The sequence below is a fragment of the Plantibacter auratus genome, assembly GCF_050587365.1.
Taxonomy (GTDB): Bacteria; Actinomycetota; Actinomycetes; order Actinomycetales; family Microbacteriaceae; genus Plantibacter; species Plantibacter auratus.
This window is the reverse complement of sequence record NZ_JBOBFV010000002.1, coordinates 1,117,296-1,215,552: the sequence shown is the minus strand read 5'-3', so window position 1 is coordinate 1,215,552 and position 98,257 is coordinate 1,117,296. Positions and strand designations below refer to the sequence as shown.

103 protein-coding genes, 1 rRNA gene and 1 pseudogene are annotated in these 98,257 nt (G+C 69.2%); 45 read left to right on the top strand and 60 right to left on the bottom strand.

The genetic code is table 11. The features are described 5' to 3' along the window. The 12 genes from ACQ3HE_RS12960 to ACQ3HE_RS12905 form a co-directional block, all read right to left on the bottom strand. Window positions 1-87: ribosomal RNA gene (locus ACQ3HE_RS12960) — 16S ribosomal RNA — on the bottom strand; the annotation flags it as partial. A 602-nt stretch (window positions 88-689) separates the two neighbouring features. Next, the gene (locus ACQ3HE_RS12955) at window positions 690-2,156 is read right to left on the bottom strand and encodes a hypothetical protein (RefSeq protein ID WP_430893074.1); all 1,467 of its coding nucleotides are present in this window, start codon (window positions 2,154-2,156) and stop codon (window positions 690-692) included. Then, the gene (locus ACQ3HE_RS12950) at window positions 2,146-2,958 is read right to left on the bottom strand and encodes a TIGR03943 family putative permease subunit (RefSeq protein ID WP_241160967.1); all 813 of its coding nucleotides are present in this window, start codon (window positions 2,956-2,958) and stop codon (window positions 2,146-2,148) included. The genes ACQ3HE_RS12955 and ACQ3HE_RS12950 overlap by 11 nt, the downstream gene beginning before the upstream one ends. Beyond that, window positions 2,951-4,039 (bottom strand): permease, encoded by a 1,089-nt coding sequence (locus ACQ3HE_RS12945; protein WP_369821859.1) that lies wholly within the window; start codon window positions 4,037-4,039, stop codon window positions 2,951-2,953. Before ACQ3HE_RS12945 ends, ACQ3HE_RS12950 begins: the two co-directional genes overlap by 8 nt. A gap of 7 nt (window positions 4,040-4,046) precedes the next feature. Next, entirely contained in the window at window positions 4,047-4,448 is a 402-nt protein-coding gene (locus ACQ3HE_RS12940; RefSeq protein WP_079704165.1) for a Fur family transcriptional regulator, read from the bottom strand. A 95-nt stretch (window positions 4,449-4,543) separates the two neighbouring features. Continuing rightward, window positions 4,544-5,440 carry a metal ABC transporter permease gene (locus tag ACQ3HE_RS12935; protein ID WP_159876301.1) on the bottom strand — a complete coding sequence of 299 codons (897 nt, stop codon included), beginning with the start codon at window positions 5,438-5,440 and terminating at the stop codon, window positions 4,544-4,546. Beyond that, window positions 5,437-6,291, bottom strand: a complete 855-nt coding sequence (locus ACQ3HE_RS12930; RefSeq protein ID WP_064296038.1) for a metal ABC transporter ATP-binding protein — start codon at window positions 6,289-6,291, stop codon at window positions 5,437-5,439. Before ACQ3HE_RS12930 ends, ACQ3HE_RS12935 begins: the two co-directional genes overlap by 4 nt. Further along, the gene (locus ACQ3HE_RS12925) at window positions 6,288-7,262 is read right to left on the bottom strand and encodes a metal ABC transporter solute-binding protein, Zn/Mn family (protein WP_079704168.1); all 975 of its coding nucleotides are present in this window, start codon (window positions 7,260-7,262) and stop codon (window positions 6,288-6,290) included. Before ACQ3HE_RS12925 ends, ACQ3HE_RS12930 begins: the two co-directional genes overlap by 4 nt. Window positions 7,263-7,359: 97 nt before the next feature. Then, complete coding sequence (locus ACQ3HE_RS12920) at window positions 7,360-8,733, bottom strand: dihydrolipoamide acetyltransferase family protein (protein WP_430893073.1); 1,374 nt, start codon at window positions 8,731-8,733, stop codon at window positions 7,360-7,362. 26 nt (window positions 8,734-8,759) lie between these two features. Further along, window positions 8,760-9,740, bottom strand: a complete 981-nt coding sequence (locus tag ACQ3HE_RS12915; protein ID WP_079704170.1) for an alpha-ketoacid dehydrogenase subunit beta — start codon at window positions 9,738-9,740, stop codon at window positions 8,760-8,762. Next, window positions 9,737-10,876, bottom strand: coding sequence for a thiamine pyrophosphate-dependent enzyme (locus ACQ3HE_RS12910; RefSeq protein ID WP_079704171.1), 1,140 nt, complete (start codon window positions 10,874-10,876; stop codon window positions 9,737-9,739). The genes ACQ3HE_RS12915 and ACQ3HE_RS12910 overlap by 4 nt, the downstream gene beginning before the upstream one ends. Next, entirely contained in the window at window positions 10,873-12,024 is a 1,152-nt protein-coding gene (locus ACQ3HE_RS12905) for a histidinol-phosphate transaminase (protein ID WP_430893072.1), read from the bottom strand. The genes ACQ3HE_RS12910 and ACQ3HE_RS12905 overlap by 4 nt, the downstream gene beginning before the upstream one ends. A 100-nt stretch (window positions 12,025-12,124) precedes the next feature. On the opposite strand from ACQ3HE_RS12905, the gene ACQ3HE_RS12900 reads away from it, so the two are divergent. Then, window positions 12,125-12,517, top strand: coding sequence for a phage holin family protein (locus ACQ3HE_RS12900; RefSeq protein WP_191939856.1), 393 nt, complete (start codon window positions 12,125-12,127; stop codon window positions 12,515-12,517). A gap of 20 nt (window positions 12,518-12,537) precedes the next feature. Here ACQ3HE_RS12900 and ACQ3HE_RS12895 read toward each other — a convergent pair whose 3' ends face one another. Next, window positions 12,538-13,980: an alpha/beta hydrolase family protein gene (locus tag ACQ3HE_RS12895; RefSeq protein ID WP_430893071.1), complete on the bottom strand. Its 1,443-nt coding sequence runs from the start codon at window positions 13,978-13,980 to the stop codon at window positions 12,538-12,540. Window positions 13,981-14,458: 478 nt separating this feature from the next. Between ACQ3HE_RS12895 and ACQ3HE_RS12890 the strand changes: the two genes are divergently transcribed. Both ACQ3HE_RS12890 and purB read left to right on the top strand, forming a co-directional pair. Further along, window positions 14,459-14,986 (top strand): low molecular weight protein-tyrosine-phosphatase, encoded by a 528-nt coding sequence (locus ACQ3HE_RS12890; RefSeq protein ID WP_079704175.1) that lies wholly within the window; start codon window positions 14,459-14,461, stop codon window positions 14,984-14,986. Next, window positions 14,983-16,365: an adenylosuccinate lyase gene (purB, locus tag ACQ3HE_RS12885; protein WP_430893070.1), complete on the top strand. Its 1,383-nt coding sequence runs from the start codon at window positions 14,983-14,985 to the stop codon at window positions 16,363-16,365. The genes ACQ3HE_RS12890 and purB overlap by 4 nt, the downstream gene beginning before the upstream one ends. 173 nt (window positions 16,366-16,538) lie before the next feature. Here purB and ACQ3HE_RS12880 read toward each other — a convergent pair whose 3' ends face one another. From ACQ3HE_RS12880 to ACQ3HE_RS12870, 3 genes are all read right to left on the bottom strand, one after another. After that, complete coding sequence (locus ACQ3HE_RS12880) at window positions 16,539-16,805, bottom strand: hypothetical protein (protein ID WP_056010480.1); 267 nt, start codon at window positions 16,803-16,805, stop codon at window positions 16,539-16,541. Further along, the gene (locus ACQ3HE_RS12875) at window positions 16,802-17,461 is read right to left on the bottom strand and encodes a hypothetical protein (protein ID WP_192003894.1); all 660 of its coding nucleotides are present in this window, start codon (window positions 17,459-17,461) and stop codon (window positions 16,802-16,804) included. The genes ACQ3HE_RS12880 and ACQ3HE_RS12875 overlap by 4 nt, the downstream gene beginning before the upstream one ends. Window positions 17,462-17,531: 70 nt before the next feature. Then, a complete protein-coding gene (locus ACQ3HE_RS12870; RefSeq protein WP_430893069.1) occupies window positions 17,532-18,587 on the bottom strand; it encodes an NAD(P)H-dependent flavin oxidoreductase in 1,056 nt (351 codons plus the stop codon). A 124-nt stretch (window positions 18,588-18,711) separates the two neighbouring features. Between ACQ3HE_RS12870 and ACQ3HE_RS12865 the strand changes: the two genes are divergently transcribed. The 7 genes from ACQ3HE_RS12865 to ACQ3HE_RS12835 all read left to right on the top strand — a co-directional run bounded on the left by ACQ3HE_RS12865 (window position 18,712) and on the right by ACQ3HE_RS12835 (window position 26,130). Beyond that, the gene (locus ACQ3HE_RS12865; RefSeq protein ID WP_430893068.1) at window positions 18,712-19,491 is read left to right on the top strand and encodes a carbon-nitrogen hydrolase family protein; all 780 of its coding nucleotides are present in this window, start codon (window positions 18,712-18,714) and stop codon (window positions 19,489-19,491) included. A gap of 61 nt (window positions 19,492-19,552) precedes the next feature. After that, window positions 19,553-21,019, top strand: coding sequence for an APC family permease (locus ACQ3HE_RS12860; protein ID WP_430893067.1), 1,467 nt, complete (start codon window positions 19,553-19,555; stop codon window positions 21,017-21,019). Between the two features lie 41 nt (window positions 21,020-21,060). After that, complete coding sequence (locus ACQ3HE_RS12855; RefSeq protein ID WP_430893066.1) at window positions 21,061-21,801, top strand: FadR/GntR family transcriptional regulator; 741 nt, start codon at window positions 21,061-21,063, stop codon at window positions 21,799-21,801. 90 nt (window positions 21,802-21,891) lie between these two features. After that, on the top strand, window positions 21,892-22,836 hold the full coding sequence (locus tag ACQ3HE_RS12850) for a hypothetical protein (protein WP_430893065.1): 945 nt from the start codon (window positions 21,892-21,894) through the stop codon (window positions 22,834-22,836). Between the two features lie 124 nt (window positions 22,837-22,960). Continuing rightward, a complete protein-coding gene (locus ACQ3HE_RS12845) occupies window positions 22,961-24,595 on the top strand; it encodes a MinD/ParA family ATP-binding protein (protein ID WP_430893064.1) in 1,635 nt (544 codons plus the stop codon). Window positions 24,596-24,602: 7 nt separating this feature from the next. Next, a complete protein-coding gene (locus ACQ3HE_RS12840) occupies window positions 24,603-25,463 on the top strand; it encodes a helix-turn-helix transcriptional regulator (RefSeq protein WP_159876321.1) in 861 nt (286 codons plus the stop codon). A gap of 97 nt (window positions 25,464-25,560) precedes the next feature. Continuing rightward, window positions 25,561-26,130: an MmyB family transcriptional regulator gene (locus ACQ3HE_RS12835; protein ID WP_159876324.1), complete on the top strand. Its 570-nt coding sequence runs from the start codon at window positions 25,561-25,563 to the stop codon at window positions 26,128-26,130. Window positions 26,131-26,168: 38 nt separating this feature from the next. Here ACQ3HE_RS12835 and ACQ3HE_RS12830 read toward each other — a convergent pair. Continuing rightward, a pseudogene (locus ACQ3HE_RS12830) lies at window positions 26,169-26,990 on the bottom strand (helix-turn-helix transcriptional regulator); the annotation flags it as partial. A gap of 184 nt (window positions 26,991-27,174) precedes the next feature. Between ACQ3HE_RS12830 and ACQ3HE_RS12825 the strand changes: the two are divergent. The 5 genes from ACQ3HE_RS12825 (at window position 27,175) to ACQ3HE_RS12805 (ending at window position 31,942) form a co-directional block, all read left to right on the top strand. Beyond that, a complete protein-coding gene (locus tag ACQ3HE_RS12825) occupies window positions 27,175-27,720 on the top strand; it encodes an MmyB family transcriptional regulator (RefSeq protein WP_430893063.1) in 546 nt (181 codons plus the stop codon). A gap of 126 nt (window positions 27,721-27,846) precedes the next feature. Then, complete coding sequence (locus ACQ3HE_RS12820; protein ID WP_192003903.1) at window positions 27,847-29,064, top strand: cupin domain-containing protein; 1,218 nt, start codon at window positions 27,847-27,849, stop codon at window positions 29,062-29,064. Window positions 29,065-29,159: 95 nt separating this feature from the next. Further along, the gene (locus ACQ3HE_RS12815; protein WP_430893062.1) at window positions 29,160-30,059 is read left to right on the top strand and encodes a helix-turn-helix domain-containing protein; all 900 of its coding nucleotides are present in this window, start codon (window positions 29,160-29,162) and stop codon (window positions 30,057-30,059) included. Window positions 30,060-30,068: 9 nt separating this feature from the next. Beyond that, window positions 30,069-31,136 (top strand): Dyp-type peroxidase, encoded by a 1,068-nt coding sequence (locus tag ACQ3HE_RS12810; RefSeq protein WP_430893061.1) that lies wholly within the window; start codon window positions 30,069-30,071, stop codon window positions 31,134-31,136. A gap of 2 nt (window positions 31,137-31,138) precedes the next feature. Next, window positions 31,139-31,942, top strand: a complete 804-nt coding sequence (locus tag ACQ3HE_RS12805; protein WP_430893060.1) for a family 1 encapsulin nanocompartment shell protein — start codon at window positions 31,139-31,141, stop codon at window positions 31,940-31,942. On the opposite strand, the gene ACQ3HE_RS12800 is transcribed toward ACQ3HE_RS12805, so the two are convergent. Then, window positions 31,939-33,018 carry a GlxA family transcriptional regulator gene (locus ACQ3HE_RS12800; RefSeq protein WP_430893059.1) on the bottom strand — a complete coding sequence of 360 codons (1,080 nt, stop codon included), beginning with the start codon at window positions 33,016-33,018 and terminating at the stop codon, window positions 31,939-31,941. The two genes, ACQ3HE_RS12805 and ACQ3HE_RS12800, sit on opposite strands and share 4 nt — an antisense overlap. A gap of 174 nt (window positions 33,019-33,192) precedes the next feature. Between ACQ3HE_RS12800 and ACQ3HE_RS12795 the strand changes: the two genes are divergently transcribed. Both ACQ3HE_RS12795 and ACQ3HE_RS12790 read left to right on the top strand, forming a co-directional pair. Beyond that, window positions 33,193-34,008, top strand: coding sequence for an SDR family NAD(P)-dependent oxidoreductase (locus tag ACQ3HE_RS12795; protein ID WP_197977342.1), 816 nt, complete (start codon window positions 33,193-33,195; stop codon window positions 34,006-34,008). 31 nt (window positions 34,009-34,039) lie between these two features. Further along, window positions 34,040-35,260: an MFS transporter gene (locus tag ACQ3HE_RS12790; RefSeq protein ID WP_430893058.1), complete on the top strand. Its 1,221-nt coding sequence runs from the start codon at window positions 34,040-34,042 to the stop codon at window positions 35,258-35,260. Window positions 35,261-35,300: 40 nt separating this feature from the next. Here the strand turns inward: ACQ3HE_RS12790 and ACQ3HE_RS12785 are convergent, their stop codons facing one another. The 9 genes from ACQ3HE_RS12785 to ACQ3HE_RS12745 form a co-directional block, all read right to left on the bottom strand. Then, window positions 35,301-36,560 carry an FAD-dependent oxidoreductase gene (locus ACQ3HE_RS12785; protein WP_430893057.1) on the bottom strand — a complete coding sequence of 420 codons (1,260 nt, stop codon included), beginning with the start codon at window positions 36,558-36,560 and terminating at the stop codon, window positions 35,301-35,303. Then, complete coding sequence (locus ACQ3HE_RS12780; protein WP_430893056.1) at window positions 36,557-36,910, bottom strand: UBP-type zinc finger domain-containing protein; 354 nt, start codon at window positions 36,908-36,910, stop codon at window positions 36,557-36,559. Before ACQ3HE_RS12780 ends, ACQ3HE_RS12785 begins: the two co-directional genes overlap by 4 nt. A 27-nt stretch (window positions 36,911-36,937) precedes the next feature. Then, the gene (locus tag ACQ3HE_RS12775) at window positions 36,938-38,074 is read right to left on the bottom strand and encodes an FAD binding domain-containing protein (protein WP_430893055.1); all 1,137 of its coding nucleotides are present in this window, start codon (window positions 38,072-38,074) and stop codon (window positions 36,938-36,940) included. Window positions 38,075-38,193: 119 nt separating this feature from the next. After that, window positions 38,194-38,520, bottom strand: coding sequence for a transcriptional regulator (locus ACQ3HE_RS12770; RefSeq protein WP_430893054.1), 327 nt, complete (start codon window positions 38,518-38,520; stop codon window positions 38,194-38,196). Continuing rightward, on the bottom strand, window positions 38,513-38,956 hold the full coding sequence (locus ACQ3HE_RS12765) for a hypothetical protein (protein WP_430893053.1): 444 nt from the start codon (window positions 38,954-38,956) through the stop codon (window positions 38,513-38,515). Before ACQ3HE_RS12765 ends, ACQ3HE_RS12770 begins: the two co-directional genes overlap by 8 nt. A 134-nt stretch (window positions 38,957-39,090) precedes the next feature. Then, window positions 39,091-39,507, bottom strand: a complete 417-nt coding sequence (locus ACQ3HE_RS12760) for a MerR family transcriptional regulator (RefSeq protein WP_430893052.1) — start codon at window positions 39,505-39,507, stop codon at window positions 39,091-39,093. Window positions 39,508-39,516: 9 nt separating this feature from the next. Then, the gene (locus tag ACQ3HE_RS12755) at window positions 39,517-39,933 is read right to left on the bottom strand and encodes a hypothetical protein (protein ID WP_430893051.1); all 417 of its coding nucleotides are present in this window, start codon (window positions 39,931-39,933) and stop codon (window positions 39,517-39,519) included. Between the two features lie 41 nt (window positions 39,934-39,974). After that, entirely contained in the window at window positions 39,975-40,499 is a 525-nt protein-coding gene (locus tag ACQ3HE_RS12750) for a hypothetical protein (protein ID WP_430893050.1), read from the bottom strand. Window positions 40,500-40,575: 76 nt separating this feature from the next. Then, window positions 40,576-40,890 carry an ArsR/SmtB family transcription factor gene (locus ACQ3HE_RS12745; protein WP_430893049.1) on the bottom strand — a complete coding sequence of 105 codons (315 nt, stop codon included), beginning with the start codon at window positions 40,888-40,890 and terminating at the stop codon, window positions 40,576-40,578. A gap of 85 nt (window positions 40,891-40,975) precedes the next feature. On the opposite strand from ACQ3HE_RS12745, the gene ACQ3HE_RS12740 reads away from it, so the two are divergent. Beyond that, complete coding sequence (locus ACQ3HE_RS12740; RefSeq protein WP_430893048.1) at window positions 40,976-42,025, top strand: SDR family oxidoreductase; 1,050 nt, start codon at window positions 40,976-40,978, stop codon at window positions 42,023-42,025. A gap of 88 nt (window positions 42,026-42,113) precedes the next feature. After that, complete coding sequence (locus tag ACQ3HE_RS12735; RefSeq protein WP_430893047.1) at window positions 42,114-42,608, top strand: hypothetical protein; 495 nt, start codon at window positions 42,114-42,116, stop codon at window positions 42,606-42,608. Between the two features lie 209 nt (window positions 42,609-42,817). On the opposite strand, the gene bla is transcribed toward ACQ3HE_RS12735, so the two are convergent. From bla to ACQ3HE_RS12720, 3 genes are all read right to left on the bottom strand, one after another. Then, window positions 42,818-43,609: a class A beta-lactamase gene (gene bla / locus ACQ3HE_RS12730; protein ID WP_430893046.1), complete on the bottom strand. Its 792-nt coding sequence runs from the start codon at window positions 43,607-43,609 to the stop codon at window positions 42,818-42,820. Window positions 43,610-43,740: 131 nt separating this feature from the next. After that, window positions 43,741-43,992: a hypothetical protein gene (locus ACQ3HE_RS12725; RefSeq protein ID WP_430893045.1), complete on the bottom strand. Its 252-nt coding sequence runs from the start codon at window positions 43,990-43,992 to the stop codon at window positions 43,741-43,743. Window positions 43,993-44,068: 76 nt separating this feature from the next. After that, a complete protein-coding gene (locus ACQ3HE_RS12720; protein ID WP_430893044.1) occupies window positions 44,069-44,449 on the bottom strand; it encodes an SRPBCC family protein in 381 nt (126 codons plus the stop codon). 174 nt (window positions 44,450-44,623) lie between these two features. Here ACQ3HE_RS12720 and ACQ3HE_RS12715 point away from each other — a divergent pair, with 174 nt between their 5' ends. Then, window positions 44,624-45,232 (top strand): hypothetical protein, encoded by a 609-nt coding sequence (locus ACQ3HE_RS12715; protein ID WP_430893043.1) that lies wholly within the window; start codon window positions 44,624-44,626, stop codon window positions 45,230-45,232. Between the two features lie 91 nt (window positions 45,233-45,323). Here the strand turns inward: ACQ3HE_RS12715 and yidC are convergent, their stop codons facing one another. Then, entirely contained in the window at window positions 45,324-46,094 is a 771-nt protein-coding gene (yidC, locus tag ACQ3HE_RS12710; RefSeq protein ID WP_430893042.1) for a membrane protein insertase YidC, read from the bottom strand. 62 nt (window positions 46,095-46,156) lie between these two features. After that, on the bottom strand, window positions 46,157-46,474 hold the full coding sequence (locus tag ACQ3HE_RS12705; RefSeq protein WP_430893041.1) for a DUF6412 domain-containing protein: 318 nt from the start codon (window positions 46,472-46,474) through the stop codon (window positions 46,157-46,159). A gap of 239 nt (window positions 46,475-46,713) precedes the next feature. Here ACQ3HE_RS12705 and ACQ3HE_RS12700 point away from each other — a divergent pair, with 239 nt between their 5' ends. After that, window positions 46,714-47,550 carry an alpha/beta fold hydrolase gene (locus ACQ3HE_RS12700; protein ID WP_430893040.1) on the top strand — a complete coding sequence of 279 codons (837 nt, stop codon included), beginning with the start codon at window positions 46,714-46,716 and terminating at the stop codon, window positions 47,548-47,550. Window positions 47,551-47,663: 113 nt separating this feature from the next. Here the strand turns inward: ACQ3HE_RS12700 and ACQ3HE_RS12695 are convergent, their stop codons facing one another. After that, window positions 47,664-48,131, bottom strand: a complete 468-nt coding sequence (locus tag ACQ3HE_RS12695) for an LptM family lipoprotein (protein WP_430893039.1) — start codon at window positions 48,129-48,131, stop codon at window positions 47,664-47,666. 41 nt (window positions 48,132-48,172) lie between these two features. On the opposite strand from ACQ3HE_RS12695, the gene ACQ3HE_RS12690 reads away from it, so the two are divergent. Then, on the top strand, window positions 48,173-48,616 hold the full coding sequence (locus ACQ3HE_RS12690) for a GyrI-like domain-containing protein (RefSeq protein WP_430893038.1): 444 nt from the start codon (window positions 48,173-48,175) through the stop codon (window positions 48,614-48,616). A gap of 9 nt (window positions 48,617-48,625) precedes the next feature. Here the strand turns inward: ACQ3HE_RS12690 and ACQ3HE_RS12685 are convergent, their stop codons facing one another. From ACQ3HE_RS12685 to ACQ3HE_RS12675, 3 genes are all read right to left on the bottom strand, one after another. Continuing rightward, window positions 48,626-49,084, bottom strand: a complete 459-nt coding sequence (locus ACQ3HE_RS12685; protein WP_430893037.1) for an NUDIX hydrolase — start codon at window positions 49,082-49,084, stop codon at window positions 48,626-48,628. Between the two features lie 80 nt (window positions 49,085-49,164). Next, window positions 49,165-49,740 carry an NUDIX hydrolase gene (locus tag ACQ3HE_RS12680; RefSeq protein WP_430893036.1) on the bottom strand — a complete coding sequence of 192 codons (576 nt, stop codon included), beginning with the start codon at window positions 49,738-49,740 and terminating at the stop codon, window positions 49,165-49,167. 41 nt (window positions 49,741-49,781) lie between these two features. Then, window positions 49,782-50,165: a cupin domain-containing protein gene (locus ACQ3HE_RS12675; protein WP_079704208.1), complete on the bottom strand. Its 384-nt coding sequence runs from the start codon at window positions 50,163-50,165 to the stop codon at window positions 49,782-49,784. 250 nt (window positions 50,166-50,415) lie between these two features. Here ACQ3HE_RS12675 and ACQ3HE_RS12670 point away from each other — a divergent pair, with 250 nt between their 5' ends. The 4 genes from ACQ3HE_RS12670 to ACQ3HE_RS12655 all read left to right on the top strand — a co-directional run bounded on the left by ACQ3HE_RS12670 (window position 50,416) and on the right by ACQ3HE_RS12655 (window position 53,061). After that, window positions 50,416-51,009, top strand: a complete 594-nt coding sequence (locus ACQ3HE_RS12670; protein ID WP_159876366.1) for a phosphatase PAP2 family protein — start codon at window positions 50,416-50,418, stop codon at window positions 51,007-51,009. A 43-nt stretch (window positions 51,010-51,052) separates the two neighbouring features. Further along, the gene (locus ACQ3HE_RS12665) at window positions 51,053-51,835 is read left to right on the top strand and encodes a phosphotransferase (protein ID WP_430893035.1); all 783 of its coding nucleotides are present in this window, start codon (window positions 51,053-51,055) and stop codon (window positions 51,833-51,835) included. Window positions 51,836-51,936: 101 nt separating this feature from the next. Then, window positions 51,937-52,410 carry a GNAT family N-acetyltransferase gene (locus ACQ3HE_RS12660; RefSeq protein ID WP_430893034.1) on the top strand — a complete coding sequence of 158 codons (474 nt, stop codon included), beginning with the start codon at window positions 51,937-51,939 and terminating at the stop codon, window positions 52,408-52,410. 141 nt (window positions 52,411-52,551) lie between these two features. Further along, on the top strand, window positions 52,552-53,061 hold the full coding sequence (locus ACQ3HE_RS12655) for a hypothetical protein (protein WP_430893033.1): 510 nt from the start codon (window positions 52,552-52,554) through the stop codon (window positions 53,059-53,061). On the opposite strand, the gene ACQ3HE_RS12650 is transcribed toward ACQ3HE_RS12655, so the two are convergent. Together ACQ3HE_RS12650 and ACQ3HE_RS12645 are read right to left on the bottom strand one after the other, a co-directional pair. Further along, the gene (locus ACQ3HE_RS12650; protein WP_430893032.1) at window positions 53,016-53,420 is read right to left on the bottom strand and encodes a VOC family protein; all 405 of its coding nucleotides are present in this window, start codon (window positions 53,418-53,420) and stop codon (window positions 53,016-53,018) included. The two genes, ACQ3HE_RS12655 and ACQ3HE_RS12650, sit on opposite strands and share 46 nt — an antisense overlap. Window positions 53,421-53,473: 53 nt before the next feature. Next, complete coding sequence (locus ACQ3HE_RS12645; RefSeq protein ID WP_430893031.1) at window positions 53,474-53,962, bottom strand: MarR family winged helix-turn-helix transcriptional regulator; 489 nt, start codon at window positions 53,960-53,962, stop codon at window positions 53,474-53,476. A gap of 96 nt (window positions 53,963-54,058) precedes the next feature. Here ACQ3HE_RS12645 and ACQ3HE_RS12640 point away from each other — a divergent pair, with 96 nt between their 5' ends. Then, the gene (locus ACQ3HE_RS12640) at window positions 54,059-54,850 is read left to right on the top strand and encodes an SDR family NAD(P)-dependent oxidoreductase (protein WP_430893030.1); all 792 of its coding nucleotides are present in this window, start codon (window positions 54,059-54,061) and stop codon (window positions 54,848-54,850) included. 66 nt (window positions 54,851-54,916) lie between these two features. Here ACQ3HE_RS12640 and ACQ3HE_RS12635 read toward each other — a convergent pair whose 3' ends face one another. Beyond that, window positions 54,917-55,807 carry a MurR/RpiR family transcriptional regulator gene (locus ACQ3HE_RS12635; protein WP_079704219.1) on the bottom strand — a complete coding sequence of 297 codons (891 nt, stop codon included), beginning with the start codon at window positions 55,805-55,807 and terminating at the stop codon, window positions 54,917-54,919. A gap of 202 nt (window positions 55,808-56,009) precedes the next feature. Between ACQ3HE_RS12635 and ACQ3HE_RS12630 the strand changes: the two genes are divergently transcribed. From ACQ3HE_RS12630 to ACQ3HE_RS12610, 5 genes are all read left to right on the top strand, one after another. Further along, the gene (locus ACQ3HE_RS12630) at window positions 56,010-57,335 is read left to right on the top strand and encodes an MFS transporter (protein ID WP_430893029.1); all 1,326 of its coding nucleotides are present in this window, start codon (window positions 56,010-56,012) and stop codon (window positions 57,333-57,335) included. Then, the gene (locus tag ACQ3HE_RS12625) at window positions 57,332-58,495 is read left to right on the top strand and encodes an anhydro-N-acetylmuramic acid kinase (RefSeq protein WP_430893028.1); all 1,164 of its coding nucleotides are present in this window, start codon (window positions 57,332-57,334) and stop codon (window positions 58,493-58,495) included. The genes ACQ3HE_RS12630 and ACQ3HE_RS12625 overlap by 4 nt, the downstream gene beginning before the upstream one ends. A gap of 87 nt (window positions 58,496-58,582) precedes the next feature. After that, window positions 58,583-59,479: an N-acetylmuramic acid 6-phosphate etherase gene (murQ, locus tag ACQ3HE_RS12620; protein WP_430893026.1), complete on the top strand. Its 897-nt coding sequence runs from the start codon at window positions 58,583-58,585 to the stop codon at window positions 59,477-59,479. A 19-nt stretch (window positions 59,480-59,498) separates the two neighbouring features. Then, window positions 59,499-60,284, top strand: coding sequence for a glucosamine-6-phosphate deaminase (gene nagB, locus ACQ3HE_RS12615; RefSeq protein ID WP_430893024.1), 786 nt, complete (start codon window positions 59,499-59,501; stop codon window positions 60,282-60,284). A gap of 118 nt (window positions 60,285-60,402) precedes the next feature. Next, window positions 60,403-63,231: an FAD-binding and (Fe-S)-binding domain-containing protein gene (locus tag ACQ3HE_RS12610; protein ID WP_430893022.1), complete on the top strand. Its 2,829-nt coding sequence runs from the start codon at window positions 60,403-60,405 to the stop codon at window positions 63,229-63,231. A gap of 105 nt (window positions 63,232-63,336) precedes the next feature. Here the strand turns inward: ACQ3HE_RS12610 and ACQ3HE_RS12605 are convergent, their stop codons facing one another. The 4 genes from ACQ3HE_RS12605 to ACQ3HE_RS12590 form a co-directional block, all read right to left on the bottom strand. Further along, the gene (locus ACQ3HE_RS12605; protein WP_411557214.1) at window positions 63,337-63,888 is read right to left on the bottom strand and encodes a TetR/AcrR family transcriptional regulator; all 552 of its coding nucleotides are present in this window, start codon (window positions 63,886-63,888) and stop codon (window positions 63,337-63,339) included. Between the two features lie 87 nt (window positions 63,889-63,975). Continuing rightward, window positions 63,976-64,404 carry a hypothetical protein gene (locus tag ACQ3HE_RS12600; protein WP_192003930.1) on the bottom strand — a complete coding sequence of 143 codons (429 nt, stop codon included), beginning with the start codon at window positions 64,402-64,404 and terminating at the stop codon, window positions 63,976-63,978. A gap of 106 nt (window positions 64,405-64,510) precedes the next feature. Then, window positions 64,511-67,621, bottom strand: a complete 3,111-nt coding sequence (locus ACQ3HE_RS12595) for a DUF7507 domain-containing protein (RefSeq protein WP_430893020.1) — start codon at window positions 67,619-67,621, stop codon at window positions 64,511-64,513. A gap of 190 nt (window positions 67,622-67,811) precedes the next feature. Next, window positions 67,812-69,344 (bottom strand): LuxR C-terminal-related transcriptional regulator, encoded by a 1,533-nt coding sequence (locus ACQ3HE_RS12590; protein WP_192003932.1) that lies wholly within the window; start codon window positions 69,342-69,344, stop codon window positions 67,812-67,814. A gap of 161 nt (window positions 69,345-69,505) precedes the next feature. Here ACQ3HE_RS12590 and ACQ3HE_RS12585 point away from each other — a divergent pair, with 161 nt between their 5' ends. Continuing rightward, window positions 69,506-70,360, top strand: coding sequence for a helix-turn-helix domain-containing protein (locus ACQ3HE_RS12585; protein WP_192003933.1), 855 nt, complete (start codon window positions 69,506-69,508; stop codon window positions 70,358-70,360). A 502-nt stretch (window positions 70,361-70,862) separates the two neighbouring features. Here ACQ3HE_RS12585 and ACQ3HE_RS12580 read toward each other — a convergent pair. Both ACQ3HE_RS12580 and ACQ3HE_RS12575 read right to left on the bottom strand, forming a co-directional pair. Beyond that, complete coding sequence (locus ACQ3HE_RS12580; RefSeq protein WP_430893018.1) at window positions 70,863-71,414, bottom strand: hypothetical protein; 552 nt, start codon at window positions 71,412-71,414, stop codon at window positions 70,863-70,865. Window positions 71,415-71,464: 50 nt separating this feature from the next. Continuing rightward, entirely contained in the window at window positions 71,465-72,205 is a 741-nt protein-coding gene (locus ACQ3HE_RS12575) for a hypothetical protein (protein WP_124767743.1), read from the bottom strand. Between the two features lie 122 nt (window positions 72,206-72,327). Here ACQ3HE_RS12575 and ACQ3HE_RS12570 point away from each other — a divergent pair, with 122 nt between their 5' ends. From ACQ3HE_RS12570 to ACQ3HE_RS12560, 3 genes are all read left to right on the top strand, one after another. Further along, window positions 72,328-72,687 carry a PadR family transcriptional regulator gene (locus ACQ3HE_RS12570; protein ID WP_124767744.1) on the top strand — a complete coding sequence of 120 codons (360 nt, stop codon included), beginning with the start codon at window positions 72,328-72,330 and terminating at the stop codon, window positions 72,685-72,687. Further along, window positions 72,684-73,430, top strand: a complete 747-nt coding sequence (locus ACQ3HE_RS12565) for a hypothetical protein (RefSeq protein WP_430893016.1) — start codon at window positions 72,684-72,686, stop codon at window positions 73,428-73,430. Before ACQ3HE_RS12570 ends, ACQ3HE_RS12565 begins: the two co-directional genes overlap by 4 nt. Window positions 73,431-73,671: 241 nt before the next feature. Continuing rightward, window positions 73,672-74,064 (top strand): hypothetical protein, encoded by a 393-nt coding sequence (locus ACQ3HE_RS12560; RefSeq protein WP_430893014.1) that lies wholly within the window; start codon window positions 73,672-73,674, stop codon window positions 74,062-74,064. A 56-nt stretch (window positions 74,065-74,120) separates the two neighbouring features. Here ACQ3HE_RS12560 and ACQ3HE_RS12555 read toward each other — a convergent pair whose 3' ends face one another. After that, window positions 74,121-74,852: a hypothetical protein gene (locus ACQ3HE_RS12555; RefSeq protein ID WP_430893012.1), complete on the bottom strand. Its 732-nt coding sequence runs from the start codon at window positions 74,850-74,852 to the stop codon at window positions 74,121-74,123. A 132-nt stretch (window positions 74,853-74,984) separates the two neighbouring features. Here ACQ3HE_RS12555 and ACQ3HE_RS12550 point away from each other — a divergent pair, with 132 nt between their 5' ends. Together ACQ3HE_RS12550 and ACQ3HE_RS12545 are read left to right on the top strand one after the other, a co-directional pair. Continuing rightward, the gene (locus ACQ3HE_RS12550) at window positions 74,985-75,821 is read left to right on the top strand and encodes a hypothetical protein (RefSeq protein WP_430893010.1); all 837 of its coding nucleotides are present in this window, start codon (window positions 74,985-74,987) and stop codon (window positions 75,819-75,821) included. A gap of 51 nt (window positions 75,822-75,872) precedes the next feature. Further along, window positions 75,873-76,217, top strand: coding sequence for a cupin domain-containing protein (locus ACQ3HE_RS12545; protein WP_430893008.1), 345 nt, complete (start codon window positions 75,873-75,875; stop codon window positions 76,215-76,217). Between the two features lie 42 nt (window positions 76,218-76,259). Here the strand turns inward: ACQ3HE_RS12545 and ACQ3HE_RS12540 are convergent, their stop codons facing one another. From ACQ3HE_RS12540 to ACQ3HE_RS12520, 5 genes are all read right to left on the bottom strand, one after another. Next, window positions 76,260-78,053, bottom strand: a complete 1,794-nt coding sequence (locus tag ACQ3HE_RS12540; RefSeq protein ID WP_430893006.1) for a sensor histidine kinase — start codon at window positions 78,051-78,053, stop codon at window positions 76,260-76,262. Between the two features lie 70 nt (window positions 78,054-78,123). Next, complete coding sequence (locus ACQ3HE_RS12535; RefSeq protein ID WP_430893004.1) at window positions 78,124-79,311, bottom strand: ABC transporter permease; 1,188 nt, start codon at window positions 79,309-79,311, stop codon at window positions 78,124-78,126. Next, window positions 79,304-80,005, bottom strand: a complete 702-nt coding sequence (locus ACQ3HE_RS12530; RefSeq protein ID WP_430893002.1) for an ABC transporter ATP-binding protein — start codon at window positions 80,003-80,005, stop codon at window positions 79,304-79,306. The genes ACQ3HE_RS12535 and ACQ3HE_RS12530 overlap by 8 nt, the downstream gene beginning before the upstream one ends. Beyond that, a complete protein-coding gene (locus ACQ3HE_RS12525) occupies window positions 80,002-81,045 on the bottom strand; it encodes an efflux RND transporter periplasmic adaptor subunit (protein ID WP_430893000.1) in 1,044 nt (347 codons plus the stop codon). Before ACQ3HE_RS12525 ends, ACQ3HE_RS12530 begins: the two co-directional genes overlap by 4 nt. Beyond that, window positions 81,042-81,656 carry a hypothetical protein gene (locus ACQ3HE_RS12520; protein WP_430892998.1) on the bottom strand — a complete coding sequence of 205 codons (615 nt, stop codon included), beginning with the start codon at window positions 81,654-81,656 and terminating at the stop codon, window positions 81,042-81,044. The genes ACQ3HE_RS12525 and ACQ3HE_RS12520 overlap by 4 nt, the downstream gene beginning before the upstream one ends. A 116-nt stretch (window positions 81,657-81,772) precedes the next feature. Here ACQ3HE_RS12520 and ACQ3HE_RS12515 point away from each other — a divergent pair, with 116 nt between their 5' ends. Next, window positions 81,773-82,456 (top strand): response regulator transcription factor, encoded by a 684-nt coding sequence (locus tag ACQ3HE_RS12515; protein WP_430892996.1) that lies wholly within the window; start codon window positions 81,773-81,775, stop codon window positions 82,454-82,456. A gap of 29 nt (window positions 82,457-82,485) precedes the next feature. Here ACQ3HE_RS12515 and ACQ3HE_RS12510 read toward each other — a convergent pair whose 3' ends face one another. Next, complete coding sequence (locus ACQ3HE_RS12510; RefSeq protein WP_079704234.1) at window positions 82,486-82,992, bottom strand: hypothetical protein; 507 nt, start codon at window positions 82,990-82,992, stop codon at window positions 82,486-82,488. A gap of 112 nt (window positions 82,993-83,104) precedes the next feature. Beyond that, complete coding sequence (locus ACQ3HE_RS12505; RefSeq protein WP_430892994.1) at window positions 83,105-83,992, bottom strand: MerR family transcriptional regulator; 888 nt, start codon at window positions 83,990-83,992, stop codon at window positions 83,105-83,107. Window positions 83,993-84,268: 276 nt separating this feature from the next. Between ACQ3HE_RS12505 and ACQ3HE_RS12500 the strand changes: the two genes are divergently transcribed. From ACQ3HE_RS12500 to ACQ3HE_RS12485, 4 genes are all read left to right on the top strand, one after another. After that, entirely contained in the window at window positions 84,269-85,198 is a 930-nt protein-coding gene (locus ACQ3HE_RS12500; protein ID WP_430892992.1) for a hypothetical protein, read from the top strand. Between the two features lie 171 nt (window positions 85,199-85,369). Continuing rightward, a complete protein-coding gene (locus ACQ3HE_RS12495; RefSeq protein WP_430892991.1) occupies window positions 85,370-86,167 on the top strand; it encodes a hypothetical protein in 798 nt (265 codons plus the stop codon). Between the two features lie 103 nt (window positions 86,168-86,270). Then, a complete protein-coding gene (locus ACQ3HE_RS12490; RefSeq protein WP_086472387.1) occupies window positions 86,271-86,696 on the top strand; it encodes an SRPBCC family protein in 426 nt (141 codons plus the stop codon). 4 nt (window positions 86,697-86,700) lie between these two features. Beyond that, window positions 86,701-87,210: a MarR family winged helix-turn-helix transcriptional regulator gene (locus ACQ3HE_RS12485; protein WP_430892989.1), complete on the top strand. Its 510-nt coding sequence runs from the start codon at window positions 86,701-86,703 to the stop codon at window positions 87,208-87,210. A gap of 10 nt (window positions 87,211-87,220) precedes the next feature. Here ACQ3HE_RS12485 and ACQ3HE_RS12480 read toward each other — a convergent pair whose 3' ends face one another. Together ACQ3HE_RS12480 and ACQ3HE_RS12475 are read right to left on the bottom strand one after the other, a co-directional pair. Further along, window positions 87,221-87,409 (bottom strand): hypothetical protein, encoded by a 189-nt coding sequence (locus ACQ3HE_RS12480; RefSeq protein ID WP_430892987.1) that lies wholly within the window; start codon window positions 87,407-87,409, stop codon window positions 87,221-87,223. Between the two features lie 245 nt (window positions 87,410-87,654). Beyond that, on the bottom strand, window positions 87,655-88,527 hold the full coding sequence (locus ACQ3HE_RS12475) for an alpha/beta fold hydrolase (RefSeq protein WP_430892985.1): 873 nt from the start codon (window positions 88,525-88,527) through the stop codon (window positions 87,655-87,657). An 86-nt stretch (window positions 88,528-88,613) separates the two neighbouring features. Between ACQ3HE_RS12475 and ACQ3HE_RS12470 the strand changes: the two genes are divergently transcribed. Beyond that, entirely contained in the window at window positions 88,614-89,111 is a 498-nt protein-coding gene (locus ACQ3HE_RS12470) for a CGNR zinc finger domain-containing protein (RefSeq protein WP_430892983.1), read from the top strand. A gap of 50 nt (window positions 89,112-89,161) precedes the next feature. On the opposite strand, the gene ACQ3HE_RS12465 is transcribed toward ACQ3HE_RS12470, so the two are convergent. From ACQ3HE_RS12465 to ACQ3HE_RS12445, 5 genes are all read right to left on the bottom strand, one after another. Then, window positions 89,162-89,671, bottom strand: a complete 510-nt coding sequence (locus tag ACQ3HE_RS12465) for an RES family NAD+ phosphorylase (protein ID WP_430892981.1) — start codon at window positions 89,669-89,671, stop codon at window positions 89,162-89,164. Between the two features lie 61 nt (window positions 89,672-89,732). Beyond that, a complete protein-coding gene (locus ACQ3HE_RS12460) occupies window positions 89,733-90,518 on the bottom strand; it encodes an SDR family NAD(P)-dependent oxidoreductase (RefSeq protein ID WP_430892979.1) in 786 nt (261 codons plus the stop codon). 86 nt (window positions 90,519-90,604) lie between these two features. Further along, a complete protein-coding gene (locus ACQ3HE_RS12455; protein WP_430892977.1) occupies window positions 90,605-92,857 on the bottom strand; it encodes a glycoside hydrolase family 3 C-terminal domain-containing protein in 2,253 nt (750 codons plus the stop codon). Beyond that, window positions 92,854-95,349: an alpha-L-rhamnosidase gene (locus tag ACQ3HE_RS12450; RefSeq protein WP_430892975.1), complete on the bottom strand. Its 2,496-nt coding sequence runs from the start codon at window positions 95,347-95,349 to the stop codon at window positions 92,854-92,856. The genes ACQ3HE_RS12455 and ACQ3HE_RS12450 overlap by 4 nt, the downstream gene beginning before the upstream one ends. A 27-nt stretch (window positions 95,350-95,376) precedes the next feature. Continuing rightward, a complete protein-coding gene (locus tag ACQ3HE_RS12445) occupies window positions 95,377-96,729 on the bottom strand; it encodes an MFS transporter (RefSeq protein WP_191939912.1) in 1,353 nt (450 codons plus the stop codon). A 102-nt stretch (window positions 96,730-96,831) separates the two neighbouring features. On the opposite strand from ACQ3HE_RS12445, the gene ACQ3HE_RS12440 reads away from it, so the two are divergent. Continuing rightward, window positions 96,832-97,842 (top strand): LacI family DNA-binding transcriptional regulator, encoded by a 1,011-nt coding sequence (locus ACQ3HE_RS12440; protein WP_430892973.1) that lies wholly within the window; start codon window positions 96,832-96,834, stop codon window positions 97,840-97,842. Window positions 97,843-98,257: the final 415 nt, after the last annotated feature.

Genomic DNA, 98,257 nt, shown 5'->3' with positions numbered 1-98,257 from the left:
CCAGCAAGCTGGGCTTCATCGTTCGACTTGCATGTGTTAAGCACGCCGCCAGCGTTCGTCCTGAGCCAGGATCAAACTCTCCGTAAATGTTGAATTGCACGACCACCGAAGTGACCGGCACATTTCGCGCACCATGCCACCGGAATAGGTGAACACGATGCAAGTTTGAAACTGACAGAACAAATCATTACTGACTTGCTTTGTTTTGTTTAAATGTTTTCCAAAGGAATCTCTTACAACATCAACCAACCGAAAAGGAAGGCATCAATTGCACGAGGTTTTTGGCATTTGACATTGTGCACGCTGTTGAGTTCTCAAGGATCGGATGCTCCTGCCTTTGGCCATCACGACCGCCCTGCAGGGCAACTTCTCTATTTTACATCTTCCCGGCTTGTTGTCAACTCGGCGTTTCAGCCGCTCTGCGAACAGAGTCATGCTGAGCACGAGTGACACCAGGAGGAAGTCATCCAACCGAGACTTGAAACGGTAACATCGAAATGTTCTCGCTTTTGGCTGGGGATTGTCCCCGCTTGAGGCCGAGAAGCTCTTCCGCTTCCCGCACCTTTGGGGTGACGAGTGATTACTCTACGTGTGTCTCGGGATCGTGGCAAATTCCGCTTGCATCCCGGGCGTGTCGCCCGGAATCACGCGGTTTTCGCCGAGGCGGCCGCGAACGGGTCGGCGCAGGGTCACTGCGCGACACCCGTGCCTGCGCACCAGGACAGGTCGAAACCGGCCTGTGTCCCGACCACCTTGCCGGTGCGGGCGTCGACGACCTCGATCTCGGGGCCGTTGGGCATCGGCGCGTTGGCGTACCCGTCGAAGCCGGCCTTCGCGAAGTCGGGGACGACGACGACCGCGACGTACTCCGCGTTCGGGCTCGCGCACAGTGACCAGATGACGGCACCCGCGTCAGGTCGATAGAGCTCGGCGGTCGCGCCGTCCTTGATCGCCAGTACCCGCTGCTCCGTGGTTCCGGCGGCGCGGTCGTAGTCCGCGTAGATCCTGGCCGACAGGGACTCGGACAGTGCGACGAGTTGTCCGGGGATCTCGGTGCGTGCCACCGAGGGCAGGACGAACGGTTCGCTCTTCCCCGTCGCGAGGTCGAGCACGACCACACCGTCGACCTGTTCGATGACGACCTTGGTGGTCCCCGGGATGTAACTCGAGATGAGTGAGGCCCGGCCGAGCAGCACCGGGTCGGTCGTCGCAGCAGGATCGAGCAGCTCGAGCGAGTTGTCGACTGTGCGGACGAGCATCGAGGAGGTCCGGGGCACGAACGACCACTCCGCCGCCTGGACCGCAGCCCCGTCGATCCCGCCGACCCGGGCGGCCTCCGTGGGTTTCCCCTGCCGCAGCTCGAACGAGTACAGCGTGAGGTTGTCGCCACCATCGCGGCCGAACGACTGTTCCGTGAACAGGAACCCCACCCGACTCTGCGCCGGGGCGGTCTGCAAGGAGGTGATCATCCCGCCCATCGGGAGGGCCACCTCCTGGGTACTGCCGTCGGTCGTGTCCACCACCACGATGCGACCGAGCCCGCTCGTCTCCTGCTCCACGACGATCAGGGAGTCGCCGATCGTCGCGAACTCCTGGATCTTCGCCGCTTCGTACGCGGTCTCGGGTTCACCACCGCCGATCGAGAGGCGCACGATCCGGTCGTCCGCCTTCGTCGCCGCCGAGCCGCCGTCCTTGACCGGACTCCGCACGAGCGAGAACCCCTCGACGGGCGGCGTCGAGAACGACGTCGTGAGCGTGGCCGCCGGTCCGCCACCCGGCGCGGTGACCCCGTCGACCGTGATCCGGTAGTCCGTCGCATAGGCGAGCGGCTCGGGGAACACCAGCGTGATGCCGCCGGCCCCGGTACTGACGTCGAAGTCTGCTGCCGGCTCGATCCGCACCCGGTCCGATCCGAGATCCGCGATCGGTTGGTTCACCGCCAGGACCACCCGCTGGCCCCAGGACTCCACGAGTCCGGTCGGGTCGACCACCGTACGGACGAGCTTCGGCCCCTGGGTCAAGCCCACGACGGCCGCTCCGCCGCCGATGACGACGAGCGCGATCAGCACGATCGCGACCAGTCGGCCGAAACCGCTCCGGTCGCCGGCGGCCTGCGTCGACCGGCCTCGTGCAGCATCCCGGCGATCAGTAGTCATACGGATCCGCCGGCTCCTCGACCTTGTCGACCTTCGCCGTCCCGACCACCAATGGCAGATGCGAGGCGTCGCTCGCGGTGAGCGCCCCCGAGACCTCGACCCAGTCACCGGGCTTGAGCTGTTTGTCCCAGCCGTCGAGCTGCACGGGCACACCGACCGGCTGGGCGTCCACGGCGCAGCAGTTCACGACGAACCGCGAGACGTAGAAGACGTCGGCCGCGTCCGGATCGGCGATCACGAAGCCGACCCCGGTGAAGGCGCGCCCTTCGAGGTCGGCGGGACGCGTCGTCTGGCGCAACAGCGTCGCCCAGTCCTTGATGCCGAAGGTGCTGAAGTCCGGGTTCGAGGTCAGCACCGTCTGGGCGTCCTGCCCCTGGACCTCCCCCGCGAGCGTGCCGGAGTTCACCGCGCGCTGGTCGGCCGTCGCGACCGACAGCGTCGACGGCGGGAGCACCACCATCGCACCGACCACCGCGAGACTGCCCACGACGGAGGCGAGCTGCAGCGCCGTTCGTCCGCGACGCTTCGGCACCTCCTCGACGTCCACGTGGACGAGGACGCTGACGATGCCGAGCGCGACCGCGATGAGCGCCATGATGACGGTGAACACGAAGTAGCGCGGGTGGATGTAGAGGCCGAGGCGGTCGGTCAGCGCGAGCCAGAGGATGCACACGGCGGCGGTGACGAGCAGCAGCACGCCCCACCATCGCTGCCGGAGGCGTTCGAGCAGTGGGACGCGACGATCGCCGGCCGTCGACGTCTCGGCGTGCGCGTGTCCGTGGGTGGCGTTCTGATCAGGCAAGGGCGTTCACTCCGAATCCGAGGGCCGCCGAGAACAGCACGGCGACCGCGGTGATGATCACGAGGGTCCTGGTCGTGTAGGTGGTGCGCATGAGCGCGAGCATCTTGACGTCGACGACGGGGCCGAGGACGAGGAAGGCGACGATCGAGCCGGGCATGAACGTCGATCCGAAGGACAGCACGAAGAAGGCGTCGACGTTCGAGCAGATCGAGACGATCACGGCGAGCGTCATCATCGCGAGCACCGACCAGACCGGGTTCGCGCCGAGGGTGACGAGCACCTCGCGCGGCACGAGCACCTGCACGGCGCCGGCCACGGCCGACCCGATGAGCAGCGCCGGCATGATCGCGCGCGCCTCGGCGACGAACTGCTGCAGGCTGCGCTCCACCTTCGTGTGCTCGTGCCCGTGCTGCTCGGTCACCTCGCAGCTGGCTTGGAAGGTCGGCGTGAGCAGCGAGCTGGGGTCGGGGTGCTTGCTGAAGAGCCACCCGATGAGGTTCGCGAGCAGGAACCCGCCGACGAGCCGGGCGACGAGGATCCCGCCGTCCCAGCCGAAGGCCTGATGCGTCGTGACGATGACGATGGGGTTGAGGATCGGCGCCGCGAGCAGGAAGGTGATCGACTCCGGCACCGTGAACCCGCGCACGATGAGGCCGCGGGCGAGCGGGACGTTGCCGCACTCGCAGACCGGCAGGAACATGCCGAGCAGCGAGATGCAGGCCCGGCGGAGGATCGGCTGCGTGGGCAACCACCGCTCGAGCCAGCCGTCGGGAAGCCAGATCTGCACGAGGATCGACAGCACGATGCCGAGCACCACGAACGGCAGCGACTCCACCACCACGCTGAGCGTCAGGGTCACGAAGTCGCGCACCGCGGTGGGCGGGGTGAGCGCCTCACCGAGCGGCATGAGCGCCCGGAGCACGAAGAGCCCGACCACCACGAGCAGTGCGACGCCGATCAGGAGCGGTGTCCGCAGGTTCCGCGGATCACGCCCCTCGGTGCGACCCCAGTGCTCCGCGCCGTCGTCGTCGGGCGCGGTCCAGTCGTCGTCGACCCCGAGGGTTCCGGTCGTCCTGCTCACTCCGGCCTCACGCGCGCTGGGCCGCCGCCGAGCAGTTCTCGCAGAGCCCGAAGACGTCGACGACGTGCTTCGCCTCGGTGAACCCGTGCTGCGACGCGACCGAGCGCGCCCAGGCTTCGACCTCGTCGGCCTCGATCTCGATGGTGAGACCACAGTTGCGGCAGATGAGGTGGTGGTGGTGGGTGCCCGGCGTGCAGGCGCGGTAGAGGTTCTCGCCCTCAGGCGACTGCAGGGAGTCCGCTTCGCCCTCGACCGCGAGGTCGGAGAGGGCGCGGTACACGGTCGCGAGCCCGATCGGCGAACCGGTGTCGCGGAGTTCGGCGTGCAGACCCTGGGCGCTGATGAATCCGTCGTTGCCGCCGAGGGCCTCGCGGACAGCTTCTCGCTGCCAGGTGTTGCGCTTCGCCACGGGTGCTCCTGCCTGTCGCTTCAAGGGTACCCGGGAACCGCTCGGAGGACGCTCCGAAGCAGCTCCACGCGGACGCGGTGCACGGTCCACGATCATCACGCGACCTTGGCGTGCCGCGTCTCGCCGACGGGTGCCCGACGACCACGTCGCCCGGACGCGGTGCGCGGCCCGACGATGCGGCAGACGAGGTAGATGAGGAAGGAGATCGTCGTGATGTAGGGGCTGATCGGAAGCGATCCACCGATGGCGAGCAGGATGCCGCCGACCGCCGAGACGAAGCCGAAGAGCATGCTCAGCACCGGGACGAGGACGGGCGACGACGACACCCTGAGCGCCGCGGCCGCAGGTGTCACGAGCAGTGCGAGGACGAGCAGCGCACCGATGATCTGCACCGACACCGCGACGGTGAGCCCGAGCAGCACCATGAAGGCGAGCGAGACGAACCGGCTCGGCACCCCACGCGCTGCGGCGACGTCCGGGTCGAGGCTGTCGAAGCTGAGGGGCCGCCAGAGGAGGAGGAGCGCTACCAGCACGACGATGCTGATGACGATGAGCAGGCCGAGCTGCGGGTCGTCGACCGAGACGATCTGCCCGGTGAGGAGCCCGAACTTGTTGGCACTCCGGCCCGGATAGAGCGCGAGGAACAGGATGCCGAGGCCGAGGCCGAACGGCATGAGCACCCCGATGATCGAGTTGCGGTCGCGCGCTTTGGAGCCGAGCAGGCCGATGAGGATCGCGGCGACGAGTGAGCCCGCGAGGGACCCGACGACGACGTTGGCCCCGAACAGCAGCGCACCCGCGGCGCCGGCGAAGGACAGCTCGCTGATCCCGTGCACCGCGAACGCCATGTCCCGCTGCATCACGAACACGCCGATGAGGCCGCCGACGATGCCCAGGACCGCGCCGGCGATGATCGAGTTCTGCACGAGTTCGAGGAGTGCGCCGTAGTCCTGGAAGTTGAACAGGCGTCCCCAGAGGTCGTCGGTGTTCATGCGCCGACCCCCACCGCACCGGTGTGCGGATCGTCGTGGTGATGGTGGTGGGTCTCGCTGTCGGGGATGCCGACCACGACGACCCGGCCGTGGCTGCGGAGCACGTCGACGGGCGTGCCGTAGAGCTCCGACAGCACCTCGCTGCGGAGCACCTCGTCGGGGGTGCCCTCCCGGAACCGGCCGCCCGCGAGGTACAGGATGCGGTCGACCATGGGGAGCACCGGGTTCACGTCGTGGGTGACGAAGACCACCGCGGTGTCGTGCTCGCGCCGACGACGGTCGATGAGTTCGCTGACCCCGCGCTGATGCTGGAGGTCGAGGCTGAGCAGCGGTTCGTCGCAGAGGAGGAGGATCGGGTCGTCTGCGAGCGCCTGGGCGACGCGGAGCCGCTGCTGCTCACCGCCGGACAGGGTGCCCACCGCGCCGTCGGCGTAGGCGGTCGCGCCGACGGAGGCGATCAGCTCGTCGACCCGACGCTTCGTCGCCGCGGTGCGGATGGGGAGACCGAAGCGGTGACCGTCGACGCCGAGGGCGACGAGATCGCGACCGCGCATCGGCGTGCCGGCGGGGATGAGCTTCTGCTGCGGGATGTAGCCGATGCGGCGGTCGCCGCGGTGCACCGGGCCTCCGGCGACCCTGATGGTCCCGCGGTCGAGCTGCTGCTGCCCGAGGATGGTGCGCAGCAGACTCGTCTTGCCGGAGCCGTTCGGGCCGAGCACGGCGAGGAACTCCCCCGGGCGCACCGAGAGGTCGAGGCCGTCCCAGAGCGTGCGTCCGCCGAAACCGAGCTCGGCCCCGGCGAGCGCCAGGACGTCGACGGGGCCTGAGTCGTCGGTCGGACCGCTGGTCATCGATTCAGGGCGTCCGCCACGGCGTCGACGTTCTCGGTCATCCACGAGAGGTAGTCCTTGCCGTCCGGGAGGGTCTCGGTGAATGACAGCACCGGTACGCCTGCGTTCTCCGCGGCGGTCTTGACCTGTTCGGTCTCGCCGCCACTCGTCTGCTCATTGTAGGCAAGCAGCGCGACCGATCCGCCGCCGAAGAGGTCGAGCGTCTCCTTGAGGACGGTCGGTGACACGTCGGTGCCCTCCTCGATCGCCTCGCTGAACGCCTCGGGGGTCCGGTTCACGAGTCCGGCGCCCTCGAGCAGGTAGAGCGGGACGGGCTCGGTGATGGCGACGCCCTCGCCGTCGTGTGCGGTCTTGATCGCGGCCTGGGCCGTCTCGATCGTGCCGAGGGACTCGGTGAAGGCCTTCGCGTTCGCGGTGTACGTGGCGGCGTTCGCGCTGTCGAGTTCGCCGAGCTCCTTGGCCAGCTCGTCGGCGAGCTTCGCCATCGTCGGGAAGCTGTACCAGACGTGCTCGTTGAAGCCCTCGATGTGGTCGTGGCCGTCGTCCTCGGCGTGCGCCTCATCCGTGTGCTGCTCGTCTGCGTGGTCGTCGTCCGGGGCGAGGCCCGACAGGTCGACGACGTTGACGACCTCGACGGACTCGTTCTTGGCTGCGTCGAGGAGCGTGTCGACGAACGGGTCGTAGCCGCCGCCGTTCTCGATGACGAGGTCGGCGTTCTTGATGGAGAGCTGGTCCTGCGTGCTCGCCTCGTAGGAGTGCGGGTCCTGGGCGGCCGAGGAGATGAGCGAGGTCACCTCGACGTCCTTACCGCCGATCTTCGAAGCGATGTCGCCGTACACGTTCGTGGAGGCGACGATGTTGATCTTGCCGTCGTCGGTCGCGCTCGACGCGCCGCTGCCGGAGCAGCCCGCGAGGACGAGGGCGGCTGCCGGGAAGATGGCCAAGGCTGGGAGCAGGGTGCGAGCGCGCATTGATGAACCTTCTCGATCGGGGTGAGAAGGCCAACGGTACGCCTATTGATACTGATTCTCAAAATCGTCCGGCTGGAAGGTTCCTGAGCAGGTGTACTCAGTCGAGCAGCAGCGCCGGCTCCTCGATGATCGACGCGACGTCCGCCAGGAAGCGGCTCGCGACGTCGCCGTCCACCACGCGGTGATCGAAGGAGGCGCCGAGCGTCGTCACGAACCGACTGCGCACCTCGCCGTCGACGACCCACGGCTTCTGCTTGATCGTGCCGAGCGCGACGATGCCGACCTCGCCCGGGTTGAGGATCGGGGTGCCGGTGTCCATGCCGAAGACACCGATGTTCGTCACCGTGATCGTGCCGTTCTGCTGGTCGGCCGGCGGCGTCTTGCCGTCGCGGGCCGTGAGCGTGAGGGTCTCGAGGGCGCGCGCCAGCTCGAGCAGGCTCATCGCCTGCGCCTCCTTGACGTTCGGGACGATCAGTCCGCGCGGTGTCGCGGCGGCGACGCCGAGGTTCACGTAGTGGCGGACGATGATCTCCTGGTCGGTCCACTCGCTGTTGACCGTGGGGTTGCGGCGGACCGCCCAGATCATCGCCTTGGCCATGATGAGCAGCGGCGAGACCTTGACGCCGGCGAAGTCCGTCGAGTTCTTCAGGCGCTTGACGAACTCCATCGTGCGCGTCGCGTCGACGTCGACGAAGAGGGAGACGTGCGGCGCGGTGAAGGCGCTGCGGGTCATGGCTGTCGCGATGGCCTTGCGGACGCCCTTGACCGGGATGCGCTCCTCGCGCTCGTCGGCCCACTCCGGCGTCTCGATGTTGCGGAACACGCTCGCCTGGCTGGCCTCACGGATGACGTCGTCGCGGGTGATCTCACCCGCGAGCCCGGTGCCCTCGATGGCCGTGAGGTCGACCTCGAGGTCCTTCGCGAGCTTCCGGATCGGCGGCTTGGCGATGACCGGCAGCGCGGACGCGGCGGGGATGCTCGACGGCGGCTGGCGGCGCACGGGCGGCTGCGGGGTGACGGCCGGGCTCGCCGGCTCGACGACCGGCGTCGCGCCACGGCCACGGCGACGGCTCGAGGTGCTGCCGGCGCTGCCGTACCCGACGAGCACGGCGCCAGGGCGCGGCTCTTCGGCAGGAGAGACGCTCGCCGCGGTGTCGGCGGCCAGCGTGGCCTCCTCCGACTCGACGACCGCCGGTGCGGGCGCGGTCGGCTCGGCCGTCGCTGCCCCGCCACCGGTGCTCACACTGATGATGGGCGTCCCGACGTCGACGGTCTGGCCCTCCTCGACGAGCAGGGCACCGACGGTCCCGGCGAACGGCGACGGGAGTTCGACGAGCGACTTCGCGGTCTCGATCTCGACCAGCACCTGGTTGACCGAGACGGCGTCGCCCGGCGCGACCTTCCATGCGACGATCTCGGCCTCGGTCAGGCCTTCGCCGACGTCCGGCAGTTCGAACTGGAGATCACTCATCGTGGTTCCTCGTCTTCCTTCGATGTTCAGTACGCCAGCGAGCGATCGACGGCCTCGAGGATGCGGTCGGCATCCGGGAGGTAGACGCCTTCGAGCTTCGCCGGCGGGAACGGGGTGTCGAACCCGGACACCCGAAGAACGGGTGCCTCGAGCGAGTAGAAGGCGCGCTCCGTGACGGTCGCCGCGATCTCCGAGCCGACGCTCGTGAAACCGGGCGCCTCCTGCACGTAGACGAGGCGGCCGGTCCGGCGGACGGATTCGACGAGCGGGTCGTAGTCGATGGGCGACAACGAGCGCATGTCGACGACCTCGACGCTCGTGCCCTCCGTGGCGGCCAGTTCAGCCGCCTGCAGCATGACGCTCACGATCGCGCCGTGTCCGGCGAGGGTGACCTCCGTGCCGGTGCGGACGATGCGGCTACCGTGCAGTGGCGCGGCCGAGCCGTCGAGGTCGACCTCGCCCTTCGGCCAATAGCGGCTCTTCGGCTCGAGGAAGACGACCGGGTCGTTCGAGGCGATGGCCTCCTGGATCATCCAGTAGGCGTCGTTCGGGGTCGACGGGCTGACCACGCGCAGGCCGGCCGTGTGGGCGAAGTACGCCTCGGGGCTCTCCTGGTGGTGCTCGACCGCGCCGATGTGTCCGCCGTAGGGGATCCGGATGACGACGGGCATCTGCAGCTTGCCCTCGTGCCGGTTGGTGAGCTTCGCGAGCTGCGTCGTGATCTGGTTGAAGGCCGGGAACACGAAGCCGTCGAACTGGATCTCGCACACTGGACGGTAGCCGCGCATGGCGAGGCCGATCGCGGTGCCGACGATGCCGGACTCCGCGAGCGGGGTGTCGAGGACGCGGTCGCCGCCGAACTCGGCGTGCAAGCCCTCGGTGACGCGGAAGACGCCGCCGAGTGGGCCGATGTCCTCGCCCATCAGCAGGACCTTGTCGTCCTCGGTCATCGCCTTCCGGAGGCCTGCGTTCAGCGCCTTGGCCATCGGCATGGTGGTCGTCGTCATGCGTTGCCTCCTTCGAGCGAGGCCTCGTAGCGTTCGAGCCAGGCCTGTTGCTCGACCATGAGCGGGTGCGGTTCGGAGTAGACGCCGTCGAAGATGAGCTCTCGGCCGGGCGCTTCGAGGGCGAGCGTGCGGACGCGGGTGTCCTCCGCGAGCGCAGCAGCCTCCTCGTCGACCTCGGCGAAGAACGCGTCGGAAGCGCCGAGACCCTGGAGGTACGTCTTGAACCGGACGATCGGGTCGCGGGCGATCCAGGACTGGAGTTCGTCGTCGGTGCGGTACTTGGTCGGGTCGTCGCTCGTGGTGTGGGCGCCGACGCGGTAGGTCATCGCCTCGATGAGGCTCGGGCCGTGGCCGGCGCGGGCGTCGTCGAGGTGCTTCGCCGCCGTCGCGTAGCTCGCGAGCACGTCGTTGCCGTCGATGCGGACGCTGTCGAGGCCGAAGCCGGCCGCGCGCTGATACAGCGGCTCGCGGGCCTGACGGGAGACGGGGACGGAGATGGCCCACTGGTTGTTCTGGAGGAAGAACACCTGCGGCGTCTGGTAGCTGGCGGCGTAGATGTACGCCTCGTTCGCGTCACCCTCGGAGCTCGAGCCGTCGCCGAAGTAGACGAGCACGGCCGTGTCGCGGTCGGGGTCGCCGGTGCCGACGGCCTTGTCGAAGTTCAGGCCCATCGCGTAGCCGGTCGCGTGCAGGGTCTGGGCGGCGAGCACGAGGGTGTACAGGTGCATGTTGCCGTTCGACGGATCTGCCGGGTCCCAGCCGCCGTGCGTGTTGCCGCGCATGAGGCGGACGATGTCGATGGGGTCGACGCCGCGGATCATCGCGACGACGTGTTCGCGGTAGGAGGGGAAGATGTGGTCCTGGGCCCGCGCCGCACGGGCCGAACCGACCTGCGCCGCCTCCTGCCCGTGACTCGGCGGCCACAGCGCCATCTGGCCCTGGCGCTGCAGGTTCGTCGCCTCGATGTCGAAGGCGCGGACGTTCGCCATGTCGCGGTAGAACTGCTGCAGGTCGGTCTCGGTCAGGCGATCGAGGAACGGCTGATAGCGCTCCGCGTGTTCGTTCGGCGCGAAGGTGCCGGCCGCGTCGATGAACTGGACGCTGGGCACGGTGGGGTCGTCTCCGGAACGGCTCATCGTGAGCGCACTCCCTCTCGTGTCGGGTGGTCGGCCGGCAGTCCGGCGAGGATCTCTGCAGCGGCGGCGAGGAGCGGTTCGATCGACTCGGCTTCACCGATCGAGATGCGGACGCCGTCGCCGGGGAAGGCACGGCCGACGATGCCGTGCGCGAGGAAGGTCTCGTTCGCCGCGGCCGTCTGCTCGCCGAGGCCGAACCAGACGAAGTTGCCCTGTGCCGCGGGGATGAACCAGCCCTGCTCGCGGAGTGCGGCGGCGAGGTCATCGCGTCGGGCGGTGATGACCGCGACGCGGGCTCGGATGTCCTCGGCGTTCTCGAGTCCGGCGATGGCCGCCTGCTGCGCCGGCGCGGTGCTGGAGAGCGGGATGGCCGCGTTGCGGGCGCCGTCGAGGACGAGCTCGTGGCCGATGGCCCAGCCGACGCGGAGGCCGGCGAGTCCGTAGGCCTTCGAGAAGGTGCGGAGCACGACGAGGTTCGGGTGCTCGTCGAGGAGCGGGATGCCGTTGATGGCGTCGTCGTCCGTGACGAACTCGCGGTAGGCCTCGTCGAGGAGGACGAGCACGTCGGACGGCACGGAGCGGAGGAAGGCGAGGAAGGCGGCGCGCTCGACCACCGGGCCCGTGGGGTTGTTCGGCGTGCAGACGATGACGACGCGGGTGCGGTCGGTGACGGCTGTGGCCATCGCCTCGAGGTCGTGGGAGCCGTCGGGCCGGTTCGGGACGCGCACGGACGTCGCGCCGGCGACGGTCACGAGACCCGGGTAGGCCTCGAAGGAGCGCCAGGCGAAGACGACCTCGTCTCCCGGACCGGCGGTCGCGGTGATGAACTGGCTGAGGAGTGCGACCGAGCCCGCCCCGATGTGGATGCGTTCCGGCGTGACTCCGTTGGCTTCGGCGAGCGCCGTTCGCAACGCGAGTGCGGCGCCGTCGGGGTAGCGGTGGGAGTTGGCAGCCGTGTCGGTGATGGCCGAGAGGACGGCGTCGAGCGGCGGGAACGGGACCTCGTTGCTGGAGAGCTTGAACGCGTCGGGTGCGGCCGGCTTGCCCTGACGGTAGGGCGGCAGATCTGCGATCTCCGGACGGAGACGGACCGGGCTCCGGCCCGGCTGAGCGGCCGGCTGGGCGGTGGTTGGCAGGTTGTCACTCACTCGACGAGTCTAGGCCGCGAAGGATACCTGCGTCGGAATGCAGTGCGCCGGTCCGAATCGGCCCTTTGCCCGCTGTGGCAAGGGTGGGAGGATTGCCCTCATGGGACGTTTTCTGCTGAACCTGATCGTCAACGGCTTCGCCATCTGGGTCACGACCCTCATCGTCGCCGGTGTGAACGTGACGCCGTACGCGCCTGGCGGCACGCTGGAGACGATCCTGACCTTCGCGCTGGTCGCGCTCATCTTCGCGGTCGTGAACACCATCATCGGTTCGGTCATCAAGGTGCTCGCGTTCCCCCTCTACATCCTCACGCTCGGTCTGATCGGGCTCCTCATCAACGGACTCCTCCTCCTCATCACCGCGGGCATCAGCGGCTGGTTCGGGTTCGGCCTGACCGTCGACGGCTTCTGGTGGGGCGTCCTGGGGGCGATCGTCATCTCGATCGTGAACTGGCTGCTCGGCATCGTCATCCGCCCGAAGACGAAGGACTGACACTCAGCTCCACCACCCGGTCACGGGAGGACCTTGTCGGCCCGGTACTGCCAGACCTCCCCGGTGCCGGTGAGCCCGGCGAGGGGGTCGATCGCTGGCGTGAGCCGCTCCTCCGAGGACTTGTCGATGAGGCGCGCCGTCTCCCGGTAACGGTCGAGATTGTGAGCCGGAAGGGGATCGTCACCGGCCGGCGGTGGTCCTCCGTCGTACAACGAACGCTGGACGACAGTACCCCCGTTGAGTGAGTCGCGTCGTTCACCGGAGAGCGCGGGGATGACGTCCTCGGTGTGTTCGACATGGGTGCGCGGGAGGTCGTCCGCGAAGTCGACCGATTCGACCGGCGATCCGAAGGTGACGACCGAGGAGTCGTAGGTACCGCTGGCAGCGATGCGGGACGCGATGATGCCGCCCTGGGAGTACCCGACGTGGAGCACGGAGGCGCCGTCCGGGATACCCGCGAGTCGCATGGCTTGGAGGGTCGCTTCGGCGCTCTCCGCCTCCAGACCTGCGACCGCGTTGACATTGCTGCGGTTGTCGAAGGGCTCGGTCGACGTCTCAGGGAACCCGGTCTCGATGGTTCCACCCGACCAGACGATCCACTGGTCGGCGCCGGAGGCGTCCTCGTACCGCTCGATCCTGATCTGCGGGGAGCCCGCTCCCCCGTGCGGCATCCGCTCGACGAGGTCCTCGTACCGGGTCGGAGGTTTCAGGGGCGCCGGAGCGCCCTGGGCCTTCACCTCGACCGTGCGGACCGGCGCCGCGGGAGTGAGGAGGCCGGCACGGTCGACTCCGCGCAGTGCGACCGCGGCCGCGAACGCCACCCCGGTGATGCCCTCCTCGCTCAGACGGTTCGCGTCGAGCATCGCCGGCAGACCGAACGCGCTGATCATGAACTCGTCGGAACCCGATACGACTCCGCGCACGAGGGCGACGAACGCGGGTGACGACATCAGCTCACGCGCAGTCTTCGCCGAGACCTCATCGAAGCCGTCCTGCAGGTCCGAGGACAGCAACCCCAACACTCCGCGGAACACGGTCCTGATGAGCGTCACCTCTCCAACGGCGGCGAGGACACCGAGCGGGATCAATGGGGAGGCTCCCAGGACCCATCCCGCGGCGCCCCCGGTGAACGTGAACAACGATTGGACCATCCGCTCGAGCTCTCCGTATTGCTCCGCCCCGACGATGAGATGCCCGCCCAACCGGCTCGCGTCGTCGCTCGCACGCCGCAAGCTGGTGGCGGCCTTCGCAGCCGCCCCGCTTCCCGCCCCCGCATCGGCTTGGGGAACGATCGTCGGGCCGACGGGCACCAGGGACACGTCGTCGGTCGACACCGATTCCACGCGGTCGGCCCAGCTCGCGCAGGCCTCGCCGAGTTCGAGGAGCAACGCGCCGAGGAGCAGGTGATCCTCAGTGGCGACGGCTACGACGCCTCCTCCTCGGATGGTGAGGTCGTCGCTCATCTTCCACTCCCGTCGGCGATCGACGATGCCGCCCCACGAGCGCTTCGGAGTCCCTCATCGAGTGCAGAGGCCGATTGACGAAGCACTGCGGTCAGTTCGTCCGCGGACCAGGAGAACTGCACGGCTGCTGGACCGACCCACTCGAGACCGCTGCGCGCTTGCGCGAACCTGAGGATCTCCGGCTCCAGTTCGAGCAGGACGTCCTCGAGACATCGAGCGCGCCCCTCGAGTATCGAGGCAACCTCCTCTGCCGTCGACTGCGACGGGAAGCCCATCGCCAACGGGTCGTACTCCAACGCCATGTCCCCTCGCCCTCCGCCCGCCCACCGCCGGCATCACGCTCGACTCTGCCCAACCGGCGGAGCGGTCACGACGGCACACCGTGCTGATGTGGAGGAAGCTGACCGGAGTGGAGCTGTGGAGCGGAGTCAGCTGAGAACGGTTCGACGGCTCGGGCGCGGTCGGCCAGAATAGACGCATGAACACCCTCGGGGAGGCCGACCCCGGCACGACCCCGTTCCGCGTGTGCTTCGTCTGCGCGGGCAACATCTGTCGATCCCCGATGGCCGAGAGCGTCTTCACCGACCTCGTCGCGGCCGCCGGGCTGGAGCGGGTCGTGGAGGTCTCCTCCGCCGGCACCGGCGACTGGCACGTCGGCGAGCACGCCGACCACCGCACGGTCACCGCGCTGCGAGCGCACGGCCACGACGCCACCGCCCACCGGGCCAAGCAGTTCGACCCCGACCGCTTCGACAGCTACGACCTCGTCGTCGCCCTCGACCGCAGTCACGAACGCATCCTGCGGGCCTGGGCGGGCAACGACGCCGACCGCTCCAAGGTGCACCTGCTCCTGAGCTTCGACAGCACCTCCGGGACCCGCGACGTACCCGACCCCTATTACTCGGACGCCCAGATGTTCGAGACCGTCCTCGGCATGATCGACCATGCCTGCAGATCCCTCTTCCACCAGCTCGAACCAGCACTGACCCAGGGAGCCACCCCATGACCGAATTCCCCGCCCAGCCGCTCAGCCCGCTCGACGGTCGCTACCGCCCCGCCGTGACGGCGCTCGGAGAGTACCTCTCGGAGGCCGGCCTGAACCGCGCCCGCGTGCAGGTCGAGGTCGAGTGGCTCGTCTACCTCACCGAGCACTCCATGTTCGGCTCCTCCCCGCTCACCCCGGCGGAGATCGAGCAGCTCCGCGCGCTCTACCTCGACTTCGGCCAGGCCGACATCGACTGGCTCGCCGAGAAGGAGGCCGTCACGCGTCACGATGTGAAGGCCGTCGAATACCTCGTGCGCCACCGCCTGTCCGAGCTCGGTCTCGACCGCATCGCCGAACTCACCCACATCGCCTGCACGAGCGAGGACATCAACAACCTCTCCTACGCGCTCACCGTGTCGCAGGCCGTCCGCGCCATCTGGCTGCCGAAGCTGCGACTCGTCCTCGACTCCCTGCGCACCAAGGCCGTCGACTTCCGGGCCGTCCCGATGCTCGCCCACACGCACGGCCAGCCGGCGACGCCCACCACGATGGGCCGCGAGCTCGCCGTCACCGTCTACCGACTCGAGCGCATCGCCCTCCAGATCGAGGCGAACGAGTACCTCGGCAAGTTCTCCGGCGCGACCGGCACCTTCGCCGCCCATGTCGTCGCCGATCCCGATGCGGACTGGCCCGCCATCTCGCGCGAGTTCGTCGAAGGACTCGGCCTCGACTGGAACCCGCTGACGACGCAGATCGAGTCGCACGACTGGCAGGCGGAGCTCTACGGCAAGATCTCCCACGCCAACCGCGTGCTGCACAACCTCGCCACGGACATGTGGACGTACATCTCCATCGGCTACTTCCGGCAGATCCCGGTCGCCGGCGCCACCGGCTCGTCGACCATGCCGCACAAGGTCAACCCGATCCGCTTCGAGAACGCCGAGGCCAACCTGGAGCTGTCGAGCGCGATCCTCGACTCCCTCGCCGCCACCCTCGTCACCTCGCGACTCCAGCGCGACCTCACCGACTCGAGCGCCCAGCGCAACATCGGTGTCGGGTTCGGCCACTCGCTGCTCGCCCTCGACAACATCCTCGGCGGCCTCGGACAGATCGACCTCGCGGAGGACGTGCTCGCCGCGGACCTCGACCACAACTGGGAGGTGCTCGCGGAGGCCATCCAGACGGTCATCCGCGCCGAGGTGACCGCCGGTCGCTCGAGCATCGAGGACCCCTACGCGCTCCTCAAGGAGCTCACGCGCGGCAAGCGTCTCGGGCAGGCGGAGCTCGTCGAGTTCGTCTCCAAGCTCGACATCGGCGACGCCGCGAAGCAGCGCCTGCTCGAGCTCACCCCGGCGACGTACCTCGGGCTCTCCGACGACCTGGTGGACTACCTGCCGTAGGTCGCCCATCGACAGGCTCGGGGAACGGGAGACCGGTCACCGAGCCTGTCGGCGTGCGCCCTTCGACAAGCTCAGGGACCGGAAGGAACGCTCAGGGACCGGAGGGAACGCGCGGGACCCGGCAAGACGCCGAAGGACCGGAGGGAGCGCCCAGGGCCGGAGGGACGAGACGGTCAGTGGCCGGAGGGGCGCGGCGGACGCTTGTCGTCGCCGTCCTGCTCGTCGAGGTCGAGCTTCTCCTGGAAGTCGGGCTTCACGGCGAGCGCCAGCATCGCGAGGACGACGAGCGAGGCGATGAACGCGATGCCCAGGCCGATGAGCGACAGGACGATCTCGCGGGTCGACATCAGGACGACGACGCCGGTGAAGACCCCCATGACGCCCGAGAGCACGAGGAGCTCGATCGGCCGCAGGACGTCGTCGCGGTTGGGCTTGCTCATGATGCGGCTCCAGCCGTGCCGGTGGTGTCGTCGGTGGCTGCGCCGGTGACCGGGCGCTTGCCCGCCCACCGCAGCGACAGTCCGCCGATGACGAGGTAGACGCCGATGATCGCGGCGTATGCTCCGACGAGGCCGACGACGACGATGTCCGCACGGAGGACACCCTCGACACCTCCCGGGGCGGCGAATCGCTGCTCGAGTCCGGGCGGGACGAGGAGCGTCGCGATGGCGAGCAGCACCGTGAAGGCACCGACCGCGGTCCAGTCCTTCGCCGCGGCGAGGCGTCCGCGCCAGCGGATCCCGCTGTACAGCTCGAGGAATCCAGTGAGGGCCGCCCACAGGGTGACGACGTAGAGGAAGATGCTCAGCCCGCCGCCGCTCACGAGCAGCGAGAAGACGCCGGTCACGACGCCGATGACGCCCTGGCCGAGGAAGAACGCGCGCGTCACGGTGTCGGAGAAGTTCGGGAAGGCGAAGGCGCCGACGATCGCGCCGGACAGCAGCGTGAAGACCCCGAAGACCACGAGGCCGAACTGCGAGGAGTGGCCCTGCGTGAAGGTGACGACCCCCGCCGTGGCGAGCGCGATCACCGCACGCAGGATCGGGACCATCCAGTACCGATCGTGCTTGGCGCCGTCGAACGGAATGCTGGGCACGGTGAACGTCTCATCTCTTGCAGGAAGTCCCCTCCAGCTTACGCGGTCCTGCGGGCGACGCGGACCGGGGTCAGGGCGCCCTGGGTGGGACCGACAGGCCCGCGGCGAGTTCCGCGAAGACGGACTCGGCATCGGCCCGATCGCGGGTCAGCAGTGACGCCTGCCCTGCCCAGAAGCCCTGGAGGTCCGCGACGCCCCGCTCGGAGGCGACGGTGCGGAACCGCCCGGTCAGCCAGTTCTGGACCGGGAACGGGGCGACGACCCCCGATGCCTCGATCTCGCGCAAGACCCGGTTCGGGACACCCCGGCCGAGCCTGCCACTCATTGCGCGCGTGAGGACGGTACCGTCGGCGGGCGTCGAGACGATGGCCGCGCGATGCTCGGCCGTCGCCGCGGAGACGCTCGTGCGGAGGAAGGCGGTCCCGACCTGCACGCCGGCGGCACCGAGTGCCCGTGCGGCGGCGACACCACGTCGGTCGGCGATGCCGCCGGCGGCGATCACCGGAACGTCCAAAGCGTCGACGAGCTGCGGGATCAGGGCGACCAGGCCGACGAGGGAGTCCTCGGCTGCTCGCAGGAACGAGACGCGGTGGCCGCCGGCCTCCATGCCCGTGCCGACGACCACGTCGACCCCGCCCTCCTGCAGGGCGAGTCCCTCGGCCACCGTGGTCGCCGTCCCGACCACGACGATGCCCCGGTCGTGCGCCGCGTCGACCACCGGCCGCGGCGGAACCCCGAAGACGAAGCTGACCACGGCGGGCCGCGCCTCCAGGACCGCCTCGATCTGCTCGTCGAACGGCGGCACGTACCGGGCCGGGCGCACCGGCAGCTCGAGGGACAACTCGTCGAACACGGGTCGGAGCGCCTCGACCGCTCCTGCGAAGGACGCCTCGGAGTCGTCGGGCGACGACTCGTCGCCACGCGGCAGCCACAGGTTCAGGGCGAAGGGCGCCGCGGTCCGCTCGCGGAGGGCCGTGACCGTCCGCTCGATGCGCTCGACGTCGTAGCCGTACAGACCGAAGGAGCCGAGGCCGCCCAGCTCGCTCACCGTCGCGGTGAGTTCGACGGAGGACAGGCCTCCGAAGGGGCCGAGCACGATCGGGACGTCGACAGGAAGGGCACGCACGCCACCAGTATGTCCCGCCCCTCTTGCGGGCGAAACCGGATCGAAACATGATGGACATCAAACAGCTCAGTTTGAGCTGTTTACTGAGTGCATCGACGCACGCCCACCGAGGAGCTCCACCGCCATGACCCTGACCATCGCCGGACTGCAGCACCACGGCGTCCCTGGAGACGTCGAGGCGAACCTCGCGCTCGTCGCCGACGCCGCCAGACAGGCGTCGGATCGCGGCGCGGATCTGCTCGTCACCCCCGAGATGTTCATCACCGGCTACAACCTCGGAGACCGCCTCGCCCCGCTCGCCACCCCGGAGCTGGTCGACCGGGTCGCCGCCATCGCCGGCGAGACCGGGATCGCGATCCTCGCCGGACTCCCCGAACCGCTCCCCGGCGGAGCCGTCGCGAACGCCCTCGTCCTCGTCGGTCCCGACGGGACGGAGCTGCTCCGGTACCGCAAGACGCACCTGTTCGGCGAGCTCGACCGACAGCTCTTCGTGGCCGGCGACACTCTCGCACCGACCGTCGACCTGGGCGGCGTCCGCGTCGCCGTCCTCATCTGTTACGACGTCGAGTTCCCCGAGACCGTCCGCGCCGCGGCCCTCGACGGCGCCGACGTCGTGATCGTCCCCACCGCGCAGATGGAGCCCTACGCGCACATCGCCGAGCGGCTCATCCCGGTGCGCGCCTGGGAGAACCAGGTCCACCTCGTCTACGTCAACCGCGTCGGCTCCGAAGGGGACCTCACCTACGTCGGCCGCAGCAGCATCGTCGGCCCGGACGGCGTGGTCCTCGACGCGCTCGACGGGGACGCCGTCGGTCTCATGATCGCCACGATCGATCCCGAGGCCACCAAGCGCGCCAGGCAGGAGAACCCCTACCTCGCCGACCGCCGCGCCGAGCTGTATTGAAGGATCCCGTCCTTCCTCCCCTCCCCCTCCGAGTCCCCCGACTCTCCTGGAAAGTGACCTCATGACCGTGAACCCCATCGCCGAGCCGCGTCAGCGCCTCGACGGCCAGCTCGGTACCGGCTCCATCGTCTTCATGGTGATCGCCGCCGCCGCACCACTCACCGTGATCGGCGGCAACGTCCCCATCGCGATCGGCACCGGGAACGGCGCCGGAGCCCCGATCGGCTTCGCCCTCGCCGCCGTGATCCTCCTCGTCTTCTCCGTCGGCTTCGTCACCATGACGCCGTTCGTCCGCGAAGCCGGCGCGTTCTTCTCCTATGTGACGGCCGGACTCGGCTCGCGCCTCGGTCTGGGTTCCGCCTTCACCGCACTCGTGGCCTACACCGCGATCCAAGTGGGCGTGTACGGCTACATGGGGTGGGCGCTCGACGACCTCGTCACGTACTTCGGCGGCCCGAGCCTGCCCTGGTGGCTGTACTCCTTCGCGACGATGGCGATCGTGGCCGTGCTCGGCTACCGGCACATCGACCTGAGCGCGAAGGTGCTGGGCATCGCGCTGACGCTCGAGATCCTCGTGGTCGTCGTGCTCGACGTCGTCATCTTCGCGACCGGCGGCGCGGACGGCATCGCGGTCGAGACCTTCGACCCCGCCAACATCTTCACCGGTGGGATCGGCGTCGCCGTGCTCTTCGCCCTCACCGGCTTCATCGGGTTCGAGGCGACCGCGGTCTTCCGGGACGAGGCGCGCAACCCGGAACGCACCATCCCGCGAGCCACATACCTGGCCGTCGTCATCATCGGCGTGTTCTACGCCATCTCCTGCTGGGCGCTCGTGACGGGCGTCGGCGCAGGGAACGCCGTCGCTGTCGCCCAGCAGACGCTCGCCGGCGAGGGCAACCTCCTGCTCGACACGACGACGACCTACCTCGGCCCGATCATGCGCGACGTCGTCCAGGTGCTGCTCATCACGAGCCTGTTCGCGTGCGTGCTGTCCTTCCACAACGTCATCGCGCGCTATCAGTTCACGCTGGCGCAGAAGTCGGTGCTGCCCACCCGCCTCGGCCGGCGTCACCCCGCACACCACTCCCCGTCGACCTCCTCGATCGTGCAGACGGTGACGGCGGCCATCGTCCTCGCCGGGCTCGCCCTCGCCGGCCTCGACCCGCTCGTCGGGGTCTTCGGATCCATGGCCGGGGTGGCGACCGTCGGGATGGTGCTGCTCATGCTGACGACCTCGATCGCCGTCCTCGTGTTCTTCGCGCGCCGACCCGAGCTGGTCCCCGGTCGCACGTGGGGTGCGCGGGTGTTCCCGATCCTCGCGGTGGTCGGACTCGCGTTCGCGCTGTGGCTCGTGCTGTCGAACTTCACACTCGTCACCGGCGGAAGCGTCACCGTGAGTGTCGTGCTCGCCCTCATCCCCGTGGTCGCCATGCTGATCGGTATCGTGTTGGGGAAGCGGTTCCCCCTGGACGCCGAGCCGGACGGCGCGGTGAGCGAGGCGACCGCCGACCAACCGACGGCCGGCTGAACCAGGGTCGCGGAGTCGATCGGCGACGAGACGAGGGTGCCATGGATCTGGGTTCGCCCTCGCTCGGAGCGATCCGCCGCACGACCGCCGTCGACACCGTCCGCGCACGCATCTCGCTGGCGCTGGAGCTCGGGATGCTGGTGCCCGGCCAACGGCTCCCGGCACCCGAGGAAGCGGCTCGAGCGTTCGGGGTCAGTGAGATGTCGGTGCGGCGCGCGTATCGGGCGTTGAGCGACGAGGGCGTCGTCGTCCGCCGGCAGGGCAACACGGGCGGCACGTTCATCGCGGATGCGCCCGCGGTGGGCACCGTGCCCGAGATTGCCGCCTACCGCGAGGACGCCGTCCACGTGCACGCGCTCATCGACCAGCGCGCGACGCTCGAAGCCGGGCTGGCGGCGCGGGCTGCCGCTGCACCGGAGGCGCCGTCGCTGCGTCGACTCGACGACCTCGTGGCGACCATGCGGACCGAGCCGGACTGGAGCCGGTTCCGCGAGGCCGACGCTGCGTTCCACGCCGAGCTGGCGGTGTCGGCAGGCGTGCCGGGCGCGGCCGACCTCCATGACCGCGTGTCCCGCGAGCTGTACTCCTACTTCATCCCCTACCGGATCGAGTACCTGCGCGCGTCGAACGAGGAGCACGCCCAGCTCGTCGACGCCCTCCGCGTCGGCGATGCGGCAGCAGCGAGTCGCCTCGCCTTCGACCACGTCGCGGAGCTCCACCGCTCGATGTACGTCGGCCTCGCCGGCCCTGGACCGATCGAGAGTGCGCAATCCGCTCTCTGAACCGCTCGGCAACGACCGAACGCGCACTCTCGGTGGGCGTTCTGTGGAGAGCGACAGCGAGCGTCCGAGTGAGGTCGGCACGATGGGTCGATGTCCCGCCATCGCCCGCTCCCGCCACGGCTCCGCGGCACGGCGTTCGCGGTCGGCGACCGCGCGCTGCACGGCGAGACGAACGGGAGACTGCGCGGCAGTGATCTCGAGGCACCGTTCTGGGGTGTGCGCTCGGTCGACGTCGACCTGGGTAACGTCTTCGGGCGCTGCGCGGCGTTCTCCCCTCGGCTCCGACCAGGGTGGGTCTTCAGCCATCTCACTGCGGCGGCGCTCCTCGGCGCCCCGCTTCCGAACTCCTGCACGCACGCCACGGACCTCCACATCGGCGCGCTCCACGGAGTGCAACCTGCGCGTGGCCGAGGCGTCGTCGGTCACCGGCTTGCCGAGGCGACCCGCACGACACAGGTCCGAGGCTTCACCCTCACCGCCCCAGCCGACACGTTCGCGCTCTTGGCGACGATGCTCGAGCTGCCCGACCTCGTCGCTGTCGGCGACTTCCTCGTATCGGGGTCGCGATCTCGAGGCGGCTCGCGTGTCGACATACACACGACGATCGACGAGCTCACTGCTGCTGTAACCGCCTACGGCTCCCGTCGGTCGGCTCGGCTTCTCCGCGCTGCCCTGCCACTCGTCCGTATCGGCGTCGACTCCCGTCCCGAGACACACTTACGACTCGCGCTCATCGACGCGGGCATCCCCGAGCCGAGCGTCAATCCACCCGTGCAGGTGGACGGGGGCACCGCGGTGCTCCATCCGGATCTCGCCGAACCGCGCCTCCGCATCGCGTCTGAATACGAAGGCGACCTGCACCGCACCGACCAGCAGCGATTTCGAACCGACATCGTTCGCAGGGAGCGGTTCGAGGCGGCCGGGTGGCGGGTCGTCCGCGTCACTGCGCACGACCTCTTCGTCGACCGCGCATCATTCATCGCTCGGGTCCGGCGTCTTCGGAGGCTCGTCGAAAGTGCTCATTCCGCTCGCTGATGCCGCCTGAGAGCGCAGAACGAGCACTCTCGGCGAGGCGTCACGGCTGGGGCCGGAAATCCGACATGCGCCGTACTAAGGCATAGTGGGGACGGGTTCACCCCCGCCGCGAAGGAGTGAGAGCATGATCGACAAGGCCTCGATACAGGACTTCCCGCCGATGACGGCATCGCTGCTGGCGGACAATTCCGGCGTGTTCCGCGTCGGCACCGCCGAGCAGTACCTGACCGCCACCGACGCGGGAACGGCCCGCCGCCAGCTCGTCGAACTGATGCAGGCGGAGGCCCGGAAGTCGGGTCGACCGATCCGCGTGACGGTGACCGACCCGACGAGCGTCACCGTGCTCCTCATCGGTGTCGACGGCGAACTGCAGGAGGAACCGCAGTCCGCAGCGCCCGCGCGCACCGCACAACGGACCACGCCACCGCCCGCACCGGCGCAACGGGTGCCGCTCATCCAGGCGCCACCGCCCGCGCCCTCCCAGCCGGCACCCGCACGCCCGGCCGCTGCTCAGCGGCAGACACCGCCCCGCGCCACCCCCGCCCAGCCGTCGACACCTGCGCCGGTTCCGGCGCAGCCCACGCCGCCGGTCTCCGCCAACCCGCAGGCGACCGCGACGCCACAGCCCGTCCCGCCGCAGCGCCCGACCGTGCAGCAGCCCGCGTTCGGCACACCGCCGTTCCAGCCGGTCTCGAACCAGCCGAACGCGCAGCAACCGGTGCCGTCGCAGCGGGCGGTCCCGGTCCAGCAGTCGGTGCAGGCACCGCCGGCCGCGCCCGCGCAGCAGCAGCACCCGGTCCCACAGCAGCAGCAGCAGGCTCCGGGCCAGCCGGCCGCCACGGCTCGACGAGACCTGCGCGATGCACCCTCGTTCCTCGCGCCGCCCACGATCGGCCCGGCGCAGCACGGACTCGCCGGCCTGCTCAACAAGCTCGGCTTCTCGGTGCCGCCGTCCGCGAGCGAGCGCGCCGAGCGTGACGACGTCCACGCCGTGTCACGCCACTTCCCGAGGCGTCGCACCATCTCCGTCGCGAACCAGAAGGGCGGCGCCAACAAGACGCCGACCGTCGTCAATCTGTCGTCCGTCTTCGCCCGGTACGGCGGTGGCGGTGTCGCGGCCTGGGACAACAACGAGACCATGGGCACGCTCGGCTGGCGGACCGAACAGGGCGGCCATGATTCGACCGTCCTCGACCTCCTCGCCGCGGCGGGCGACCTCCTCTCCCCCGGTGCCGAGCGAGCCGACCTGTCTCGGTTCGTCCACCACCAACCGGGCGACAAGTACGAGGTCCTGCGATCCGCGGCCGACGGCGAGCACGTGGTGACCGCCGACGAGGTGGACCTCGTCCATCGCGTCCTCGCGAAGTACTACCGCCTGATCGTCATGGACTCGGGCAACTCGGCCGGTGCCCCCAACTGGCGCCGCATGGTGGAGCTGACCGACCAGCTCGTCATCCCGACCACGACCGTCGAGGACAAGAAGGAGGGCGCGCGACTCACCCTCACCGCCGTCAGCCGCGTGAGCGAGCGCGGTGCCGAGCTCGCGCGGAACGCCGTCGTCATCGTCTCCGAGGCCGAGGCCAAGGACACGTCGATCGCCAACGCGTACGCCGAGGACTTCCGACCCTACGTGCGCGACGTGGTCGTCGTCCCCTTCGATCCCGCCTTGAAGAACGGCGTCATCCGTCACGACGCCCTGCGGTCGAGCACGCAGCGGGCGTGGCTCGCAGCGGCAGCCGCGGTGTCGCGCGGACTCTGACCGGGCCATGACGCAGGGAGCATCGGAGACCGGCATCACGCGGGCGGCCGCGCTCGGCGACTACCTCAGGGCTCGTCGAGGACTGGTCCGACCGGAGGACGCGGGGTTCGTCCCGGAGGACGGGCGGCGGGTCGCCGGACTCCGACGCACCGAGGTGGCAGCCCTCGCGGACGTCAGCGCCGACTACTACCTCCGCCTCGAGCAGGGGCGGGATCAGCGCCCGTCCGAGGAGGTGCTGGCGGGCATCGGTCGGGCCCTTCGACTCGACGAGCACGCCGTGGACTACCTCTTCCGACTCGCCTACGACGTCGACCTCTTCCCGGCCGAGCGCCGACCGTTGGACGCCGGCACGCCCGCACCGGCCGGACGATCCGTCCCGGACACGACACTCCTCGACCACTGGTCGGACACCGGGGCGTACATCACCGACGGCAACCGGGACATCGTCGCGTCGAACGCGCTCGCTCGGCGCATCGGCGGTGGCCTCCTCGACGTCGGGCGGAACGACGTGCTCGGGTACTTCGACGATCGGGTGCGGTCCATCGCCCCGGAGTGGGAGGTGAGCGCCCCGGCCGTGGTCGCAGCGCTCCGCTACAGCAGCGATCCGAGCAGCCCTCGGTTGCAGACGATCGTCGAGGAGCTCACCGCTCGCAGCCCGCTGTTCGCCCGACTCTGGGCTCGCCATGACGCCCGTCCCCTCGCCGGCGGTCCACTTCGGGCCTCGATCGACGAGTTCGGGACCGTCGAGCTGCAGTATCAACACCTCCTTGTCCCCGACTGGCCCGGTCATCAGTTGACGACGGTCTTCGCAGAGCGCGGCTCCCCAGGGGCCGCGGTGCTCGCCTACCTCGCCGCCCGGGCCGACTGACCGCCATCAGGAGCGATGACCGGCGCACGCTGACCGGGGTGGGCCGGCGGGCACCAGAGGGCTAGCCGACGGCGGTCGCAGCGCCTACCGTGGACGCATGATCGCGAACGAGGGCGTGCGTGAGCGCCGGGACCGGATCAGGGACTTCATCGACTCGTGGCGAGAGGTACCCGTGGTCCTCTGCGACCGCACGCTGGACGTCCTCGAGGCGAATCCGGCGGCGGCACGCTTGACGCCGGCGTTCCACACCGGCGTCAACCTGGCGCGCTTCGCGTTCCTCTCCCCCGACCGGGTCGTCGGCGATCCGCTGTGGACCCGGATGTCCGAGACCACTGCGGAGCTCCTCAAGCGGTCGGTCGAGGAGCACGATACGGATCGTCCGGCGGCTCGGATCATCGGCGAACTCTCCGCGAAGTCGCGCGACTTCGCCCAGACCTGGGCCTCGGGCGACGGGCACTCCGGAACGTCGGGCCCCATCGTCTTCCCCACGCCGGCCGGTGAGGTCCGGATGGTCTACAACGTCTTGAACGCGCCCGGGCCCGAGGGCGATCTGCTGTTGGTCTTCGTCCCGTCGGGAGCATCGTCCCGGGCGCGGCTGAAGCGGCTGTCCGAGGCGGTCTCGCCGGACGAGCCCTCCACCTCGAGCGATCCGGTGCCCTCCCGTTGAAGCGCGTCCCGGGCTGCGAGGTAGGCGATCGCCGCCGCCGCAGCTGAGCCCGGCTCGTCGAAGAACACGGTGAGGAACTGGTCCGTGTGCGGGACCTCGAAGGTCTGCGACCGGAAGTCGACCCAGCCGAGGGGCTCGATGAACGTGCGTGTCCGCCGGGACATCTGCGGTTTGACGACATGTTCCGCCCAGATCGTCCGGAACACCGGGTGCCGTGCCGAGAGCATCCCGACGATCTCCTGGAGGCGCGGATCGTCCGGTCGGCCGTAGTAGCGGAGCGGGGCGGTGAGGTCGCGGAGGGTCCCCTCCCACTCCCGGTGCATGCGGTCGTACTCCGGTGCGTCGGGCGACGTGGCGCCTCGGAAGTCGGCGTACTGCTCGAAGGCCGAGACGAGCAGGTTGACCCCGGGATCGAGCATGCCCGGTGGCACCCACGCCCGCGCGAGCGCGTTCGCGGCGACGACGTACTGGTTGTCGTCGCTCACGTACGCGGGCGTACCGGACCAGTGTGCGAGGAGCCGGGCGACCCGGTCGTCGAGTTGCGTCGACCGGTCGTCGACCGCGCGCATGAACGGCCTCGGGCTCGCCAACCGGAGCAGGTATCGGCGTCCACTGTCGTCCAAAAGCAGGGCACGGGCGAGCCCGAGGAGGACCTGCTCCGACGGCCGCCGCACACGACCCTGCTCGATCCGCAGGTAGTACTCGGGGCTGATGCTCGCAAGGTGCGCGACCTCCTCGCGGCGCAGGCCCGGCACCCGTCGGGACGTGTCGGCGCCGATGCCGACCTGCTCTGGCCGCACGAACTCCCGGCGCGCGCGGAGGAACTCGCCGAGAGCATTCGAAAGCCGAGTTGGTGACATCGCCGCGTCCTCCGGAGAGCGAGTGGGATCGACGCCAATCCTCCCCTAGCAAGCTCGTCCGTATGCATCCTTCCGCGGCCGATCATGGGTCGTTTCTGGACATGTCGACCGACGATCGGTCGTTCGCTGAGCCTGACCCTGCGCGTCCCACCCGGTCGCCGCCCGACGTCACTATCGTGGTCGCATGGTTGAGCGCGGACCCGCCGATCGGCTCCCTCAGGACCTGGTCGATCTCGTCGACTCCTGGTCGACCGTCCCCGCGTTCGTCCAAGACCGCCACTTCACTGTGCTGCACGCCAACCACCTCGCCCAGGCGTTGTCGCAGGCCTTCCGTCCAGGAGCCAACCTGCTGCGCTCGACCTTCCTCCGCCCGGAGGTCCTTCGGGCGAGTCCCGATCCCGGCCTCGTCACCGAGCATGTGGTGGGCGAACTCCGGAGGTCGCTCGGCACCCACGAGTGGGATGCGGTCTTCGAGGGCCTCGTGGACGAACTCCGCTCCGGGAACAGCCGCTTCGCCGAGGCCTGGGCCGGGCTGGAGCCGGGCTTCCGACCCGATGCGGCCGAGTCGTTCACCTTCGACCGTCCGGATCTCGGGCGTCTCGAGCTGCGCTACCTCCAGTTGGAGGTCCCCGAACACTTCGGCGTGAGTCTCGTGGTCTGGCGAGCGTGCGACGAGGCTTCGGCACGGCTGCTCGCGGTCCTCGCCGGGCAGTCCCCCGACCGGACCTGACGAGCGGGCCGCCACGATCCGACCGCCGACGGGCACGATCTCGTCATCCGTCGGAAGGGTTGTCGTGCCGTCCCTGCTGGGCTGGAGACGATCCAGGCCGCAGGGCGGCGGAGCGAGGAGGACACCATGGATTCGACGGACGACACCGTCCCGCACCACGAGACCCCGAGTCCGGGCAACCCGGATCTTCCGGCGGAGGGCGAGGTGAACACGCTCCGCCACCCGCAGAGCACGCAGATGACCGGCCCGCAGAACCCGGCAGTCGCAAGCCAGTTCCCGAACCAGATCGACGCTCCGGGAACCGACATCAGTACGCAGGCGTTCTTCTGGTCGTCGTTCAACATCTCGCCTCGCCGCGTGCAGGACGGTGGGTGGGCGCGCGAGGTGACGAAGCAGGACTTCGCAATCTCCGACGAGATCGCCGGCGTGAACATGTACCTCGAGTCAGGCGGCATCCGCGAGCTCCACTGGCACCAGACGGCCGAGTGGGCCGTCATGACCCGCGGCAGGTGCCGGGTCACCACCCTCAGCCGATCCGGGATGCCCAGCGTCGAGGACGTGGAGGAAGGCGATCTGTGGTTCTTCCCCGCCGGGACGCCGCACTCCCTGCAGGGGCTGGGTCCCGACGGCGCCGAGTTCGTGCTCGCGTTCGACGACGGCGACCAGTCGGAGTCCAACACCCTGCTGCTCACGGACTGGTTCGCCCACACACCGCCGGACGTGCTGGCGAAGAACTTCGGGGTGGCCCAGGAGACCTTTGCGGACATCCCGCTCCACAACCTCTGGATCTTCCCCGGCGACGAGCCCGGCCCGCTCGCCAAGGACCAGGAAGACGCCGGTGTCGAGTGGGGAGCGTCGGAACCGATCATCTTCCGACTGTCGCGGTCCAAGCCACTCCACCGGAACAGCGGCGGGAGCATCCAGATCGCGGACAGCACCAACTTCCCACTGTCGCAGTCGGTCGCCGCAGCGCTCGTGACGGTGGAACCCGGGTCGATGCGCGAGCTGCACTGGCACCCCAACGCCGACGAGTGGCAGTACTACCTGCGCGGATCCGCCAGGATGACCGTGTTCAACACCGGACCCCACGCGAACACGACCGACTTCCGCCCGGGCGACATCGGCGTCGTGAAGAAGAACCTCGGACACTACGTGGAGAACACCGGCGACGACGTGCTGCAGTTCCTCGAGGTGTTCCGCACGGACCGGTACGAGGAGGTGTCGCTCGCGAACTGGCTGGCGCACGTGCCGCCGTCGCTCGTCGCCGCACACCTGAACATCGACGAGGCGACCCTGGCGACCTTCCCCCGGGAAGCGCAGGGGATCACGCCGCTGCGTCCGTGATCCGGGCAGGGTGGCTCTCGGCGGGCCACGCTCGCCCAGGGCCATCCGTCCTAGCTTGAGCGGGACACCACTCGTTCAACCGCGCGGAGGCACCGATGAACAGCGAACGCAGCACGATCGAACCGGCCGAGGGCTCCTGGTCCATCTCGGACGACCGGGCGTTCGTCCTCATCGACATGCTCAGCGACCACCGGGATCGGCGGCGCCACGCGCTCAGGACCGCGCGCTCGAGGCGCTGGCTCGACTCCTACGGTGAGGTGGTCGTGCGTTCGGTGCTGCTCGGGACCACGAGCACCATGGAGCGGGACGAGTACGCGCGGGCCCTCCGTCACGACGGCCGCGACCACACGCTCGTCCTCGATCACGTCGGCGGCTTCGTCCTCGTGACCTCCGAACGACGCGCCGCCTCGCCCGTCGACGAGTGGGTCCGCTCCGTCGCGCCGGCCGGTGTCCGCATCTCCGCGATCGGTTCGGCCGTGCTGCACGCGGACGAGGACGACCTGCTCGGCGTCGTCGACGAGGCGCGCACCGCTGCCGAGATCGTCGGTCAGGTCGGGGACGCGCTCGGGTCGACCCGCGCGGAGGATCTCGGCGGATGGCGACTCCTGCACGCGATCGGTGGCGGGCCGCAGCTCGTGACCTCGGCGTCGCCGGCGGCCGACGAACTCTGGCACGCGGATCCCGTGCGTCGGGAGACGGTGGAGACCTACCTCGACTCCGGGTGCAACGTCGTCGTCGCGTGCGAGCGGCTCCACATCCACCGCACGACGCTCTACTACCGGCTCGACACCATGCCGGAGGTCGTGCGCGACGCGCTGGCCGACGGCTTGAAGCGGAGCACGCTGCACCTGTCGCTGAAGCTGCTCCGCCTCTGGAACGACGTCCCCACCGCGTCGGAGCGGTCGTCCGCGTCCAGCCGACGCCGACGTGTTCCGGAGACCCGTACCGTCGCCCCGGTGCGGCAGCTGCACCCGCAGTCCGCGGGCACCGAGTAGGAGGGCGACGTGACCAGTTCGGCGCGACGCGTCCCGATCGAGCCTCAGGCCGTGGACGCGCCGCTCAGCGGGACCGCCGTCTTCCTCGTGCTCACCGTGCGCGACGCTGTCGGCGCGATCGACACCGTCCGCAGCACCCTGGCGGGTGTCGCCGACGTCCTGAAGAACGTCGCCTTCCGCGACCTCCACGCCGCCCTCTCCTGCACCGTCGGGATCGGCGCGCGCGTCTGGAGCGAGCTCACCCGCGGTCCCGCGCCGAGGGAGCTCCATGTCTTCTCCGCGGTCGTCGGCGACCGGCATACCGCACCCTCCACGCCCGGCGACGTCCTGCTCCACATCCGTGCCGCGAGACGCGATCTGTGCTTCGAGTTCGAGCGGCAGCTCCTGGACCTGCTCGGCGACGCCGTCGAGGTCGTGGACGAGACGGTCGGCTTCCGGTACTTCGACGTCCGTGACCTGCTCGGCTTCGTCGACGGCACGGCGAACCCCGTCGGGCAGGACCTTCCCGACGCCACGATCGTCGGTGACGAGGACCCGGCCTTCGCCGGTGGCAGCTACGTCGTGGTGCAGAAGTACACGCATCCGCTCGACCGCTGGCGCGCGCTCACCACGGAACAGCAGGAGGCGATCATCGGCCGCACGAAGGCCGACAACGTCGAACTCGACGATGCGGAGACCGGCCAGAAGTCGCACAAGACCCTGTCCACGATCGTCGTCGACGGTGCCGAGCACGACATCCTCCGCGACAACATGCCGTTCGGGAGCCCGGCCGGCGGCGAGTTCGGCACCTACTTCATCGGGTACGCCCGACGGCTCTGGGTCATCGAGCGGATGCTCGAGCGCATGTTCATCGGTGACCCACCGGGACTCCACGACCGACTCCTCGACTTCTCGACCGCCCGGACCGGCTCCGTGTTCTTCGCTCCGAGCGCCGCGTTCCTCGAGGCGATGGACGACGATCCGGCCCCGTCCGGCCCCGCTGATCCGGCGAGCGCCGTCATCCCTGCCTCGCCGCCCGAGCCCGCCGACGGTTCCCTCGGTCTCGGCTCGCTCCAAACCGCTCCCGAAAGGACGTGACCGTGAACAACCATCTCTTCCGACACCTCGCGCCGATCACCGATGAAACCTGGCAGATGCTCGACGACGAGGCCCGTGCGCGCCTCACCCCGGTCCTCGGCGGCCGACGGGTGGTCGACTTCGCCGGCCCGCTGGGTTGGGAGCACTCCTCCACCGACATCGGCCGTGTCGGCGCGGTCGTCGACGCCCCGATGGACGGGGTGATCGCCCGACAGCGTGCGTCGCTGCCCCTGACGGAGGTGCGTGCCGACTTCGCGCTCATGCGCAGCGAGCTGGACAGCGCGGCGAGAGGCGCACTCGACGTGGACCTCTCCCCGCTCGACGACGCGGTCACCCGCTTGTCCACGGTGGAGAACGCGGCGATCCTGTCCGGCTGGTCCGCGGCCGGGTACACGGGTGCGACGGCTGCCTCGCCGCACCCACCGCTGACGCGGGACGACGACCCGACGCGGTTCGCACAGGTGGTCGCCACGGCGGTCGAGACGCTCGCGCGGGCCGGGGTCGGTGGCCCCTACGCCCTGGCCATCGACGCACCGGGCTGGGTGTCGGTCACGGGCGGCAACGACAGCGGTGGTGCGCGGCTGTCCTCGCACATCGAGGCGATCCTCGGCGGGGAGATCGTCTGGACGCCCGGTATCGAGGGAGCCGTCGTCCTCAGCCGACGCGGCGGCGACTTCCTGTTCGAATCCGGTCAGGACATCGCCCTCGGCTATGCGGCGCACTCGGCCGAGTCGGTGAGCCTCTATCTGGAGGAGAGCTTCAGCTTCCGCGTCGTGACGCCAGAGGCTGCCGTCGCGATCCGTTAGCGCGGCGACACGGCTCCGTCGATCGGATCGGCCAGGGGCGACCGGGTCCGCAGAGACGCCTCGGCCACGCCGACACCCGTCGTGCGGAACCGTCGCTGGTACTCGGAGGGCGTCGTGTTGTACCGTGCCGCGAACGCACGGCGGAAGGCGATCGGACTGGCGTACCCGGCGGCAGCGGCGACCTGCCCCACCGTGTCCCCGGCTTCCAGCATGCCGAGCGCGACGTCGAGTCGGAGCGAGCCGACGTACTGGATGGGCGTCATGCCGAGCTCGTCCCGGATGACCCGGTTGAGGTGGCGGACGCCGACGTTCGCGTGTGCGGCGATGTCGGCCAACGATCCCGCCCGGGTCGGATCGCCGTGGATGTAGTCCGCGACGGCCTTCGCGATCGAGGTCCGCGCCGGCTTCGCGCGGACGGAGGCGGAGAACTGCGACTGGCCGCCGGACCTGCGCATGTAGACGAGCAGCAACTGCGCGATGGAGCGTGCGACATCCGCACCGTGGTCCTCCTCCACGATCGCGAGCGCGAGGTCGATCCCGGCGGCGACCCCGGCCGAGGAGTAGGTGTCGCCGTCGCGGACGAAGATCGAGTCGGGGCGGACGTCGATGGAAGGGTAGGCGGTGGCGAGCGCGCCGGTGAACTTCCAGTGGGTCGTCGCCGACTTGCCGTCGAGGAGACCCGTGACCGCGAGGGCGAACGCGCCGCTACAGATCGATGCCACCCGCTCGGCTCGGGCCGCGAGGAGGCGGACCGCACGCTGCACCTCCTCCGGGCGGTACACCTGTGGTGCGGACTCGCTCCCCGGGACGATCACGAGGTCGAGCGGGCCGCTGTCGGCCGCGGCGGCGTCCACGCCGACCCGGAGTCCCATCGAGGTGACCACGTCCTGGCCGTCGTGGGAGAAGAACCGGACGTCGTAGCCGTCGACCCGCTGGTTCGCCTCGGTGAACACCTCGGCGGGGCCCACGAAGTCGAGCGTCTTCACCTGGTCGAACAGGAAGATCCCGACGCGGCGTCGTCGCGTGGGTCCTCCGAGGATGGGCTGTGGTCCTGGCTCCTGCTGGGGCGGGCTCATCCCCACATCCTGCCCGACGAGAGCGCCCCGGCCAACGTCGGATTCGACTTCTGTCGCACCTGCCGCCGACGAACGTCCGAAGACTCCGGCCCGGCGTCGGCGTAGCCTCGGTCGGACCGGCCCGCCGCCTGGGATCCGACCCATCCACTCCACGACGCCCAAGGAGATCCGCTCATGCGACTCGAACGCGCGGGGACCATCCCCCTCGACCTCACCCATCGCACCGCGCTGGTGACCGGCTCGACGAGCGGGATCGGCTACGCCATCGCCGCGCGGCTCGTCGAGGCGGGGGCGGACGTCATCGTCAACGGCCGCGACGCCGATCGCCTCGAGGCCGCCGTCCTCTCGCTCGACACCGAATCGGTCGAGTCTGTTCGGGGGATCACCGCCGACGCGACCACCCGGGAGGGGGCCGAACGGCTCGTCGCTGAGGCCGGCCAGGTCGACATCCTCGTCAACAACCTCGGTGTCTTCGAGGCCGTACCGCCGCTGGACATCACCGACGAGCAGTGGCGGTCGATGTTCGAGGTCAACGTGCTGTCGGCCGCTCGCCTCACCCGGCTCCTGCTCCCCGGCATGTCCGGTCGCGGCTGGGGTCGTGTCGTCAACATCGCCAGCGACTCCGCCGTGGTCATCCCCGAGGAGATGATCCACTACGGCATGTCGAAGACCGCACTCCTCGCGGTGAGCCGCGGCTTCGCGAAGGCCGCCGCAGGGACGGGCGTGACGGTGAACTCGGTGATCGCCGGCCCCACCCACACGCCGGGCGTGGAGACCTTCGTCCGGCAGCTCGTCGGCGACGAGCTCGAGTGGGACGACGCCCAGCGGGAGTTCATGCGTCTGCATCGCCCGCAGTCGCTGATCGGCCGCCTCCTCGAGCCGATCGAGATCGCCAACCTCGTGGTGTACCTCGCCTCGCCGCTCGCGTCCGGCACCACGGGCGGCGCGCTCCGGGTCGACGGCGGCTACGTCGACTCGATCCTGCCCTGACGTCGACACCGATCGAGAGCCGAGCGACCCGATGACGACCTCCACTGTTTCGACCCGATCCCGCGTCTCCCACGGTGCCGGATTCTGGATCGTCGCCACCACGTTCCTGCTGGTGATGGCCTACTCGACCGTCCCGACCCCGCTGTACGCGCTGTACCAGGCGAGGGACGGGTTCCCCGTCTCGACGATCACCGTCATCTTCGCCGCCTACGCCGTCGGCGTCGTGTTCAGCCTCTTCTTCGTCGGTCACATCAGCGACTGGGTCGGGCGGCGGCGGATGCTGCTCATCGCGATCCTGATCTCGGCGCTGTCGGCAGTGCTGTTCCTCCTGTGGAGCAGCGTCGAGGGGTTGATCGTCGCGCGGGTCGTCAACGGCGTCAGCATCGGTGTGCTCACCGCGACGGCGACCGCGCACCTCGGCGAGCTGCGCGCGGTCGCGCGGCCCGACGAGAACTCGATCGTCGCGGCATCGGTCGCCGGAGCCAGCAACCTGGGCGGTCTCGCCCTCGGACCGCTCATCGGTGGACTCTTCGCCGAGTTCCTCCCGAACCCGCTCGTGCTCCCGCACGCGGTGTTCCTCGTCGCGCTCGTCGTCGCCGCGATCGTCATGGTCTCCGTGCCCGAGACCGTCGAGCAGAGCGAACCACGGAGGCGCTACCGACCACAGCGCCTCGCGGTCCCGGCGTCGTCCCGCGGGGCGTTCATCGCTGCCGGGTTCGGTGCCTTCGCCGGCTTCGCGCTCCTCGGCCTGTTCACCTCACTCGCACCCACCATCCTCATCGGCACCTTCGACGCACCCGACCACCTGCTCGCCGGTGTGACGACGTTCTCCGTGTTCGGAGCCGCCGCGCTCGGTCAGGTGCTGCTCGCTCGACTCCCGTTGCAGCGCCAGCTCCTGATCGCGACCGTCAGCTGCGGTGTCGGACTCGCTGCGGTCGCCGCGGGCGCGGTCCTGCCGCAGCTGGGTGTCTTCCTCGTCGGCGGTGTCATCGCCGGACTCGGTGTCGGCGTTCTGTTCAAGTCGGCGATCGCGACCGCCGGATCGCTCGCCGACCCCGCCCGCCGGGGCGAGACGCTGTCGCTCGTGTTCCTGATCGCCTACTGCGGCCTCGCCCTCCCGGTGCTGGCCATCGGCTTCGCCCTCACCTTCGCACCGGAGATCGACGTGCTGCTGATCTTCGTCTCGCTCGTACTGGTGACGACGGTGCTCGCCGGTGTCGCGATGACCCGCCGAGCGGCCGGACGCCGCTGACCGGGCCCGGCTGCCACTGAGCGGGCGGTGTCGCTTCGACCTACCCGAACGTCTCGGCGAGGTAGCGATGGACGAGGGAGACCGCCATCGCCCCCTCGCCGACGGCCGACGCGACCCGCTTGATGGAGTTGGCGCGGACGTCACCGGCCGCGAACACGCCGGGCTGGTTCGTCTCGAGGTGCAGGGGCTGACGGCGGAGTGGCCACGCCGACAGGTGCTCCGGCAGCAGGTCGCCTCCGGTGAGCAGGAAGCCGCGAGGGTCCAGCGCGACCGCGGAGTCGCGGGCCCAGGCGGTGTTTGGGCTCCCGCCGATGCAGATGAACAGGCGCGATGCCGGCACGTCGGTCGTCGTCCCCGCCGAGTCGATGGTCAGGCCGCGGAGGCGGTCCTCGCCGTGGAGCGCGGTGACCGTCGTGTCCACGAGGATCTCGACATTGGGAGCCGCGAGCAGTCGCCGCAGGAGGTAGGTCGACATCGTCGACGAGAGGGAGTGCCCGCGGACGAGGACGGTGACCCGCTCAGCGTGCGCGGCAAGGTTCATCGCCGCCTGGCCCGCCGAGTTCGCACCGCCCACGATGTAGACGTGCTCGCCGACGCACGAGGACGCCTCGCTCGTGCCGGCGCCGTAGTAGACGCCGGAGCCCTCCAGCTCCTCTTCCTTCGGCAAGCCGAGGCGACGCCACTGCACCCCCGTCGCGCAGACGACCGCCCGCGCGGAGAGTCGCGAGCCGTCCGCGAGCTCGGCCTGCATGTGATGGTCGCCGAAGCTCCGGCTCAGGCTGTGACGCATGACGAGCAGTTCCGCGCCGAACGCGATCGCCTGTCGACGAGCCTGTTCCGCGAGGGCCGCACCGGAGATGCCGTGCGCGAAGCCGAGGTAGTTCTCGATGAGGCTGCTGGATCCTGCCTGACCACCGACGGCGTCCCGTTCGACCACCGCGACATCGAGTCCCTCGGACGCCGCATAGACCGCGGCGGAGAGGCCGGCCGGTCCGGCGCCGTAGACGAGGACGTCGTACTCGCTGCGTTGCGGTCGCTTGATCCAGCCGAAGTGTTCGGCGATCTGCGCGGGCGTCGGGTCGGCGAGCCGGGTGCCGTCGGGGAAGGCGACGACGGGAAGGCAGGCCTCCGCCAGACCCGAACCGAGCTGCGTCCGACAGTCCTCGTCCGTCTCGACGACCACCGTCTGGAACGGGACACCGCTGCGGGTGAGGTAGTCACGGATCGCGAAGGCCTCGCGACCGAAGGACCGCTCGAACACGAGCAGTGGTGCGATCACCACCTCCCCGACGACGGTCATGAACCGAGGAGTCGTTCCCACTGGGCGGGGACACGATCGTGCGGCCCGGGGACCGTCTGCGAGCGTGGGTGACTGATCGGGGGCGCGAGGGTCGGACCGACGAACGACTCCTCCGTGCCATAGTCGTAGAACCAGTCCTCACCCGGCTCGTAGCTGCGGATCACGCGATGACCGGTGGTGGTCGCGTGCTTCGTCGCATGCTTGTTCAGAGAGTCGTCGCAGCATCCGATGTGCCCGCAGAACGTGCAGCGGCGGAGATGCAGCCACCAGCTGTCGGTCGCCTCGCACTCGACGCAACCGGGCCCGGACGGCGGGACGTCCGGCTTGATGTACTGCTCGACGTCGTCCATGGTGTTCTCTTCCTGATGAGTGTGCGGTCAGAGCTGCAGGGAACGGGCGATGCGGCGGCCGTAGTCGCTGATCGCTCGCGCGATCGGGAGCCGCTCGGCCTCGTACTGCGAGAGTGCCGCGTCGACACCGAGCCCCAGGTCCAGGCCCGCGGCGAGCGCGAGTGCATCGCCGGCCGCTTTGGCGGCTCCCCTGGCGGTGTGCGGGCGGACCACGGCTGCAGCGTCTCCGAGCAGCGCGATGCGACCGCTCGTCATGCGCGGCGACACGTAGTCGTAGATCGCCTGCATGAATGGGCGCGGCTCGGCTGCCACCGCTGCGGCGAACGGCGGTGGGAGGAGCTGCTCCGCCTCGGCGAGGAGTCGTTCGCGGAGCTCGTTCGGCAGGTCGCCGGGCGCGGTCGAGGAGCTCCCGGCCGGCCGGTGCGTCAGCCGCATGAGGTCGGAGAGTTCGTGCTCGGACATGCTGCGGTACCAGACCCAGCTGTAGCGGCGTGCGCCGGGCTCGGTCTCTCCGTCCGCGCCGGGGACGAGGTACCCGAGCATGTGCACCTCGGGACCGGAGTAGAAGGCGAAACGTCCGAGCAAGGTGCGTGCGGCGGCTGGGAGCTCGGCTTCGGGGATGAGGCCGCGCCAGGTGATGTACCCGGCGTACCGGTTGCGGTCGTCGTCGGGGGCGACGGCATGCCTGGTGACGGAACGGAGTCCGTCGGCGCCGACGACGAGGTCGAACTCGTGCAGCTCCCCCGTCGCCGTCTCGACGGTGGCACCCTCGTCGCGGTCGCGCACGGTGGCGACTGCCTGTCCGAGCCGGTACCCCTCGGGCGGGATAAGGCTACGGAAGACCGAGTAGGTGTGGTCCCAGGAGACTTGGATCTGCGGTGTGGGGTCGCTCGTCAGGACCCGGCCGTCTCGAGCGAGGGTGATGCGATCGGTGGCGACCACGCCGACGCGGGCCTCGGCGTCACGGCCCACCGCGTGCAGCAGGTCGTAGAGCTCCTGCTGGGCGACGAGCCCCGCGCCGCGCCGTTCGAGCCCGGTCCGGGACCGCTCGAAGACCGTCACACGATGTCCGCGACGCGTGAGGAGGGAAGCCGCGAACAGGCCACCGAGGGAGCCGCCCACGATCCCGATCGACAGACGCTCTCCAGCAGGTGTCGCTCGCATCGCGCCCCCTTCCGATGGTCTGCTTCCACCGTAGGTCGGGCGGGTCACGCCTCGTTGCGACGTCCGTCGGAAGTCCGGTGCCGAACCATGAGCGCCGCCCGCCGCTGGAAGACCCCGCGTCACCGACGCGCCCGCTGCACGATGGCATCGAGGGCGTCGAGATAGGAGTCGAAGGCGACCCGGCCCTCCGTCGTGAGTGCGATACGGCGTCCGCGGCGGTCCGTGTCGCTCTTCCCGACCTCGATCACCCCGGTGTCGGCGAGCGCCGAGAGGTGCTTCGAGAGCGCCGACTTGCTGACGCCGGTGATGCGCAGGAGCGAGGCGAAGTCGGTGTACTCGGCGGGCGCCAGTGCGGACAGCAGGGCGAGGCGGGCAGGCTCGTGGAAGAGCGGGTTCAGCGCCTGGCGACTGACCGCGGCGTCCTCGGCTCCATCGCCGTCAGGCATCGCGCGACCCCGACCGTCCGCCGAGCGGCGTGGAGCCGTTCGCGAGGCGCACCAGTGCAGGCAGACAGACAGCGAACACGACGACGGCTGCGACGAGCGCGGACACCGTGTTCGGTACGGAGACGCCTGCGGAACGGGCGATCCACTGGGTCACGACGTAGACCACGGCGACCGCCACGCCACTCGCGGTGAGCAGCAGCACGCCGGTCCGGTCCGACCAGTCGAGGCGGAGCTTCACCGGGCGCGCGAGGGACAGGGCGACGAACCCGATGGCGACGAGTCCGAGCAGCCAGACCATGTCGAGGTCGACGACGACCCCGAGCGCGATGATGAGTACCGCGGTGAGGATGGCGGTGGTGAGCGCTCCCTGGCGGGCGGCGCGGCGCGAGGCGTCTCGTGCCTGATTCAAGCGGTCCTGTGCGTCTTCATGATCCATGATCGACCTCCAGTCGTTGCGTCTGAAGAAACTATCACAGTGTTTCCCCAAAGGAAACAACCAACGTCGAGCTCACTGCGCTCGAGGTCGCGGTGGCGCAGGATGAGGGCGGCGGGAGCTCCGCGGCGACCTCATCAGGACGACTCGGCCTCCACTACGCCGGCGAGCGCTCTGACGATCGGGCACGGCACCGACGGATCGACACACTGGGCATCGAGCAGATCCGAGATGGCGGAACGCGTCCGTTGCAGGTCGGCGACCTTCTCGTCGATCTCCTGCAGCTTCTGCGCCGCCGCCGCGGCGACGTCACCGGCGGAGGCACCTCCGCTCCGCACCGCTTGGGACAGCCGGTCGAAGTCATGGAGCTCCGCCAGCGTGAACCCGAGCTCCTGGCCGCGACGGAGGAACCGGAGGCGGACGACATCGGTCTGCCGATAGTCGCGATAGCCGCCGGTGGTCCGTTCGGGCTCGGCGAGCACACCGGACCGTTCGTAGAACCGGACGGTGGACACCTTCACCTTGGCCAGCCGGGCCAGCTCAGCGATACGCACAAGCCGACCCTAGGCCAAGGCCGCCCGGCGAGCCGACAGCATGACGCTGCCCTGGACGACCGCCCAGACCAGCTCGAACACGAGCATCCCGAGGACCAGCAGTGACGCGCCATGCAGCAACGCGGCCCCCATGCCGAGCGAGAAGAGCAACCTCCCGGCCGTGTCGGCCACACCGGCCGCCCACGTCGGGCGCACCAGGCGGAAGGCCGACCAGACCACCACGAGCGAACCCATGAGGTTGGCGAACATCACCGCGAACACGTCTCCAGGGTCGGGAACGACTCCGGGAAGTGCCAGTGCGGAGTGGATGACGCCCAATCCGGCGAACAGCGTCGGTGCGGTGAAGGGTAGGGCGAACCCGGCGGTGACGACGAGGTCGTAGAGGGCGGACAGGCGCACGGTGCGTCGCACGATCGAGGAAGTCATGTCCTCACTGTCGACCCTGCACCCCGGTGCAAGGTCAAGGCCTACCCCGCACACTCCTGCGACAGCTCGGTGATGATCCAGTCGGTGCCGGGGCGCTCCATCACGACCGTGCCGCAGTCACCCGAGGACAGGTAGGTGACGAACAGCGTGGCAGCCGTTGCAGTCTCCTCCTGCACGGCGATGTCGACGGCGGGATCCTGGCCGGTCGCCCGGTAGAGCTCGGCGGTGGTGTTGATCATCTCCTCGCAGGTACCGGCCTGCACCGGGCTCTGCGCATTGAGTTCCGCCAGCATGCGGATCACGAGCTCCGGCGACAGTTGGCGGCACGCGGTCTCAGGGTCGGGCTTCCGCGAGGCGTCGAGCCAGGCGAGGAAACCATCGACCGCTCCCATCGCGGTGGAAGCAGCATCGGGGAGGGGTGAAGCCCTCGCCGTGGGCGCCTCCGACGACGTCGCGGGTGGTGCACCCTCGGTCGGAGACGTGCTCGCTGGAGCGCAGGCGCTCAGCAACATCGAGGCGGCCAACAGTCCGACCGACAGAAGCACCGGCGTGCGAGACAGGATCACGCGAACATCCTACGGACGCGCACCCCGTCGCGCACGTGCCCCTGCAGCTGCAGGCCGTCCTGACCTCCTGCAGCGATCAGAGGTCGAAGGACAGCCGCCGACCGAGCGCTTCGATCGCGGCCTCGTCGCGCTGATAGTGCGACCACTGGCCGATCCGGGTGCACGTCACGAGGCCGGCGCGCTGGAGCGTGGCCATGAACTGCGAGGCGGTCGACTGCGACACCTCGGCCCTCGCCTGGATGTGCTTGAGGCATACGCCGACCTCGGCCGCCGGTTGATCCTGCGGCGGGAACGACTCGGGATCCTTCAACCACCCCAGGATGGCCAGGCGCGTCGGGTGACCGAGCGCCTTGAAGACCGCCACCAGGTCCAACTCGTCAGCGTTCGTCATACGTCGACCATATCGCAATATCGCGAATCGACGATGTTGTGCAACACTGTGGATCGGTAAATCGCGATCTAACGATGGAGATGTCATGACACAGCACACAGCACTGGTGGTCGGAGCCCGTGGAGTGATCGGCGGGAACCTGATCATCCATCTCGAGGGGCTCGGCTGGGACGTGATCGGGTTGTCCCGACGCGGCGGTGCCGACCGGGGATCCGTCAGGCACCTCGCGGTGGACCTGCTCGACCGCGACGCGACCATCCACCAGTTGCAGGGCCTGTCGGAGGTGACGCACCTGTTCTACGCCGCGTACCAGGACCGCCCCAGCTGGGCCGAGCTCGTCGAGCCGAACCTCGCGATGCTCACCAACGTCGTCGATGCCGTCGAACCCGTCGCGCCGGGCCTCGAGCACATCAGCCTGATGCAGGGCTACAAGGTCTACGGCGCGCACCTGGGACCCTTCGCGACACCCGCGAAGGAGTCCGACCCGCCGCACATGCCGCCGGAGTTCAACGTCGACCAGCAGCAGTTCCTCGAGCGCCGCCAGGTCGGGGCGGCCTGGTCGTGGTCGGCGTTGCGGCCGTCGGTCGTCGCCGGGATCGGCCTGGGCAACCCGATGAACCTGGCGATGGTGATCGCCGTCTACGCGTCCATGAGCAAGGAACTGGGCATCCCGTTGCGCTTCCCCGGCAAGCCCGGCGCGTACACGAGCCTGATCGAGATGACGGACGCCGACCTCCTCGCGAAGGCCACCGTGTGGGCGGCGACCACGGAGCATGCCCGAAACGAGGCGTTCAACATCACGAACGGCGACCTGTTCCGGTGGTCGTCGATGTGGCCGAAGATCGCCGCCTTCTTCGACCTCGACGTCGCGCCGCCACTCGAGATGAGCCTCGCCGAGGTGATGGCCGACAAGGAGGCCCTGTGGAACGCGATGGTCGAGCGGCACGGCCTCGCGCCCACCAGCTACGCCGAGGTGTCGTCGTGGGCGTTCGGTGACTTCGTCTTCACGTGGGACTACGACGTCATCGCCGACACCTCGAAGTCCCGCCGAGCCGGCTTCCACGAGTACGTCGACACGGAGACGATGTTCCTCCGGATCTTCCAGGACCTGCGGGAGCAGCGACTCATCCCGTAAGCGTCGGGTCGGTGATCCGCACAGGACGGATCACCGATCCACCGGATGGTCGATGTGCCGGCCGCCATCGCCTGACTAGCGTCGCAGTATGGCCGAGCGAACCGCATCACCGACACTGCTGCCCGGGCCCGATCCGACTCGCGCTTCAGGCCACGACCAGGTGGTGCGACGTCGACAGCTCCGAGCCGCAGGCATCCTGCTCCTGCTGCAGGGTGTCCTGATGGAGGGGCTGGTCGCCCTGGCGCTGCCGGTACTCCTGATCCTCGACGTTGCGCCAGACGATCTCCCGACGGGGATCCACGTCTTCGCGCTCCCCTACCTCGACGACAACCTCGGTCTCATGATGTTCATGGGCGGTGTCTTCGGTGCGCTCAGGACGATCGGAGCGATCGGCGTCCTCCGCAATCGGCAGTGGGGCTTCGCGCTGTCACTCGTGAACTGCGCCGTGACGCTGGTGCTGATGATCTTCATGCTGCCCGCCGGAGTGGCGGACGGGCTCCTCTCGGGCGGCGCGCTCCTGCTGCTCCTGCTGGGGCGGTTCGGACGGGCGGAGATCCTGCCGGAGCCGCGTCAGGTCGCGTGACGCCGCGACCAGCGGCTCATCGCGAAGCGGTCGGTCCGCGACCGATCGCCCCGCGGGTCGGATCCTCCGGACGAGCGCTCCGGTGACGCTGACTTCGCAACAGCCCCAACAGCATGGGCGCCACGATGCCGAGGGAGCAGATCACAGCGAGCACCGGTGTCGTCATGTGTGGATCATGCCGAGCGAAGCTGGGAAAGCCGGGTCATCACCTACTGCTCGAAGGCGGCGAGCGCGACTCTCGCAGCCTCCGCGACCAACGCGTCGTCGTACTCGGCGTCCGGGTCGAGTGTGTTCGTGAGGATGGTCAGGACGACCGGGTCGCCGCCCGGCCGGTCGATGATCGCGATGTCGTTCCGGATCCCACCGGCGCCCCCGGACTTGTCGGCCACCTGCCATCCCGCCGGAGCACCGGCCCGGATCAGCGTGTCGCCCGTCGCGTTGCCGCTCATCCAGGCGAGGACCGTCCCCCGGTCGGAGGGCTCCAGGTAGGAGCCGTCGACGAGGCGGGTCAGGTCGTCGGTGAACGCGGCAGGGGTGGTGGTGTCATCGGTGCTGCCCGGTTCGATCACGTTCAACAGCGGCTCCGCGTTGACGACCTCGGTCACCTCATCGCCGAGCGCGACGAGGCCGGCGTCCAACGCGGCGGGCCCACCGATCCGCGCGAGGACGAGGTTGAGGGCCGTGTTGTCGCTCCGCCGGACGGCGGCCTCGGCGAGCTGCGACAGAGTCAGGCCGGTCTCGACCTGTTCACTCGTCACCGGCGAATAGCCGGCCGCCTCGACATCCTCAGCCGACCAGGTGACGACTTCTTCACGCGCCGAACCGCGAACCTCGTGGAGGAAGACCGCTGCGGCGAGCGCCTTGATCGTCGAGGCATATCCGAAACGCTCGTCCGCGCGGTAGGACAACCGGGCACCGGTCCCGGTGTCGACGGCGCTCACGCCGACGCGCGCGCCGAACTCGGCCTCCAAGACTTGGAACTCGACGGACCGGTCGGGCATCGACGTGGGCGGGGCCGACGTTGGCGCCGAGGTTGGGGAGCTCGGCGAAGCCGAAGGGGACGGAGGAGCGGAGGCGCACCCCACGAGCCCGAGCACCAGCCCACCGATGAGAGCGACGGCGACGCCCCGCTTCATCGACGAACGCCGGCGGTCGTGCCGTGCTCCCGCTCGAACGCCTGCTGCGTCCGACGCGAAGTCGCCACCCGCCGGATGCCGAAGCACGCCCAGACGGTCCAGAACACCGCCATCGCCCAGCTGAGCGGGGTGCCCGCGGTCGCGAACCAGGCGGAGCCGGCCACGAAGAGCAGACCGATCGTGATCATCACCCAGCCGACGGTGCGATCCCGTTCGAAGGCGAGCCGTTGCTGCACGAGCGAGTCCATGGGAGGACGCTATCGCGAGATCCGGAACGACGGCGCACGAACCGACGAGACCAGGGCCAGGTCGGGCGTGCGCCGATCACTCCTGCCCGGTGAGCCGACGATCGAGGCGCTCGAGGTCCGCCGTGACCATCGCCACGTCCCGCGCGAACGCGTCGTCGTCCAGCTCGATCTGGCGCACGGTGAACACCACCTCGGCACCCTCCGGATGGGCCAGGACGCGCACCGGGTTGGTCACCACGGTCCCGGACGGCAGGGTCACGTCGTGGTCGAGCACGCCGAAGCGGTTGCGCTCGACGAACCGGACCTCCACCCGACCCATCGGCGACTCGACGAACAGCGAGTCACCTTCGCGCACCACCTCGGCCTGCGCGAGACCGGCCGCCCACCGCGGGAGGTTGTCAATGTCCGACGCGTACTCGTAGACGGCATCCGGCGAGGCGCTGATGACCCGGCTCACGTGATGACTTCTCATGGACGCATCTTGCCAGGCACGCGCGGCGACCGCGCAGTCGGCGTGAAGGAGATGCGAGGACCTGGGGCGCGCCGGGCGCACGGCTCAACGACGCGTTCCTCGCCGAATGCCTGCGCCACAACATCGCTCCCCAATCTGCGAGGCCGTACGCTCGACCCCATGCACGTCACCCTGACGACACGACGCCGACCCTCGCGGTGGCGGGTGGCAGCGTGGGTGTTCATCGGGTGCGTGTTCGTCGCCGGACTCACCCACGCCATCCTCAACGGCGATCGGGCGCTGCTGCTCGCCCCGGTCGACGGCGAGTGGCTCATCGCTTGGCTGCTCGGCACCGCAGCCGTGATCGCGTTGGCTGGCTCCCTGCGGACCATGGTCAACCGTGGCTCCGACGGTCATCCGATCCAGGCGTTCGTCCTCCTGGTCGTGACCGGCCTGCTCATCCTGCCCGTCGGCTTGGTGCTGCTGTTCGTCCATTCACCGACCGCGTGCACAGTGCTCACGATGCCGGACGGCTCCCGCGACTGGGCCGTGTGCGAATACGTGCCATTGAGCATGACCTCGTCGTACTCCTTGCATCACGGCAACGGATTCACCTTCGACCGCACACCGACGCTGAACTTCCCCGATGCTCCGTCGTACGAGCACCGCGGCGCCTTCCTCGGTGATGAGTACCGGGTCGACGAGCTCGCGGACGGCACATTCATCCTGCGATACACCACCGAGTGGGGTGGGCCGATGGACGGATCGCTGCAGATCCCGAGCGAGTGACGACCGACTGATGCTCGCCGCCGAGAGTGCCAGTTCTGCTCTTCCGAGCACGCTCAGCGAGCAGAACGGGCACTCTCGGACGGGTGCGCACTCAGACCGCAGGTGCGAACGGGTCGCGGAGCGCGCGTCGGAGCACCGCCCGCTCCGTGACCGTCCACAGTGCGCTCGTCGCGAGGTAGACGGCGGCCGCGAACGGGACGATGGCCGCGAAGCCGACCGAAAGGAACGGGAGCCAGCGCATGATGGGTGCGATCGCGGCGGCGCCGGCGGGAGCAGGCGTCCGCACCGCTGCAGCTTCGTCCGGGACGGCCACCCATCGTTCGCTCGCCCGCCTCGTGAGTTCGATCGCGAGGCCGAGGAGCAGCAGGACGACGAGGAACGGCCAGATCGCCGTGACCGTGGTGCCGATCAGCTGGAACAGGTTCGAGCCGAGCGGAACACCCCCGACCACTGCGGAGAGCAACGTGTTGGCATGACCGGCGATGTCCTGATGGACGAACAACGCGTACACCGCCGAGACCACCGGTGCCTGCGCGAGGAGCGGCAGGCAGCCCGCGACCGGCGAGGTGCCGTGGCGCTGGTAGAGCTCGATGACCGCGCGGTTCAGCTCCTCGGGGCGGCCGACGTAACGCTTCCGGAGGGCCGCGAGCTCAGGAGCGAGACGGCGCCTGGTGCGTTCGGCGCGCACCTGCGAGACGCCGACCGGCAACAGGACCAGCCGGACGAGCACGGTGAGGACGACGATGGCGAGCAACGGCGCCCACGAGCCGGCAAGCGGTTCGAGGACGTCGCCGGTCGCTGCGACGAAGCCGGCGAGGCCGTCGAGGATGGCGGAGACGAACGGGATGGTGGAGAGGTCCATGGGTGAGTCCTTCGATCGAGAACGGGAGAGGATCGTTCGACCGCCACGGACCACCGGGGGCGCTACTGCACGCTGAACCCGGCCGTTCTGGCGGTCACGATCGCGCTTCCGGGCGCTCGAGACCGGACGTGCCCCGGTGCGTCGGGGTTGTTGTGCGTCACCAGCACGCGCAGGTTCTCGACCTCGCGCAGTTCAACCGGACCGGTGCGTGGCCTGAGCGTCACGCGCACCTGCAGGATGACGGCGATGAGGACAGCCGCCGCGGAAACGGCCCCGATGAACCCGAACACCATGAGGGCCGGAATCACGACGTTCCCGCTGCTGCTCCCTGCTCCGAGCAGCGCGAACGTGCGCGCCAGGAGTTCGAGCAGACCGACCATGGTCCGAGGCTAGCAGCGGCCTTCCCCTCAGGACGGGTCGGTCCCGAGGATCGCCGTCCGCATGCCCGGAACTGGACGTCTGCGGCAACCGGTTTGGACAGGTGTCGGGACTTTCAGCCGGCCGTCGAAACCGCCGCTTCGTCGCGTTACCGTGGTCGCGCTCCCACATTCCGTGGAAGTGGAATTCGCGAGAGTCGTTCCGAGCACGGCTTGGCTCGACATGAGCTTGGAGGTCAGTCATGCCATTCGTGACAACGGACGACGGCACGGAAATCTACTACAAGGATCTGGGCGACCCGGCGGCGCAGCCCATCATGTTCCACCACGGTTGGCCGCTGTCGTCGGACGACTGGGACGCGCAGGTGCTCTTCTTCCTGTCGAAGGGGTACCGCGTCGTGGCCAGCGATCGACGTGGACACGGGCGGTCCTCGGAGATCGGGTCCGGCCACGACATGGACCACTACGCCAGCGACGTGTCGGCGGTCGTCGAGCACCTCGACCTGCGCAACGTCGTCCACATCGGCCACTCGACGGGTGGCGGTCAGGTCGCGCGGTACGTCGCCAAGTACGGCGAACCGCAGGGTCGTGTGGCGAAGGCGGTCCTGGTCTCGTCCGTGCCTCCGCTGATGGTGCAGACCGACGCCAACCCCGAAGGGACACCCATCTCGGTCTTCGACGGCTTCCGGAGCGCGCTCGCCGCGAACCGGGCGGAGTTCTTCCAGGCCGTGGCTTCGGGCCCGTTCTACGGATTCAACCGAGACGGTGTCACCGTGTCCCAGCCCGTGATCGACAACTGGTGGCGTCAAGGCATGACCGGCAGTGCCGTGGCGCACTACGAGGGCATCAAGGCGTTCTCCGAGACCGACCAGACCGACGACCTCAAGGCGATTTCCGTGCCGGTCCTCTGCATGCAGGGCGATGACGACCAGGTCGTGCCATACAAGGACGCGGTCATCAAGCAGGCCGAGCTCCTCAGCAACGCGACCCTCAAGGTCTACGAGGGCTTCCCGCACGGCATGCTGACCACCCACGCCGACATCATCAACCCCGACCTCCTCGCCTTCATCGAGCAGTAAGGGAACCACCACCGGAGACGGACGGCGCACCCGGGGAGTCCTCGGGTGCGCCGTTCGTGTGATGGCCGACCCATCGGCGGATTCCGCGAGTTGCTGTTGGACGGACGCTCGGCTCAGCGACGCACACACGGACCGGACGCGGACAGGACGATGACCGGCCCCCACTCGGACGTGTCAGCGAATTCGTCGAGACGCACGTAGTAGCCGTCATCGGAGATGAAGGAGACGCCGCTCGTGAGGTCTGAGGAGTCGTCGGCTGCGACCACCTTCTCGACCTTCCAGGCCGCCCTGTCGGCATACATCGCTGCAGCCTCGTCCAACCAGGCGTTGCGATCGAAGTCCTCCGCGACGCTCACGGTGATGCTGCCGTCGTACTGGACGGCACCGCCGCTGCAGGCGAGGTCCACGTCGTTCTGGCTCACTGTCGACGCTCCGTCCGGCAACGTCGCTTCGAACTCCTGACGCAGGGAGAGCGCTTGTTCCTTGGCAGACTCGTAGCTCGGCCCTCGGTCGAACACACCACACCCCGCCAGTGCGCCGACGAGACAAAGGGCGAGGAGAGTGCTGACGGCGCGGCGCATGGGCACCTTCCTACCACGGCGGCACGTGTTAGACACGAGGCATGACGCACTTCCCGATGACGCATGAGCTCGGCCGGCTCGACGTCGTGACGCTCGACGACATCGCCGCTCTCAGTCAGGACGTCGCACTCGACATCGAGCAGGTGCAGGCGGCTTGGCCGGCGTTCGAGAACTCGTTCGACTCGTTGCGGGGCCGCAGGATGATGGGCCTGGTCTACGGAGGAAGTGACAGGTACCGCATGGCGTCCGCGCGGCTGGACCGGGATGCTGACAACCCGCTCGGCCTGGACGAGACCGTGATCCCCGGCGGCGACTACCTCAGGCTGCGTCTTCGCGGCGAGGCGCCCGGCGTCTACGCGCAGATCGCCGACGCCTTCGACGTGCTCTTCGACCTCGCCGATCACGACGAGAGCCGTCCCCAGATCGAGCACTACCGGCGCGAGGGCGAGGTCGACTGTCTCGTTCCAGTCAGGTCGCCGCGCTGAGCTGTCGGCTCAGCTCACCAACGGGTACCAGTGTCGGTCGCGCAGCTGATGCTCGTCATCGTCGAGACGCACCCATGTGCCGTCCGCCATCGGAGTCGCGTCCGAAGCCCACACGCCGAAGTGGGCGACCGGCGCCGGCCAGTCGTATCCGTCGGCCGGTGCCTCCACGACGTTGCGTACGGCGCCGATGAGGTGCATGCCCGTGTGCTCACCGGTGATGCGTTGCACCAGTTCACGAACGGCCGCCGTGCCGTCGACATCATCGGATGCGGCCTCGAGCATCGGGAGATCGAGCCGACCTGTCCCCTGCCTCGGCACGCAGAACACCCGGTCGGAGTGGCGGAGGAGCAAGCGTACGACCGACATCGGCCGGGGTGGCGTCGTCCGGCGGACCACCTCGGCCCGGCCTCCCGGGGGAAGCCACGGCGCGTCGTGCGTCACGTGGACGAGCGTCTCGTCTTCGTTCACGCCGCGAGCGTACCCGAATCGAGGGAGCCCGACCGGTGCCGCCTGCTCGAGCTCTCGGTCAGATGCGTTCAGCGAGATCGTTACTCGTTTGCCACTCCCAGCGGCGGGAGGATGCCCTGGGCCGCCGCCACGGCTCGGGCGACGATGAGCGGCGGGTCGACGATCGCTCCGGTGGCGATCAGCGCGTCGAGCTCGGACAGCGGGATGCGCACGAGCCGCACCTGCTCCGCGGGATCCGACAGGTCTGCCAGGCCGGGGCGGATGCCTCGAGTCGAGATGAACAGGTGTGTCGGCCAGGACGCTCGCCCCGGGTTCATGAAGAAGGTGTGCAGCGGTCGGAGGTCGTCCGGAACGATATCGAGCTCTTCTTCGAGCTCACGCCGGGCGGCATCGAGCGGGGCTTCGTCTGTTCGACCTGCACCGCCCGGCAGGTCGTGGATCCAGCGGTCGAGCGGGTATCGGTACTGCCGGGCGAGGAGCACGTCGTCGCCGTCGATGATCAGCGAGGCGACGGAGAAGGGAATGCTCTCGTCGACGAGATACCTCGATCGCGACCCGTCCGGCAATCGGACCTCGTGATCGACCAAGGTGACCCGACCTCGGTGGACCGTCGTCTTCCCGAGCGTGGTCCAACGTGATTCATCCGGAACAGGCATCCGCCCACCCTACGGTCGCGTGCCGTCCGGCGATCATGTCGTCAGCGGAAGTCGCCCAGCTGACGCTCGACGGGCACCGTGCCCTCGACGATCACGTCGCCGGTGTGCGCGGTCGTGACGGTCTCGATCAAGACGATCTCGACCTCCTCGTCGGCGATGGGATTGTGCTGCACGCCCCGCGGCACCACGAAGAACTGGCCCGGCGTGAGCACGACCTCCTCATCGTCGGGGAGCTGGATACGGAGCGTGCCCGAGACGACGAGGAACATCTCGTCTTCGTTCGCGTGGTCGTGCCAGACCAACTGGCCGAGGAGCTTCGCCACCTTCACGTATTGATCGTTGACCCGCCCGACCACTCGAGGAGTCCAATGGGCCTCGACCTGTCGGAGTTCGGCGGCGATATCGATTCCGTGGAGAGCGGTCATGCGTCCATCCTCTCCCGGCTGTCGTGCCTCGTGGCGCGGTATAGCCCGTCGGTCTCGGTGCGCGCCGGCTTCCGACCACACAACTGCAGCACTGAGCGCGCCGGTTGCACGATCTCAGCGCTCTCCACATCCGACTCGGTGCCGACATCAGGGCCATCCGGAGTCCGATGCGATGCCGGTGGCAAGTCCATACGGTCGAGGCATGCCGCTTTCTATCCCGCATCGCCGCGCCCTCCTACCGTTCGCTGCGGTGACCCTCTTCGCTCTCACCCTCCTCATCGCCCCAGCGCCGGGCAGCGTCAGCGTCGTCGGCACGCGCTGGCTCGCCGCCCTCGGCTCGGCCATCCCGAACGTCGAACTCGCCTCGGAGATCGGCCTCGCACTCCTGGCGGCGACGACGATGTCGACGGCTGCGTTCGCCTGGGTCCGCCACCCGGAACGGCGGGCGCGGCTGCTCGCCGGCGCCGCCGGGGTCGGCCTCGCCTACGCCGCGAGCGAGGGACTGAAACTCCTCTTCGCCCAACCTCGACCATGCACCCGGTGGTCGATCGCGACCGAATGCCCGCCGGCCGGCGACTGGTCACTGCCGTCGAATCACGCGACGCTCGCGTTCGGAGCGACCGTCGTCATAGCGATCGCCGTCGGCCGTTGGTGGGTCACATGCTCGGCGCTCGCGCTGGCGGCGCTCGTCGCCGCCGGCCGGGTCGTGCAAGGCGTGCACTACGTCCATGATGTCGCGATGGGAGCGGTCCTGGGCCTGGCGATCACGACCGTCCTCATCGTTGCGACAGTGGCATGGCAGCGCCGCTCAGCCACGACCCGCTCGTCATCGGGGAGACGGTGACGACAGCCGTGACCAGATGGCGCGCTTCACCTACGATGACGTGATGGTCGACGACAACGAGCGCGGATTCCATCGCGCCCTCATCGAAGCGAGCGCCCATTTCGGGCTCGATCATGAATGCCTCGAGCCGCTCGGCGGGATGACCGGGCGGGTGTTCGGTACCGACGACGTCGTGCTGCGCCTCGGCTCCCCGGAGACGATCGCGCACGAACTCGCCGCTGCGAACGCAGCCTCCGTGGCGGTGCCGGTTCCGGCGACCGTCGGCACCTTCGTCCCGACCGACAGTGGACCATGGGCAGCCGCGCTCATCGAGCGGGTCGACGGCACCGTCGCCGCCGATCTCAACGGCGTGACCGCCGAGCGGGCCTTCACGAGGGGTCTGGCCTGCGGTCGTGCGCAGGCGGCGCTGTGGACGGTCACCGCCCCTCCGGCGTTCGCCTCCATCGACGGCAAGCGCTCGCTCCTGCATCTCGATCTCCACCCGTTGAACATCCTGCTGGGGCCGGACGACCGCGTGACCGCCGTCATCGACTGGACCAACGCCGCAGCCGGGTCGCCGGACTACGACCGGGCCAGGACCTCCGCCATCTTCCGGCTGGACCCGCACGCCATACCGCTGCTCGACCAGCCGGTGTGGCGGGCGTTCCTCGCGGGCTGGACCGACGGCGCGAACCTCGACGAGGCGTCGACGGCCGCACGCATCTGGGCCTGCCGGTTCATGCTGCACGATCTGCAGCATCGCCACCCCGGGGATGCGCTCGACCACGTGCGTCACGAGCTGGAGGTCCTCGAGGAGGCCACCGAGAGTGCGCAATCCGTCCCCTGACGCTCCGGTCAAGAGCAGAACGGGCGCTCTGGGCGGCGGCGTCAGACCGGCCGATACCGCATGGCGATCATGCGTGTCTGGCCCCTGCCAGACTGGCGTCGATGATCATCCGCACCGAACGAACCACCCTCGAACCGATCTCCCCGGCGCTCGCGCGACGCATCGTCGAACGCGATGAGCGCGACGGTGACGCCTGGCACCCGGAGTACCCCTTCGCCGACGAGCTCGGCCCGCTCCGTGGCCTCGCGGAATCGACCGACGGCGACCCGATCTTCACGATGTACCTCATCCGTGATGCCGACGGGTCGGCCGTCGGTGGCTTCGGCTTCTTCGGTCCGCCCGACAGCGATGGCCGCGTCGAGTTCGGCTACGGTCTCGTTCCCGCTGCTCGCGGGGTCGGACTCGCGACGGAAGCGGTCGCCGGCGCACTGTCGTTCGCCGCAGCGCATGGCGCAGAACGGGCGGCCGCGGAGACCGACGTCACCAACCTCGCATCCCAGCGGGTCCTCCTGAAGGCGGGACTCGCCGAGACCGGACGCACGGCCACGACGGTGTCGTTCGCGCGCGAACTCTGACAGGAGATGCCAGCCATGGTCGGGGCCCGATGCCCCCTCGCCCGCGCGCGACGTGAGGAGACCGTCTGGGTTCCGGGGAACGATGTATGGATCCCGTGAGGACTGGTACTCGGGCAGAATGCGAGGCGTAGACCGGAGGTCATGACCCTCACGACGATCCTGCCTTCACTCCGCCGCAGCATCCCGGACCCGTTCCTCCCCGACCGCTGGCCGGCACACACCCACCTCAGCACTACGGACGTGATCGTCGACGACGTTCCGATGCTGCGCCTGGTCGAGCAGTGCGGAACCCCGTGCGTCCACTCGGCGGCAGCGGTGATCCCCGGCACAGGCGGATGCCCCTCGCCCGTCGAGCAAACCTCCGTGGTCGTCATGCGCGTCGTCGCTGCGGCGTTCGGCGAGGGCGGTCATCACCTCACCCTCGACGCCTGTCTCGCAGACGTCGAGCCGTGCTGGTCGGAACTCCGACTGATCGGGCGAGCGTCGACGACGCACACAGTGTCGTTCCACCTCGACAGCGCGGCAGGAACCGAGCAGCGCGTGCTGCTCCCCCGCGACCTCGCGCCCGGCGACCTGCTCGCCGCGCCGTGTCGCGGGGAGGTCACTCAGGCGGTCGGCTCGGCGTCGGGCTTCATCCAGAACGGCGAGTAGTGGTACCCGTCGGGGTCGTCGAACTGGCGCTGGTACATGAACGGGTAGTCGTCGGTGTCGCCGATCCGTCCACCCGAGGCGCCGGCCCGCTCGACGAGCTCGTCGACCGCCTCGCGACTGCCGAGGTCGAAGGAGACCGTCACCTTCGAGGGCGTGTCCGGTCCGCCGATCAGCTCCTCGGTGCCGCCGACGCTCGCGTACATCTCTCGGCTCCCGAGCATGACGTATTGCCCGGGAGCGATCTCGAAACAGGAGACCTGGTCAGAGGACATCGCCGCGTTGCGGGTCCAGCCGAGGGCGTCGTAGAAGGCGGTCGCGCGTTCGACGCTCTCGACCGGACACGTGATGAAGAGGCTCATGCGGTCAAGCTACGCCCGGCGTGAGCGCGCCCACAAGGACGTCTTTCCGAGGTTCACTCGGACGGCGCCCACGGCACGGTCGGATCGATCGTCGTCGCGATCCTCGCGCTGATCTCGGCCAGTTGCCGCACCTGCGCCTCCGTGAGCGAGCCGAAGACGAGCTCCTCGACGAGGGCGTGGTGCGCCGGCGTGGACCGGGCGACGTGCGCGTGGCCGTCGTCCGTGAGGACGGCGAGGGTGAACCGACCATCGGTGGGGTCGACCTCGCGTCGCACCCAGCCCTGCTTCTCGAGTCGCGAGACCGCGCGGGAGAGCCGCGAGAGCGTGCTGCTCGCGTACGAGGCGAGCGTGCTCATCCGGAGTGTGCGGTCCGGGGCGGTGTCGAGCGCGAAGAGCAGCCCGTGCTCGTAGTGGCTCAGCCCGCTGTCTCGCTGCAGCTGGGCGTCGAGTGCCGCGGGAAGCCGCTCCACCAAGGTGGCGACTGAGGCCCAGGCCGCGAGCCGCTCGCCGCTGAGGCCAGGATGTTCGGCGGATTCGGTCATGAAGCAAGCCTATTCAACTTGCTTGAGCAAGTGAACCGACCTAGAGTGACTTGCCTGAGCAAGTGAGGCGGCGTATCGCCAACAGAGGGAGACGACATGGACCTACAACTCCGCGGCAAGACGGCCTTCATCAGCGGATCGACCGGCGGCATCGGTGCCGCCGTCGCGCGGAGGCTCGCCGCCGAAGGCGCACACGTCATCGTGAACGGGCGCTCCGAGCAGGCGGTGCAGGATACGGTCGCCGAGCTTCGGCGCACGCACCCCGATGCCGGCCACGACGGGATCGTCGCGGATTTCGCCGATCCCGCCTCCGTCGAGCGACTGCTCGGTGACCTCGGCGCCGTGGACATCCTCGTGAACAACGTGGGCCAGTTCGGTCTCGCGCAGTTCGAGTCCATCTCGGACGACGACTGGTCCAACGTCCTCGAGGTCAACCTGATGAGCGGCGTTCGACTGTCCCGGCACGCCCTGCCAGGCATGTTGGATCGTGGCTGGGGGCGCATCCTCTTCATCAGCAGCGAGTCCGGCGTGAACATCCCCGCCGACATGATCCACTACGGCGTCACGAAGGCGGCGATGGTCGCCCTCGGCAACGGACTCGCGAAGCTGACCCGCGGCACCGCCGTGACGGTCAACACGATCCTCGGCGGCCCGACCTACTCGGACGGCGTCGCCACGACGATCGAGTCGATCGCCGCCGACCAGGCCGCGCCGGTCGACGCCGTGAAGGCCTCGATCATCGGTCGCAACACCACCACGCTGCTTGAACGCTTCATCGAGCCCGAGGAGATCGCCTCGCTGGCGGCCTACCTCGCGAGCCCACTGGCGTCGGCGACGAACGGTGCGGCCCTCCGCGCGGACGGCGGAGTGCTGACCGGGATGCTCTAGCCAGGCCGGTCGCGATGGCAACCCTCGCGGTCGACGCCCTGCTGTGCAGAGGGCCCGGCACCGGCATCACTCGGAGGAGCGACGCTCCCGGACCGCGTCGAAGGTCCGCTGCAGCGCACCGATGGACGCTTCAGCGTCGACCTGGGCGACACCGATGAAGAGACAGTCGACGACCATCAGCTGTGCGATCCGACTGCCGAGCGCCCCAGACCGGAACGCCGTCTCCCGCGCGGACGTCTGGAGGACGATGTCCGCGCTGGTCGCCAGGGTCGACTCCGCGTGGTTGGTGATCGCGATGGTCGTCGCCCCGGAGCGGGCCGCGAGCCGGAGGTAGTCGACGGTGTCAGCGGTCGCGCCGGAGTGCGAGATCGCGACGGCGACCGCCTGCTCGTCGAGGATCGCAGCGGCGGTCCAGGCGGCATGAGGGTCTGGCCATTCGAGCGCCACGCGCCCGATCCGCGAGAGCTTCCGCTGCAGGTCGACGGCGACGATGGAGCTCGCTCCGACACCGAAGATGTCGACCCGGCGAGCGCCGGCGACCGCGGCGACCGCACGCGTGAGGGCTGCCGTGTCGAGCGCCTGTGCGGTGTCGGCGATCGAGAGGGATTCGTTCGCGGCGACCTTCGCGACGATGTCGTCGAGGCTGTCTCCGGCGACGATGTCGGGCGACTGCACGTTCGTCCCGGCGAGCGCGAGCCGCTCGCGGAGGTTCTCCTCGGTCAGGTCGTGGCGGAAGTCCTTGAAGCGGTCATAGCCGATCTTGCGCGTGAAGCGCACGACCGTCGTCGTCGACGTCGAGGCCTCCTCGGCGATCTCGGCGACCGATCGCGTTGCGAAGGCACCCGGGTCGGCGAGCAGCGATTCGGCGATCCGCCGCTCGGAGGGACGGAGTTCGTCGAGACGGGCGCGCACCTCGGTGGACACCGCCCGTGATGTCCGGTGGACGTCGGCTCCCATCGGTGCTCCTCTCGACCGTCATCACTGTACCGTCGGCACCCGCGGTCAGTATGTATGGAAATTACCATCCATGATCGAATTGTGTATGTTTGTTGCACCGACTCGCGACCAGTGCCCTCCTCAGGTGCGGACTGGCCGACACGTGTAGCGGAGTACCGCGGGTGCTGCCGGCATGCACGATCCAGGAACCAAGGGAGGTCCCGTGACCAGCTCCACACCACGCAGCGACGTGATCAGCAGCACCGCCCGACGCCGGGCCATCGTCGCCGGCAGCGTCGGCAACTTCATCGAGTGGTACGAGTTCGGGATCTACGGGTTCCTCGCCACGATCCTCGCCGCACAGTTCTTCAGTGACGGCCAGCAGACCGGTATCGAGTCGCTCATCGCGACCTACGCGTCCTTCGCGATCGCCTTCTTCTTCCGCCCGGTCGGGGCGGCGCTCTTCGGCCGGATCGGCGATCGGATCGGCCGCAAGCCGACCCTCATCCTCGTCCTGGTCATGATGTCCGGGGCGACCGCACTCATCGGTATCCTCCCGACGTACGCCTCCATCGGCATCGCGGCGCCCATCCTGCTCACGATCGTGCGCATCCTGCAGGGTCTCTCCGCCGGCGGTGAGTTCGGTGGCGCCGTCTCGGTCATGACCGAGTTCGCACCGGCCGGGAAGCGCGGCTTCTACGGATCGTGGCAGTCGTTCACGGTCGCGCTCGGACTCCTCGGCGGCGCCGGTACCGTCGCGCTGCTGGCATCCCTGCTGTCCGAAGCCGATCTGGCGGCGTGGGGCTGGCGGATCGCCTTCCTGCTCGCCATCCCCCTCGGCGCGGTCGCCCTGTTCCTCCGCCTGAAGCTCGAGGAGACCCCGGAGTTCCAGAAGGTCGCCGCCGCCGACACCACCGACGTCGCCAAGCCGGTGGTCGTGCGGGCGGGCGCCGCCGAGACCGCCAAGGCGATCCTCCTGGGGATCGGTCGCCTGATGGGCTGGTCCGCCGCCGGGTACACCTTCCTCGTCGTCATGCCCTCCTACCTCCAGAGCAGCCTCAACGCCTCGTTCCAGGAAGCACTGATCTCCACGGTCCTCGCGAACGCCGGCTTCGCCGCGACGATCCTCCCGGCCGGCTGGCTGTCGGACAAGATCGGTCGGCGTTGGGTGATGCTCACCGGCACCGGGCTCATCGTGATCCTGGCGCTGCCCCTGCTCAACGTGCTGCAGAACCCGGACCTCGGCGTCGGAGTCCACGGCCTCGCCGTGTTCGTCGCCGGAGCGGTCGTCGGCCTGATCGCGGGCCCGGGCCCCGCCATGCTCGCCGAGATGTTCCCCACCTCCGTGCGGTACACCGGCCTCGGACTGTCCTACTCGATCTCGAACGCCGTCTTCTCGGGCAGCGCCGGCCTCATCATCACGTCGCTGATCGCCTCCACCGGCAACGTCGACGTCCCGGCGTACTACGTGATGGCGACCTGCCTGGTGAGCGCGATCGCCATCGGCACGCTCCGCGGGAACGCCCACCGGGCGGAGCTGCGCAAGTGAGCCGCCCGATGCGCGTCATCGGCCTCATGTCCGGCACCTCGCACGATGCGATCGACGCCGCCGCAGCCGAGATCAGCGTGGACGGCGACACCCTCGTCGTCCGCCCGCTCGGGATGCTCACCGCCGGGTACGACCCGGAACTGCGAGCCGCGATCACCGCAGCCCTGCCACCGGCGACCACCAGTGTCGACGACATCTGTCGGTTGGACACGCGGATCGGGCAGGCCTTCGCCGATCTCGCGGTGCGAGCGGTCGCGGAGCTCTGCGACGGTGACGCCGACCTGATCGTCTCCCACGGCCAGACGATGTACCACTGGGTCGAGGACGGCCGGGTCGAGGGCACGCTGCAGCTCGGCCAGCCGGCCTGGATCGCCGAGCGCACCGGCTGCACCGTCGTCGCCGACCTGCGTTCGCGTGACGTCGCAGCCGGCGGGCAGGGTGCTCCGCTGGTCAGCATGATCGACGCGCTCTGGCTGGGTGGCGAGACCGCAGCGGCAGTCAACCTCGGCGGCATCGCCAACGCCACCATCGTGCGGCCCGGCCAGGACCCGATCGCCTTCGACAGCGGACCGGCGAACGCACTCATCGATGCCGTCGTCGCCGAGCACACCGGCGGCGCCCGGCAGTTCGACGCCGACGGCGAGCTCGCCGCGCGTGGCACCGTCGACGAGGAGACGCTCGACCTCCTCCTGCGCGAGCCGTACTACCAGCGCCCCGCCCCGAAGTCGACGGGCAAGGAACTGTTCCACCTCGACTACCTCCGCAAGCAGCTCGCCGGCCGTCCGACGCTTCCGATCGAGGACCTCGTCGCGACCCTGACCGAATTGACCGCACGGACCGTCGCCGACGCCGTACGTGGGGTGGAGCGCGTCATCCTCGCCGGTGGTGGGGTGCGCAATCCCCAGCTCGTCGCGCGCATCCGGGCCGCACTCCCCGAGGCCGACGTCGTCAGCAGCGACGAAGCGGGCCTCCCGTCCGATGCGAAGGAGGCGCTCGCCTTCGCGGTCCTCGGCTTCCTGACGGTGAACGGCCAGGCGGGATCCCTCCCCTCGGCCACCGGCGCCTCGCACGGCAGCGTCCTCGGCGCGATCGTCCCGGGGCACTCGCTCCCCGCGCGGACGCTCGACGGGCCGCCTCGCTCGCTGCGGTTCGAAGCATGACCGTCGACAGCCCCACGGATCACTACGACGGCGCCAGCCCGTCCGACCCAGAACGGAGGGCCGTTCGTGCCTGAAGCATCGAGTACCTTGGCAGCGCTCTCCACCGAGGGACGCAACCCGCGCACGGTCGACCTCGACACGCTGGACACGCTCCGGCTGCTCGAGGTGATCAATGACGAGGACCGACTCGTCGCCGACGCCGTCCGAGCGGAACTGCCGAGCATCGCGCGCGCCGTGGAACGCATCACGGAGGCTCGTCGGCGGGGTGGACGACTGATCTACCTCGGTGCGGGGACGAGCGGTCGGATCGGACTGCTCGACGCGGTCGAGTGCCCGCCGACCTTCGGTACCGATCCCTCCGAAGTCCTGGGGCTCATCGCCGGGGGCGAGCACGCCTTCGTCGTCGCCGTCGAGGGTGCTGAGGACGACATCGAGCTCGGCGCCTCGGAACTCATCGCGGCCGACCTCCGCCCCACGGACGTCGTCGTCGGTCTCGCGGCCAGTGGTCGCACCCCGTACGTCATCGGCGGCCTGCGCTACGCACGCCACCTGGGCGCTGGGACGATCGCCGTGTCCTGCAACCGGAACGCCAGGATCAGCGCCGAGGCGGACATCGCCATCGAGGTGATGACCGGCCCCGAGGCGCTCACCGGTTCGACCCGTCTGAAGGCCGGCACCGCACAGAAGCTCGTGTGCAACATGCTGTCCACCGCGTCCATGGTGCGCTCGGGCAAGGTCTTCTCCAATCTGATGGTCGACGTGAAGCCGACGAACGAGAAGCTCGTCGACCGCGCGCAGCGGATCGTCGCGGACGCCACCGGGGTCGAACGGTCGATCGCCGACGACGCCCTGGAGCAGGCCGGCGCCCACGCCAAGACCGCGGTCGTCATGCTCCTCGCCGACGTGGACGCAGCGACGGCCGCCCGGCTGCTGGAATCGCACGTGGGCGACGTCCGCTCGGCCGTGGCTGCGGCGAGCGCCTGAGCAGGAACGAGAGGACACCGTGGAGATCATCATCCTTCCCGACGCCGCCGAGGTCGGTCGCGTCGCCGGCGCGAAGATCGCGTCGATCGTCGCCGGGCGGCCCCAGGCCGTCATCGGGCTCGCGACCGGGTCCAGCCCGCAGGGCATCTACACGGAACTGGCCCGTCGCGTGCAGGCGGGCTCGCTGTCGTTCGCCGAAGCGCGCGGCTTCGCGCTGGACGAGTACGTGGGCATCCCCGCCGACCACCCCGAGTCGTACGCCAGCGTGATCGCGCGCGAGGTCGTCGCCCCGCTCGGCTTCGACCCCTCGCGCGTCCGTGTCCCGGACGGTCGCGCCGCAGACCTCGCGGCCGCCGCGAAGGAGTACGACCGGGCCATCGCGGAGGCCGGCGGCATCGACGTGCAGATCCTCGGCATCGGGTCGAACGGGCACATCGGGTTCAACGAGCCCACGTCGTCGTTCGCGTCACGCACGCGCATCAAGACCCTGGCGCCGAAGACCCGCCAGGACAACGCCCGCTTCTTCGACTCGCCCGACCAGGTACCGACCCACTGCATGACGCAGGGACTCGGGACCATCCTCGAGGCGCGCGAGCTCGTGTTAGTCGCCCAGGGTGCGGGGAAGGCCGACGCCGTCGCGGCCGCCGTCGAAGGACCGCTCAGCGCGTTCGTCCCCGGGTCGGCGCTCCAGCTGCACGAGCACGCGACCGTCATCGTCGACGAGGCAGCGGCATCAGGGCTGCGGTTGTCGGACTACTATCGCTACACCTACGACAACCGGCCGGACTGGCAACGCTTCGAGTGAATCGGCCGGGTGATGGCCGACGACGCCCCATCCTCTGAGGCGTCCGGCCACCGCAGCCGCAACCCAGCACCCCACTCCCCTGCACCCCGCTGACGCCCGCATTCGAGAAGGAAGCCTCGTGGCACACCCGACCACCGTCCCATCCCTCATCACCGAAGCCATCGGCGAAGCCGTGGGCGACCCCTCCCGGATCCGCACCCGGGCGATCGACCTGGCCGCGTACGCCGGGGATGCATCGCACTACCTGCTGACGCCCGAGGCGGTCGTCATCGCGGAGAGCGCCGCCGAGGTCGCATCGATCCTCCGGGCGGCGACGCGGTCCGCCGCGCCCGTCACGTTCCGGTCGGGCGGCACCAGCCTGTCCGGTCAGGCCTCCGGTTCCGGCATCATCGTCGACACCAGGCAGCGGTTCAAGTCCATCGAGGTGCTCGACGACGGCAAGCGTGTCCGAGTACAGCCGGGGGCGACGGTTGCGCAGGTCAACGCGCGACTCACGCGACTCGGCTACCGCCTCGGCCCGGATCCGGCGAGCGAGGTGGCGTGCACGATCGGCGGCGTCATCGCGAACAACTCCAGCGGCATGGCCTGCGGGATCGACGAGAACACCTACCGGACGCTGGAGTCGATGGTGTTCGTCCTCCCGTCCGGCACCACGATCGACACGGCCGACCCGACGGCCGACCGACGGCTCCACGAAGCGGAACCGGAACTCGCCGAGGGTATCGAGCGCCTGCAGCGCCGCGTGCGATCGGACCCGGCGTCGGTCGCGTCCATCGAGCGCCAGTTCTCCCTGAAGAACACCATGGGGTACGGGATCAACGCGTTCCTCGACTTCGAGTCGCCCGTGGACGTCCTGCAGCACCTCATCATCGGCTCGGAGGGCACGCTGGCATTCGTCGCCGAGGCGACCTTCCGCACCGTCCCCGTCCTCCCGCTGGTGTCGACGGCGCTGGCCGTGTTCCCCTCCCTCGACGCGGCGACGCGCGCGCTGCCCGAGCTGGTCGCGTCCGGAGCCGCGACGCTCGAGCTCATGGACGCCACGTCCCTGACGGTCGGGCAGCGTCTCCCCAGCAGCCCGGCGGAGATCCAGGGCTTCACGCCGCAGGATCACGCGGCACTCCTCGTCGAGTACCGCTCCGAGGACGCCGTCGAACTCAGGGACCGCGCGACGGCGGGCGGTGTGCTCCTGAACGGTCTGGACGTGCACGCGCCGGTGGTGTTCTCGAGCGATGCATCCCAGCGGTCGCGCGCCTGGGCACTCCGGAAGGGCCTCTACGCCTCGGTCGCGGGAGCGCGTCCCTCCGGCACCACGGCCCTCCTCGAGGACATCGTCGTGCCGACCGCCGCCCTCGCAGACACCTGCGCGAGCCTGCAGGAGCTCTTCGTGCAGCACGCCTATCGCGACTCGGTCATCTTCGGCCACGCGAAGGACGGCAACATCCACTTCATGCTGACCGACCGGTTCGAGGGCGACGCCGCACTCGGCCGGTTCAACGGCTTCACGGAACAGATGGTCGACCTCGTCCTCGACGCGGGCGGCAACCTGAAGGCCGAGCACGGCACGGGTCGCGCCATGGCGCCGTACGTCCGCCGGCAGTACGGCGACGAACTGTACGGGGTGATGCTCGAGCTGAAGCGGTTGGTCGACCCGGCCGGGGTGATGAACCCCGGCGTGCTGATCGACGAGGATCCCCAGGCGCACCTCCAGGGGATCAAGCTCCAGCCGACGGTCGAGGAGGAGGTCGATCGCTGCGTGGAGTGCGGGTACTGCGAACCCGTCTGCCCGAGTCGCGACCTGACGCTGACCCCGCGGCAGCGCATCGTCGTCCGCCGCGCCGAGGAGTCCGCTCGCGCTCGCGGGGACATCGCCCTCGCGGAGGAGCTCGCGGACGACTACGACTACGCCGGCGTGCAGACCTGCGCCGTCGACGGGATGTGTCAGACGGCGTGCCCGGTCCAGATCAACACGGGCGCGCTGGTCAAGCGCATCCGGCGCACGGAGGCGGCTCCGGTCGCCGCCGCGGGCTGGAAGGCTGCTGCCACCGGTTGGGGGCCGGTCACGAGGATCGGTTCGGTCGCGCTCTCCGGCGCGAAGCTTTTGCCGGCCCCGGTGGTCGGTGCGGTGACGGACGTCGCGCGTGCCGTGCTCGGCGCGGACACCGTGCCGAAGTACTCGGGCGATCTGCCGGGCGGCGGACGGTCGCGGAAGGCCCTCGGCCGGACGGTGGGTGCCGGTGACGGTCCGACCGTCGGCATCTACGTCCCGGCGTGCGTGAACAGCATGTTCGGCGCGGTGGACGGCGGGGACGGCGTCATGGGCGCTTTCACCCGACTGCTCGAGCGGGCGGGCCTGAGCATGATGGTCCCCGACGGCGTGGAGTCGATCTGTTGCGGCACCCCGTGGTCGTCGAAGGGGTTCGCGTCCGGTGCTGCGGTGAACGAGCAACGCACGGTCGAACGCATCCGAGCGGCCGTGGCCGACAGTGGGCTCGTGGTCGTCAGCGACGCGTCGAGCTGCACCGAGGGCTTCGCGAAGCTCCTCAGCGAGAGCGGCGTGGTCGTCGAGGACGCGGTGGCCTTCGCCGCCCGGGAGATCTTGCCCCGGGTCGACGTGTCAGCGCAGATCGAGCAACTCGTCCTGCACCCGACCTGCTCCTCACGACAGATGGGCCTCGACCCGGATCTCGTGCTGATCGGCGAAGCCGTGGCCGAGCGCGTGCACGTCCCGGACGACTGGGGCTGCTGCGCCTTCGCGGGCGACCGCGGCATGCTGCACCCCGAGCTGACGGCGTCCGCGACGAAGGCCGAGGCCACCGAGGTCGCCGCCCTGGGTGCCGACGCGCACGCGTCCTGCAACCGTACCTGCGAGCTCGGGATGACCCGCGCCACGGGCGAGGACTACCGCCACGTGCTCGAGCTGCTCGACGCCGCGTCGGCCCCCCGCTGATCCCCGCATTGGGTCGTCTGCCGTTGGACCGGCGTGTCACGATCCCGCCTGGCGTCGCTGACGCGAATGCAGTGTCACTATGTGGCCGATCGCGCCACCTGGCCGTCATCGGAGGAGCGGCTCCCGGGCTGACGCGAGCACCGCCATGATGTCGTCTCGGTCGAGGCGTCGTCGGGAGGCGGCCAGCTTGTACCGGATCACTTCCGCGGAGGCACCGGCGATGGCCGACGCACGGTCGGCCGCCATGCCGGGGTCAGCGGAGCAGGCTCGGACGGCGAGGTGCGACGCGAGGGTATGGAAGAGCGCGCCTGCGGCAGCGGGGTCGGGGAGGGCCGTGCGGTAGATCCGTTGGTACTCGTTGACGTGTTGGATCGTCGCCTCGAGCAACTGCTCGAACGGTGGCTGATCCTGAGTCATCAGCGCGGTGTCCATCGTGCGCTCGAAGGCGTTCGCCAAGGCTGCGCAGAGCAGTGTCGTGGGGCTGGGGGCGTGGTGGTAGAAGGTCGTCCGATTGATCTCCGCGCTGAGGACGACCTCGCGGACCGACACCTCGGTCGACGGTTTGCTCGAGGTGAGCTCAAGGATGGCGTCGGCGAGTCGTGCGCTGGTACGCCAGAAGCGGAGATGGGTTCGGGTGGTCGTGTCGGGTACACGCAAGGCGGACGTTCTTTCGGATAGGGGCGTCCTCTGAGGGGCCGCCGCGGGAGGACACGAATCGTCGTGGTGCTCGAATGAGCGGTGCGGTCAGGAGGCTGACGGGATCACCGTCCGGTCGGGCGTCGCCGTCCTGGTCTCATGAAGCGCCCGGACGAGGTCCTCCGCCGGGTACCCGATCGTGCCGCCGGCATCGGTGGACAACGCCGGAAGCAGGCCGGTGTCCGCCCAGTGTCGGATCTCCGTCGACGGAATCCGTGCGAGCAGCGCGAAATGTTCGGGCGCGATGATCCCACCCGGCGTGGCACGGGATCTGACCGAACCTTCGACGGTTCCGGTGAGCGCCGCGATGACCGCAGGGGCGGTTCCAGCCGCGATCAGGGCGCCGATCACATACCGGGTCGTCCGGAAGGCGGATCGCCGTTGGTGCCCAATGGCCGCTTGCTCGGCGTCGATCGCGGTCTGCAGGAGGACGGTGAACTCGACGGGCAGCTCGTCGAGCGTTGACAGAGAGGGCATTGCCGAGCTCCGATGAGGTCGTCGAGCGCAGAACGCTCAGGGTGAACGGCTCGCGGGTGGGTGGGATCGATCTGATCCCACCCACCCGCGAGGTCATGCCGCGGTGTTACTGGTCAGTGCTGACCATGCGTCGTCGGATGACGAGCGCCCCACCGAGGAGCAGCAGAACGGCTGCACCGAGGCCCAGCGGCAGCACGTTCGCACCGGTGGATGCGAGTGCGGGGCCGGGGGTCACGACCTTGACCGTGGACGGGTCGGAGGTGAACGGGTCGCCGCCCGGCGTGACACCGGTGCCGAACGCGGTGTTGCTGATCGACCCGGCGTTCAAGTCGGCCTGCGTCACCTGGTAGGTGGCGGTGCAGATGATCTGCAGCCCCGGCGCGAGCGACGTGGCGCCGCTCGGGCAGGTGATCGCCGACAGGGTGCCGGTACCGGTGAAGGTGCCCTCGGTGACCTTGACGTTCGTCAGGGTCACGTTGCCGGTGTTGGTCACCTGGAACGAGTAGGTGATGACCTGCCCGACCGTGGTGGCCTTCTCGACGTTCGCGGTCTTGATGACCGAGAGGCCGGGGATCGGCGGTGACGGGACCGTCACCTCGGACGGCGGCGACACCGGCGGGGTTCCACCATTCGGCGGGGTGCCGGTCGCGGTCGCCGAGTTCGTGATCGTGCCGGCGTCGACGTCGGCCTGCAGCACCGTGTATGTGGCGGTGCAGGTGATCTGCGCGCCCGAGTCCAGCACAGCCGGCACGGCGGGGCAGACGACCTCTGACAGCTCGCCGGCACCGGTGAACTCACCCTCGTCGACGGTGATGTCCGACAGCGAGACGTTGCCCGTGTTGGTCACGAGGAACGAGTACGTGATGACCTGGCCGACCACGTAGTCACCCTGTGCAGCCTCATCGGCGGTCTTCACGACCGTGATGGAGGGTGCCGGCGGGATCTCTACGGTGACCTCGGACGGCGGGGACTGCGGCGGGGTGCCGCCCCCGGGCGGCGTGCCGGTAGCGGTCGCGGAGTTCGTGACCTCACCGGCGTTGACGTCCGCCTGCGTCAGCGTGTAGCTGGCGGTGCAGGTGACCGACGCCGCAGGTGCGAGCGACCCGGCTGTCGGCGGGCAGACCACATCGGAGAGCTCGCCGGTTCCGGAGAACTCACCCTCGTCGACCGTGACGTTCGACAACGTGACGTTGCCGGTGTTGGTCACGAGGAACGAGTACGTGATGACCTGGCCGACCGTGCCGGCGGTCGCCGGGTTCGCTGACTTCTCCACCGTGATGGCGGGTGCCGGCGGGATCTCGACGGTCGTGTCGGACGGCGGGGACACCGGCGGGGTGCCGCCGTTCGGCGGGGTGCCCGTCGCGGTCGCCGAGTTCGTGATCGAACCCGCATCCGCGTCGGCCTGGGTCACCGTGTACGTGGCCTCACAGGTGACGGTCGCCTGCGGGGCCAGCGAGCCGGCGGCCGGCGGGCAGACCACGTCGGACAGTTCGCCGGTTCCCGAGAACTCACCCTCGATCACGGAGACGTCGGACAGCGTGACGTTGCCGGTGTTGGTGACGAGGAACGAGTACGTGACCGTCTCGCCCGCGTTCGCGACCGTCGCCGGGTTCGCGGACTTCACGACCGTGATGGCCGGGGCCGGGTCATCAGCGGGGATCGTGACCTCGGAGGGCGGCGACACCGGAGGGGTCCCGCGCGGCGGGGTTCCGGTCGCGGTCGCGGAGTTCGTGACCGAACCCGCATCGACGTCCGCCTGGGTCACCGTGTAGGTGGCCGTGCAGGTGATCGACGCCTGCTTCGCGAGCGAGGCCGCGCCTGCCGGGCAGGTGATCTCAGAGAGCTCACCGGAGCCGGAGAAGTCGACATCGTCGACCTCGACATCCGTGAGCGCCACGTTACCGGTGTTGGTGACGAGGAACGAGTACGTGACTTCCTGGCCGGCGGTGAACGTCTCACCGGAGCCGAGCGACGCCGACTTCACGACCGAGATCGCGGGAGCCTGGTCGACGAACTCCACCGTGGTGTCCGCCGGTGGGTTCAGGCCGACGCTGGTGATGTTGTCCGGACCGTTCGTGAACGTGCCGGCCTCGGGCGAGGTGACGTTGACGGTGACCGTGCAGGACGCCAGACCGGCCGTCAGGCTGCCGGTGACGTCGATCGAGGTGCCACCGACAGGAGCGGTGACGACGCCGGACGGGCACGTCGTCGACGCAGCGCCGTCGGCGATGGTCAGGCCGGCCGGAAGTGCATCGGTGAAGGACCAGCCGTTCTTGGCGGCCAACTCGTCTGTGTTGGTGATCGTGAGCGTCAACGTGGACGTCTCACCGGCGACGACGGATGCCGGACTGAACGACTTGTCCAGCTGCGGCGTCACGTCGAGGATCCGGATGTTGTCGAACGCGGCATCGTTTCCGCCGCCGGAACCGTTCGCGTTCTGCATCCGGATGCCGAGGGACGCGCCGTCGAACAGCACGGACCCGTCGGAAGTGTAGGTTCCGACGTTGACCGACCGGGCGCCCAGGGGTCCAACTGCAGGCACCGCGGCCGTAGCAGTGGACGTGCAGGCGTTGAGCAGACCGCCAACATTCGTCGCGGTACCAGCCTCGTTCAGGAACGCGAACTGATACTGGGGGGCCGAGACCTGACAGTTGACGGCTGCGGTGTCAACACTGAAGGTGAGGAACCGGCCGCTGGAGCTCGCGAGTGGAATGTTGCCTACCGTTTGGAACTCGGTTGCGTTGGTACCGGGATTGTTCTCGGTGTACGCGGCGACAACGTCGTTGGCCGCGGGGGTCGCAGCACCGCCGTGTACGCCGAGGGCATAGGCGAGCTGGCGCAGCTGTGCCGAGTTGTTCTCAGAGGTGCAGTTCCCGAGCGCCGTGAATGGAATGTTGAAATTGACGATGGATCCGTTGCATGCCGTCAGCCATGCGGGGTCTGCGGTGTACTGCTGCCCGCCGACTCCGGTGTATGCGGCGAGGCCCTGAGGTGCTGTTCCCGGACCGTTCTCGAAATCTTCAGCGAAGACGACGGTGCTCCCCTGCGGGGTTCCCGGGGTGCCCGGTGCGGCCTGGGCTGCGGAGCCTGCGCCCAGGATCGACAGCGCGGCGAGCGCCGTCACGCCGATCGTGCCGAGCAGGGTGCGTCCCGCGGAACGTTCACCGCTCCACGCGCGCCACCTCCCCCGGTGGTGTTGCGGTGTTCGTACGGACATGCAGATGCCTCCCCTTGGCCACAGCCGCGCCCCCTCTGGACGCGAACGAAGATCGCCACGTGAGCCGGCAGGTCGATGCAATCCGTCACGTGTCGGTACCCAGTGAACTGCCAGGTATGCGCACGGAGACCGGAATCTTCCGGAATCCACCCCGAAATGCACCCCGGGGTGACGGACCGAACCGCGAGGGTTAACCGAGCCTCCGCGCTGCCCGAAGTGCCTGGTCCCGGTTCTCGACGTTGAGCTTGCGGTAGAGGCGTCCGAGGTGGCTCTTGGCGGTGTTGTGGGAGATGAAGAGCACGCCCGCGAGTTCCTTCACGGAGGTGTGGTCGGCGAGCAGCTCGAGGATCTGCCGCTCGCGCGGGGTCAGGTTGACCGGTTCGCGAACGAACGGCGCGAACGGCAGATCCGGGAGCTCCAGGTGCCCGAGCACGGATGATCTGATATCGGGGTCGGCATCGATGGCGGCATCATGTGCTCCGGTCAGTTCCAGGCGCCGCGTCGCTCGGGTGATCGCGGTGCGCTCGTCTGCCGCCGACATCAGGTGCGCGAGGTTCGCTCGCAGGACTTCCCATCGCGCCGGGGCCTGCGTCGTTCGAAGCGGAGGACTCATGGCCGTGTCGAGCAGGTTGAGGGCGCCGCCGGAGTCGTCGACGAGAATGAGCTGCCGAGCGAGCGTGCTCACGGCAGCCGGGTGGGGAGCGCCGGTGTTGAGCGGACCGAGGATCAGCCCGGCCCGGTCGAAGTGCCCTTCAGCCTGGTGGAGGTCGGCGAGATCCGCGCGCAAGATCACCCCGGCGAGCGAGGTGGGGCTCGTCAGCGACGGGAAGGCGTGCAGCTCCGCCTCGATCTCCCGGATGGCGGACGGACGATCGCCCCAATACAGGGCGACACGACTGCGAGCATGGACGCCGACCCACCACAACTCGCCGCCTTCCACGCCGACTTCGAGTTCGCCGACGGCACGTCGCGCCTCGCTGCGGTCAACGGCTCCGATCGCGATGAGGGCGTCCGCGAGCTTCGCAGCCGATGCCAGCCGGAACGCCATGGTTCCGGGACCACCGGCGTGCATCTCCGCGCTCCGTTCGCGCCAGGTGCGAGCGTGCACGTAGTCGCCGGCAAGCGCATGGGCGAGTGAGCAGTACGCTGCCGCGAACGGCGCGAACGGGTGCGGGGAGGCGATCGAGCTCCACCGCCACGCCTCGGAGAACGAGCTGATCGCCTGGTTGGCGTGGCCGGCGAGGAGTCGAACCAGGCCGAGTCGGATGAAGACGCTCGGGAGCACATCGTCGAACCCGTCGTGATCGTCGGCATGCCGGATGATGTCCTGGATCTCGTCGGCGACGGCGGATGCAAGGCCGAATCGCCCGGAGGCGAGATGCCTCCGGGTCTCCGCGATCTTCACCCCCAGTACATCCCGAGTCGCCGGGGGCTCCTGCTCCTCGACCCACGCAGCGAAGGCTCGTATCGCGGGGAGGTCGATCACCGGGAACGGTTTGCGCTCGGCGGCGCTGATCGCGGCGGCCATCAGGTAGCGAGGGTGAGCCTCGAGCCATGCTGCGGGTGCCTCGGCCCACACGCGTTCGACGGCCTCCGGCGCGGACAGCGACAGTGCGAAGAAGTAGTCGTCGAACAGTGCCCCGATCGCGTCCCACTGATTCGCGACGCGTGCCGCATCGACGGTATCAAGGAGGTCGGGGAGCCTGCGCTGCCAGTCATCCACGCGGGAGACCCTATCCAGAAAACGAAGCGCGGTCCCCCGTCGCGGTCGCTCAGCTGCAGATTTCGCGGATTCTGTCCACGATCGCGCAGAAAATGGCCGGTACATTTGGTCGACCGGTTTCAACGACGCGGACAGCGGATTCGGACGGAGGTGCCCCCAGCATGACCATGGGCGCGCAAGCGGCGGAACGGTGCGATGACTTCGGGTGGCAGCCTCGCGGAACCGTCGACCCCGGCCTCGTCGCCGAGACGATGGCACACCCGAAGTTCGGACTCGGGCGGGCCTGGTCCAACTCCGCCGGCTACCGGCTGGCCCCCGCCCCGAAGCTCACCTACCTCGTCTACACCGTCGAAGGCGGCTTCGACTTCACCGTCGACGGCACGACGGTGCGCGCTGATCCGGGGTCGATGGTCCTGTTCGACGGCGAGGCCCCGGTCACGGCGCGCACCACCGAAGGAACCGCCCGGTTCGTCTGGTACTTCGAGCCGACGCTGCTTCACGCCGGCCGATCGCGGTTCGCGTTCCACGAACCCCTCAGGGTCGAGAACGCGCCACTCCGCGCCCTCGCCGCGATGACGCATTCCACGCTCGATGCCCCCGCACCGGGCAGCGCACATGCACGACGTCATCTCGGTATCGCGATGGAGCATCTCGTCTCCGCCGCCCTCGAGGAGGCGGGCGGTGCCGCCATCGGCTCGGACTCGCGGCACCGTGACGGTCTCTTCATGGCAGCCCAACGCTCGATCGAGACGCACTTCCGAGACCCCGCCTTCACCGTCGCACGCCTCGCGACCGACCTGTCGGTCAGCGTCCGGACGCTTCACGAGACGTTCAGACACCTCGGCACCACCCCGCGCCGCGAGATCGAACGTCGCCGCGTCTCCGAGATCGACCGCATCACGGACGGCCGGATGAACGCCACAGACCTCGCCGCCGCCGCCGGCTTCTCCTCCGCCAGACAACTCCAGCGCGCTCTCCGACGATCGGCTCCCAGCCCGGAGACCTTCGAACGCTGAAGCATGCCGCCTGGGTGCGGATGTGGCCGAGACGCGTCATGGATCGAGGGAGGTGCAGTCTCCTCAGGTAGGAGGCGAGCAGTCGAAAGCAGCCCGGCTGACACATGCTCGAACAGGATGATCAGTGCACTGTTGGTTCTCGCGGCGGTGTCGGCCTGCGTCGGCGTACTCATGATGGTGACCGCCCCGCCTCGCACGTGGCGGCATGTCCCAGTAGCCACTCGGCACCATGCTCAGACTCCCCCTCAGACGCCCGAACGGTGAACCAGCCCGAGCGAGCCTCGTTCGACCGTTCTTTCACGGTGAAGCGATCCGGGCGATTCCAGCCAACGCGCTGGTGATCCCGATCCCGACTGGCTACGCACCGTGGCATCTGCAGCGACATCGCGCCGGCTCGTCGAGGAGCTGGTCCCAGGCGGATCGTTCGCGCATGGCGTGTCTCCCGAGACGGCAGTCATGGGAGAGGAGCGGCTTCGGCCGCATAGCGCGCCTCAAGGGACGCTCATTCGGTGCCGTCGCCGGTTGATGCGAGGACATGCTCCGCGTACCCGCCACAGCCGGCGTCCTCCCAGTTGTAGCTTTCGCCCGCGAGCCGCGTGCCGACGTACGCCTTCCACTCCGGCGTGCCGACTGCGGGGAGATCGATGGAGTTGCTGCGGCGTTGATCCTCCGTCCGCTCCCACGGGAGGGAGAAGGTGAAGTCCAGGCCGAGTTCCGCCATGCATTGCGCCGCGATGAAGTTCCGGGTGACGAGCAGTTCCTGCACCGCACGTTGCTGGGGCGTGAGCGTGCTCGGGTAGGTCACGAGCTTCGGGTCGGTGTCCGCGTCGTAGACCGGCGTTCCGAAGGTGTTGCGCCGGCGGCCGTCCGCAGTCGTGATCGTGGGATCCGGGTTCAGGTACGCGGAGACATCGACGCCACGGTCCTCGAGCGGGACGAATTCGAACGTGCTGACGGTGCGCTGTTCGGCCGCGTGCGCGGTCTGGACGACCGCCGCCGCCCCGGTGCCAGCGAACACGCCGACACCGAGGGCGGCCACTAGGAGCGCTGTCATGGTTCGCGCTCGGCTCCGCGGGACCAGACGTGCAGCTCCTGGCGTCCCCATCAGTGTTCGAACCCTGCAGCAGCGTCGGCGGCGGTGACGCAGGCGCGCTCCCAGGTCCCCTGCTCCGACTCCGGGTAGCTGGAGTCGTACGCGTATGCGTCGATGATCCACTGGTGGGTCTCTTCCGGCGACAGACCGTCGGGCATACCGGCCGGCCGCTCGGCGTCAGCGAAGGGCGCGGTCTGCAGGGTCATGTCGACTTCACCGACGAACTCGTGGCCGCGGTCGGCCATGCAGGAGCGCATCGCGTCGATGTGGCGCTGGTACTGCGCCGCGAACGCCAGCGCGGTAGCTCGTTCCTCCGCGGTCGGGACGTACGCTGCCTCGGCCGCCGCGGACGCCGCGTCCCGCTGGACCCAGCACGGTTCCGCCGCGGCGTACCATGCCTCCTGGTCGACCTCGCTCAGCCCCGACGGCATCCCGTCGAAGGTGGTTCCGTCGAACGGGAACCCGGCCTCCACCATGCACGACTCCATCGTCAGGAGGCCCACCTGGCGGAACTCCTGCCACTTGTCCTGCAGGAAGAACTCGTCGATGTGAGCGGCATCGGTCGGTGGCGACGTCGGCGTCGGCGTCTCCGGGGAACTCGCCGAGGTCTCCGGAGCATCCGAGGAGTCCGTCGCGGGCCTCATGCTGAGCGCCTGCGCCGCCACGCCACCGAACCCGCCGGCGGCCACCAGCCCGGCCGCGACCAGGATCAAGAACTTCTTGCGAGCCATCATCTCTCCAACTTCGAACATCACGTTTATAGGAAGATAGCCTGCGAACAGGCGGGCCGCAAATTCCCCGTGATGTAGGACGACTGTTGCCCACAGAGAACACGAGTGGATTTATGGGCCGATAGCTTCCGTATACTGTCCGCATGGTCAAGCGTCGCCCCGGCACCCTGTTCCCCCTCGAGCTCGACATCCTCGACGTGGGCACAGTGCTGCAGGCGTCGGAGGGGTCGTTCTACGGATTCGCGCTCGCGAAACGCCTGGCCGGTCCCGAGGGGAAGCTCGCCGCGCACGGCACCCTGTACAAGGCGCTCTCGCGGATGTCCGAAGCCGGCCTGATCGAGGAGGACTGGGAGGACCACGAGATCGCGGCCGCCGAGGGTCGACCCCGAAGACGGATGTACCGCATCACGGCGGTCGGTGCCGCCGCACGGAACCGCGAGCACGCACGACTCGTCGACGAGCACCGCGTCGCGGCTCGCGTCGCCGACCAGGGGATCGCATGAGCCTGCTCCACACGAGGACGTTCAACACCACGGCACACTGGGTCCTCGCTTGGTGCGCTCAGTACACCCGCGACCTCCCCGAGGAGGTCGCCGCCGCGCGGCGCGATGAGCTCGCCTCCGACCTGCATGAGCACGCGCTCTGGGCGGACGAGGCCGGATGGTCGGCCGGGCGCCTTCGCCGGGACATCGTCCGGCGCCTCGTCACCGGGAGCATCCACGACGTGAGCTGGCGCGCCCACCAGCTCGGTCGCAGCGCGGTGAGCGACCCACGCCACGCCGCAACGGTGCGCACCGCTCATCGGATCGCCCTCTGGATGCTCGCGCTCGGCGTCACCCTGACCGTCCTCGGCGGGTATACCTACGCGCGGATCATCCGCGCCATCATCATCGACGACCTCCGGGTCCCGCCGCTGATGGCGATGCTCGTCGGTGTGCTCGCCGTCCTGTCATTGGTCGGGACCGCACTGACAGCCCGACGCCGCACTCGCATCGTCGGTGCGGTCGCGGTCGCGCCGCCCACGCTCCTGCTCGGGTACGTCGCCGTCGAATCGCTCAGCCTGATCAGCGCCACCGGTGTGCAGATCGCCTTCTGGGCCGACCACCTGACGGCGACCGCCGGAAGCCTCGGGCTCCTCGCCGCCGGTGTCGGGATCAGTTCCCTCCTCGGCCTCGTCGCTGCCGCGATCTGGTGGTGGCCGCCCACCACGTCGATGCCGGCGACCGAGGCGGGCGCGGAGAGCTGACCACGGAAGTGGTGGCGCTGCAGCTCAGGACATCCCGATGGCGAACGCCATGATCGCCTGCTGCACGGGGAGCAGCGACGCCTTGAACCGGTGACCGACGAAGGCGGGGTGTTCGATGGAGTCGGCGCTGACCTCCTCGCCGCGCGTGAGTCGAGGGTCGTGGCGACCGCGGTGAGCCCTCGGCGGTGGCCTTGCCCACGCCGAGATGACGGGCGAGTCCCTGATGCGTCACAATACCGGCATGGACGACACCGGAAGCCTTCGACGATCGGTCTCGTGGTGGGTGCTGCTCGCGGTCGGGCTGGCGTCCGTCGTGGCGATGGGCGTGCTCGCGTTCCTCCCGTCGACCGTCCACGAGCGGGTCGACGGCGATGATCATCCCGGATACACCACCGTGTGCTCATCCGTGGTCGTCGCCGGCTGGCCCCGCGAGCTCGGCGCGGGAGGCGACCGGATGGTCGCTCGCGGGATCGTCTCGACAGACACCTCGGAGCCGCCCTACGACGTCTGCGCCAATCGGCGCTCCCTCTCCGCCGCTGGGATGGCGGTACTCGCCATCCCAGCCAGCTCGCTGCTCGTCCTCGCCGGGGGCTCCGTTCGCCCGGCCCGCCGCGCCGGAACACGCGCCCGGTGACCGTGGACGACGATTCGGATCGGCATCCAGCCCGGAGGTGATCGTCGACAGACCGATCAGTGACCGGGCCCACCGTAGGCGGCGTCGGCGACGAATCCGCAGGACGCGTCCCAGGTGCTCTGCTCCGACTCGGGGTAGCTGGAGTCGTAGCCGGTCGCATCCAACTTCCACTGGTGGCTCTCCTCCGGAGACAGGCCGTCGGGCATCCCGGTCGCCTGCTGACCTTCGGGATACGGGTAGGCCTGGAGCGTCATGTCGACGGCGCCCACGAATTCGTGGCCGCGGTCAGCCATGCATGAGCGCATCGCATCGATCCAGCCCTGATACTGCGTCGCGAACGCCAGTGCCGTGGCACGCTCCTCCTCGGTCGGCACGTAGGCCGCCTCGGCAGCAGCGGTCGCCGCGTCACGCTCCTCACGACAGGGGACCGCGGCCGCCTGCCAGGCGTCCTGGTCGGCCTCGCTCAGACCTGGCGGCATCCCGTCGAAGCTGGTGTCGTCGAACCCGAACCCCGCTTCGGTCATGCAGGACGCCATCGCGGCTTTACCGACCTCGAAGAATCGCTGCCAGAGGCCCTGCAGGTAGAACTCGTTGATGTGCGTGGACTCGGTGGGCGGCGTGGTCGCGGCCGGCGTCTCGGTCGGCGTCGCGCTCGCGGTCGGCGTCGCGGTCGCCTCCGCCGGCGCCTTCGCGGAGCTCGCCACGGCCTGCGCTGCCACACCGCCGAGTCCGCCGGCGACCACCAGTCCGGACGTGAGCAGTACCAGGATCTTCTTGCGAATCATCATCTCCCCCAATGTTCATGGAACGTGTTATAGGAAGATAGCTTCCTCAAGTGGATGGCGCAACCGGCCCCTGAGCCGGAACACGTCTCCCCGCCACTCGTCGAGCGATGCGGCGGTGCCTCTACCCTGGGCTGTGTGAGCATTCCTCGGAACGACAGTGGGCCGGTGCGTGGCTGGATCGGCCCGGACTGGGAAGCGACCGTCGACGCCCGTCGACTGGATGAGTTGCGCTGGAAGGTCGAGCAGGAGCTCAGCACCCTCAGCGGGTTCCGACGCCGACTGAAGACCGAGGGTGAGTATCTCGTACCCGGGCTGGCCATCGGCATCCCGTTCCTGATCCCCCAGGCCTTCGGGCTGGTCGAAGCGCTCACCGCCGCGCCCGAGCCGGGCATCGACGCGTTCGGCGAGTGGCTCTCGAGGCCGGCGGTCGCGGGCTGGCTGATCGTGAGCGCCCTCTTGTTCTGCTTCTCGCTGGTGTCGGTCCCGATGCGAGCGCTGGAGGAGTTCCGGATCTACCGCCGGGGCGGCTGGCTCGCCCTCCAGGCCCCGACGGGCCTTGTCCAGTGGGGCGGCGAGGCCCCGACCCTGATCGCCTACGATCATCGGCTGGTCGGCGGCAGCCGCGACACCGTCGAGCGGGACCTCCGCAACCCGTTCATGCTCGTCTCAGGACCACGCATGCCGGTGTGGGTGTTCGCTGGCGCGCTGCGTTCGGTCCGGGCGAGCACGGTGGCACGCTCCCTCAGCATCCACCGCCTGGCGGTGCTCAGACAGGAGATCGGCGTGTTGCGCGCCATCCCAGCACCGATGGTGTTCCCGCAGACCGACGGCTGCCTCATCGGCTCGCAGGACGACGGGTTGCTCACCGTCGCCCTGCCACGACCAGTGAAAGCCGGCCAGCGGATCCGACTCGCCCGCGTGAAGCTCACCCGCGAGGAGCGGGAGAGCGTCACGATCGGCCATCTGTCCTGATCGCTGATCGGCCCGGGGCTGTTGGTCACCAGTCACTGGCATCATCGACCCATGAGTGAATCCCCGATCGAACGAACGACCCTGAGCACGGTGACGCTCGATGGGGCTCCGAGCTTCGCCTCCGTCGAAGTGCGACGCATCACGATCGCCCCCGACTTCCACGTCGGGGCGCACTGGCACAACGGCCCGGTCTTCGGCACTATCGAAACCGGCTCCGTGAACTTCCAAGTGGGGACCGGGCCTCAGACCGTCCTGCGCGCCGGCGACACATTCCATGAGCCGGCGAACGAGACGATCGTCTTCGACGCGACCGACGAGGGCGTCACCTTCCTCGCCTGGTTCCCGATGCCGGCCGGCGTCGAGCCGGAACTGACGATGGGCGACGCACCGAACTGAGACCGACCTGCAACCAGAGGCTCTGACGCGAAGCGGATTCCCTCACTCCGGCACGCGCGCAGGCAGCGACAGCTCGAAGCGGCTGCCCTCGCCGAGGGCGCTCTGCGCGACGAGCGTACCGCCCAACGCCTCAGCGAGGCCGCGGGCGATCGAGAGACCGAGGCCGGTGCTCTGCCCGGCGCGGACCCGAGACGGCTCGCCGCGCCAGAGCCGGTCGAAGACCCGCGGCAGGTCTGCCGGGGCGATGCCCTCGCCGGTGTCGACGACCGCGATCCGCACCAGGTCGTCAGCGGTCACCGCTTCGAGGTCGACACGACCGCCCGGCGGCGTGTGGCGCAGAGCGTTCGAGAGCAGATTGTCGAGGATCTGCCGCAGCCGCGCAGGATCGGTCTCGAGCGGCAACGGCCCCGAGAGCTCGACGTGCAACGCGATGTCCGTGCTCGCCGCCTGCGCTCGGTACGCTTCCCCGAGCTCTCGCACGATCACCGCCGCGTCGCACGCCCTGCGCTCCAGCACGAGGTCGCCGGCCTCCGCGAGCGCGAGGAGCTGCAGGTCCCCGGTGATCCGCTCCATCCGCCCGGCCTCGTCGAGCACGAGCCGGCGGAGTGCCGCATCGTCGAGACCGAGACCGTCGTCAGCCGCCTCGACCCATCCGCGGATGTTCGTGAGCGGGCTGCGCAGTTCGTGGGCGATGTCGCCGAGTAGCCGTCGCCGTGACGCTTCGTGTCCAGCGATCTCACCGGACATGCGGTCGAACGCGGCGCCGACGCCGGCGAGGTCATCGCGAGCGGGCAACGCCGCGCGGGCCTCACGATCGCCCGCGCTGAACCGATCGACCGCGGTCTCGAGTCGGCGGGCACTACGGAGGGTCGGCACGACGATGAGCGCCGCGGCCACCGCCAGGAGTGCAAGCAGCACCACGACGAACACGCCCACGCGGGCGATCGATCCAGGACTCGCGTCGAGCGGGCCCTGCGCGTCACCTCGCTGGTCGGTGAGCACCACGTTCACGGCAGGCGCCGTCGTCGCCCGAGCCTGGTCGACGCGCGCCTGCAGCAGGCACCCGTCAGCCGAGTCGTCGCCGGTCGGGACGGTGCGCAACGCGAGCTGCGCAGGGGCGCTCGACGGAGACAGATCGAGTTCGACGTCGGTGACCAGCGGCGCGTTCGCGGCGAGCAGGCAGGCGTTCGTGCGATCACGGAGCTCGTCGAGGGCGACCCGCTCGCTCGGCAGCGGGGTGTTCAAGGCGGCACGGCCACAGTCCGGTGCATCGTCGTACCCGTTGACCACGGGGCGGCCGCTCCCCCACACCCCGGTGTCGACGACCGCATCGCCCAGGCACGCCACCACGGCGGCGGCCTGCCCGGTGAGCTGGTCACGTTGCGCATCGTCGAGCGAGAACGGCCCGCTGATGCCGTCGGGCAGACGCAGTTCGGATGTCACCGGGTCCCCGAGGGGTTCGAGCGGGTCGAGCAATCGGGTGGAGGCCGCCGGACGGGGCAGCTCGGGCGCCGTGTCGGCGATCACCGTTCCGGCACCGTCGACCACGGCGATGCGACGCCCGGTCTCCTGGCTGAGCAGCAGCAGCGTGGACCCGACATCGCTCCAGCCGTCGTGGCGTCCGGCCCACGTCCTGAGCGCATCCAACACCTGCTCGTCTCGCACGAGATCGGCACCGGACGCCTGCTCGTCGTACCGGTACTCCGAGGTCTGAGCCAGCCAGACCGTACCGCCGGCCGAGGCGAGCACGAGCAGCAGTCCAGCCGCGAGATAGCGCGCGAGCAGCCGTGGCACGCGTCGGGGCCCAGCGGTACCCGCTCTTCTGCTGTTGCTCATGTCGTCGGCCATGCTCTCATCACTTTCCATCCCGGACCGCATCCGCGCACCCGCGCACCGTCGGACCCGCTCAGGTCGCGGAGAGCGCCGCGGTCGGTGATTGGCGGGCGGCGCGGATGGACGGTGCGAGTCCGGCGACGGCGCCCGTCACCAGCGCGGCGCTCATGCCGGACAGGATCGTCTCGACCGGAACGACCAGCGGCCAGCCCTGCAGACCGCTCCAGGCCGCGGTTCCGAGGAGACCGAGCACGACTCCGGATACGCCACCCAGCGCGCAGAGCAGGATGGCCTCCACGAGGAACTGCGCCTGGATCTGACCGCGGTGGGCGCCGAGCGCTCGTCGCAATCCGATCTCCCGGCGACGCTCGAGCACGGAGACGAACATCGTGTTCGCGATGCCGATGCCTCCGATCACGAGTGCGACTGCGGCGAGCGCGAGGAAGAGTCCATCGAAGCTGGATCGGGCAGCAGCCTTCGCGGCGAGCACGGCCGACGGCTGGCTCACCTGCACGAGTCCGCTCGCCCCCGGGGAGAGGGTTGCGGCGACGACCGGCCGCAAGGCGTCGATCGACACCTCGACACCCGTGACGTAGGCGACCGTCGGTGCGCCGTCGAAGCTCAGCCAGCGCCGCGCGGCAGCATCGTCGACGAGGACCGCCGACTGCACGTCGGCGGAGAGCGGCGTCGGTGCGAGCACGCCGATCACGGTGAACGCGACGCCGTCGACGTCGATCGTGACCGGCCGATCGGGGAGCTGCGACAGGCCGAGCCGATCAGCGGCGTCGATGCCGAGCACGGCCGTCGGCAGGTCGCTCCCGTCGAGCCAGCGGCCGGAGGTCACGTCCGTTCGCAGCACCTCGCGAAGATCACCGCGGACGGCGAGTGTGGTCAGCCCGGTCTCCGGGTATCCGCGGAGCTGGTTGCTGCGGACGGGGGCGTGGGCGTTGCCGACCGTCGCGGCATCCTTCACGGTTCCGATGCGCTGCAGCATGCCGAGTGCCTCGGCCGGAAGCGGCACGGGGGTTCCGTCTGCGCCTGCGCGAGGGTCGGCTCGCAGCAGGTCCGCTCCGAGCGCCGTGAGCTGTTGATCGAGCGCGGCCTGGGAGGACGCGGGCACGGCGGTGACGGTCACCAGTGTCGCGATGCCGATGGCGATCCCGATGGTCGAGAGCACGGCGCGAAGCGGTCGGGTGCGAAGCCCGACCGTGCCGACGGCGAGCAGATCCCGGGGGTCGAGACGTCTGCGACGCTCACGCATGCGGCACCGCCCTGGAGCCGGTCCGGGTGTCGGTGATGATGCGGCCGTCCCGCAGCTCGATGCGTCGTGGCAGTCGTGCGGCGAGCTCGACGTCATGGGTGATGACGACGACGGTGGTGCCCTCGTCGTGCAGTCGCTCGAGGAGGCTGAGCACGCGTTCGCCGTTCGCCGTGTCGAGGGCGCCGGTGGGTTCGTCGGCGAGGACGACGAGCGGGTCGGTCACGATCGCCCGGGCGATGGCGACCCGCTGTCGTTCACCGCCGGAGAGGTCCTGCGCCGCGTGCCCGATGCGGTGCTCGAGTCCCACGCGCTCGAGTGCCGCGCGGGCGAGGTCACGGCGCTCCCGCCTGGGAACGCCGCTGTAGAGCAGCGCCATTGCGACGTTCTGTTCTGCGGTCACGCCGTCGGTCAGATGGAAACCCTGGAAGACGAACCCGATCGAGCTCCCGCGCAAGGTGGACAGCGCGCGATCCGTGAGGTCGCGGGTGTCGGTGCCGCCGATGCGGACCACGCCGGCCGTGGGACGGTCGAGGGTGCCGAGGACGTTGAGCAACGTCGACTTGCCTGCGCCGGATCGTCCGATGATCGCGGTGAGTTCACCCGCGTCGATCTGCAACGAGACGTCGTCGAGTGCAGCGACTCCGCCGGGGTGGACGCGGCTGACGTGCTCGAGCTCGAGTGCCGACGTCGTCATCGTGCAGACACCACCGTCATGCCGGCCTCGATCCCTGCACCGCTGACCTCGACCCGGTCGTCTGCGATGAGGCCGATCTCGACGCCGTGGAGTCGGCCGCGGTCGTCCTGCAGCGCGTAGCCGCCTTCGGCGAGCGCCACGAGCGCGGCGACGGGCACGATCAGCACGTCCGGCACGGATCTCGTGACGACCCGAACGGTCACGGCGGCGGCGTCGACGCCCACGAGTGCAGCCTGATCGTCGATCGCGACGAGCGCGCGGACCTTCGCGTCGGCTCCTTCCCCGGTCGTGGTCACCGTGACGATGGACCCGCCGACGGCGCGCCCGTCGGGCAGTTCGATCGTCGCTTTCGCGCCGACCCCGATGACTCCCGCGTCCTGCGCCGGGACCGACGCATCGACGACGCGTGTCGTTGGCGTGACCGAGAACGGCTGACCGCCCGCCGCGTCGCCGAGGCGTGCCGTCACTGCGGCGATGCGACTCGGCGCACTCAAGACGACCACGTCGGCGGGGGCCAGCGTGCCGGTGCACTCCAGGCCGAGCGATTCCTGCCAGTCCCTGACAGCCTCCGTGAACTCCCACCCGGTCTCGAAGGTCTCCGGATCACTGCGGCTGAGATGTCCGAGGTCCATCAGGTTCGAAGCGACCATACTCACGTCCGCCCCCTCCATCCCCGAGCCGTCGATCGCGCGATAGAGCGGAAGCGCTCCGATCAGCACCGGCACCGGTCGCTCGTTCGCGCGCAGTGCCACGGATCCCCGATCGAGTGTCGCGCCGACGTCGGGCAACCCGGTGATGATGCCGTCGGCCTTCGTCGTCACGGGGACCGCGGTACCGAAGCCGACTGTGCCGTCGAGGCGAGCGGTCTGCACGAGCTCACCCCGCTCGACGACCGCGGTGGCCGGCGCGGCGGTCTGCTCGACCGGGGCTGCGTCGGCCACGGGCCGGAGGAGCAGGGCGGCTCCTCCGGCCCCCGCCGCGAGGACGGCACAGAGCACGAGCGATCCGACGAGCGCGGTGCGGCGACGCGACCGGGTCATTCGGCGCTCCCATCCGATGCGGACACCATGCAGGCGTCCACGTACTGCATCCCCAGTGAGATCGAGGTGGTGTCGTTGGCCTCGCCACCGAAGGCGAGGTTGATCCGGCCGAACGCATCCGGCTCGGTGATCTCGACCTCGCGGACACCGCGTTCGTGCAGGCAGTCCACCACGCCCTGCGCGAACCGCAGGGCGTCCGGGTTCTGAGCGTCGAGCTCCCACGGCGGCAAGGGCGCCACGCGTTGGCAGAGCGCCTCGGCCTCGGCGAACCCCGCGAGATCCTCTGCGACGCCGCCGCTGACCGCGTCTCCATCACCGCCCGTCGGAGCGTCCGGCGTCGCCGGGCTGTGGTCTGCGAGACAGCGGTCCCGTGGCTTCCACGCGTCGGCCTCCTCCTCATCCGACATGTCGAGACGCAGACGCACGGGCTCGCCGTACTTCGCGACGAGCGGGTCGGCGACCTCGGTGGGCGTCGGAGCGGCGGTCTCCAACGTCGCGATGCCTCCGTCTCCGGACTGATCGGCGGACGGTGCAGCGCAAGCGGTGAGTGCCGCCAGGAGCGCCAGGGCACCCGCGGCGGCGGTCAGGGATCGGTGGATGATGCGTGTCACGGTTCCTCCTCGTGTCATGAGCGGCTGTGACCCACGCTCGCCGAGGGATGTGAAGGACTTGTGAGCGATCGGTCCGGAGCCCGACCGCGCGCCGAGCCCGTGCCTAGGATCGGATCGTGACCAGAGTCTTGATCGTCGAGGACGATGCCCTGCAGTCGGAGCTCGTCCGCCGCTACCTCGAACGGGAGGGGCACGACGTGACCGTCCTGGCCGACGGCGCCGAAGCGCTCTCCGAGGTGCGTCGCTCCGCGCCCGACCTGCTCGTCCTCGACGTCATGCTCCCCGGGGCCGACGGCCTCACGATCTGCCGCACGCTTCGCGAGGAGCAGTTCGACCTCCCGATCCTGCTCCTCACCGCACGCTCCACCGAGAACGACCTGCTACTCGGGCTCGAACTCGGTGCCGACGACTACCTCGCGAAGCCCTACAGCCCCCGCGAACTCGTCGCCCGGGTCCGAGCGCTGTTGCGACGAGCCCGCCGCACGGTGCCGGCCTCGACGGTCATCACCGTCGGAGACCTCGAGATCGACCCGGACCGGCATCGAGCCACCCTCGCGGATCGGCTGCTCGACCTCACGCGTGCCGAGTTCGACCTCCTCGAGGAGTTCGCTCTGCATCCCGGCATCGTCCTCAGCCGTGCCCGCCTGCTCGATCGTCTCCACGGGACCGACCGCTGGATCGGAGGCCGCACCATCGACACCCACGTGAAGAACCTCCGGGCCAAGATCGAGTCCGATCCACAGCAGCCCACCCGCCTCGTCACCGTCTACGGGGTCGGGTACGCCCTCCACGCGGGCTGAGCGAGGCCCGGACGCCTCGCGAGACTGGCTCAGGTCAGGACAGGCAGCGCCCAGAAGCTCAGCACGGCACCCGAGACGAGCACCAGCCCGGCAGCACACACGAGGCCCGCGCTGATCCTCCTGGCGAGACCGAGACGTCGACGCAGGCCGGAGACGGTCTCGACGTGCATCGCGAGTTCTCCTGCGAAACGACGGCTCAAGGCGTCGTCCGCCGGTGTGGTCGGAGCGGCGGTCGTCGGCTCGGACAGCCGCTCCACGGCGCGGGCAGAGGCGTCGATCCGCAGCTGCACCGCTCCCGCGACCTGGTGGGCGACGACTCCGACAGCCAAGAGCGACGCCCCGAGCGAGATCACGATGACCGGCAGGGTCTGCGCCAGCTCCTCCTCGGAGTAGTCGTCCAGTGGGCCCACCGCCGCCGCCGTTGCGACGAAACCGACGCCCAACACGGCCAGGAGCACGACCAGCGCTCCGGGCCAGGTGGAGAGCGGCTCATCGACGAGTTTCCGGAAGCCCTGGATGTTCTGCGTCTGCTCCATGCACCGAACCTACCCGTGTCGGTGACACCGAGCAGCGCGGATGATCAGGTCATGAAGACGAGGACGGGCACGGTGACGCCCAGCCGCGACACGGACGATCGCGGTCGACGACTCAGCGTCCGGCCGGTGGCGCGAGGTCAAGTGCATCGAGTTCGAGGACCAGTTCCATGCACCGCAGGCGTGCGCGGGAGAAGTCGTAGGGCATCATCCGGACGGCGTCGGTGAGGCTCGTCGAGCCGCACGTCGAGCCTGCGCCGTCCTCGTCGTCGGGAAGGGGGTGGGAGTCGTCCCACGCGTCGAAGCGGTCGTCGTCAGTCTGCGCCAGGCCGGAGTCCTCGATGACCGTACGGAGAACCGCCTCGAAGGCATGCCGTTCGGCGGCGATCTCCGCCACGCGGGGATCGTCGATCGCGACCGTGTCGTCGAGTGCGGCTTCGGCGGCGTCGACTCGGTCGGACTCCTCCCGCAGCTCCGGGTGGGTGGCCAGGGCGATGAACCGCGACGCCTGGACGGACGCGCCGAGCCCGCCGAAGATCCGTTCGGTCACGAGCAGGGTGTCCAGGTCGTCCTGCCGTAGGGCGCCCTCGGGCAGGTCTGTGAGGCGGTCGCTCACGACGTCGGAGAGCAGCCCCAACCTGCTGCCCTGCGCACGCATGCGCTGCACAGCGGTCCGCTGCTGCTCGAGTTCCGCCTGCCGAGCGACGAGGGAGCCCTCCAGGCGGTCCAGGATGCGTGTGACATCGTCGTCGGTGTCGGTGATGCCATCCGCGAAGGCGTCGCGGATGTCGTCGAGGGCGATGCCGGCGTCCGCCATCCGACGGATCCACAGCAGCCGGATCATCTCGTCGTAGCCGTAGCGGCGGCGATCGTCACTCCCCCGCTCGGGCTCAGGGAGCAGACCGATCTGGTGGTAGTGACGGATCGCCCGTGGGGTGATACCGACGAACGCGGCGGCGCCTCCGATGGTGACCTGGCGCGGCGGGGTGAAAGTCGAGAACATGTGGGGGCCTTCCTCGGTGGGCGGAATACGTCCACTGCACCACATGACGCTACGGCAGGTGCAAGTCGCGCCGCGGCCGTCTCCCGGGAGACGGGTCCCCGATCGAACGAACGCCCCTGGGCACGGTGACGCTCGATGGTGAGCGGTCCCCATTCGCTGAGCCGATTGCGACCGGTACGGTTTGGCCATGGGGAATCGCATCGCACGCATCACAACGCTCCGGGACGCACTGCGAGAACATGCGCTGAGCGCGACCACAAGGTTGCGAGGAACCCCATGATCACGAGCATCGAGATACTCGGCACTGAGGAGCTGCTGCTGCAGCGGAACCCGCGCGCCGCAGCCGTGCACCAGGCGATCGTGGCTCGCGGCCGCGAAGCGGTGATCGCGCTGAACGAACGATTCGACGACCCGTCGGACGACACGGCGATGAAGCGACTCGACACCGAGCTCGAAGCGATCGTCGAGCGGAGCGTCAGTGAGTACGTCCGTCAGGCCAGTGGGCTGTTCAGTGCCGAGGACGTCGACCTGTGGACCGCGAAGATCAGCCGGGTGCCCGGCAGCTATGTCGGACGAGCGGCGGCCGTCGGCGTGCCCGGAGCCCTGCTGCTGATGGAGTCCGTGGAAGAGGCCGAGTCGGAGGAGAACAGCACCTTCGTCTCACTCGACGACACCCTCTCCAACATCGCGGGGTATTGCCAGTGCGGCTACGCCACGAGCCGCATCGCGCCCAGGCAACTGTGCCGCCTCTGCTCCGGCGGCGTGCTCATCGCGTGGAGGACCGAGGAGGACCAGGTCATCGCGACAGCCCCCAAGGTCCGGTCCGAGCTGCACGCAGTGTTCGAGGAGTTGCTCGACGAGCTCGCCACCATCCACCTCGCGACGGGCGACGCCTCGGCCGAGACCCCTGCGCGCCGTCGAGCGGGCAACGCCGGGATCACCCGGGTGAACGAGACCTATGCCGAGGAGATCGCGATGCTCGACCTCACGCGATGGCGGGAACTCAGCGATCTGAACCAGCTCAGCCAGATCACGGCGGTGACGGCTCACGCGAAGCACTGGTCGCAGTGGGGTCTCGGATCGGCGCGGTTGGCGATGTTGGCGATGCAGAGCGATCCGGAGATCCAGGCACGGATGCGCCGGATCGCCGGCAGCCGGCCCGCTCCGAAGCCCCCGCTGTTCGAGCGGCTCTTCTCCCGACGATGAGGTCCGCGACGGCGACGATCAGACTGCTCGCGGCCGTCGGCGGCGCCGGTCGCCTCCGCCGACGCAGGTCGGCCACACAGGAAGTGGTGTGACGTGTTCGTCCAGCCGACCCTTCGCGAACCCCGACGGAGATCGCAACGCACCCGCCGCAGTAGAGCCGGCCGGATCGCAGTGCTCGTCCTCCTCATCGCCATGGCCTGCATCGCAGCGCTCATCCTGTACTCCTGCTCGACGATGAAGATCGCCTCCTGGCGGGTGACACCGGTCCTCCAGGAGGTCGTCGGCGATCACGGCACCGTCTCGGCGTACGCGAAGGAGTTCACCTACAGCTCCGGCTCGAGCTGCACCCTGTCGGTGGACCTCGACGAGGACATCACGGTCGATGAGACGGCGACGGTCCTGCAGTCACTCGCACCCACCGACCGCTTCGCGCCCTGCGACATCAGCACCGTCGAAACGGCCGCACGTTCGACCGTGTTCGCCGAGAACTGGAACACCATCTCCGACGACGGCTGGGTGTCGGTCGCCGAACACCTCGCCGGACCAGGACCGATCACGCTGTACTTCGCCATCGACGCCCCCGCCCATCTGGACGCTTCCGAACGGGGACGGTACACCGACTTCGTCGACCTGCTCCGCCAGCACACGACCGGCGACCGCCTCGAGGACACCGTCGGTCCCGTCCGGTGGACCCTGACCTGGGACAGCGGCACCGGCGCCTACAAGGGCGTACGCATCACCACTGACGAGACACCGCCCGCCGCGCTCGCCGAGTTCCTCGAAGCGCTCACCATCCCATTCCAGGGATCATCGGGCTTGGACAGCATCATCTACACCGTCGCCGACGGCGAAACCACGCTCCACGCCAACCTCAGCAAGCCGGATGGCCAGGTCACCGCCGCCATCCAAGCGGCGTTCGCAGCCTCCGGACTCCCCGGCGAGCTCACGATCAACCCGCCAACAGCCTGAGCCGTCCGAGCCGAACGCGCCACGAGACCGATTCCGACGAAGAGCTTTCCGCGGGGATCCGGTTGATGTTACAGTAAGCGCACTTACTACTTGGAGGATCAACATGTGGACGACGAACTACGAGCAGACGACGACGGCCAGCGCATCCGCAGTCTGGGGTGCGCTCGAGCGCCTGCACTCCGGCACCCCACTAGGCCCGGCATCCGACAGCTTCGAACTGCATGGGCCGTTCGTCGTCGGGACGACGCTCACCATCACACCGCAGGGGCAGGAACCGATGGAGTCGACGATCGTCGCGCTCGTCCCGGAGACCACCTATGCGGACCGGACCCGTTTCGGCGACCTGGAACTGACCTTCCGACACGACCTGCGCCCGACCGCGGACGGCGGGACGACCGTCACGCACACGCTCGTCATCGACGGACCGGGCTCCGACGAGGTGGGACCCGAACTCGGGCCGCAGATCAGCGGTGACTTCCCCGTGGCGATGGGCGAACTGCTCTCCGCGGCAGAGCGCTCGGCCCGGTAATCCGATGGCCGGCGACCTCGACACCCGCTTCCCTGACGCGCAGTCGAGCCTCGGGCTCGCGCTCTGGCGCGCCAGTACCGCCTGGCAGCGCCACATCCGTGCAGCCCTCGCCCCGCACGATCTGACGCACGTCCAGTACGTGCTCCTCGCATCGCTGACCTGGATGGATCGCACCGTGCCGGTGAGCCAACGGGACCTCGCGGCGCACACGGAACTCGATGTGATGATGACCTCGCAAGTCCTCCGTGCGCTGGAGACGAAAGGGTACATCCGCCGCGAGCCGCACCCCGAGGACGGACGCGCCAACGCCCTGCACCCCACCGAGCGAGGGATCGAGCTGGCGAACCTGGCGACACGAGACGTCGAATCGGCCGACGCCTCCTACTTCGCCGCGTTGACTCCGACTCAGCGCGACTCGCTCCTCGCTGCTTTCCAGCACCTCGCCTCGCCGCCGAGCGTCGCGCCCGATCAGCGAACGCCTCACGACCCGTCTTCCAGCGAGGATCAGCGGTGATCTTCCGTGTTCAACGAGACTTGCCGCGCCGTTTCACCGCATCGACGACCAGTGCTCCCAAGAGCATCAGCCCGCCCGCGAGTCCCGTGAACACGTAGAAGCGAGGCCGCAGGAAGTCCTGCGTCGCAATGGCGTAGGTACAGAAGACGACCAGCGTTAGCCCGAGCACCAGGAAGAGGATCCGCGCCCAGAGATCCATCGGCGTCCGTTCTCTACCCATCCTCGGGTGCCCTCCATGTCGGCCGTGCGGGCCACCATCGCCCTGGTCGCCGTCCAGTATGACGGGTGCGGCCGCGACCGCGAACGGGTCCGGCGGCCGCGGGCCGATGACCGCCTCCAAGATGGCCAGCATCGTCCACGCTGCCGCCGGACGGTCAAGCCAGCCGTGCGGGCCGAACGCGCCGCCGCTGACCTCGGTCCAGGTGGATGGATCGCCCCGCCGAGCTATGCGCTCCGGTCAGTCGTCCGGAGCCATTCCGTGATGGTGGCAGCGACGTGGTCGAGGTCGGATTCGAGGAGGAAGTGTCCGCCGTCGACGAGCTCGACGCGAGCATCGGGGGCGTCGCGGGTGAACGCTGTGGCTCCGGCGGCGGCGAAGATCTCGTCGTGACGACCCCAGATCGCGAGGACCGGTACCTGTGAGGTGCGGAGCCATTCGTGCACCGCGGGGTAGAGGTCCCGGTTGGTGGCGTAGTCGCGGAAGAGCGCCAGCTGCACGTCGTCCTGACCCGGACGGGCGAGGAGCGCGAGATCGTGCTCCCAGGCGTCGGGGTCGACGGTCGTCGGGTCCGGTACGCCGTGGGTGTACTGCCACTCGACGGCTTCCCGGCCGAGGGCCGGACGGAGCGCGTCGCGCGTCTCGGTGGTCCGTTCGGCGGCGTCGGCCCAGATCGGGTCCCAGAAGCTCGGCACGAAGCCTTCTTCGTAGGCGTTGCCGTTCTGGGAGATGACGGCGACGACGGCAGTGGGGTCATTGAGGGCCAGGCGCCAGCCGACCGGGGCGCCGTAGTCCTGGACGTAGATCGTGTACTGCGTCACGCCGATGGTCGAGAGGAACCGGCCGGTCACCCCTGCGAGGGCCGCGAAGGTGTACTCGAACTCGTCGACCGAGGGGGCGGAGGAGCGTCCGAAGCCGATGTGGTCCGGAGCGATGACGCGGTACTGGCCGGCAAGGGCCGGGATGAGGTGCCGGAACATGTGGGAGCTGCTCGGGTACCCGTGGAGGAGCAGGAGGACGGGAGCGTCTGCCGGGCCGGCCTCCCGGTAGAAGACGTCGAGCCCGTCGATCGAGACGGTGCGGTGGTGGACGGTGACCATTTGCTAACCCCTTTGGATTGTTTTACTGGTTAGTCAGACGGTAGCATGGATCCAGGGCGCCGGACGGCGCACGAGAACGGAGAACGATGCTTCGCGACGAGGAGCTGCTGCTGGGCCTGTTGAACAGTGCGCCGGTCGTCGAGGGCACCCCGACCGACCGTCTCGAGGGGGCGACCGGACAAGACCTGGCGCGCAGCTGGGGCGGGACCGGATCCGTGGACGAGTTGCAGCGCCTCCGACGTGCGAGGCAGGCGCTGCAGACCATGGTCCGTGGAGATGACGGAGGAGCGATCAGAGACCTCGCGGGCATCCTCGACGATGCCGTGCGCACGCCGCGCATCACCGCGGATGGCGTGGTCTGGGAGCTTCAGGTCCCCGACGACGATCGTCTTGTGGCGGGGGTCGTGCTGGCGTGGTCGAGCGTGATCACGGAGTTCCCTGGGCGCCTCCGTGCCTGCGCGAACCACGAGTGCACGCAGTTCCTCGTCGACCACAGTCGACCTGGCACCGCGAAGTGGTGTTCGATGGCGGTCTGCGGCAACCGGATGAAGGCGCGCACGCACGCCCGCCGCGCTCAGAGCTGAGCTGGGCTCTCGGGACGCGCTCGGATCGAGACGAATGTCGTGTCGCGGCATCAATCCGCGGCGGCGACATGAGCCCCTCTCAAGCTGACGACCGGCGCATCAGGCTCGTTCCAGCGGAAGAGCACCAGATGCCAGAGCCCGGGGCGCTTTCGCGAGGGATCGATCAATCCGTTCGCGCCGCCGGCAAGGAGGCGGTCGCGGACCCTCCACGACGTCGGCGTGCCTCCGGCGGCGGCGAGGTCCTGCCACGGGGCTGTCGCGTCGGCGAGGTCGATGCCTGCCGACTCCAGCGCTCCCACGTCGCGCAGGTCGACGATGCCGGACGCCTCGACATCGACCTCCAAGATCTCGCGCGCCGCCGCCCGAGCATCCTGGTGTGCGATCATCGCGGCCTCGACGCCATCGATGGACGAGCTCAGGTAGAGCGTCGGCTCGTTCGCCCGCGAGTAGCGCCCGGCGGCACGCGATCCGGCGATCGCGAACTCGCGGAAGCTCGGGTCGACGGCGCGATAGAACGTGCCCCTCAGCGGTGGCGCGAAGGTCAGGTCGATACCGGTCACAACGCAAGCTTCTCACCGCGGAATGTCGCGCGCGACCCGATGTCAGCAGGTGATCGAGGGGTCAGGCGTGGGTTCCGCCGTCGATCCGGATCTCCGTGCCCGTGATGAACGCGCCGTCGGCGCTCGCGAGCATCGCGACGACGCCCGCGACGGCATCGGGTGAGGCGAAGCCTTCACCGAGCATGGGTTGGAGCTTCATCATGAGGCTGTAGTCGACGTCGTCCGGCAGGCCCGGACCCACGCTTTGACCGCTCATGCCCGTCCCGCTGGTCATCCCGGATGAGATGGAGCCCGGCTGGACGGAGGTGAACCGGATGCCATCCTTGGCGTACTCGGCGGCGAGCGCGTGCGTCATCGACTGCACGCCTCCCTTGCTCGCGGCGTACGCGGCCATGTAGGGATGGGCGAAGCCGGCGGATGTGGAGCTGAAGTTCACGACGGCGGCTCCAGTACCCCGCTGCAGGGCTGGAAGGACCTCGCGGATCATGAGGAACGTCCCGGTGAGGTTGACGCGGATGATCTGGTGGAAGCTCTCCAGGCTGGTCGTCGCCGTGTGGGAGGAACGCAGGATGCCGGCCGCGTTGACGAGGACGTCGAGCCCGCCGAGGATTCCGACGGCCTCCTCCACGCCGCCACGAACCGATCCTTCGTCACCGATGTCGATGATTACCGGATGGAAGCGTTCGAGGTCAGAGCCTGCCTTCGACGCGGTGTCCGCCAGGCCTGTGTCGCTGATGTCCGCGGCGACGACCGTCCCGCCTTCCGCGAGGATCCGCAGGGTCGTCGCCTGTCCGATACCGGAGCCTGCCCCGGTGATGAGGACTCGCCTGTCGTCGTATCTGTTCATGTGTGCCTCCATCGGCGTCGTCGTTCTCGGGATGTTCTGTGGCCGGCCGACCGGCGAGCCCGGACCGCCAGGCGGCGGCACCCTCGTCATCGTGCGGCACCCGCAGCGGATCGCGACAGCTGCATCATCTGCTCGAGGGACTCCTCGGGGATGGTGCCCTGGACGAATGCGAGGAACTGCTGCATGGGCATGGATTCGACCATCTTGAGCTGGTCGGGGTTCTCCGCGGCCTGCTGGGCCTGCTCCGCGGTCATCCCCGCGGACATGCCCTGCATGAGCAAGGGTCCGACCTCGGGGTGACCGAACCAGTCGCCGACCGTGGACGCCAGGGTGAGTTCGCGGACGATCGTGTCTCCGCTCAGCGTCACGGCCGTCTCGCGGGTGATGGTGGCGGCGTCCGAGCCGACCTGGATCAGGTGGTCGCCGGCGGTGACGACCCACCGGTCGAGCTCGATGTCCCAGTAGGCGAAGGCGCGCCGATCGAGCCGCAGCGTGACCGTGGTGCTCTCGCCGGCACCGAGGTCGACCTTCGCGAAACCGCGCAGCTCTCGAACCGGGCGGCGCACCGGCGCCGGTGCCGGGGCGACGTAGAGCTGGACGACGTGCTTGCCAGTGCGCTCACCGGTGTTGGTCACGGTGACGTCGACCTCGACCTCGGCGTCACCGACGACCCGGGCGACGACGCTCTCGGTGGAGAACGTGGTGTAACTGAGTCCGTGACCGAACGGGTACCGCACCGGCACCTCCGCCGAGGTGTAGTACCGGTACCCGACGAAGACGCCTTCGCCGTACCGCACGTGGCCCTGCTCGCCGGGGAAGTTCACCCAGCTGGGGGTGTCTTCCAAACGGAGCGGGATCGATTCCGCCAGGTGGCCGGACGGGTTGACCCGGCCGAACAGCACATCCGACATGGCTGAGCCGCTCGCCTGACCGAGCAGCCACCCTTCCAGGATCGCGTCGACCTCGTCGTGCCAGCCTTCGAGCGAGACGACGCCTCCATTCGAGAGCACAACGACGGTCTTCGCCGCTGTCGCTGCGACGGCGTGGATGAGATCGACCTGCGGGGCCGGGAGGGCGAGGGTGTCGCGGTCGAACCCTTCGGACTCGTCGCGGTCTCCCAGCCCGACGAACAGCACGGCGACGTCCGCACGGGCGGCGACGGCGACCGCTTCGTCGAGGAGCGCGGCGGTGTCACCGGAGCCGTCCTCGGTGAACCCGGTCGCGTGCTCGATGGTCACCCCCTCCGCCCACGACTGGTCGCGGATGGCGTCGAGGGCGGCGTCGACGCGGGTGGCGTTGATGTGGGAGCTGCCACCTCCCTGATACCGGGGTGTGGTCGCGAATGCGCCGATCACGGCGACGCGGGCGTCCGGCCGGATGGGGAGGGTGGACTCATCGTTCTTGAGCAGCACGATCGAATCCGCCGCGACCTGTCGGGCCAGCGTGTGGTGGCCGTCCACGTCGAGATCACCGGTGGCATCGCCTGCCAGCTCGGTGAGCGCTACGACGCGGCGGACGGAGTCGTCCACGAGCGCTTCGTCGAGTCGACCGGCCAGCACGGCGTCGACGATCTGCTGGTCGGTGGCCCCTCCGCTGCCGGGCATCTCCAGGTCCATCCCGGCTGCCACACCTGCGACGCGATCGCTGACCGCGCCCCAATCGGAGACCACCGCGCCCTCGAAGCCCCAATCGGTGCGCAGAATGTCCGTGAGCAGCCATCGGTTGTGGGAGGCGTAGACCCCGTTGATCTTGTTGTACGAACACATCACGGTGGCGGGCCTGGCTTCCCGGACGACTCGTTCGAAGGCCGGGAAGTAGATCTCCCGGAGGGTGCGTTCGTCGACGTCTGCGCTGATGCGCATCCGTTCGTGCTCCTGGTTGTTCGCGGCGAAGTGCTTGACGGAAGCCCCCACCCCCGTCTCCTGCATCGCGGTGACGTGAGCGGTGCCGAGCACTCCGGAGAGGTAGGGGTCCTCTGAGTAGTACTCGAAGTTCCGGCCGCACAGCGGGCTGCGTTTGATGTTCACCCCCGGTCCGAGGACGACGGAGACTCCGAACGCCCGTGCTTCCCGGCCGACGGCGGCACCCACCTCTGCGGCGAGCTGCGGGTCCCAGCTGCTCCCCACCGCCACGGCGAGGGGGAAGCACGTCGAGGGCAGGCTGTCGTTGATCCCGAGGTGGTCGGCGTCCCCGGCCTGGCGTCGCACGCCGTGGGGTCCGTCGGTGAGCACGATCGACGGGATGCCCGCGTCGGGCAGGCTCTTCGTGGACCAGAAGTCGGCGCCGGAGAGGAGGGCTGCCTTCTGCGCGAGGGTCAGTGCGGATGGATCGAACGTCATGCTAATACTCCAGTGGTTGCGGCGTCGAGGGACGCTTCGATGTCGGTCTTCAGTTCCTCGGATGCGCCCGGGATGTAGTCCAGGAGTGTTCTGATGGACAGGGCCGAGGCGCCGGGGTCGTTGCCGTCCAGTGGCACGCCAGGGACGTGTCGGCCGAACGCGTCGGTGAACAGGCGCCAGGCGTTCGGGTCGGCGGCGATATCGCCCAGGGTCGAGTCCAAGTTGTACGAACCGCCCTGGCTCGCGTCGTCCACGGGGTAGTTCCACTCGTGCGACCCGGCAACGATCTCGAACACTGCCGCATCCGGGTGCAGGGGGAGCTCGACCTCGGCGGTCGTGCCGTCCGGGATGGTGACGAGCACACGGCCCTCGCCGTCGACGATCCGCCAGTCGACGAGGACGTCGCCGTGGACAGTGGTGTGTCGGAGAACGGCGGAAGTGACACCGCGGCCAGGCCGGGGTGCGATGCGCATCCTGGAGTAGCCGGGCTCGACCGGAGTGAGGCCGCCGATCGTGCGGTGCATCCAGTCGACGACGGCGCCGAGTGCATAGTGGTTCAGGGAGGTCATGCCGGACGGGTTGATGGAGCCGTCAGGACGGATCGAGTCCCACCGCTCCCAGATCGTCGTGGCCCCCATGGTTACGGGGTACAGGAACGACGGGCAGCCCGTCTCCAGGAGGAGCAGGTAGGCCGCATCGAGGTGGCCGGTCGAGGACAGTGCGTCGGTGACCAACGGGGTGCCAGCGAATCCGGTCGAGATGCGGTAGCCGGCCGCCGCGACGATCGCGGCGAGCCGGTCCCCTGCGTGGGCTCGCTGAGACTCGTCGAGGATGTCGAAGGCGATCGCCAACGCGTAGGCGGTCGCCGTCTCGTTGGCAACTCGTCCGTTCGCACTGACGTATTCGTTCAGGAAGGCGTTCCGCACGCGATCGGCCAGTGCTCGGAACTCTGCTGCATCGTCTGGTTGTTCGAGGACGCTGGCGGTGTCGGCCATCTCCCGGGTGGTCCGGCAGAGATAGGCCGCAGCGACCAGGTGCCGATCGGTCTTCCCGCCGGCCGGGTTGTCGGCCGGCGCATCGGGGTCGAGCCAGTCCCCGTACTGGAATCCGCTGCTCCACAGCCCGTTCTCGTCGAGCAGATCGGCCACCTGGCGGATGAACGCGGTCATCGAGGGGTAGGCCTCTGCGAGGATCCGCGGGTCGCCGTACTCCCGATAGAGCGTCCAGGGCAGGCTGACGGCCACGTCGCTCCACAGGGCCGTCGGCGAGGACGGCGTGGACAGGACGTCGGGGACGACCCAGGGCACGAAGCCCCGCACCGCCTGCTCGGCGGCGAGGTCGCGCAGCCAGGATCCGAGCACACCGCGGACGTCGTAGAGGAACGCGGCGGAGGGCGCGAAGGCGTTGATGTCGCCGGTCCAGCCCAGCCGCTCGTCCCGCTGCGGGCAGTCGGTGGGCACGCCGACGAAGTTGTCGCGCATCGACCAGACGGCATTCGCGTGGAGTTGGTTCAGCAGCGGATCGGACGTCTCGAGCCACCCGGTGCGCCGCATGTCGGAGTGCACGACGATCGCGCGAACCGAATCGGCGGTGAGTTCACCGGGCCACCCGTCGACCTGCACATACCGGAAGCCGTGGAACGTGAAGCGCGGTTCCCACACCTCGGGGCCGCCACCGCTCAAGGTGTACCGGTCCGTCGCCCGCGCTGTGCGGATCGTCTCGTAGTCAGGCTCGCCGTCGGTCATGACCTCTGCGTGGCGGAGCGCGATGGTCGTGCCGGCGGGGCCCGTGACCTGCAGTCGCACCCATCCGGAGATGATCTGGCCGAAGTCCAGCACGGTGAGACCAGCGGGTGTGGTGAGGATGTCCACCGGCGCGAGCTCCTCGATGCGCCGGATCGGCGGGGCGATGGGTTCGACGAGGGACTCCTGCGGCCAGTCCATCAGGGACACACCATCCCAAGCACTGTCGTCGAAGCCCGGCGCGTCCCACCCTGATGGCTCCAGGCGCGCGTCGAACTCTTCACCGTCGTAGATGCTGTCGGTCAGCCCCCCACCGGTGCTGGATCGGAAGGTGTCGTCACTCACGATCACCTCCGTGCTCCCGTCTGCATATTCGAGCTCGAGTTGCAACCAGCCGGCTGCACGATCGGAGTAGTGATGGCGCTTGCCCTCCCACCCGAGCCGGCCCAGCGCCCACCCCTCGCCCACGACGGCACCGATCACGTTGCCGCCCAGGCGGATATGATCGGTCACCTCGAGGCTGCTCACCACGAGGCGGTGACGATAGGACGTCCACCCCGGAGTGAGGACCTCATCACCGACCACTGATCCGTTGAGGTGGGGTTCGATCAACCCCACGGCGGTGACGCGCAGCGTCGCGGCAGCAGGTTGTCTCGTGAGCGTGAATTCCTTGCGAAGGTACGCGGCAGGTCCCTCGGGCGCTGGGCGGGGTGTGGCTGGAGTGATGAAGGACGCGGTCCAGGTCGACATGGTGGCTCCTCGAGGGGTGGTGACGGGCTATCGGACGGATCGGATTCTCAGGACCACGAGCCCTCCGAGCAGGGTGAACGCTGCGGCGATGATGTAGAGCAGTGTGTAGTTCTTACCGCCGCCGGCGGTCACGCCGATCGCGAGGAAGACGGGCGCGATGAACGGCGCGACAGCTTGCGGGATCGACACGGCGAAGCCGATGATCCCCATGTACCGCCCGGCGTTGGTGGCCTTCTCCGGCAGGACGTCCAGGATCAGCGCCTGATCGACCGCGGCGAACATCCCGATGCCGACCGACGTGATCAGCGACCCGGTGTACAGCACCGGGACGTCGGAAGCCAGGGCCATCACGATCGCGCCGACGGCGAACAGCACGGCGCCGAGGAGGACGAAGACGCGTCGGCGGCGGACCTTGTCCGACAGGAACCCGCCCCCGATCGCGCCCAGGGTCGTCGCTCCGATCCCGAACAGGCCGAGGGTGGCGATGATCGGTGCGACCTCGGTCACCTCGACGCCGAGCCGTGAGGCGAAGAAGAACGCGGTGAAGGTCGTGTTCAGGGTGAGACCGAAGTAGAAGAGGAACCGCCCCAGCCAGACCAGCGAGAAGTCCGGGAACCGCCGCGGGTTGTACAGATACTTACTGAACAAGGTCTTCGGCGAGAGCCGCTCATCGAAGCGGGCCCCCCGCGTGTCCGGTTCCCGCGTGAAGAGCACGAACATGGCGACGAAGATCACTCCGACGAGCCCCGGGAGCAGGAAGAGGAGCAGAGCGTTCCCGGAGAACGACCCGGCGATCACGACACCGAACACCGGCGCCACCTGGGTCGCGAACCCCGCGAGTCCGGCGACCTTGCCACGCTGTGTTTCAGACAGCTTGTCCGCCATCGACGTCTGCAGATTCTGCAGCACCTGACCCCAGCCGATCTGCGCGAGAACCCAGCCGAAACCGAGCACCAACACGGATGGAGCGAGCGCCATCACCACGAGGGAGACCACACCCAACACCGTGCCCGCGATCATGAACGGACGACGACGCCCGATCCGCGTACGCGTGCGGTCGCTGAGCACCCCGAACAACGGAGCGGTGAGCATCACGACGAGGGCACCCGACCCGGTGATGTAGCCGAGGTACTCGTCACGGCCGGGAGCAAGCTCCGAGAGGCGGATCGCCAGGGAGATCGCCAGCGGAGTGATGAAGGCGACGAAGACGCCGAACTGCCCCAGTACCTGGAACCAGATGTAGGACGGGCTCGCCTGCGGCTCGGCCCGGGTGGGTGCGCTGTCGATGACCTCCTCGACGGCTGCCGGCGCTGCAGGGAACGGCTGGGCGGGGGCAGCGGACGCTCGCGGCGTCTCGTTGCGTGGGGGCTCGTGTGTCATGGGGACTCCGTTGTCGAAATGGCGCCGGGTAGCGCGCGCTAGTTCTGCACTCTAGTCCGATCGAACTAGCACGCGCAAGCACAAGTACGGCAGAGTGGTCCGGTGAGCGATCCCCTCGTGAAGAAACGCCCAACGGCCGCCGACGTCGGACGCGAAGCCGGAGTGTCGCGCGCGACCGTCGGGTTCGTCTTCAACCAGACCGCCGGACAGACGATCTCGTCGAGTACCCGCGCACGCGTGTTGGAGGCGGCCGAGCGGATCGGCTACCGGCCGCACGCCGGAGCGCAGGCACTCGCCCGAGGGGCGAGCCGCATCGTCCTCCTCGTCCTCCCCGACTGGCCTGTCGGCGCGAGCATGCAGCGGTTGATCGAGGCAGCCAGCAGCGTGCTCGACGATGCGGGGTACACCCTGGTGACGTATACGCCTCGCCGCGAAAGCGCCGTTCGGCCACTGTGGGAGCTGCTCGAGCCGGAGGTCGTGATGGGGTTCGCCCCGTTCACGCCGGAGCAACTCGTGAGCATGCGCGCTCAGGGCATCAATCACATCTTCCCCGACGACATCGGCGGCAGCGCCTCACCCGAAACGGGACCTGCCGAGCAACTCAGGTTCCTGCACAGCCTCGGACACCGCCGCATCGCTTATGCCTCGACGGCTGATCCCCGGCTGACTGATCTCGCCAGCGTGCGCGTCCAGGCAGCTCAGCAGCACGAGCAACGACACGACCGGGTTCCACTCGACGTGCGGACACTGGCCGGGCAGGACGATGCGATCGAAGCGGTCCGTGACTGGCGCGCCGCCGGAGTCACCGCCGTAGCCGCCTACAACGACGACGTCGCGGCCCTCATCGTGGGAGCGGCTCTGCGACTCGGCCTCAGCGTGCCGAACGATCTCTCCGTGATCGGCCACGACGACGCACCGATCGCAGCCCTCTTCGTCCCCTCCCTGACGACCGTGCGCCGCAACGAAGAAGCCGACGGCGCGAACTTCGCAGCCGTCGCGATCGCCCAAGCCAGCGGGACCGAGCTGCCGGATCTCTCCGAAGCGGTCCTGGAACAGGTCATCGTCCGTGACTCCTGCGCCGCGATACCCGCCTCGGACCAGCTCGTTCGCTGAACGGCGGGCGACCTCGCGAAACGCGGTCCTACCTACATGTGAACGCGCACGCAAAGTGTCGCCACGGTCCCGCTGAATCAGCGGGTTTCCAACGTAAAGTGTCGCCGGCGTTTCCAACACAAAGTGTCGCTCCGAACATGCCCGCGTGATTCCGCGGATCTGAGGACGGGCTGGGGGCATTTGGTGGCGCCCTCCGCCGAGGCCCGGCCTGGAGTGACCGGTCTGCATAGTTGTCGCGCTCGACAGTAGCGCGGCCCCACACTCACCGTCAGGATGTGTGCCGCGACATCGCAGATCTTCGCTCGAACTCGACGGCCCTGAAACACCGAGACCGTTGACCCCAACCCGCCGAGCCACGTAGTGGTTCACCGGCAACCGTCCTGCAACTCGTTGTTCATGGGGCGTCTCGCGGGTC

Bases quoted from the DNA above. Each gene is read 5' to 3' on its own strand.
- ACQ3HE_RS12955 (WP_430893074.1), bottom strand. From the start codon at position 2,156: ATGACTACTGATCGCCGGGATGCTGCACGAGGCCGGTCGACGCAGGCC.
- ACQ3HE_RS12935 (WP_159876301.1), bottom strand. From the start codon at position 5,440: ATGAACACCGACGACCTCTGGGGACGCCTGTTCAACTTCCAGGACTAC.
- ACQ3HE_RS12930 (WP_064296038.1), bottom strand. From the start codon at position 6,291: ATGACCAGCGGTCCGACCGACGACTCAGGCCCCGTCGACGTCCTGGCG.
- ACQ3HE_RS12925 (WP_079704168.1), bottom strand. From the start codon at position 7,262: ATGCGCGCTCGCACCCTGCTCCCAGCCTTGGCCATCTTCCCGGCAGCC.
- ACQ3HE_RS12920 (WP_430893073.1), bottom strand. From the start codon at position 8,733: ATGAGTGATCTCCAGTTCGAACTGCCGGACGTCGGCGAAGGCCTGACC.
- ACQ3HE_RS12915 (WP_079704170.1), bottom strand. From the start codon at position 9,740: ATGACGACGACCACCATGCCGATGGCCAAGGCGCTGAACGCAGGCCTC.
- ACQ3HE_RS12910 (WP_079704171.1), bottom strand. From the start codon at position 10,876: ATGAGCCGTTCCGGAGACGACCCCACCGTGCCCAGCGTCCAGTTCATC.
- ACQ3HE_RS12900 (WP_191939856.1), top strand. From the start codon at position 12,125: ATGGGACGTTTTCTGCTGAACCTGATCGTCAACGGCTTCGCCATCTGG.
- ACQ3HE_RS12895 (WP_430893071.1), bottom strand. From the start codon at position 13,980: ATGAGCGACGACCTCACCATCCGAGGAGGAGGCGTCGTAGCCGTCGCC.
- ACQ3HE_RS12890 (WP_079704175.1), top strand. From the start codon at position 14,459: ATGAACACCCTCGGGGAGGCCGACCCCGGCACGACCCCGTTCCGCGTG.
- purB (WP_430893070.1), top strand. From the start codon at position 14,983: ATGACCGAATTCCCCGCCCAGCCGCTCAGCCCGCTCGACGGTCGCTAC.
- ACQ3HE_RS12880 (WP_056010480.1), bottom strand. From the start codon at position 16,805: ATGAGCAAGCCCAACCGCGACGACGTCCTGCGGCCGATCGAGCTCCTC.
- ACQ3HE_RS12865 (WP_430893068.1), top strand. From the start codon at position 18,712: ATGACCCTGACCATCGCCGGACTGCAGCACCACGGCGTCCCTGGAGAC.
- ACQ3HE_RS12860 (WP_430893067.1), top strand. From the start codon at position 19,553: ATGACCGTGAACCCCATCGCCGAGCCGCGTCAGCGCCTCGACGGCCAG.
- ACQ3HE_RS12855 (WP_430893066.1), top strand. From the start codon at position 21,061: ATGGATCTGGGTTCGCCCTCGCTCGGAGCGATCCGCCGCACGACCGCC.
- ACQ3HE_RS12850 (WP_430893065.1), top strand. From the start codon at position 21,892: ATGTCCCGCCATCGCCCGCTCCCGCCACGGCTCCGCGGCACGGCGTTC.
- ACQ3HE_RS12845 (WP_430893064.1), top strand. From the start codon at position 22,961: ATGATCGACAAGGCCTCGATACAGGACTTCCCGCCGATGACGGCATCG.
- ACQ3HE_RS12840 (WP_159876321.1), top strand. From the start codon at position 24,603: ATGACGCAGGGAGCATCGGAGACCGGCATCACGCGGGCGGCCGCGCTC.
- ACQ3HE_RS12835 (WP_159876324.1), top strand. From the start codon at position 25,561: ATGATCGCGAACGAGGGCGTGCGTGAGCGCCGGGACCGGATCAGGGAC.
- ACQ3HE_RS12825 (WP_430893063.1), top strand. From the start codon at position 27,175: ATGGTTGAGCGCGGACCCGCCGATCGGCTCCCTCAGGACCTGGTCGAT.
- ACQ3HE_RS12820 (WP_192003903.1), top strand. From the start codon at position 27,847: ATGGATTCGACGGACGACACCGTCCCGCACCACGAGACCCCGAGTCCG.
- ACQ3HE_RS12815 (WP_430893062.1), top strand. From the start codon at position 29,160: ATGAACAGCGAACGCAGCACGATCGAACCGGCCGAGGGCTCCTGGTCC.
- ACQ3HE_RS12800 (WP_430893059.1), bottom strand. From the start codon at position 33,018: ATGAGCCCGCCCCAGCAGGAGCCAGGACCACAGCCCATCCTCGGAGGA.
- ACQ3HE_RS12795 (WP_197977342.1), top strand. From the start codon at position 33,193: ATGCGACTCGAACGCGCGGGGACCATCCCCCTCGACCTCACCCATCGC.
- ACQ3HE_RS12790 (WP_430893058.1), top strand. From the start codon at position 34,040: ATGACGACCTCCACTGTTTCGACCCGATCCCGCGTCTCCCACGGTGCC.
- ACQ3HE_RS12785 (WP_430893057.1), bottom strand. From the start codon at position 36,560: ATGACCGTCGTCGGGGAGGTGGTGATCGCACCACTGCTCGTGTTCGAG.
- ACQ3HE_RS12780 (WP_430893056.1), bottom strand. From the start codon at position 36,910: ATGGACGACGTCGAGCAGTACATCAAGCCGGACGTCCCGCCGTCCGGG.
- ACQ3HE_RS12775 (WP_430893055.1), bottom strand. From the start codon at position 38,074: ATGCGAGCGACACCTGCTGGAGAGCGTCTGTCGATCGGGATCGTGGGC.
- ACQ3HE_RS12770 (WP_430893054.1), bottom strand. From the start codon at position 38,520: ATGCCTGACGGCGATGGAGCCGAGGACGCCGCGGTCAGTCGCCAGGCG.
- ACQ3HE_RS12765 (WP_430893053.1), bottom strand. From the start codon at position 38,956: ATGGATCATGAAGACGCACAGGACCGCTTGAATCAGGCACGAGACGCC.
- ACQ3HE_RS12755 (WP_430893051.1), bottom strand. From the start codon at position 39,933: ATGACTTCCTCGATCGTGCGACGCACCGTGCGCCTGTCCGCCCTCTAC.
- ACQ3HE_RS12745 (WP_430893049.1), bottom strand. From the start codon at position 40,890: ATGACGAACGCTGACGAGTTGGACCTGGTGGCGGTCTTCAAGGCGCTC.
- ACQ3HE_RS12740 (WP_430893048.1), top strand. From the start codon at position 40,976: ATGACACAGCACACAGCACTGGTGGTCGGAGCCCGTGGAGTGATCGGC.
- ACQ3HE_RS12735 (WP_430893047.1), top strand. From the start codon at position 42,114: ATGGCCGAGCGAACCGCATCACCGACACTGCTGCCCGGGCCCGATCCG.
- bla (WP_430893046.1), bottom strand. From the start codon at position 43,609: ATGCCCGACCGGTCCGTCGAGTTCCAAGTCTTGGAGGCCGAGTTCGGC.
- ACQ3HE_RS12725 (WP_430893045.1), bottom strand. From the start codon at position 43,992: ATGGACTCGCTCGTGCAGCAACGGCTCGCCTTCGAACGGGATCGCACC.
- ACQ3HE_RS12715 (WP_430893043.1), top strand. From the start codon at position 44,624: ATGCACGTCACCCTGACGACACGACGCCGACCCTCGCGGTGGCGGGTG.
- yidC (WP_430893042.1), bottom strand. From the start codon at position 46,094: ATGGACCTCTCCACCATCCCGTTCGTCTCCGCCATCCTCGACGGCCTC.
- ACQ3HE_RS12705 (WP_430893041.1), bottom strand. From the start codon at position 46,474: ATGGTCGGTCTGCTCGAACTCCTGGCGCGCACGTTCGCGCTGCTCGGA.
- ACQ3HE_RS12700 (WP_430893040.1), top strand. From the start codon at position 46,714: ATGCCATTCGTGACAACGGACGACGGCACGGAAATCTACTACAAGGAT.
- ACQ3HE_RS12695 (WP_430893039.1), bottom strand. From the start codon at position 48,131: ATGCGCCGCGCCGTCAGCACTCTCCTCGCCCTTTGTCTCGTCGGCGCA.
- ACQ3HE_RS12690 (WP_430893038.1), top strand. From the start codon at position 48,173: ATGACGCACTTCCCGATGACGCATGAGCTCGGCCGGCTCGACGTCGTG.
- ACQ3HE_RS12680 (WP_430893036.1), bottom strand. From the start codon at position 49,740: ATGCCTGTTCCGGATGAATCACGTTGGACCACGCTCGGGAAGACGACG.
- ACQ3HE_RS12675 (WP_079704208.1), bottom strand. From the start codon at position 50,165: ATGACCGCTCTCCACGGAATCGATATCGCCGCCGAACTCCGACAGGTC.
- ACQ3HE_RS12665 (WP_430893035.1), top strand. From the start codon at position 51,053: ATGGTCGACGACAACGAGCGCGGATTCCATCGCGCCCTCATCGAAGCG.
- ACQ3HE_RS12660 (WP_430893034.1), top strand. From the start codon at position 51,937: ATGATCATCCGCACCGAACGAACCACCCTCGAACCGATCTCCCCGGCG.
- ACQ3HE_RS12655 (WP_430893033.1), top strand. From the start codon at position 52,552: ATGACCCTCACGACGATCCTGCCTTCACTCCGCCGCAGCATCCCGGAC.
- ACQ3HE_RS12650 (WP_430893032.1), bottom strand. From the start codon at position 53,420: ATGAGCCTCTTCATCACGTGTCCGGTCGAGAGCGTCGAACGCGCGACC.
- ACQ3HE_RS12645 (WP_430893031.1), bottom strand. From the start codon at position 53,962: ATGACCGAATCCGCCGAACATCCTGGCCTCAGCGGCGAGCGGCTCGCG.
- ACQ3HE_RS12640 (WP_430893030.1), top strand. From the start codon at position 54,059: ATGGACCTACAACTCCGCGGCAAGACGGCCTTCATCAGCGGATCGACC.
- ACQ3HE_RS12635 (WP_079704219.1), bottom strand. From the start codon at position 55,807: ATGGGAGCCGACGTCCACCGGACATCACGGGCGGTGTCCACCGAGGTG.
- ACQ3HE_RS12600 (WP_192003930.1), bottom strand. From the start codon at position 64,404: ATGCCCTCTCTGTCAACGCTCGACGAGCTGCCCGTCGAGTTCACCGTC.
- ACQ3HE_RS12595 (WP_430893020.1), bottom strand. From the start codon at position 67,621: ATGTCCGTACGAACACCGCAACACCACCGGGGGAGGTGGCGCGCGTGG.
- ACQ3HE_RS12585 (WP_192003933.1), top strand. From the start codon at position 69,506: ATGACCATGGGCGCGCAAGCGGCGGAACGGTGCGATGACTTCGGGTGG.
- ACQ3HE_RS12580 (WP_430893018.1), bottom strand. From the start codon at position 71,414: ATGACAGCGCTCCTAGTGGCCGCCCTCGGTGTCGGCGTGTTCGCTGGC.
- ACQ3HE_RS12575 (WP_124767743.1), bottom strand. From the start codon at position 72,205: ATGTTCGAAGTTGGAGAGATGATGGCTCGCAAGAAGTTCTTGATCCTG.
- ACQ3HE_RS12570 (WP_124767744.1), top strand. From the start codon at position 72,328: ATGGTCAAGCGTCGCCCCGGCACCCTGTTCCCCCTCGAGCTCGACATC.
- ACQ3HE_RS12565 (WP_430893016.1), top strand. From the start codon at position 72,684: ATGAGCCTGCTCCACACGAGGACGTTCAACACCACGGCACACTGGGTC.
- ACQ3HE_RS12560 (WP_430893014.1), top strand. From the start codon at position 73,672: ATGGACGACACCGGAAGCCTTCGACGATCGGTCTCGTGGTGGGTGCTG.
- ACQ3HE_RS12555 (WP_430893012.1), bottom strand. From the start codon at position 74,852: ATGATGATTCGCAAGAAGATCCTGGTACTGCTCACGTCCGGACTGGTG.
- ACQ3HE_RS12545 (WP_430893008.1), top strand. From the start codon at position 75,873: ATGAGTGAATCCCCGATCGAACGAACGACCCTGAGCACGGTGACGCTC.
- ACQ3HE_RS12540 (WP_430893006.1), bottom strand. From the start codon at position 78,053: ATGAGCAACAGCAGAAGAGCGGGTACCGCTGGGCCCCGACGCGTGCCA.
- ACQ3HE_RS12535 (WP_430893004.1), bottom strand. From the start codon at position 79,311: ATGCGTGAGCGTCGCAGACGTCTCGACCCCCGGGATCTGCTCGCCGTC.
- ACQ3HE_RS12530 (WP_430893002.1), bottom strand. From the start codon at position 80,005: ATGACGACGTCGGCACTCGAGCTCGAGCACGTCAGCCGCGTCCACCCC.
- ACQ3HE_RS12525 (WP_430893000.1), bottom strand. From the start codon at position 81,045: ATGACCCGGTCGCGTCGCCGCACCGCGCTCGTCGGATCGCTCGTGCTC.
- ACQ3HE_RS12510 (WP_079704234.1), bottom strand. From the start codon at position 82,992: ATGGAGCAGACGCAGAACATCCAGGGCTTCCGGAAACTCGTCGATGAG.
- ACQ3HE_RS12505 (WP_430892994.1), bottom strand. From the start codon at position 83,992: ATGTTCTCGACTTTCACCCCGCCGCGCCAGGTCACCATCGGAGGCGCC.
- ACQ3HE_RS12500 (WP_430892992.1), top strand. From the start codon at position 84,269: ATGATCACGAGCATCGAGATACTCGGCACTGAGGAGCTGCTGCTGCAG.
- ACQ3HE_RS12490 (WP_086472387.1), top strand. From the start codon at position 86,271: ATGTGGACGACGAACTACGAGCAGACGACGACGGCCAGCGCATCCGCA.
- ACQ3HE_RS12485 (WP_430892989.1), top strand. From the start codon at position 86,701: ATGGCCGGCGACCTCGACACCCGCTTCCCTGACGCGCAGTCGAGCCTC.
- ACQ3HE_RS12480 (WP_430892987.1), bottom strand. From the start codon at position 87,409: ATGGATCTCTGGGCGCGGATCCTCTTCCTGGTGCTCGGGCTAACGCTG.
- ACQ3HE_RS12475 (WP_430892985.1), bottom strand. From the start codon at position 88,527: ATGGTCACCGTCCACCACCGCACCGTCTCGATCGACGGGCTCGACGTC.
- ACQ3HE_RS12470 (WP_430892983.1), top strand. From the start codon at position 88,614: ATGCTTCGCGACGAGGAGCTGCTGCTGGGCCTGTTGAACAGTGCGCCG.
- ACQ3HE_RS12460 (WP_430892979.1), bottom strand. From the start codon at position 90,518: ATGAACAGATACGACGACAGGCGAGTCCTCATCACCGGGGCAGGCTCC.
- ACQ3HE_RS12455 (WP_430892977.1), bottom strand. From the start codon at position 92,857: ATGACGTTCGATCCATCCGCACTGACCCTCGCGCAGAAGGCAGCCCTC.
- ACQ3HE_RS12450 (WP_430892975.1), bottom strand. From the start codon at position 95,349: ATGTCGACCTGGACCGCGTCCTTCATCACTCCAGCCACACCCCGCCCA.
- ACQ3HE_RS12445 (WP_191939912.1), bottom strand. From the start codon at position 96,729: ATGACACACGAGCCCCCACGCAACGAGACGCCGCGAGCGTCCGCTGCC.